99 protein-coding genes, 3 tRNA genes and 1 riboswitch (2 of these 103 cut by a window edge) are annotated in these 115343 nt (G+C 35.0%); of the genes, 34 read left to right on the forward strand and 68 right to left on the reverse strand.

Features of this window, described 5'->3' with window-relative positions:
• Positions 1-3090, reverse strand: partial view of a DUF8818 domain-containing protein gene (locus ABID46_RS00280; protein WP_354505471.1) — the 5' portion only. It extends 369 nt beyond the left edge of the window; only the first 3090 of its 3459 coding nucleotides appear in the window; it begins with the start codon at positions 3088-3090; its stop codon lies beyond the left edge, outside the window.
• Between the two features lie 98 nt (positions 3091-3188).
• Between ABID46_RS00280 and ABID46_RS00285 the strand changes: the two genes are divergently transcribed.
• Entirely contained in the window at positions 3189-3545 is a 357-nt protein-coding gene (locus ABID46_RS00285) for a DUF4260 domain-containing protein (protein ID WP_354505474.1), read from the forward strand.
• A gap of 118 nt (positions 3546-3663) precedes the next feature.
• The gene (locus ABID46_RS00290; protein WP_354505477.1) at positions 3664-4806 is read left to right on the forward strand and encodes an ATP-binding protein; all 1143 of its coding nucleotides are present in this window, start codon (positions 3664-3666) and stop codon (positions 4804-4806) included.
• Between the two features lies 1 nt (position 4807).
• On the opposite strand, the gene ABID46_RS00295 is transcribed toward ABID46_RS00290, so the two are convergent.
• Both ABID46_RS00295 and glyA read right to left on the reverse strand, forming a co-directional pair.
• Positions 4808-5173 (reverse strand): DUF4377 domain-containing protein, encoded by a 366-nt coding sequence (locus ABID46_RS00295; protein ID WP_354505479.1) that lies wholly within the window; start codon positions 5171-5173, stop codon positions 4808-4810.
• A 127-nt stretch (positions 5174-5300) separates the two neighbouring features.
• Positions 5301-6572 (reverse strand): serine hydroxymethyltransferase, encoded by a 1272-nt coding sequence (gene glyA, locus ABID46_RS00300; protein WP_354505482.1) that lies wholly within the window; start codon positions 6570-6572, stop codon positions 5301-5303.
• Between the two features lie 50 nt (positions 6573-6622).
• Here glyA and ABID46_RS00305 point away from each other — a divergent pair, with 50 nt between their 5' ends.
• Entirely contained in the window at positions 6623-7675 is a 1053-nt protein-coding gene (locus ABID46_RS00305; protein ID WP_354505485.1) for an anhydro-N-acetylmuramic acid kinase, read from the forward strand.
• 58 nt (positions 7676-7733) lie between these two features.
• Positions 7734-8948 carry a bifunctional folylpolyglutamate synthase/dihydrofolate synthase gene (locus ABID46_RS00310; RefSeq protein WP_354505488.1) on the forward strand — a complete coding sequence of 405 codons (1215 nt, stop codon included), beginning with the start codon at positions 7734-7736 and terminating at the stop codon, positions 8946-8948.
• Between the two features lie 94 nt (positions 8949-9042).
• On the opposite strand, the gene ABID46_RS00315 is transcribed toward ABID46_RS00310, so the two are convergent.
• The 27 genes from ABID46_RS00315 to ABID46_RS00445 all read right to left on the reverse strand — a co-directional run bounded on the left by ABID46_RS00315 (position 9043) and on the right by ABID46_RS00445 (position 40167).
• Positions 9043-11442 (reverse strand): GumC family protein, encoded by a 2400-nt coding sequence (locus ABID46_RS00315; protein ID WP_354505491.1) that lies wholly within the window; start codon positions 11440-11442, stop codon positions 9043-9045.
• Positions 11443-11451: 9 nt separating this feature from the next.
• Complete coding sequence (locus ABID46_RS00320; protein ID WP_354505493.1) at positions 11452-12207, reverse strand: polysaccharide biosynthesis/export family protein; 756 nt, start codon at positions 12205-12207, stop codon at positions 11452-11454.
• Positions 12208-12266: 59 nt separating this feature from the next.
• A complete protein-coding gene (locus tag ABID46_RS00325; RefSeq protein ID WP_354505496.1) occupies positions 12267-14189 on the reverse strand; it encodes a polysaccharide biosynthesis protein in 1923 nt (640 codons plus the stop codon).
• Positions 14176-15285 (reverse strand): DegT/DnrJ/EryC1/StrS family aminotransferase, encoded by a 1110-nt coding sequence (locus ABID46_RS00330; protein ID WP_354505499.1) that lies wholly within the window; start codon positions 15283-15285, stop codon positions 14176-14178. Before ABID46_RS00330 ends, ABID46_RS00325 begins: the two co-directional genes overlap by 14 nt.
• A gap of 22 nt (positions 15286-15307) precedes the next feature.
• The gene (locus ABID46_RS00335) at positions 15308-15949 is read right to left on the reverse strand and encodes an acetyltransferase (RefSeq protein WP_354505502.1); all 642 of its coding nucleotides are present in this window, start codon (positions 15947-15949) and stop codon (positions 15308-15310) included.
• Positions 15933-16541, reverse strand: coding sequence for a sugar transferase (locus ABID46_RS00340; protein ID WP_354505505.1), 609 nt, complete (start codon positions 16539-16541; stop codon positions 15933-15935). Before ABID46_RS00340 ends, ABID46_RS00335 begins: the two co-directional genes overlap by 17 nt.
• Before the next feature lie 901 nt (positions 16542-17442).
• Complete coding sequence (locus tag ABID46_RS00345; protein WP_354505508.1) at positions 17443-18606, reverse strand: glycosyltransferase family 4 protein; 1164 nt, start codon at positions 18604-18606, stop codon at positions 17443-17445.
• A 10-nt stretch (positions 18607-18616) separates the two neighbouring features.
• Positions 18617-19516, reverse strand: a complete 900-nt coding sequence (locus ABID46_RS00350; protein ID WP_354505511.1) for a nucleotidyl transferase AbiEii/AbiGii toxin family protein — start codon at positions 19514-19516, stop codon at positions 18617-18619.
• Entirely contained in the window at positions 19497-20279 is a 783-nt protein-coding gene (locus ABID46_RS00355) for a type IV toxin-antitoxin system AbiEi family antitoxin (RefSeq protein WP_354505514.1), read from the reverse strand. Before ABID46_RS00355 ends, ABID46_RS00350 begins: the two co-directional genes overlap by 20 nt.
• A 202-nt stretch (positions 20280-20481) precedes the next feature.
• On the reverse strand, positions 20482-21633 hold the full coding sequence (locus ABID46_RS00360) for an ATP-binding protein (protein WP_354505517.1): 1152 nt from the start codon (positions 21631-21633) through the stop codon (positions 20482-20484).
• Positions 21634-21819: 186 nt separating this feature from the next.
• Positions 21820-22905, reverse strand: coding sequence for a hypothetical protein (locus ABID46_RS00365; RefSeq protein WP_354505520.1), 1086 nt, complete (start codon positions 22903-22905; stop codon positions 21820-21822).
• A 78-nt stretch (positions 22906-22983) separates the two neighbouring features.
• Positions 22984-24024: a hypothetical protein gene (locus tag ABID46_RS00370; protein WP_354505522.1), complete on the reverse strand. Its 1041-nt coding sequence runs from the start codon at positions 24022-24024 to the stop codon at positions 22984-22986.
• A 284-nt stretch (positions 24025-24308) separates the two neighbouring features.
• On the reverse strand, positions 24309-24743 hold the full coding sequence (locus ABID46_RS00375; RefSeq protein ID WP_354505525.1) for an endonuclease domain-containing protein: 435 nt from the start codon (positions 24741-24743) through the stop codon (positions 24309-24311).
• A 537-nt stretch (positions 24744-25280) separates the two neighbouring features.
• Positions 25281-26354, reverse strand: a complete 1074-nt coding sequence (locus tag ABID46_RS00380; RefSeq protein WP_354505528.1) for a glycosyltransferase family 4 protein — start codon at positions 26352-26354, stop codon at positions 25281-25283.
• Positions 26355-27176: 822 nt separating this feature from the next.
• Entirely contained in the window at positions 27177-28358 is a 1182-nt protein-coding gene (locus ABID46_RS00385) for a glycosyltransferase family protein (RefSeq protein ID WP_354505531.1), read from the reverse strand.
• 10 nt (positions 28359-28368) lie between these two features.
• Entirely contained in the window at positions 28369-29580 is a 1212-nt protein-coding gene (locus ABID46_RS00390; protein ID WP_354505534.1) for an ATP-binding protein, read from the reverse strand.
• Positions 29581-29862: 282 nt separating this feature from the next.
• Complete coding sequence (locus tag ABID46_RS00395; protein ID WP_354505537.1) at positions 29863-31062, reverse strand: ATP-binding protein; 1200 nt, start codon at positions 31060-31062, stop codon at positions 29863-29865.
• A 296-nt stretch (positions 31063-31358) separates the two neighbouring features.
• A complete protein-coding gene (locus tag ABID46_RS00400) occupies positions 31359-32501 on the reverse strand; it encodes an acyltransferase family protein (RefSeq protein WP_354505540.1) in 1143 nt (380 codons plus the stop codon).
• Positions 32483-33559, reverse strand: coding sequence for a glycosyltransferase (locus tag ABID46_RS00405; RefSeq protein ID WP_354505542.1), 1077 nt, complete (start codon positions 33557-33559; stop codon positions 32483-32485). Before ABID46_RS00405 ends, ABID46_RS00400 begins: the two co-directional genes overlap by 19 nt.
• Positions 33531-34604 carry a glycosyltransferase family 4 protein gene (locus ABID46_RS00410; protein WP_354505545.1) on the reverse strand — a complete coding sequence of 358 codons (1074 nt, stop codon included), beginning with the start codon at positions 34602-34604 and terminating at the stop codon, positions 33531-33533. Before ABID46_RS00410 ends, ABID46_RS00405 begins: the two co-directional genes overlap by 29 nt.
• Positions 34601-35656: a glycosyltransferase family protein gene (locus ABID46_RS00415; protein WP_354505548.1), complete on the reverse strand. Its 1056-nt coding sequence runs from the start codon at positions 35654-35656 to the stop codon at positions 34601-34603. Before ABID46_RS00415 ends, ABID46_RS00410 begins: the two co-directional genes overlap by 4 nt.
• A gap of 68 nt (positions 35657-35724) precedes the next feature.
• On the reverse strand, positions 35725-37200 hold the full coding sequence (locus ABID46_RS00420) for an oligosaccharide flippase family protein (protein ID WP_354505551.1): 1476 nt from the start codon (positions 37198-37200) through the stop codon (positions 35725-35727).
• Positions 37197-37784, reverse strand: coding sequence for an acyltransferase (locus tag ABID46_RS00425; protein WP_354505554.1), 588 nt, complete (start codon positions 37782-37784; stop codon positions 37197-37199). The genes ABID46_RS00420 and ABID46_RS00425 overlap by 4 nt, the downstream gene beginning before the upstream one ends.
• Positions 37777-38880, reverse strand: a complete 1104-nt coding sequence (locus ABID46_RS00430) for a DegT/DnrJ/EryC1/StrS family aminotransferase (protein WP_354505557.1) — start codon at positions 38878-38880, stop codon at positions 37777-37779. Before ABID46_RS00430 ends, ABID46_RS00425 begins: the two co-directional genes overlap by 8 nt.
• The gene (locus ABID46_RS00435; protein WP_354505560.1) at positions 38873-39367 is read right to left on the reverse strand and encodes an acyltransferase; all 495 of its coding nucleotides are present in this window, start codon (positions 39365-39367) and stop codon (positions 38873-38875) included. The genes ABID46_RS00430 and ABID46_RS00435 overlap by 8 nt, the downstream gene beginning before the upstream one ends.
• Positions 39354-39776: a sugar 3,4-ketoisomerase gene (locus tag ABID46_RS00440; RefSeq protein ID WP_354505563.1), complete on the reverse strand. Its 423-nt coding sequence runs from the start codon at positions 39774-39776 to the stop codon at positions 39354-39356. Before ABID46_RS00440 ends, ABID46_RS00435 begins: the two co-directional genes overlap by 14 nt.
• Positions 39766-40167, reverse strand: a complete 402-nt coding sequence (locus ABID46_RS00445) for a sugar 3,4-ketoisomerase (RefSeq protein WP_435529312.1) — start codon at positions 40165-40167, stop codon at positions 39766-39768. Before ABID46_RS00445 ends, ABID46_RS00440 begins: the two co-directional genes overlap by 11 nt.
• A gap of 285 nt (positions 40168-40452) precedes the next feature.
• Between ABID46_RS00445 and ABID46_RS00450 the strand changes: the two genes are divergently transcribed.
• Both ABID46_RS00450 and ABID46_RS00455 read left to right on the forward strand, forming a co-directional pair.
• Positions 40453-43848, forward strand: coding sequence for a DUF8693 domain-containing protein (locus tag ABID46_RS00450; RefSeq protein WP_354505569.1), 3396 nt, complete (start codon positions 40453-40455; stop codon positions 43846-43848).
• On the forward strand, positions 43848-44117 hold the full coding sequence (locus tag ABID46_RS00455) for a hypothetical protein (RefSeq protein WP_354505571.1): 270 nt from the start codon (positions 43848-43850) through the stop codon (positions 44115-44117). The genes ABID46_RS00450 and ABID46_RS00455 overlap by 1 nt, the downstream gene beginning before the upstream one ends.
• 142 nt (positions 44118-44259) lie before the next feature.
• Here the strand turns inward: ABID46_RS00455 and ABID46_RS00460 are convergent, their stop codons facing one another.
• From ABID46_RS00460 to ABID46_RS00475, 4 genes are all read right to left on the reverse strand, one after another.
• Positions 44260-44697: a hypothetical protein gene (locus tag ABID46_RS00460; RefSeq protein ID WP_354505574.1), complete on the reverse strand. Its 438-nt coding sequence runs from the start codon at positions 44695-44697 to the stop codon at positions 44260-44262.
• The gene (locus tag ABID46_RS00465) at positions 44697-45074 is read right to left on the reverse strand and encodes a helix-turn-helix domain-containing protein (protein WP_354505577.1); all 378 of its coding nucleotides are present in this window, start codon (positions 45072-45074) and stop codon (positions 44697-44699) included. The genes ABID46_RS00460 and ABID46_RS00465 overlap by 1 nt, the downstream gene beginning before the upstream one ends.
• Positions 45075-45596, reverse strand: a complete 522-nt coding sequence (locus tag ABID46_RS00470; RefSeq protein WP_354505580.1) for a hypothetical protein — start codon at positions 45594-45596, stop codon at positions 45075-45077.
• Between the two features lie 152 nt (positions 45597-45748).
• Positions 45749-46009 (reverse strand): helix-turn-helix domain-containing protein, encoded by a 261-nt coding sequence (locus tag ABID46_RS00475; RefSeq protein WP_354505583.1) that lies wholly within the window; start codon positions 46007-46009, stop codon positions 45749-45751.
• A 1416-nt stretch (positions 46010-47425) separates the two neighbouring features.
• Between ABID46_RS00475 and ABID46_RS00480 the strand changes: the two genes are divergently transcribed.
• From ABID46_RS00480 to ABID46_RS00490, 3 genes are read left to right on the forward strand one after another with little or no spacing between them, the layout of a single operon-like run.
• A complete protein-coding gene (locus tag ABID46_RS00480) occupies positions 47426-50686 on the forward strand; it encodes a SusC/RagA family TonB-linked outer membrane protein (protein WP_354505586.1) in 3261 nt (1086 codons plus the stop codon).
• A gap of 20 nt (positions 50687-50706) precedes the next feature.
• Positions 50707-52110, forward strand: a complete 1404-nt coding sequence (locus ABID46_RS00485; protein WP_354505589.1) for a RagB/SusD family nutrient uptake outer membrane protein — start codon at positions 50707-50709, stop codon at positions 52108-52110.
• A 12-nt stretch (positions 52111-52122) separates the two neighbouring features.
• The gene (locus ABID46_RS00490; protein WP_354505591.1) at positions 52123-54657 is read left to right on the forward strand and encodes an alpha/beta hydrolase family protein; all 2535 of its coding nucleotides are present in this window, start codon (positions 52123-52125) and stop codon (positions 54655-54657) included.
• 30 nt (positions 54658-54687) lie between these two features.
• On the opposite strand, the gene ABID46_RS00495 is transcribed toward ABID46_RS00490, so the two are convergent.
• The 3 genes from ABID46_RS00495 to ABID46_RS00505 form a co-directional block, all read right to left on the reverse strand.
• Entirely contained in the window at positions 54688-54951 is a 264-nt protein-coding gene (locus ABID46_RS00495) for a DUF6520 family protein (protein ID WP_354505594.1), read from the reverse strand.
• A 914-nt stretch (positions 54952-55865) separates the two neighbouring features.
• Positions 55866-57344 carry a DoxX family protein gene (locus ABID46_RS00500; RefSeq protein WP_354505596.1) on the reverse strand — a complete coding sequence of 493 codons (1479 nt, stop codon included), beginning with the start codon at positions 57342-57344 and terminating at the stop codon, positions 55866-55868.
• A gap of 83 nt (positions 57345-57427) precedes the next feature.
• Entirely contained in the window at positions 57428-58999 is a 1572-nt protein-coding gene (locus tag ABID46_RS00505; protein WP_354505599.1) for a hypothetical protein, read from the reverse strand.
• Between the two features lie 297 nt (positions 59000-59296).
• Between ABID46_RS00505 and ABID46_RS00510 the strand changes: the two genes are divergently transcribed.
• The 3 genes from ABID46_RS00510 to ABID46_RS00520 all read left to right on the forward strand — a co-directional run bounded on the left by ABID46_RS00510 (position 59297) and on the right by ABID46_RS00520 (position 61267).
• Positions 59297-60004: a hypothetical protein gene (locus tag ABID46_RS00510; RefSeq protein WP_354505602.1), complete on the forward strand. Its 708-nt coding sequence runs from the start codon at positions 59297-59299 to the stop codon at positions 60002-60004.
• A 105-nt stretch (positions 60005-60109) separates the two neighbouring features.
• Positions 60110-60928, forward strand: a complete 819-nt coding sequence (locus ABID46_RS00515) for a helix-turn-helix domain-containing protein (RefSeq protein ID WP_354505605.1) — start codon at positions 60110-60112, stop codon at positions 60926-60928.
• An 18-nt stretch (positions 60929-60946) separates the two neighbouring features.
• The gene (locus ABID46_RS00520; protein WP_354505608.1) at positions 60947-61267 is read left to right on the forward strand and encodes a hypothetical protein; all 321 of its coding nucleotides are present in this window, start codon (positions 60947-60949) and stop codon (positions 61265-61267) included.
• 235 nt (positions 61268-61502) lie between these two features.
• On the opposite strand, the gene ABID46_RS00525 is transcribed toward ABID46_RS00520, so the two are convergent.
• From ABID46_RS00525 to ABID46_RS00535, 3 genes are read right to left on the reverse strand one after another with little or no spacing between them, the layout of a single operon-like run.
• Positions 61503-61739 carry a hypothetical protein gene (locus ABID46_RS00525; RefSeq protein WP_354505611.1) on the reverse strand — a complete coding sequence of 79 codons (237 nt, stop codon included), beginning with the start codon at positions 61737-61739 and terminating at the stop codon, positions 61503-61505.
• A 12-nt stretch (positions 61740-61751) separates the two neighbouring features.
• Entirely contained in the window at positions 61752-62147 is a 396-nt protein-coding gene (locus ABID46_RS00530; RefSeq protein ID WP_354505613.1) for a DUF5675 family protein, read from the reverse strand.
• Between the two features lies 1 nt (position 62148).
• Positions 62149-62907, reverse strand: a complete 759-nt coding sequence (locus ABID46_RS00535; RefSeq protein ID WP_354505616.1) for a hypothetical protein — start codon at positions 62905-62907, stop codon at positions 62149-62151.
• Positions 62908-63347: 440 nt separating this feature from the next.
• On the opposite strand from ABID46_RS00535, the gene ABID46_RS00540 reads away from it, so the two are divergent.
• Positions 63348-63563 carry a hypothetical protein gene (locus ABID46_RS00540; protein WP_354505618.1) on the forward strand — a complete coding sequence of 72 codons (216 nt, stop codon included), beginning with the start codon at positions 63348-63350 and terminating at the stop codon, positions 63561-63563.
• Positions 63564-63682: 119 nt separating this feature from the next.
• Here the strand turns inward: ABID46_RS00540 and ABID46_RS00545 are convergent, their stop codons facing one another.
• From ABID46_RS00545 to ABID46_RS00585, 9 genes are all read right to left on the reverse strand, one after another.
• Positions 63683-64114 (reverse strand): hypothetical protein, encoded by a 432-nt coding sequence (locus tag ABID46_RS00545; RefSeq protein ID WP_354505621.1) that lies wholly within the window; start codon positions 64112-64114, stop codon positions 63683-63685.
• 3 nt (positions 64115-64117) lie between these two features.
• Positions 64118-64594, reverse strand: coding sequence for a hypothetical protein (locus ABID46_RS00550; RefSeq protein WP_354505624.1), 477 nt, complete (start codon positions 64592-64594; stop codon positions 64118-64120).
• 2 nt (positions 64595-64596) lie between these two features.
• Positions 64597-65925, reverse strand: coding sequence for an RHS repeat-associated core domain-containing protein (locus tag ABID46_RS00555; protein ID WP_354505627.1), 1329 nt, complete (start codon positions 65923-65925; stop codon positions 64597-64599).
• A gap of 279 nt (positions 65926-66204) precedes the next feature.
• Positions 66205-66606, reverse strand: a complete 402-nt coding sequence (locus ABID46_RS00560; RefSeq protein WP_354505630.1) for a hypothetical protein — start codon at positions 66604-66606, stop codon at positions 66205-66207.
• Positions 66606-67970 carry an RHS repeat domain-containing protein gene (locus ABID46_RS00565; RefSeq protein WP_354505633.1) on the reverse strand — a complete coding sequence of 455 codons (1365 nt, stop codon included), beginning with the start codon at positions 67968-67970 and terminating at the stop codon, positions 66606-66608. Before ABID46_RS00565 ends, ABID46_RS00560 begins: the two co-directional genes overlap by 1 nt.
• A 302-nt stretch (positions 67971-68272) precedes the next feature.
• Positions 68273-68920, reverse strand: coding sequence for a hypothetical protein (locus ABID46_RS00570; protein WP_354505636.1), 648 nt, complete (start codon positions 68918-68920; stop codon positions 68273-68275).
• An 11-nt stretch (positions 68921-68931) separates the two neighbouring features.
• Positions 68932-69747, reverse strand: coding sequence for a hypothetical protein (locus ABID46_RS00575; RefSeq protein ID WP_354505639.1), 816 nt, complete (start codon positions 69745-69747; stop codon positions 68932-68934).
• Between the two features lie 168 nt (positions 69748-69915).
• A complete protein-coding gene (locus tag ABID46_RS00580; RefSeq protein ID WP_354505642.1) occupies positions 69916-70371 on the reverse strand; it encodes a hypothetical protein in 456 nt (151 codons plus the stop codon).
• A complete protein-coding gene (locus ABID46_RS00585) occupies positions 70364-71635 on the reverse strand; it encodes an RHS repeat domain-containing protein (protein ID WP_354505645.1) in 1272 nt (423 codons plus the stop codon). Before ABID46_RS00585 ends, ABID46_RS00580 begins: the two co-directional genes overlap by 8 nt.
• Positions 71636-72521: 886 nt before the next feature.
• On the opposite strand from ABID46_RS00585, the gene ABID46_RS00590 reads away from it, so the two are divergent.
• The 3 genes from ABID46_RS00590 to ABID46_RS00600 all read left to right on the forward strand — a co-directional run bounded on the left by ABID46_RS00590 (position 72522) and on the right by ABID46_RS00600 (position 77666).
• Positions 72522-74117, forward strand: a complete 1596-nt coding sequence (locus tag ABID46_RS00590; RefSeq protein ID WP_354505647.1) for a tetratricopeptide repeat protein — start codon at positions 72522-72524, stop codon at positions 74115-74117.
• A 141-nt stretch (positions 74118-74258) separates the two neighbouring features.
• The gene (locus tag ABID46_RS00595) at positions 74259-77120 is read left to right on the forward strand and encodes a phage tail-like protein (protein WP_354505650.1); all 2862 of its coding nucleotides are present in this window, start codon (positions 74259-74261) and stop codon (positions 77118-77120) included.
• A gap of 9 nt (positions 77121-77129) precedes the next feature.
• A complete protein-coding gene (locus tag ABID46_RS00600) occupies positions 77130-77666 on the forward strand; it encodes a phage tail-like protein (RefSeq protein WP_354505652.1) in 537 nt (178 codons plus the stop codon).
• Between the two features lie 321 nt (positions 77667-77987).
• Here ABID46_RS00600 and ABID46_RS00605 read toward each other — a convergent pair whose 3' ends face one another.
• The 7 genes from ABID46_RS00605 to ABID46_RS00635 all read right to left on the reverse strand — a co-directional run bounded on the left by ABID46_RS00605 (position 77988) and on the right by ABID46_RS00635 (position 83418).
• Positions 77988-78410 carry a hypothetical protein gene (locus ABID46_RS00605; protein WP_354505655.1) on the reverse strand — a complete coding sequence of 141 codons (423 nt, stop codon included), beginning with the start codon at positions 78408-78410 and terminating at the stop codon, positions 77988-77990.
• Between the two features lie 174 nt (positions 78411-78584).
• Positions 78585-79337, reverse strand: a complete 753-nt coding sequence (locus ABID46_RS00610; RefSeq protein ID WP_354505658.1) for a hypothetical protein — start codon at positions 79335-79337, stop codon at positions 78585-78587.
• A gap of 467 nt (positions 79338-79804) precedes the next feature.
• Positions 79805-81463: an RNA-binding domain-containing protein gene (locus ABID46_RS00615; protein ID WP_435529310.1), complete on the reverse strand. Its 1659-nt coding sequence runs from the start codon at positions 81461-81463 to the stop codon at positions 79805-79807.
• 173 nt (positions 81464-81636) lie between these two features.
• Positions 81637-81707 (reverse strand) — tRNA-Cys (locus ABID46_RS00620).
• 42 nt (positions 81708-81749) lie between these two features.
• Positions 81750-82106 (reverse strand): dihydroneopterin aldolase, encoded by a 357-nt coding sequence (gene folB, locus ABID46_RS00625; RefSeq protein WP_354505664.1) that lies wholly within the window; start codon positions 82104-82106, stop codon positions 81750-81752.
• A 4-nt stretch (positions 82107-82110) separates the two neighbouring features.
• On the reverse strand, positions 82111-82740 hold the full coding sequence (locus tag ABID46_RS00630) for a M23 family metallopeptidase (protein ID WP_354505666.1): 630 nt from the start codon (positions 82738-82740) through the stop codon (positions 82111-82113).
• Between the two features lie 81 nt (positions 82741-82821).
• On the reverse strand, positions 82822-83418 hold the full coding sequence (locus tag ABID46_RS00635) for a superoxide dismutase (protein WP_354505669.1): 597 nt from the start codon (positions 83416-83418) through the stop codon (positions 82822-82824).
• 113 nt (positions 83419-83531) lie between these two features.
• On the opposite strand from ABID46_RS00635, the gene ABID46_RS00640 reads away from it, so the two are divergent.
• Together ABID46_RS00640 and ABID46_RS00645 are read left to right on the forward strand one after the other, a co-directional pair.
• Positions 83532-84797: a serine hydrolase domain-containing protein gene (locus ABID46_RS00640; protein WP_354505671.1), complete on the forward strand. Its 1266-nt coding sequence runs from the start codon at positions 83532-83534 to the stop codon at positions 84795-84797.
• A complete protein-coding gene (locus ABID46_RS00645) occupies positions 84757-85458 on the forward strand; it encodes a 3'-5' exonuclease (RefSeq protein WP_354505674.1) in 702 nt (233 codons plus the stop codon). Before ABID46_RS00640 ends, ABID46_RS00645 begins: the two co-directional genes overlap by 41 nt.
• Before the next feature lie 31 nt (positions 85459-85489).
• Here the strand turns inward: ABID46_RS00645 and ABID46_RS00650 are convergent, their stop codons facing one another.
• Entirely contained in the window at positions 85490-86899 is a 1410-nt protein-coding gene (locus tag ABID46_RS00650; RefSeq protein ID WP_354505677.1) for a hemolysin family protein, read from the reverse strand.
• 216 nt (positions 86900-87115) lie between these two features.
• Between ABID46_RS00650 and ABID46_RS00655 the strand changes: the two genes are divergently transcribed.
• From ABID46_RS00655 to ABID46_RS00670, 4 genes are all read left to right on the forward strand, one after another.
• A complete protein-coding gene (locus tag ABID46_RS00655; RefSeq protein ID WP_354505680.1) occupies positions 87116-88777 on the forward strand; it encodes an ABC transporter ATP-binding protein in 1662 nt (553 codons plus the stop codon).
• 69 nt (positions 88778-88846) lie between these two features.
• Complete coding sequence (nadD, locus tag ABID46_RS00660; RefSeq protein ID WP_354505683.1) at positions 88847-89419, forward strand: nicotinate (nicotinamide) nucleotide adenylyltransferase; 573 nt, start codon at positions 88847-88849, stop codon at positions 89417-89419.
• Between the two features lie 83 nt (positions 89420-89502).
• Positions 89503-91116, forward strand: a complete 1614-nt coding sequence (locus tag ABID46_RS00665; protein ID WP_354505686.1) for a T9SS type A sorting domain-containing protein — start codon at positions 89503-89505, stop codon at positions 91114-91116.
• Between the two features lie 450 nt (positions 91117-91566).
• Complete coding sequence (locus tag ABID46_RS00670) at positions 91567-92937, forward strand: BspA family leucine-rich repeat surface protein (protein WP_354505689.1); 1371 nt, start codon at positions 91567-91569, stop codon at positions 92935-92937.
• 59 nt (positions 92938-92996) lie between these two features.
• Here ABID46_RS00670 and ABID46_RS00675 read toward each other — a convergent pair whose 3' ends face one another.
• From ABID46_RS00675 to pth, 4 genes are read right to left on the reverse strand one after another with little or no spacing between them, the layout of a single operon-like run.
• On the reverse strand, positions 92997-93926 hold the full coding sequence (locus ABID46_RS00675; protein ID WP_354505691.1) for a TlpA family protein disulfide reductase: 930 nt from the start codon (positions 93924-93926) through the stop codon (positions 92997-92999).
• Positions 93927-93985: 59 nt separating this feature from the next.
• Positions 93986-94201 carry a DUF3820 family protein gene (locus ABID46_RS00680; RefSeq protein WP_354505694.1) on the reverse strand — a complete coding sequence of 72 codons (216 nt, stop codon included), beginning with the start codon at positions 94199-94201 and terminating at the stop codon, positions 93986-93988.
• Positions 94202-94204: 3 nt separating this feature from the next.
• Entirely contained in the window at positions 94205-94567 is a 363-nt protein-coding gene (locus tag ABID46_RS00685; RefSeq protein ID WP_354505697.1) for a rhodanese-like domain-containing protein, read from the reverse strand.
• A gap of 40 nt (positions 94568-94607) precedes the next feature.
• Positions 94608-95174 (reverse strand): aminoacyl-tRNA hydrolase, encoded by a 567-nt coding sequence (gene pth / locus ABID46_RS00690; protein ID WP_354505700.1) that lies wholly within the window; start codon positions 95172-95174, stop codon positions 94608-94610.
• A 287-nt stretch (positions 95175-95461) separates the two neighbouring features.
• Here pth and ABID46_RS00695 point away from each other — a divergent pair, with 287 nt between their 5' ends.
• The 5 genes from ABID46_RS00695 to ABID46_RS00715 all read left to right on the forward strand — a co-directional run bounded on the left by ABID46_RS00695 (position 95462) and on the right by ABID46_RS00715 (position 101167).
• Complete coding sequence (locus ABID46_RS00695) at positions 95462-95836, forward strand: co-chaperone GroES (protein WP_354505703.1); 375 nt, start codon at positions 95462-95464, stop codon at positions 95834-95836.
• Positions 95837-95855: 19 nt separating this feature from the next.
• Entirely contained in the window at positions 95856-96719 is an 864-nt protein-coding gene (locus ABID46_RS00700; RefSeq protein WP_354505706.1) for an MBL fold metallo-hydrolase, read from the forward strand.
• A 64-nt stretch (positions 96720-96783) separates the two neighbouring features.
• Entirely contained in the window at positions 96784-98364 is a 1581-nt protein-coding gene (gene ricT, locus ABID46_RS00705) for a regulatory iron-sulfur-containing complex subunit RicT (protein ID WP_354505709.1), read from the forward strand.
• The gene (locus ABID46_RS00710; RefSeq protein ID WP_354505711.1) at positions 98351-98809 is read left to right on the forward strand and encodes a gliding motility lipoprotein GldH; all 459 of its coding nucleotides are present in this window, start codon (positions 98351-98353) and stop codon (positions 98807-98809) included. The genes ricT and ABID46_RS00710 overlap by 14 nt, the downstream gene beginning before the upstream one ends.
• A gap of 6 nt (positions 98810-98815) precedes the next feature.
• A complete protein-coding gene (locus ABID46_RS00715; RefSeq protein WP_354505714.1) occupies positions 98816-101167 on the forward strand; it encodes a penicillin-binding protein 1A in 2352 nt (783 codons plus the stop codon).
• 51 nt (positions 101168-101218) lie between these two features.
• On the opposite strand, the gene ABID46_RS00720 is transcribed toward ABID46_RS00715, so the two are convergent.
• Complete coding sequence (locus ABID46_RS00720; RefSeq protein WP_354505717.1) at positions 101219-101653, reverse strand: hypothetical protein; 435 nt, start codon at positions 101651-101653, stop codon at positions 101219-101221.
• A gap of 97 nt (positions 101654-101750) precedes the next feature.
• Positions 101751-103856, reverse strand: a complete 2106-nt coding sequence (locus ABID46_RS00725) for a prolyl oligopeptidase family serine peptidase (RefSeq protein ID WP_435529311.1) — start codon at positions 103854-103856, stop codon at positions 101751-101753.
• Between the two features lie 96 nt (positions 103857-103952).
• Between ABID46_RS00725 and ABID46_RS00730 the strand changes: the two genes are divergently transcribed.
• A complete protein-coding gene (locus ABID46_RS00730; RefSeq protein WP_354505720.1) occupies positions 103953-105077 on the forward strand; it encodes a DNA polymerase III subunit in 1125 nt (374 codons plus the stop codon).
• A 44-nt stretch (positions 105078-105121) separates the two neighbouring features.
• On the opposite strand, the gene ABID46_RS00735 is transcribed toward ABID46_RS00730, so the two are convergent.
• From ABID46_RS00735 to ABID46_RS00745, 3 genes are all read right to left on the reverse strand, one after another.
• Positions 105122-105931, reverse strand: coding sequence for a DUF6263 family protein (locus tag ABID46_RS00735; protein WP_354505723.1), 810 nt, complete (start codon positions 105929-105931; stop codon positions 105122-105124).
• A gap of 88 nt (positions 105932-106019) precedes the next feature.
• On the reverse strand, positions 106020-107099 hold the full coding sequence (locus tag ABID46_RS00740; RefSeq protein ID WP_354505726.1) for a YncE family protein: 1080 nt from the start codon (positions 107097-107099) through the stop codon (positions 106020-106022).
• Positions 107100-107101: 2 nt separating this feature from the next.
• Positions 107102-108919 carry a TonB-dependent receptor plug domain-containing protein gene (locus ABID46_RS00745; protein ID WP_354505729.1) on the reverse strand — a complete coding sequence of 606 codons (1818 nt, stop codon included), beginning with the start codon at positions 108917-108919 and terminating at the stop codon, positions 107102-107104.
• Between the two features lie 34 nt (positions 108920-108953).
• Positions 108954-109129: riboswitch (cobalamin riboswitch) on the reverse strand.
• 96 nt (positions 109130-109225) lie between these two features.
• On the opposite strand from ABID46_RS00745, the gene ABID46_RS00750 reads away from it, so the two are divergent.
• Together ABID46_RS00750 and ABID46_RS00755 are read left to right on the forward strand one after the other, a co-directional pair.
• The gene (locus ABID46_RS00750) at positions 109226-109546 is read left to right on the forward strand and encodes a DUF4870 domain-containing protein (protein WP_354505732.1); all 321 of its coding nucleotides are present in this window, start codon (positions 109226-109228) and stop codon (positions 109544-109546) included.
• A 32-nt stretch (positions 109547-109578) separates the two neighbouring features.
• The gene (locus ABID46_RS00755) at positions 109579-109851 is read left to right on the forward strand and encodes a TM2 domain-containing protein (protein ID WP_354505734.1); all 273 of its coding nucleotides are present in this window, start codon (positions 109579-109581) and stop codon (positions 109849-109851) included.
• 61 nt (positions 109852-109912) lie between these two features.
• Here ABID46_RS00755 and ABID46_RS00760 read toward each other — a convergent pair whose 3' ends face one another.
• Positions 109913-111361: a M20/M25/M40 family metallo-hydrolase gene (locus ABID46_RS00760; protein WP_354505736.1), complete on the reverse strand. Its 1449-nt coding sequence runs from the start codon at positions 111359-111361 to the stop codon at positions 109913-109915.
• Positions 111362-111372: 11 nt separating this feature from the next.
• Complete coding sequence (trmB, locus tag ABID46_RS00765) at positions 111373-112050, reverse strand: tRNA (guanosine(46)-N7)-methyltransferase TrmB (RefSeq protein ID WP_354505739.1); 678 nt, start codon at positions 112048-112050, stop codon at positions 111373-111375.
• Positions 112051-112159: 109 nt separating this feature from the next.
• Between trmB and ABID46_RS00770 the strand changes: the two genes are divergently transcribed.
• From ABID46_RS00770 to ABID46_RS00785, 4 genes are all read left to right on the forward strand, one after another.
• Positions 112160-112234 (forward strand) — tRNA-Val (locus tag ABID46_RS00770).
• A 316-nt stretch (positions 112235-112550) separates the two neighbouring features.
• A tRNA-Val gene (locus ABID46_RS00775) sits at positions 112551-112625 on the forward strand.
• A gap of 490 nt (positions 112626-113115) precedes the next feature.
• Complete coding sequence (locus ABID46_RS00780; protein WP_354505742.1) at positions 113116-114096, forward strand: pyruvate dehydrogenase complex E1 component subunit beta; 981 nt, start codon at positions 113116-113118, stop codon at positions 114094-114096.
• A 119-nt stretch (positions 114097-114215) separates the two neighbouring features.
• A protein-coding gene (locus ABID46_RS00785) for a DUF5686 family protein (protein WP_354505745.1) crosses the window boundary here: on the forward strand, positions 114216-115343 show its 5' portion. The gene runs 1359 nt beyond the window's last position; only the first 1128 of its 2487 coding nucleotides appear in the window; the start codon lies at positions 114216-114218; its stop codon lies off the right edge, out of view.

Raw genomic sequence — 115343 nt, forward strand, 5'->3', positions numbered from 1 at the left:
AATTTGGGGTTTGATTCGCCAAGCATCCACCGTAAATCTTCGGCTTGCAAACATATCGGAATGGCTATTGGTCAACACATTTTCTCCTTCTGCAATGAAATAAAAATTCTCCCAAGGTTTGTATTTCGCATTCAACAAATGACTTTTCGAATCACGAGCTTCAGCACCCGTAAAAATATAAGATTGAGATTTTTGCTGCGTATAGGTATAGCTCGACGACCATTTGTATTGTCCTCCCTGATTGAAATTCAATCCGCCTCGTATACTCTCCGACTTGCTCAGCAATTGTTCATTGTCCACAAAAGGATTCCATTCCAAGGTTTTTCCTTCTTTCAACAAGGAATTATTGGTTTGCAAAGAGCCCTGAAGTGTCCATCTTCCTAGGAATTTATTTTCAGAATTCAACAATTCTTTTGGTTTCAATCGTACCGAAAAGTTAAATCCGTTTTTGTTGGTCTTCACATAATTCATGGTATTGGTGTAGACACGGATGTAATTGGCTTGATCCTGAAATTCAGCGATTTCAAATTCGTCCAATTGCTCCAAACCGTCACCGTTATAATCGGTCCATTTGTAAATTCCGGTTCCGTCTGTGACTTTCACATATTCAAATTCTCGCTGCGGTTCAACACCACTTCCCAATTCATAAAAAGCATTGATCACAGCACCTCCTCGCAAGAAACTCTTGTACCAACGGATGTTTCCCGTGATATAATCTTCGTTGGGCATGTTTTCAAATTCATAATTGACCGAACGATAATGCGTTGTCAATTCCAAACGATGATCGATTTTGTTGATCAATTTTGAGGAGAAAATAAATCCATTGGATTTAGAAATTCTTTGCATAGAACCCATTCTGATGGAATCATCTCTACGATTGTACAAGGTCAATTGCGCATGCAGTTTCGCCGTATCTCCTACGCCTATCATCGCTTGAATTTCGTCCCATCGAAACGATAATTCCGACAAATTATTTCCATCCTGAGCATTGAGATGATCTTCGATTTCATTATGCTCACCCGCATATTGCGCACCAACCCACCAAGATTTTCCTATTTTGCGTTTTCCTAATATCTGATAACGTAAAAATTCTGATTTGTCTGGATCTAATGATGGATTGAGGATATTTTCTTTTTCTGCATTCAACAAAGAAAAATTCGCTTCTGCATAATTTTTATCGGATGTATATTTCGCTTGAACATCGTTTTTAATCCCTCTGTATTGACCTTTATTTTGCAAATAATGCAATTGGTAATTCAATCGTAGAGAATCCTGATAAGCCGTTTCCAATCCAACTTTCAAATAAGTTTGATCGGCGTCAGATAATTCCTGATCCAAGTTGAAATCTCGAGTAAATTCAACCGTTCTCAATCGTTGAATCGAGTTGAAATTCTTTTGAATGTAGGTGAATTCAAAATTGGGATTCAAACGCCAATTGGTCCAATCAAATCTTCGATTTCCATACAATCGACCTGCAAATCCTAGATTTTTTTCGTCATCCAAATCCGAAAATAAATTCAAATCCTCATTGCTCATCCCTAAATCGATTCCAATCAATCCCTTTTGGTTTTTGAATTTATAATCTGAATTTAAGGTATACACTTGCAGTCGTTTCGGCGGAACCAATTGTCGAATCGGTTCATAATTCCCTTGTGGAATTCCATTGATAGGCGGAACATATTGAAAAATCTTGCCATTGATTTCGACATTTGATTGGATGTAATTTCCTTTGTTCGCTCCCATAAATGTAAAAGTAACCTGATACAACTCTTCTTCTGGATCGTCGGAAAATTCAAATACTTCCACACCATCTATTTCAATTTTTCGATACAAATTTTTGTCAGGATCATAAGCCGTCGGAACCGCTGTGGTATTGAACATTTGAGTTGCATCATTGCCCGCTTCTGACAAGATTTGTTTGTCGGCATCGCTCAAATTATCGTTCAACGGATTGTTTTTGGAATCCCCATTGGAATACACATGACCTGCAATTCGAAATCGTTCGGATTCGTGTTCAATTCCTCCATAAACCAAAAACTGCGAATAACTGCGGTTGGCGTACAAATATTCCACCGTAATCCGTGAATTATCGGTCATCAATCGATTGCTAGTAAAGGTCAATTCGCCCGTATTATAATTGATGACATAATCTTGGTCTTCGCCACGCGTCATCAGCAAACCGTCTACATAGACGCGTTCACTTCCCGAAACGATGATGATGTACAATTCGTTGTTATTTCCAGAAAGTCGGTAGGGACCTTGGTTTCCGTTTTGTCCATTGAATTTTTTTGTAGCAAATTCTCCACGCGTCGTACTTCCTGCCACTTGAATTCGGGTTTTGGAATCATTGCCATGCGCCAATTCCGTTCCTACTTGCAAACCCGTTACTTTCTGATTGAAATTCCCAAAGAAATCTCGCTCTTGAATCAAATCAATATGTCCCGCACGAACTCTGGAATTTTTATTGAACAATTCCACATACACCTTGTCAAATTCTTGCAATTGTTGGGTATAACCATCTGCCTGAATCGGAACATTGTTGTCCGAAATCACTGCATTGATCCCGATTTCTTCGGTTAATTGACCTGTTAACTGCAAATCCAAAGATGACTGAACAGAGGCGCTTTGATTGTTTCCAAAACGAATTCCTCGAACCAAAGAACCGCGACTATTGAGGCCGTCAAAAGGTTTCTTCGTTTCTCGACCTTCTCTTGCGTAGGAATAAAGAATGTTTTCTTCTGTCGGTGCACGAATAAGCGCGGTATCCTTGGAAAAGACGGACGCCATTTGCAAATCGGGGTGAACGAAATAAGAAACGATGACTTTTTTGCCCAAGTGTGATTCTTTGAAGACCAAAAGACCTGTTGAAAAATCAATATCATAGTCCAATTCAGAAAGAATCGATCCGTTTTCATCTTGAATTTGAAACTTTTCGGGCAATAAAACCCTTGCATTCAATTGGATGGAATCCGTTTCTACTACAATAGAATCTTGATGGAAATTTGTGTTTTGCCAATTCGGAACTTGCGCCCAAATCGACGAAACCATACAAATGAACAAAAAGAAAACTATGTATTGTTTGAATTGCAAGTCTTGAATTTATCTACAAATAACGGAATTTTAGCGCTTCTCGTACACGCAGGCTGTAACAATTCCTATCTTTTTCTACTCATTTCAAAAAGAATATCATGAAAAAAATCGTTTCCTTAGAAAGTTTGGGGTTGTTTCTCTTATCGATCTTCCTTTTTTCTCAACTTTCTTATGCTTGGTGGATATTTCCAGCATTGCTTTTACTTCCCGATTTAAGTATGATCGGATATGCATTTGGGCCCAAATTTGGAGCGATTTCGTATAATTTTTTCCATCACCAATTCCTAGGAATCGCTTTGTATTTAGTGGGAATATATGGTCAATTGGAAGTTCTTCAATTGATCGGAATTATTTTATTTGCGCATTCTGCTATGGACCGAATTTTCGGCTATGGATTGAAATATTATTCTGGATTTCAAGACACGCATTTGGGCAAAATTGGAAAACCCAACTGACGCAATTAACGTAAATTCAGTCAGTCAACTGACGCAATTTATATAAATTCAGTCAGTCAACTGACGCAATTTGCATTTTTTATTGTATATTTGATTGACCATTTAAGAACTTAAAACCATGGCAAATTACTATAAAAGAGCAATTTTAAAAGAATTCAAAGGGAAAGTTCGGCCAAATAAAGTCTTATTATTAATAGGAGCCAGAAGAGTCGGAAAAACAAAATTGATTGAATCTTATTTAGAAAACATTGAACCCGAAAAAGTTTTGTTATTAAATGGAGAAGATGTTTTGGACGCTAACTTACTAAAAGAACGTTCCGTATCCAATTACAAAAGATTATTGAGTGGAATTGAATATTTAATAATCGATGAAGCTCAACATATTCCTGAAATAGGACTTAACCTAAAACTTATGGTTGATTCAATTCAAGGAATTAAAATAATTGCAACGGGATCTTCAACATTTGATTTAACGCAAAATTTGGGAGAACCTTTGGTCGGCAGAAAGAACACGATAGAATTATTTCCACTTTCACAAATTGAATTCAAGGAATTTGAAAACCATAAACAAACTGTTGAGAATTTAGAACAAAGAATGTTGTTTGGTGGTTATCCCGAATTGGAACAATATCAGGATTGGAGCGAGAAGGAAGAATATTTATATGAAATTGTAAATTCTTATCTTTTGAAGGACATCTTAATCTATGATGGAATTAAGAATTCTGCAAAAATCTATGATTTGCTAAAACTAATTGCATTTCAAGTAGGCAAAGAAGTTTCCTTGCAGGAACTTGGAAATCAACTGCAAATTTCAAAAAATACTGTTGAGCGATATTTAGATTTATTAACGAAGGTATTTGTCTTGTTCAAATTAAATGGATTCAGTAGAAATCTTCGAAAAGAAATAACCAAATCTAGTCGTTGGTATTTCTATGATAATGGAATTAGAAATGCGCTTATTCAAAATTTCAATCGACTGGAACAACGAAACGATGTGGGAGAATTATGGGAAAATTATTTGGCCTCAGAAAGAATTAAAAAACAACAGTATCACAAAATAAAAAGCCAAAATTACTTTTGGAGAACTTACGATCAACAAGAATTGGATTGGCTAGAAGAAAAAACGGAGCATATTCATGGGTTTGAATTCAAATGGAATCCAAAAAAAAATCCTAAACCTCCAACCGCGTTTTCAAAAGCTTATCCTAAAGCAGATTTTGATGTCATAAATCCTTCCAATTATTTGGATTTCATCACCTAATCTACATCGCTCGTTTCTTTTTCAAAACCTTTACCAAACTGACTTTGAGATTGGATACATCGGCAGGTAAGTTCTCTGTTGGCAAGATTTCTTCTCGAACAATTAGTTTATAAATATAGCCTGGTTCATAGACAAATCCATCAATATCATTGTAAAACAAAGTCCAATTTCCTTTTTCAATTTTATCTCCAACTTGAATTTGGATGCAATTCATTTTTCCAACTCCAATGCAGTCCACCATGGTTCCGGCAACCCAATAGATTTTCTCGTTTTCTTTCAATTTATGGCTTGAAAAATTCGCTTTATCCGCACATCCAAACAAACTAAAAATCAGCAAAACTCCGAATAGCTGGATCAAATTCTTCATTTTCATCTCTTTCATTTTAGAAAAAAAATCCAAAAACCAATCCAAAGGACTATTACAGTATGTTAAAAAAAATCTCCCTTTCAAACGAAAAGGAGATTTTCTATTTTATTTCTATTGAGTATTTCAATTACATCTGAAACAAAGGACGATCTTCCATCATTTCGATTACTTTATCGCCAACACTTTCCAAAACAGCATCATTGTCTTTGTTCATCAAAGCTTCGTCAATCAAGTTTGCAATTGTTTCCATATCGTTTTCTTTCAATCCACGAGTGGTAATCGCTGCAGTTCCCAAACGAATTCCCGAAGTTGTAAACGGAGATTTATCGTCAAATGGAACCATGTTTTTGTTACAGGTAATATCGGCTTTTACCAATGCATTTTCGGCTTCTTTCCCGTTAATATTTTTGTTTCGAAGGTCAATCAACATCAAGTGATTGTCCGTTCCTCCCGAAACGATATCATATCCATTGGCAATCATTGCTTTGGCCAAAGCTTGTGCATTTTTGGTTACTTGAATCACATAATCCATATAACCGTCTGACAATGCCTCTTCAAAAGCAACCGCTTTCGCTGCAATTACATGTTCCAAAGGACCACCTTGCATTCCTGGGAAAACTGCCATATTTAACAATTGAGACATCATTTTGATTTCTCCTTTTGGCGTTTTTTCACCCCAAGGATTTTCAAAATCTTTCCCCATCATGATCACACCACCTCTCGGACCACGTAATGTTTTGTGTGTCGTAGAAGTCACAAAATGACAATGCGGCATTGGGTCGTTCAAAACTCCTCTTGCAATCAATCCAGCTGGATGCGCAATATCTGCTAACAACAATGCTCCTACTTCGTCTGCAACTTCACGGAATTTTGCAAAATCAATATCACGCGAATAAGCCGAAGCTCCACAAATAATCATTTTCGGTTTTTCTTTCAAAGCTGTTTGACGCATTGCTTCATAATCAATTCTTCCGGTTTCACGATCTACACCGTAAAAACAAGTCTGATACAACATTCCCGAAGAACTTACAGGAGAACCATGTGTCAAGTGTCCGCCATGAGACAAATCCAATCCCATGATTTTATCGCCTGGTTTCAAACAAGCTAAATATACAGAACCATTGGCTTGAGAACCACTATGCGGCTGCACATTTGCGTATTCTGCGTTAAACAAATGTTTCAATCTTTCTATGGCCAAAGTTTCGATTTGATCGACCACTTCACAACCACCATAATAACGCTTTCCTGGATAGCCTTCTGCGTATTTGTTCGTCAAAATAGACCCCATTGCTTTCATTACATTATCACTTACGTAATTTTCTGAAGCAATCAACTCCAAACCGATGGTTTGTCTTTCTCTTTCGTCTTCAATTAAATCGAAAATAATATCTTTTGCCATAATTCTAAATTTGCTTCCCAAAAGTAGGGAATATATCTTACTTTTAATCGATGAAAACGTTTTTTGCCATAGGACTTATGTCAGGAACTTCCTTGGATGGATTGGATCTTTGTTATGTCCAATTTTCTTATCCGACCATGGAATTTAAAATTCTAAAAGCCCAAACTTTGGAGTATTCAGACGAATGGAAAGATCGACTGAAAAATTCGATTCATCTTTCAGGTGAACAACTCACGAAACTCGATGTGGATTATGGATTTCATTTAGGCGAAATGGTGGCTAGCTTCATTCAAAATCATCAAATTTCAGATCTTGATTTCATTGCTTCGCACGGACATACCGTTTTTCATAAGCCGAAAGAATTCTATACGCTTCAAATTGGGAATGGAGCAGGAATTTATGCGAAAACGGGAATCAAAACAATTTATAATTTCCGAATTCAAGATGTGATACTAGGCGGACAAGGAGCACCTTTGGTTCCGATTGGAGACGAAATTTTATTTGGACAGTACGACGCTTGTTTAAATCTAGGCGGATTTTCCAATATTTCGTTTCGAAGAAATGAAAAGAGATTGGCGTTTGACATCTGTCCCGTGAACATCATTTTGAATCATTTGGCAGAAAAAATAGGTCAGAACTATGATCGAAATGGAGAAATTGCTCGAAATGGAAATATTTCAGACGAATTGGTTCTGCAACTAAATGAATTGGAATTTTATCATCAAGCACCACCCAAATCATTGGGAATTGAATGGTGTTTGGAAACAATTCATCCGATTTTGAACAATTCCCAACTTTCAACAGAAGATTTAATCGCAAGTTTTACGGAACATATTGCTGTTCAGATTGCAGCAATATTCAACCAAAATAAATTGGAAAACTGTTTGGTAACAGGTGGTGGAGCTTACAATCAATTTCTTATTTCATCTATTCAAAAAAAGACAACGACAGAAATCATTTTGCCCGAAAATCAACGGATCGAATACAAAGAAGCTTTGATTTTTGCTTTGATGGGATTGTTAAAATTGGAAAATCAAGTCAATGTTTTCCAATCCGTGACCGGTGCTTCAAAAGATCATTCGACTGGTTTAATTGTTGGATGAATTTTAGCAGAAATTTCAATTAAGAAATCCTACATTTGAAGCCTAATTTCACTATCTCATGAATTTTCCCGAAACGGTTGACTGGTTGTATGAAAAACTCCCGATGTTCCAGAGAACGGGTGTAAAAGCCTTCAAAAAAAACTTAGACAATATCCTTTTCCTGACAGAAAAATTGGATAATCCTCATCAAAAATTCCCAAGCATTCATGTGGCAGGAACCAATGGCAAAGGAAGCACTTCGCATATGTTGGCATCGATTTTACAGGAAGCGGGATTCAAAGTCGGCTTGACGACTTCTCCTCATTTAAAGGATTTCCGTGAACGAATTCGGGTCAATGGAGAAATTTGCACAGAGGAATTTGTCGTCCAATTTGTAGAAAAACATCATGAATTAATTGAATCTTCCAAAGCATCTTTTTTTGAAGTCGCCGTTGCAATGGCCTTTGACTATTTTGCACAAGATGAAGTGGATATTGCGGTCATTGAAACGGGCTTGGGTGGCAGATTGGATTCCACCAATATCATCACACCGAAATTGTCTGTGATTACCAATATTGGATTGGATCATACGGGAATTTTGGGTGAAACTTTAGCTGAAATTGCCTTTGAAAAAGCAGGAATTATCAAAGAAGGAATTCCTGTGATTTTGGGCGAAAAACATCCCCAAACTTTGCCTGTTTTTGAAACCAAAGCGAAGGAAATGAATGCGAATTTAATTTTCGCGGAAGATTCCGAGCATCCTGAATACAATTCGGATTTGAAAGGTATTTATCAGGTAAAAAACAGACGAACGGTCTTAACTGCGATAGAGGAATTACGCAAACAAGGAATGAACATTCCAGAGGAAGCAGTTCAAAGAGGATTGGCCAATGTGATCAAAAATACTGGTTTACGAGGCCGATGGGATATTTTGCAAACGAATCCATTGATTGTAGCCGACACAGCTCATAATCCGCATGGAATTCAAGAAGTAATGCGACAAATTCAAGAAACACCTCATCAGAAATTACACTTTGTCTTGGGATTTGTGAATGATAAAGATGTTGCATCTATTTTGGAGTATTTCCCCAAAAATGCGCTTTATTATTTTTCAGAACCCGATGTTCCACGAAAACTTCCCGTTGAGGAATTGAAAACTCAAATTCCATCCGATTTTCAGGCTAGTTATTATTCTACTATTCAAAATGCCTTAGAAGCGGCGAAAAAGGCCGCCAAACCAGAAGACTTCATCTATGTAGGCGGAAGTACGTTTGTAGTTGCAGAAGTGGTTTAGGGAGTTGGAAGCTAGAAGATGGGAGTTGGAGGCTTTAATTGATTAAAGTCAAAAATTCGTATTTCGTATATCGTAATTCGTATATCGTAAAATTTTATCTAAATCTAGCTGGTAAAAATCGTTTCCATTTTTTTGGTTTGGCATCGGCATAGCCACCATAACCGTATCCATATCCGTAACCATAGCCATATCCATAGCCTTTTCCAGCTCCGACATCATTTAAGATCAAAGCCATATTGGGCAATCGTTTGTCACGGTATAAATCACGAGGCATTTCCAATAATCGTTTGTCTAAATAATTCGCACGAATCACATACAAGAACAAGTCGGCATGGTTGGCAATGATTTGGGTATCGGTCACCAAACTTACTGGCGCAGTATCGACAATCACAAAATCATACAAGTTTTTGGCTTCATCAATCAATTCCTTGAAACGGCCATTCATCAACAATTCCGATGGATTGGGTGCAATAACACCTGAATGAATGATATCGAATTTCAAACTTGCATCATGCGTAATCACATCTTGAATTTGAAGACCTGTATCGGACAAGAAATGGGTAATTCCTTTGTTGGTTCCCAAGTATTCTTTGTCCAACATTTCCAATAAACGTGGACTACGAATATCGGCTCCTACCAACAAAACTTTGTATTTTTCAGAAGTGGCCAAGATGGTCGCCAAGTTGGAGGCCACAAAGGTCTTTCCTTCTCCACTCACCGTTGAAGTAATGAAAATCGATTTGCCGCCAATTTGAGATTCGGGAAGATAGAAATTGATATTGGTTCGTAAAATTCGGAAAGATTCTGCCAAAATACTTCGATCATTTTCTTGAATGATTTCATCTGCTTTGGTGTTGGGAATATCTCCAATAATGGAAATCCCTGTTTTTTCAATGTCCTTACGACTCTGCACTTTGTTGTTCAACAAGAACGTCAAATAAAGAATTGCCAAAGGAATCATCAAACCTGCTGCGGCCGCACCCAAATAGATCGTTTGACGGTTGGGAGCAATGGGAGAATAATTGCTATATGCATAATCCACTACTTTGATGGCTGATGGTGTTGCGGAATTGGTAATTTCGTTTTCTTCTCTTTTTTGCAACAAGAACAAATACAAGGCTTCTACAATTTGCTGTTGTCTTGCAATGTGTTTGAATTCTTTTTCTTGGGTTGGGAATGACTGTATTTTTGAAGAAATTCGTCCACTTTCACCTGTAGCCTTGTTTAAAGAAATCTGCGTAGTCTTTTTATAATTGTTCAAACTTGTGTTTAGGTTGGCGCCAATTTCGGCTATTTGTTGATTGAGATTTTGAACAATTTCACTCGATTCTGTAGAATGCTTCAACATATCTTTTTTGGCCAAAATCAATTCGTTGTATTTCGAAACATTGGCGTTGATGGCACCATCGGTCAAACCAACATTGACAGGCACTAAATCTTCACCATTGGTTTTCAAATAATCCTGCATATAATCCACCAAGCTCAATTGAGTCGATTCTGCTAAAACTTGAGAATGGTTGGCTGACTTTTCATTCAAACTTAAACCACCTTCGGCCTGCAAATCAATGACATGATTGGTCTTTTTGAACACTTCTACATCACGGTCTTTGGACTGTAAATCATCGGAAACTTTTGCCAAACGATCTTCAATAAATTTTGTTGTTTTCTCTCCAATCAATCGTTTGTCATTGATCGCGTCTTCATTGTATTGACTGATCAATTCGTCGATTACTTTTTTGGCACGATCGGGTAAATTATCGACCATTGAAACACTCAAAACGGAACCATCGTTTACAGGTGCAATCGTCAACTTTCCTTTGTACATGCTTGTCGCAGATTCAATCGGTAAAATTGCCACCATAATGGACCTCCCAGTAGTGACAGATTTCCCATCTTTGGGCAATACCATGAATTCGGTTTTCCCAATTTTGATAGGACTTCCTAGTGAAGAATTATAGGTTTGTTCATTATGAATGATGTCAAATTTGTTGGCCGATTTCATTTTCAATTCAAATCGTAGAGGTGCATAATCTTTGGATAAAACCTTTACAATGATGGGAGTAGTCTCCTGAAAAAATTCTCCTTTTTTGAATCGACCATCCGAAAAATAACGAACATTTAAATCCAAATTCTGAACTACTTTGCTCACCAATCTTCTGGAGCGCATGATTTCAATCTGATCCGAAATATCGGGTTTGGTATCCGCTCTTCCTAGCCCTCTTCCCGTCAATGCACTCAATTCAGAACTCCATTTGGTCGCATCTTCTTTCAACAATAATTTTGCTTCTGCTCGATAGTAATTTTCTGCGTACCGAAGATGAATATGTGCAGCAGCTAAAGCTATTATAAGACCCAAGGCTAACCAATACCAATTGCGAATCAATCTTTCCCATAATTCAATAAATGAAAAGGAGCTTTGTCCTTCCCCATCCAATAAATTTTGAGTGGAAGTTGAATTTAAGTTAGAATCGCCATTGAGCTCTTTATACTGCATGTGAAAAGTTTAACGGGTAATTAGTGTTACAAGCGTTATCAAGAAACTAGCAATGGATATCCCAAAGGATACATTTCGAATGGTATTGCTCGAGGTATTGATTTTGTTTTGATTGGGCTCAACATAGACCACATCATTTTGAGCCAAATAATAAACAGGCGAATTGAATACCTCACTTGAAGCCAAATTCACGCGGTAATAATTCCGCTCACCTCCTTCCTCACGAACGACCAAAACATTCTCCCGAACACCATTGATGGTCATATCTCCCGCCATTCCTAAGGCTTCCAAAATGGTTACTTTCTCATTTTCTAATGGATAGGTTCCTGGTTTTGTTACTTCTCCCAAAACGGTAATTCGATAATTTTTGATGGCAATTGAAACTCCAGGATCCACAATGTCTTTGGACAACAATCCTTTCATATATTGAATAGCTTCGTTTCGTGAAAGTCCTGCTAATTGCACTTTGCCCAAAACCGGAAATTCTATATTTCCTTCTTCATCGACCAAATAAGTTTGCCTAGTATTTTGATTTTGAATGTTTGCCTCTTGATTAAAAATACGAGTTGCTTCTACACTTCTTCCAAAAACGGTAATTTCCAATAAATCATCAGCTTGAATTTTTACTGCATGTCTGTCAACCTCACTCACAGCATCTAAATCCCCTTGAAAATACACAATGCGTTCTCTAGGAACACAAGAAGTAATAAGGATTGCTAGTATAAAAAGCAATGTAAGTTTAGACAAAACACCTTTGGGGCTCATTCTCATCTGTTCGAATTTGATCTTATGCAAATATAAAATAAATTGATTGCTGTTAACATTTATTCATTTGTGGAAAAAATCGAATTATTGGGCGAATATTCGGGTAGAATTTCCTTGATTTTATTGACCAAAAGAAAATTGGTCTCTCGTGGTTGTTCCGAAATTTCGATCGATAATAATTCTTGGAATTTAGTGGAAAATGAATCATTGGATTGATCCACTTTTGCAATCATGATTTTCGGATGGTGCGTCTTAATGGTCATTTCATTTTGCGCCAATAATTCTTCGTAAATCTTTTCACCCGGACGCAATCCAACGATTTGGATGTCGATATCATCTGGATATTTCAAACCACTTAATCGAATTATTTTTTTCGCTAAATCAAAAATCTTCACCGATTCGCCCATATCAAACACAAAAACCTCTCCGCCTTTTCCCATGGCACCTGCCTCCAAAACCAATTGACAAGCTTCTGGGATGGTCATAAAATAGCGCGTGATATCGGGATGCGTAACTGTGATCGGTCCACCTTCTTCAATTTGTCTTCTAAAAATCGGGATGACCGAACCATTGGAACCCAATACATTTCCAAATCTTGTTACGATGAAATTGGTGGAGGAAGTTTGGTTCAAATTCGTCACATACAATTCTGCCAATCGCTTGGTCGCTCCCATCACATTGGTAGGATTTACTGCTTTGTCTGTTGAAACCATGACAAATTTCCCCACCTGATATTGCACAGCCAAATCGGCCAAAATTTTGGTTCCTTTCACATTGGTGGTAATGGATTCATAGGGATTGTCTTCCATCAAGGGAACGTGTTTGTAGGCTGCAGCATGAAAAATGATATCGGGATGAAAATGACGTATCAACAATTCCATCCGTTTTTGGTTTCGGATGTCTCCCATCACAAATTCACAGCTGTCCTTGCAATACTTTTTGGTGGTTTGCTGCAAATCAAACAAGGCCGTTTCCGATTGATCCAACATGATCAATTGTTTGACCGGATAACGCATCAATTGACGTGCAATTTCACTTCCAATCGAACCCGCAGCCCCTGTTACCAAAATAACTTTGTCTTTGGTTTCTGCCAAAATTTCGGTATTGTTCAATTCAATGGGCTTTCTACCCAATAAGTCCTCGATGCGTATATTTTTGATTTGTTGAGCCGTCAGATCCCCTTTTAACCAACTGCTTACTGCAGGAACAATTTTCAGAGAAACTGGAATATCGGTAAACATGTCCACAATCTCTCTTAATCGTTCAGGTTTAATGTTTTGAATGGAAATGATAATCTCGGTAATATGATGTTTCTGAACAAATTCTGCTGTAATCGTTTTCGGATCGTAGACTTTAATCCCATCGATTTTCTTTCCAACCTTTTTCTTTTTATCGTCCAAAAATCCGAAAACTGCCACACGACTTTTTTCATCATTTTTCAAGGCTTTGTAGGTAATCACCCCAGAATCTCCGGCACCATAAATCATCACACGGCGGCTATATCGATTTCCCAACACATAAAAATTGTACAAACTTTTGTACAAGATTCGTAAGAAAATTAGGGCAATGGTATTGAATAAGAAGTGAACCAAAATGACCACTTTGCTGATTCGAAAAGCAGAATTTGGATCTACAGATATAATCAGCCAATTGAACAAACTCATCAAAACGACGAAAAGCATCATGGCCTTGAATACATTCATCACATCTTTGAATCCTGTATGACGCACAATTCCTTTGTAGGACGAAGTTGCCAAATAGGCCACCAAGCTGAAAAACAAAACCTGTGGCACATGATGGATAACGACATCATACAATCGTGTAGCTGGACCAATTCGAAGGATTTTCAACAATAAAAACGTAACCAAAAAAGTATTGAAAGTGATGTATAAGTCGATTGCTAAGACCAACCTTCTAGGGGTTTCTTTTTTGAGGTTTTTACGAAGTAAATAACTTCCATATGAAAAACTAAACGCCTTCAATTACTCTGTTTAAATCTTCGGTTGTTAAATCTGATCCACTTGGTAAACATAATCCAATTTCAAATAAGTTTTCACTCGTACCATTTGAATACTGCGGAAATTTCGCAAATACAGGTTGTAGATGCATCGGTTTCCACAAAGGTCTGGTTTCTATATTTTCTTTTTCCAAATTTAGTCTAATTCTCTCGCGTTGTTCAAACGATTCCGTCAACAAACAACTCAACCATCGATTGGAATAATGTCCTTCTGGTTCTTGTAAAAAACGGAATTCAACGTGCTGAGCAAGAGATTCTTGGTAAAATTCGAAATTTTTTCTTCTTGCTGCAACTCTTTCATTCAAAACTTCCATTTGTCCTCTCCCGATTCCTGCCACCACATTGGACATACGGTAGTTGTATCCGATTTCTGAATGTTGGTAATGAGGCGCTGCATCTCTCGCTTGGGTGGCCAAAAAAACCGCTTTGTCTCGAATTTCTTGTTGTGAACTAACGAGTGCTCCACCACCCGAAGTGGTGATAATTTTATTTCCATTAAATGAAAGGATGGATATATCGCCCAATGTTCCACAATTTTGTCCTTTGTATTGACTTCCCAAAGCTTCTGCTGCATCTTCAATGATGGGAATTTCATATCGGTCAGCGATAGCACGAATTTCGCTATGCTGATAAGGCATCCCATACAAATGAACCGCAATGATGGCTTTTGGTTTTTTACCATTTGCGATTCGATCTTGAATGGCGGTTTCCAATAATTCCGGACAAATGTTCCATGTCAATTCCTCACTATCGACAAAAATAGGGTTCGCCCCCAAATAGGTAATCGGATTGGCAGATGCCGAAAAAGTCATGGACTGACAAATCACCTCATCGCCTGCTTGAACTCCAACTAAAATCAATGCCAAATGCAAAGCAGCTGTTCCTGAACTCAAAGCCGCCACATGCGATTCTTGGCCCAAAAAGGTTTCCAAGTCTTTTTCAAATCCGTCTACATTGGGCCCCAAAGGTGCTACCCAATTGGACTCAAAAGCTTCATGAATGTAATTCAATTCGGTTCCGCCCATATGAGGCGATGAAAGCCATATTTTTTTATTGTTCATCTGTTTTATTCAGTCAAATTTATCAAGATTCTATCGTGGTTTCTGGATTCTTTTGGTATTTAATGATTTTACCAGGATTTCCTACCACAACCGCAAAATCGGGCACATCTGAAAGGATCACAGCTCCCGCGCCGATCATTGCCCATTTCCCGATGGTAACTCCTTGTATGATGCTTGCGCCAATACCGATATGAGCTCCTTCCCCCACAGAAACATTTCCAGCCAATGAAGCATTGGGTGAAACATGCACAAAATCTTCCAATTCGCAGTCATGATCCACCGAGGCATTGGTATTGAGGATACAATGTCTGCCAATTTGAACATCGGCATTGATGCTTACTCCAGACATTACTACAGTTCCAGCTCCTATTTTGATACGTTTCGAGATATTTGAAGATGGCGAAATCAAGGTTCCAAAAGTTTCATGGGAGAATTTTTGGGCTAATTTTTTTCGGGTGTAATTATTCCCCAAGGTTAAACACAAATGAGGTATTGATTTAGGAATTTCGTGTAAAACCGGATAATCCCAAATCTTGTCTAGACTTGCATCATCATCCAAAAAAATAATGGTTTCAAACCCTAAATTTTCGGCAATTTCAGCCACAACTTTCCCATGGCCACTTGCGCCATAAAGATAAATTACACGTTTAGTTATCGTTTCCATTGAAAGCTTCTATTGTTGCATGCCCTTGTTGGGAAATTCCTTCTTTTTTGATTACTTTTAAAATCGTGAGAACCAGTATTTTCACATCCAACCTCCATGAGATATGATCTACATACCAAACGTCAAAATCAAATTTTTGTTGCCAAGAAATTGCGTTTCGGCCATTGACCTGTGCCCAACCTGTGATTCCAGGCTTCACTTCATGACGACGTTTTTGATGTTCGTTATACAAAGGCAAATATTCTGGCAAAAGGGGTCTCGGGCCTATCAAACTCATATCTCCTATCAATACATTGAACAATTGTGGAATTTCATCCAAAGAAGTTTTTCGCACAAAAGACCCAATGGCTGTCAAACGTTCCGAATCGGGTAAAAGCTGACCATTGGCATTTCGCGCATCGTTCATGGTTTTGAATTTGATGATGCGAAATAATTTTTCCTTTTTGCCTGGACGAATTTGTGTGAAAAAAGGCGATCCCGAATTGGCGATGGACAATAAGATTAAAATAATTAAAAATATGGGTGACAATACTAGCAATGCAAGAGATGCTAGTAAAAAATCAAACCAAACTTTAAGATAATTCACGTACATAGTGTCGCACAAATGTACTAATAATTTTATCTGAAAATTAAGGGTTAAGCTCTAGTTTCATGATAATTTTACATCATAGAATAAACGAAAGAAAATTCCCTCCCCAGCCATTTAAAATACATAAAGAAAATTCTCTCCCCAGCCATTTAAAATACATAAAGAAAATTCCTTCCCCAACCCTAAAGGGTGGAATTTTCTCCAGTTAAGTAAACTTTAAAGCTCTTCCTTTAGGGGAACGGGAAAAAGCTTGAGAACTTAGTTGATAAAACATTCAATTAGCTTAAAGGGTGGAGTTTTAATTTAAAGAAATCTGCCAATCCTTCCCTTTAGGGACAAGGGATAAAGGATTGGTAAAGGAAAACTTAATTAGAAAATTCCCTCCCCAACCCTAAAGGGCGGAATTTTCTTTCATCACGAACAACTTTCAAGCTCACCCTTTAGGGGAACGGGAAAAAGCTTGAGAACTTAGTTGATAAAACATTCAATTAGCTTAAAGGGTGGAGTTTTAATTTAAAGAAATCTGCCAATCCTTCCCTTTAGGGACAAGGGATAAAGGATTGGTAAAGGAAAACTTAATTAGAAAATTCTCGCCCCAACCCTAAAGGGTGGAATTTTCTCCCAACACGAACAACTTTAAAGCTCTTCCTTTAAGGGAACGGGAAAAAGCTTGAGAACTTAGTTGATAAAACATTCAATTAGCTTAAAGGGTGGAGTTTTAATTTAAAGAAATCTGCCAATCCTTCCCTTTAGGGACAAGGGATAAAGGATTGGTATAGGAAAACTTATTTAGAAAATTCCTTCCCCAACCCTAAAGGGCGGAATTTTCATTTGCAACAAACCTCAGAAGGCGGGGAAAGTTTCTGAGGAGATTTTCAATGCCTAGAAAATTCCTTCCCCAACCCTAAAGGGTGGAATTTTCTCTCATCAACCTTTGATATTCTTTCAAAAGTTCCTGCCAAAACACTTCTTGTTCATATCCTTGGCAAATACGTTCACGAGCATTGAGCCTAAGACGATGATACAATTCAGAATTTTCGAGGATTTCCTTCATGGCAGAATAAACCGCATTTTCATCCTTTACGGGAACTATCCAACCATTTTCGCCGTTTTGGATAATTTCATTACAACCATTGATATCAGACACTATACTCGGCAAACCCATGGCTCCTGCTTGCATGACCACATTGGGAAATCCTTCTCGATAACTTGGGAAAACCAAAACATTGGAAATCGCAAAATACGGACGAACGTCTGATTGAAATCCCACAGAAAGAATGGAAGGATTGTTTTTTATTTCCTCCATAGTATCCAGACTTAAGGGATCCAATTCAGTTTCAAAAGGTCCAACCAACAAGAGTTTCGCATTCTCGATTTTTAGTTGAGAAAAAGCGGAGACCAATTCATGGATTCCCTTATCCGCTACCAATCGGCCGACAAAAACAAATACAAAATCGTCTTCCTTTAAATGGAGTTCTTTTCTGAGTTTCTGTTTCTCATCATCTGATACGGTTTCCGGATCAAAATGCTGGGTATCGATTCCATTGGATGATCCCTTTCCGATCAATTGAATTTTACGACTAGAAACCAAATTTTCCTGAAGGATAAACGCTTCTAAACCTTTGGAATTGGGAATGACTTGCGTAGCAGACCAATAGGTCAATTTTTCTACCAATAAGAGAATTTTTCGTTTCATTCCAGAAGCTTCCATCAAAGGCAATCCTGCAACTGTATGGATACGAATGGGAACTCCCGCAATTTTAGCCGCCAACATTCCAATGATTCCTGCTTTGGGCGTATGCGAATGAACAATTTGAGGTTTTTCTTTTTGCAGAAATCGAATCATTTTCACTAAGGAAATCAAATCTTGAATAGGCGTAATCTGACGGCTCATTTGAATTTCCTCTACTCGAATTCCTTCTTGGTCTCTTACTTCTTGTACTTCTTCCCCCGAAGAACTAACGCCCACCACCTCAAAATAGGAAGACATCCATTTCAATTGACCTTTCAATAATATTTTCAAGGAAATTGGAACAGTTGTAATGCGAATGAGTTTGGGTTTGTTCATTTTCCTTTTTTTACAAAAGTTTTTCTCTAAGCAAACGTATACCGTTTGCGTGTTTTTCAGGATTATTCTTTTTCAGTTTTTCAAGATTCTGTAATTTCCATTGAACAGCCGGATATTTTTCAAAATCATATAGTGTCCAATCGGGATTTAATTCTTCAATACTGATTAAAAAAAGTTTATCATCAACTGTTAAAGATTGGTGAATATCCTCCACCAAAGCGTATCGATTTGCTTCATAATCTTCATACGTAAAACTTTGTTCTGTCATTCCTTTAAACTGCTTTTCAAAAACAGAATATTGGTCTTGATATTGAGGAAATAACATCTCAACAAATGGTCTGTTAGAGCTGATTAAGTAAAAAATAAATCCTTTTTTGATGGGTTCGGATAGCTTTTCTGTTTTCAATATATTGTGAACATCAAACAAATCTCTGGGATGTTGTCGGTCAAGTGCTGCACATATTTTTCCTCCAAACAAATGCCCCATTTCGACAACCTGAATTTCAGAAAACGAGTTAAATTCTTCTTGAGCCTTCTCACACAAACCTACAAGCTCTGGACTTGCGAAACATCCTCTTTTAATTTGATTCACTTCTACTTTTACCAAAGCATTTTTGGTTGTAATCATGAGTTTGGATTCTCGTTTTTTGTGCTCAACAACCATTTCTGGATATTTCTTTTCAATCCTATTCTTTATCCTTTCTAATGATTGTCTGATGTTTTCAAGAGAAGTTTCTCTATCTTCCACCCCCAAATACGTCAAATCTATATCTACTGACAGGCGAGGCATATCATAATGAAACAAATTAATAGCTGTTCCTCCGTGTAAGGCAAAGACCTTTTCATCACTTACCACTGGAAGCACTTGTAGCAACAACCGTACTTGCGCTTTATATTTCTGGTAATCCATCTTCTTCCAATTCTTTGGGTACAGTTATTTTGTATTTTGATATATAGACACCATTCTTTACTAAACTTCGATTTCCTGCTCCTAAATCTATTTTTTCTTTGTTGACATACTTCAACCAACTGTGATTTGATTTTTCTGCCAAATACAAAAATAATCTTTTCACTTTTACCGAAGTACATTGTTCTAACAACTGCTGTACTTGTGTAGGAACTAAATCATTTAAGCCTTCCATCAATTCATAGCATTCTACCAAATTCATTTCCTTTGGTGCTAAATACAGACACTCCATCAAAGCTCTTGCGGGTGTAGAAACTGAAACTTCAAAATTTTTATGTACTATCTGAGTCATTGCTAAACTTTCGGGTAAAAAAGAAGAGGTATAAAATTGTATTTTTGGTTTCCAATTTTGATTTTTGAACCACGTAGGCAATGTTTCTTTTTCGCTTCCAAACAAATAGACCTGCTGTTCGTCCATCTCTAAATAATGACTTCGCCCTTGTAAAATTAAAGCTGTTTTTGCAGCAGGATAGACAGACTGCTCAAGTTGTTTTTGCAGGCAATAAACCGCTCCCAGATAATCAACCTCATCACTAATTCTTTTTACAGCACCATTGCCCAAAGACTCCAACCACTGACTTTTCCGATAACTTCTAATAAGATCCGGACTATATCCCTGTTTGCTGAGCCAACTACTTGCCATTGCAACACCAACAGGAACTTGCTGTAATAAATAGTTTATTTTAGTTGGATTTAACGAACTCATACTACGTTTTTATCGACTATTTTAAACAAAGGTAGTGTTTTTTCGTTAATAAAAACTTTCATTTATAAACTAATAGTTTAGATTGTGATTAAAAAATAAACTTATTTTGCGACATAAATCGATGTTGCCCTTTTAAAAGAGTTTTTAAAGAAATAGGCACGGTGGTCATACGAATGAGTTTGGGTTTGTTCATCATTATTTATCAAAAAAGAGTTTTTGCAATCTGTCGAAAAGGAATTACCTGAATACCATTGCTCCGATTTTCTGCGGTATCTCCGCCATAAACTACATAACCGCCTTTCGAATTTGTTATTTTATTCCAAAAAAGCAAACCCTTAAAGTAATCAGAAGTAACTGTTTGTCCTGATTTTATTTCTATCGGTATTAATTCGTTGTTTTTTTCTACCAATAAATCTACTTCATTACCTACATTATCTCTCCAAAAATAGATGTTAGGATTTTTACCATTATTCAGTCGTTGTTTTAAAAACTCCAATACGATTAGGTTTTCAAAATAAGCTCCTCGAAACGGATGTAACTGAACTTGTAAAGGTTCTTCTACTCCCATTAACGCTAAGGCCAATCCCACATCATAGAAATATAATTTAGGCATTTTGACGATTCGCTTATTGTAATTTTGATGATAGGGTTGCAATCTGAAAATCACAAAGCTCATTTCCAAAACACTTAACCAAGACCCAATAGTTTTCACATCTACGCCTGTTTCTACAGCCAGACTACTCATATTGAGCAATTGTCCGACACGTCCTGCACATAGACGCAAGAATTTCTCAAAAACCTGTAAATTTCCAATGTTTTTAATCAGGCGGACATCTCTTTCCACATACGTACGTATGTAATTGGCATACCATTTATCAGCCGGAATGTTTTGCTGATAGATAGCAGGATAACCACCTCGAAGTATCAGTTCATTAGTATCTGTTAGCAAGTTACCTATTTCTGAAATAGATAAAGGCAATAACTGTAAATATCCAATCCTTCCTGCCAAACTTTGCGAAATGTTTTCCTGCAACAAAAAGTTGTTGGAACCAGTAAGTACAAACAAACCCATTTCGTTACTATTATCTAAAATTTCTTGTAAGTACGAGAATAATTGTGGAACACGTTGTATCTCATCCAAAATTGCTCCTTGTGGATAACCACTTAAAAAACCTCTCGGATCTTCAGATGCAAAAAGCCTAGTATCAGGATTTTCTAAATTGACATAGGGTTTTGACGGAAAAGCATGACGAACCAAAGTAGTTTTGCCAGACTGTCGTGGACCCACTACAGCTATGGCTTTAAAAACTAAAGCTAACTCGTCTAATTCTTGCTTTGCTTGTCTTGCAATCATAATGCAAACTTACAATTTTGGAATTGAACTCCAAAATTGTAAACATTTATTTAAAGATATATTTCAAAACCATTCGCAGACATAAACCGAAGCTGGCAACGCAATAAAGTACGAAGGGATATCTGTACCATGGTGATGCGGATGAGTTTGGGTTTCATAGGTTTCAAAGATACTATTAGAAATGAATCAGCTAGCTAGCTTGGATTCGTTTTTCGACAAATTATAGTTCAAGAGAAGAAAAATTGCAAGAAAAACAAATGGAAAAACAAGGGATTTCGTTCGAACAATTAAACCATAATTGGCGTATCCCAATCCAAAAACGGTTCCATAAACCAAAAGAAATACTAGTATACCCACAAAAACTTGATGCTGAATCATAGCTTTATAATTTCGCGAAGCTAAATAGATGCAAAATCCGAAAAGAAGTAAGGAAATGAAATTCTCAATCGATAGAACTGTATAGAGAAAACCCGATTTTTCAAATGGAAGAGGTCGAAAGTAAAAGCTAAACAATTTGATCGGATAGGGATATTCCTCTAATGGCACATAAGCAGAAGTAGATTTTAGTTTTTCGTTGTGAGCAGCATAAAGATTGAGCACTTTTTGAAACAAACCTTCTTTCGCTTGGGTTATTTTACCCAATAAATAATAAGAAACACCAGCCAAACCTATTAAGATCGTTGCTAGTTTCGCTTTCCATTGCCAAGTATTCTTCGACAAGAAAAGATAAACAATCCCAAAGGATCCTATCAACAATAAGCCCAAATGAGGTCTCACCCAAATGATGGCAAATAAACTCAAAAACAAGACCCAAGAAGTATACTGCTTTTGGTACATCTTCTCCAGAAAAAACACAAAGAATGGAAATAAAAAGGCCTCCTTCCCAATCAAAGAAGTCCAAAAATGAACATTGGGCAATAAGGATATTAGGATGAGCGGAAAGAATGTCAACCAACGATTTGGCAAAGCATTCATCGCCAATTTCCATAATCGCCAAAACCCGATACTACTCCAAGCGCTAAACAGAAAGCAGCCTACCAAAGGTGATAGTTTCAAAAATTTCACCAACGGATAGCTAATCATGTAAATGGCAGAAGTTCCGGGTTGAAGAAATTCTCCCCAACTCAAATTCTCCATTTTAACTCCCGTAAACCAATACTTCACCGCATCTCCATTGTTTTGATTCACATACTCATAGGCAAACCATGCAAATACCAAATGGTAGAGAATAAGGAAATAGGGGAAAGATTTTAAAAACCTAGAGAGATTCATGAATAGCAATTGTTTTCTTTTGATTGTCAATTTACATAAGTATAGATTTGTTCACTCCCATTCTCATCCTGAACATTTCTAAGGGTTGATTTTCTTTTGTATTCGCGATTGATATTCATACGAAAACACCCAAAGAATAAAGATTAACATTCCTGGCAAAAACATATTGCGCATACGGATCATGATCCCTACATTTCCCAAAGATTGAGAAAAAGCAAGAGTACCCACGATTAAAAAAATGACCAAACCTTTGATCACAAAGGGTGCTGCTTTAAAAGCTTTTAACGGCTTTCTTGCCATGGCCATAATGAACAAGCTTACCAAAGCTAAATTTTCAATAGAGGCAACCAAACCATTCAAATTTCTCACATCAAAAAACAAAGGTCGAAACCAAAAGGTTAACACTTTCAGAGGAAAGGGATAAGAAGAAATATCAATGGCCGAGCCAGTATGTGACCTACTCAAAACATCTGCTTTCTTAGTAGCAAACTCTTCAAAACCTGCAGCAGATGCCTCTTCAATTTTTGCAAATTCCATCACAGAAGGTAAAATGGCAATGCCTCCACCAATCAATACTATGGAAAATAAGATTCTCTGAAAACCTGAAACTTTCCCTCCAAATACGTAAGCAATCCCAAATCCCACAAATAAAAACAAAACTATATGGGGTCGAATGGCCATCGCAATCGCCAAACCAATCAGAATCAATGGAATTCGCTTCAAAGGTTTCATCACACCATAAGCAAATAGGGCAATACACAAAAACAAGGTAGTGTCTTTCCCAACTCCAGCGCTCCAAAAATGCAAATTCGGCAAGAAAAAAATTAATGGGAATAATGCATACCCATTGATGAGTTTCGTATAAGGAATGGTTTTAACCGCAATCATATAAAACAAAGTCATGCCCATAAACCCAAACAAAGAATACAAAAGTGTATTGGATAGATAGGACATATTCAATAGATTGGAAAATACATAGTTGAATGCGTACATAAACATCGTTCCTTCTCCATTGAACAAACCTTCTTGAAAAGTTTTAAATGTATATTCTTTTGGAATTCTCCAATACCCAATGGCATCTCCTTGGATGAAAAAACAATAGTAGACGCCTAAAAGCATATGAAAAATGAATAAATACCGTAGTGCCTGAAAGTTTTTGGATGTTAAATCCCTTTTAAAAAGATTAACAAATCCAAGTCCCAAAAGGATAATGATGGGTATATACACTAAGTCCAAAACCATGAAAGCAAATGTAGAGATTTGAAACGATATAAACCCAAAACCTTATCTCACTTAAAAATTTCCCTCTTTTTAAGAGGGGTGCCCAAAGGGCGGGGTGTTAGTTCCCCTCTTTCTAAGAGGGGTGCCCAAAGGGCGGGGTGTTAGCTAAATCCTGACATCAATTAGTCAGAACACGAATCTCCAAATTCATTTTTTATAAAGTCTTTCAACTCATTTAAAACATTTCCCAAATCATGCCGTACCCTTAAATCCGATATTCTGTAAATGATTAATCCCAAATTTTTCATGAATTCATCCCTTTTCAGGTCATATTCCAATTTCGAATTATGGCTCGTGCCGTCAATTTCAACTACCAGACCCAGAGATTTCACATAAAAATCCACAATATAGTTTCCAATTATCCTTTGGCGGTCAAAATCTATCTTGTAAAAAAGACCATTCTTCACATGCAACCAAAAAATGACTTCCGACAAAACACCTGCTTTTCGCAAAGATTTGGCACGATTTCGCAAATTTATATTTGCTGGTAAGGGATTGATCTCTCTTCGATAAACAAAAACACCGTCTATTACTGTTAAAATAGCTGGATGAGGCATGGTATTATGTTTTTGAATAGTATCAAATATACAAAACTAACTCCCCTATTTTACTGAGTGAGATCTAATAATTTCTCTTCCCATTCCCCTCTTTCTAAGAGGGGTGCCCGAAGGGAGGGGTGTTAATTCCCCTCTTTTTAAGAGGGGTGCCCGAAGGGCGGGGTGTTAATTCCCCTCTTTTTAAGAGGGGTGCCCAAAGGGCGGGGTGTTAAAAACACTTTTATACTACGCCATTTTAATTAAACACTACTCCGAAGGGCGGGGTGTTAATTCCCCTCTTTTTAAGAGGGGTGCCCGAAGGGCGGGGTGTTAAAAACACTTTTATACTACGCCATTTTAATTAAGCACTACTCCAAAAGGCGGGGTGTTCATTTCACTTTTTTAGAAGGGAATGTTTTTCTCTATTACCACGCCCGAGGAGGGGTACTACCACCCCGGCCTACGGCCATGGGGTAATCCCACCCCGGCCTACGGCCACCCCTCCGGAGGAGGGGTAAACCCACCCCGGCCTGCGGCCACCCCTCCGGAGGAGGGGAATTACAGGGTGCGTTTCATGCCCAACAGATTGCACCATCGCTCAGCCGTCACCTGAATACAATATTTTTCTTCTACCAATTTTCTTGCATTCATCCCCAGAAGTTTTCTTTCTTCCCTATTGTTTTTCAATTCAAAAATCCGGTTGATCCATTCCTCATCTGAACTGACCAAAAATCCCGTTTCATTTTGGATCGTAACTTCTCGATTCATTCCCACATCCGAAGCGATACCCGGAATGCCACAGGCAGCATACTGAATGAGTTTATAGGCACATTTTCCTCTTTCCCAGAGCGAATCTTCTAAAGGCATAATCCCGATGTCCATTTTCAGAATTCCTTCCACTTCGGTTTTTTCAGTCCAAGGAATATAGCGTATATGGTTGCCCAAATCCATATCTTCCGTGATGCCGATGATATGAAACTCAATATCCGGATCTTTTTCCTGAATTTCTTTTATCCACTTTTTACAGGGAAGCAGATGTTTCTCAAAAGTCGTTTTTGTTCCAATCCAACCAACCACAAAATTTTCATTTTCGGAAATTGAATCCCTTTTTACGGTATAACGGTCTAAATCAATTACTGTCGGGATGATTTCTACTTTTCCGGCTCCTGATTTTACTGCATAATCCGCAAGATATTGATTCCCGGCAACTGTAACCCTGCTGTATTTCATTACTTTGCCGATTTTATTTCCTAAAAACTTCCGAATAAGCGGATTTCTACTTTGATCATAATTATGAAAAATAGCATCATCATAATCCGCAATATATTTTACACACAAAATCTGTAGAATCTTTTCTGCAAAAGCAGGCAGATAAGGAAAAATCTCTTTTTCGATCACTACTATATCATAACGGAAAACTGTAAACAAAACAAAAAATCTCCTGATATAGGATTTGAGAACAGAAAAAATATTTTTCTTTCCAGCATACAAATCCCTCAAATAAGCATCATCAAAAAACGGCTTGGCAACCGGCTGAATCCCCGCCTTTTCCAAATACGGAAAATACTGAAAGCTGCGCATTCTGCTGCTTCCTGCCATCCGGGTGTATTTGGTGAGATAGAGGACTTTCATTGACTTCAAAAACGTTTTTCTTTGTGCAAAAATGCAAAAACAAATTGGATTGAATTTAAAAAGGGAATTGAATTTCCTCCCCCGCCCCTAAGCGAATTTCCTCCCCCAGCCCTAAAGGGTGGGAAATTCTAATACGTAGAAAAGTTTTTTGGCTCCCTTTAGGGTTGGGGAAAAACAAAAACATTTTTTGGCTCCCTTTAGGGATGGGGAAAACAAAAAACTTTTGGCTCCCTTTAGGGCTGGGGGAAAAACAAAAAACATATTACTGCATTTGGGAATGGGAAAACAAATTTCCACCCCCGGCCTTAAGCGAATTTCCTTCCCCGGCCCTAAAGGGTGGGAAATTCTAAAACGTAGAAAAACTTTTTGGCTCCCTTTACGGATGGGGAAAAACAAAAAACATATTACTGCATTTGGGAATGGGAAAACAAATTTCCGTACCACGCCCCCAAACGAATTTACTTCCCCGACCCTAAAGGGTGGGAAATTCTAATACATAGAAAAGTTTTTTGGCTCCCTTTAGGGCTGGGGAAAAACAAAAAACTTTTGGCTCCCTTTAGGGATGGGGAAACAAAATGTAATTCAATGTAATGTGTGCAAATAACAGTAAATACTAAAGGCAGAATTTCCGTACCACGCCCCCAAACGAATTTCCTCCCCCGACCCTAAAGGGTGGGAAATTCTAATACATAGAAAAGTTTTTTGGCTCCCTTTAGGGCTGGGGGAAAAACAAAAAACTTTTGGCTCCCTTTATGGCTGGGGAAAAACAAAAAACTTTTGGCTCCCTTTAGGGCGGGGGAAACAAAATGTTTATCGAAAAACCTAAATATTTCTCCAAACCTTTATATACGACTGTGCGGCTGCTTCTAACGAAAAATAGTCCAATGCTTTTTGGCGAATGATTTTTCGGTCTGCATAGGTCGCATTTTGTATGAACTCCTTTATTTCCGGTAATTTATCCTTTAGACTTTCAGCATGATCCCACACAAAACATTCTTCGAAATACTGAAGAATCTCTTCCGAATCCCCAATGCCCTTACTCGCAATAACAGGAATTCCGCACAATAAATATTCTCCCAACTTAATCGGAGCCACTCCCTGCATACTATAAGTCGGTTGGCGCAATCCAAAGGCTATATCACCGGCATTTAGCCAATAAGGAACCTCATCGGAAGGGACTTTCTTTACCTCGATACGCTCCCTCAAATCTTCCGGGATATGTTTTACGGCAAATTCAGGATTTCCGGTCAATATCAGAAACTTTGCCCTCTCAGAAATCCTGAAAATTTCCAGCATTTCATCCATGCAATATTGAGGACCCAGTGATCCGGCATAAACAAACAACAACTCATCATCCACACCCAATTCTTTTCTCGCTGCCCTACGCCATTCTTCATTGAACTTGAACTTTTCCGCATCCCGGCCATTGAAAACCACTGAAAATTTCGGACGATGCTGTTCACCGATGGTTTGAACATGGATATCCAACGCTTTCCCGGAACGGGTGATGACCGCATCGGCCTTTTTCAGCATTCGGGTTTCTGCAGATTTCAGGAATTTGTACAAAAATGAGTTTCTTTTCAGACCGGCGAAATCCACTCGTTCTTCGATGGGTAAGCCATCGGCATCGAAAATAATTTTTCCCTCAAATGATTTTTTGATTTTATTGACCATAAAAGCAGGAAACGTGCTTCGTGGCATGATGATGTCAATCTTATTTTCCCTGATGTATTTTTCAATTTTTTGGGAAGATGTAAAAAGGGTCAAAAAACTCCCGATGCTCGCCACAGGTTTTTTATAAACAGGAAAAGCCGTATAGCGTATGTCTAATTTTTCAGCAGCTTTCTTTACTTCTTCTATTTTTTTCTGATCTGCCCAGGTAAACTGTAGGACATGAAAGTTGACCTCTCCTGATTTTGCTATTTCATGAAAGATAGGCATAAACAATCCTTCCATATAGGAAGTCTGCGGACCGTCCCAGGTGATGAAGAGGAGGTTTTTCATGTATTCATTTTTACAGATTCAGCAACCAATCGATCGCGTTTATTTGTTTCACACCGTTATGTGTTCCGGTTTCATAATCCATTGTGATCAGTATTTTTTCATTGTGGTTATGTATTTTATCAAAGGGTGCTAATTCCCGGGCCAAGGTTGATGGATTTTGCACGGTTTGCGAAACCTGGATGTACTGTGTATATCCCTCCTGGTTTCGTGCTACAAAATCAACTTCCAATCTGTCTGTTTTTCCTATCCAAACTTGATGGTTTCTGCGTTTCAGTTCAAGAAAAATTACATTTTCGAGCAGATGTCCCGTATCGGAAATTTGTTCTTTTCCGAGCAAAGCATTGCGAAAACCCAAATCAACCATATAGTATTTTTCTTGTGTAGCCAAATGCTGCTTTCCTTTGATATCGTACCGATTTACTTTGTAAAACAAATAGGCTTCTACAAGTGTATTGATATATTTTGATGTTGTTTTATGGTCGATTTTTTTCTTGTTTGCAGTTAGTATTTTTGAGATGTTTCTCGCAGAAATAGCCGAACCTACAGAGTCAATCAGAAAATGAACTACTTCCTGATAAGATTCTTCTGCATAAATCCTATATCGTTTGGAGATATCGTTTTCATAAATATTTTTGAAAACAGTTTGCAAATATTCATTGGCAAAATTATTTCCCTTGGCGGAAAGTAATACCGCCTCCGGAAAACCTCCTGTTTGCACATATTCTGCAAAAGCTCTGTCAGGATTTGTCTTTTTTTCTGTAAATTCTAAATAATCGGCAAAAGAAAAAGGCAATACATTGATTTCAAAAGCTCTTCCTGTGAGCAAAGTAGCCAATTCACTTGACAATAAAAATGCATTGGAACCTGTCACATACAAATCAATCTTTGGATGAACGTACAAACCTTCCAAAAGTTTTTCAAATTCAGGTAGGTTTTGCACTTCATCTATAAAAACATAGTTGGTTTGATTTTTTTTGATGTTTTCTAGGATATAATCGTAAATTTTCTTCCAGTTTTGTTCGCCAAGAAATCTAAATTCCGGCATATCCAAATTGATTGCCAATACAGAAACATCAGGGTTTTCGTTTCGTAATACATCCTGAAACTGCTTCATCAATGTGGATTTCCCACAACGACGAACGCCCGTAGCGACTTTGATTAGATTTTGATCTTTCAAAACCGAAAGAGTGTTTAGATAATTATGGCGAACAATTTCTTTCATTACACAAAATTACGCAAAATTCCCCAAACTTGTAAATTTTGAGGTGTTTGGGGAATTTTTGGATGCGTTTACTTCTCTGGCGAAAGGGTGTTTTTTTGGCATTCTACCCATTGTAAATATCAATGAGTTCTTCTAATATGTTTTTCGAGAGTGAAATTCTCCACTATCGTTTTATGTCCTTTTTCGCCAATTTCTTTTAACCTTGTCAAAGTTCTAAACCTTGACAAGGTTGAGCTCCGTCCCAGGTGATGAAGAGGAGGTTTTTCATTGTTTTATTTGTTTTTAATTTCCCATTAAAAAAGTTCTTAAATCGGTTAGTTTTACGCCTTCAAAAGTGTTTCCTGAAAACTTGTCCATCGTAATGAGTAGTTTCGGATAATTGTCTTTTATTTTCAATAAATTTCCGAATTCTCTTTCGATGTTTTTTTCTTCGTTGAGTGTCAAAGCGACCTGAATGTATGTTTTTTCACCGTTTTTTTCGGCGATAAAATCAATTTCGCTGTCGGCAATAATCCCCACTTGTACTTTATAATTTTCCGTAAGCAAATGGTTGTAAACTACATTTTCGAGAATTTTCCCTCGATCTTCCGGACGGAATCCCCACAATGCATTCCGAATGCCGAGGTTTTCAAAATAATATTTTTCGCCTATTTCAAACAACCGTTTCCCTACAATATCATAACGGTTTACCCGATGAATCAAAAAGGCATTGGTAAGATGCTGAATGTAGGTTTGAACTTGGTTTGGAGCCATATTTATTTTTTGGGATTTCAAGAAATCGCTGATTTTTTTTGCAGAAAAAAGACTTCCGGTATTGGATGCAAGAAATAGAACAAGTTGTTCCAAAAATGCTGTATTCCTTACCGAAAATCGGTTGATGACATCTCTGAACAAAATCGTAGAATACACATTTTCAAGGTATTCAAACACAATCGCTTCTTTCAAAGGAAGATGGATGAGGTAGGGCAATCCACCGAATTTCAGATATTTTTCCAGCACATCATCGGAATCCTCCAACTGATGAAAATCCAGAAATTCGGTATAAGACAAACTATAAACAGGAATTTCAATGTATCTGCCGCTCAAATGTCCGGCAATATCCGAGGAAAGAAGATTCGCATTGCTTCCGGTGCAATACAAATCTAAATTTTTGTCGAGCAAAAGGGAGCGAAGTGCTACTTCAAAATTTTCTATATCTTGAATTTCGTCAATGAAAACATAGGTTTTTTGTTCTGCGGATTTATTCTGTAAAACATACCCGTTCAAATCATCGGCATTGCGAATATGTGCAAAAGCCAAATCTTCTTTGTTGATATAAATGATTTTAGCTTCGGAATCCTTTTTTTTAATTTCTTCTATAATCTGGAAAAGCAAATAACTTTTCCCGACACGTCGCTGTCCTGTAAAAACCTTGATGAGGTTTTTCCCGATAAACGGCTCAATGCGTTTCAGATACTTAGGACGAGGAATTGCGGAATGCATTTTTGGTGACTTAAAAATTATAATTGTATTTTAATTATTCAGTAAATATATAAATATTATAGTTACAATTAAAACTTTTACAATTATTCTTAAAGTTATCGTTTTGATTTTAATTTTAAAAATAATGCCTGAAGTAAAATGGGAAGCTTAGAAAGATAATTGGATTTTTTTCGATTATACATCTTAAACTTTACATATATCCGGGTTTTGCGAACGGATTGTAAATCTGCTCAATCGGAGTCTGCGAACGGATTGCAAATCCGCTCGATCGGGCGTCCCAAGTGATGAAGAGGAGGTTATGCTTTTTCATTATATTCTTCTTTACTGGCGGAACTTCTTACTGTAGAATATTTATGCTTGATTTTCAAAAAATACTTTTCTAAAGTATGATAAGAAATATGCGCTATTAGAATATTCAACAATATTACTATAAAAAAAATCCCAAAATATGAAACAAAATTATTGGGTAATCTTGTGATATAGTGAGCAACTGAATACAATAGAAAAATCACCAATGGATTATATACATAGATTCCAAAAGATATTTTCCCCAAATAATCAAAAATTTTATTTTCTAAACTAAAAATGGGTTTAGGACTTGAAATTTGATTAATAATTAAAAAAACAATGAAAATTGCTATAATTTCATGGTCTATAATTGAAAAGATATGAAATTTATTAAATGCCACCATTAACAAAAAAGCCCAAATGAGGGTTTGAAAAATCGGATGATTAATATAATCTACAATCTTATACTTTTTCCAGAAAACATAGGCACCCAAAGCACCTATCGCTAAACAACCAAATCTTGAGTAATGCAAAATAAATTGAATAGGTTCAGGAAACTCTAAATATTTGGCAATTATTTTAATCCCTAAAAACAAAACAGGAAAAATTAATAAGAACTCAAATAACCATTTTAGTTTTTTAATAATCCATGGCCAAAAGGAGTAAAATTGTTCTTCAACGCCTAACGACCAATAATGTCCAATTAATGACATCGCAGTTGCGGTTGGAAGGCCCCATGGCAGAGCATTATAATTTGCAAAACCGTTTGCAATATTAGGTAAAATCAAAAGATACATAAAAAAGGTTTTACCTAATGCGGAATAGCCTACTATAGCCAGAATTACCAAAAGATAAAAATAATACAAGGGCCAAATCCTAAAAATTCTTCGTAAGTAAAATTTCTTAATTTGGATAGTCCCAAAAGTTTCAAATTCTTTTAATAATAAATAGGTAATTAGAAATCCGCTTAGTGCAAAAAACATCGTCACTCCATACCCTGCCAAGTCCCAATTTGGAAGTGATGATAAGCCGAAATGAGGCAAACGATTGTTGGTGTGTGAGACAACTACCGCCATTGCAGCAATTGCACGAATCCCATTTAAACCCGGCAAATAAATTTTATTTCCGGTCATTACAGAAGTTCTTCCCATTTCTTAATTATTTCTATATCAGAAAATCGAAATCTATTGTTCCACGACCTCTTTGAAAGTTCTTTTCTTTTTTCTTCATCCTTCATTAATGCAGCCAATTCTTCTGCAAACTTTTCAATATCATTATGCTCTACCAAAATACCATCATCCGAAATAATATGTCGCGGACCATTTGGAGAATCATATGATATCGCCGGTAAAGCTGCTGATTTACACTCAATTAAAACCATAGGAAAGCATTCAGTATCTGAACACAATATAAATATAGAGGATTCGCGTAAAAGATTTTGCAATTCATTAGTCGCGGGAAAAAAATTAATTCTTTTTAATTTAAGGTTTGAAATCTCATCGTTGTACATTTGAAGCAATCTTTTGTCTCCATTTCCATACACTTCTAAATTCCATTCCGGAAATTCTTTATAGAGTTGCTCCCAAATTTTGAGAAGATGTCCATATTGCTTATCAGGATGAACTCTACCAGCAGCTATGATTCTTTTTTTTCGATCCGAAAAATACGGAAAATCAGAATCTGTAATTTCTATAAAATTCGGAATTACTGTAGTATTATCTAATTCATAATAATGTTTTTCATCCTCATTTAATAACACTACTTTATAATACCGTCTCAGGAAAAACCATTTATATCTCCAAGATTTAGAAACAGACAAGGCTCCCGAACTATGAATTTCCAAGACTTTTTTAGTTTTTGGGCTAATCAAAGGTAAAATAAGAGAAGGAATTCCGGTTAAAGTGGTTATCACTATGTCCGGTTTCTCGGTTTTAAAAATTCTTTTTAATTCTTTTCTGAACTTCAATATTTCTTTCCATTTATGTTTATTTATTCCGGGAAGATTTAAATCAATAAATTTAAAGGAATGTTTTGGAGGATAAACAATGGGAGCATCACCTTGAGAAATGGTTACTACCACTACTTCAGCATCATAATAATTTTGCCAAGCATCTATCTTAAGGCTTAACATTTTTTGAATACCTCCATGCATACTGAATTGGTTGACGAGATACAGGATTTTATTTTTTGGCTTCATACCTTGTTTCATAAAGTTTTTCGAGGTTTTCAACATATTTTTTCTTTGTGAATACCTCCTTTACTGATTTATAACCATTAATTCCAATTTCTTCTAATGAAGTAGGATCCATCTCCATCACTTCTTTCAATTTGGCAGAAAGCTCTTCAAGGTTGTTGGGGTTAAATAACCAACCTGTTTTTTCATGTTCTACAAATTCGGGAATGCCTCCTACATTTGAACACAATACGGGAACCCTCATTAACATCGCTTCAACAGCAGCAATTCCAAAACCCTCTGAGAAAGAAGGCAGTACAAATAAATCTGCAGATTGGAGATATTCATGAGGATCAGTTGCAAATCCCACAAACTGCACATTCTTTTCTATTTTCAACTCACGTGCTAAATTTTCTAGATTTTTCCTTTCTCTCCCATCCCCCACCAAAGTAAGAATAGCATTCGTCTGAAATATCCGGGAAAAAGCCTTTATCAATGCTTCGACATTTTTTACCTTCTCTAGTCGTCCGACATATACAATGTTAAATTGGTCTGTTATTCTGTGTTTTATAAAGTCTGGACTTTCAGCAGGATTATAAATCACAACCCCCTTTTCTTCAGGGATTTCCTTTATTTTTACCAAATGATTTTTGACAGCCGCGGAAACACAAATCACTTGCTGGGCTGCTTTATAGATTTGCCTGAAAATAAATTGGGCGTTTTTGGAATGGTTGGGAATCCCGATTTCTTCACCGATTATATATTTCACACCTGCTAATTTTGCAGCTAGAATCCCGTGAAAATTAGCTTCTGCTGCTGCTGTATGCACCACATCGGGTTTTACTTTTTTAATCAATTGATAAACCGCCCAAATATTAGAAAGATTACGTATAGAAAAATTGCGGTTTAAAATATGAACTTCAAATCCTCTTTCTCTTAAAATTTTCTCCGCATTACCACCATAACCAATTGCACCGAAAACATATTGATGATTCAGTAAATTTTTACTTTCAGTAAAACTAATGTATTTTCTCTCCTGTCCTCCAAAATCAAGCAGGGTAGTTAAACGAAGTATTTTCATAAAGTTTTATAAATTTGCTCATACTTCATAGCAACAATATTTTTATCATGATATTTTTCTGCAAAACTTCTAGACCTTATTGAAATATCATTTAAATAATTTTCATCCTCTAAAAATCTCTCAATTTTATCAACTATAATTTCTTCTGAAGGAGTGATGTTTATTATAGGACATTCCTGATAATGTATATTATCATTTTTCACAATATCTTCCAAACCTGACAACACCACTTTACCTTTAGACAATCCATACGCTGCACTCATTCCGTAAGAATAGGAATAGCATTGATCAACAATTATATCAACATCATTCGTAAAATGATCATATTCTTTGTGATTCATATTTCCTTTGACAATGAATTCTACGTTTGGAAATTTTTTTTCTAAAATTGAAAATGCTTTTTGGATTATTAACGTTCCTTTAAAATCATATTTTAAATTATTTCTATTTAAGGGATGAAATACTCTTAATTTTCGATTATTCCTTTTTGTTGGAACATACTTATCTGTATTTATAGGAAATGGAATAATATCTTCAGTCTTCAATCCTGCCATATTCATTGCATATTTATATTCCCAACATACTGGTATAATTCGATTATAAGAATTATTTAATTTTTGTTTAAACTGTTCAAATTGTTTAAATCTTTCATGGTCATTCCATCTATCAAAATGAACATGAGGGGGAAAATAATCTAAATTTCTAACGTAATTTAAATATACAGGATCACTACCAGCTGCTATATAAATTTTTTTCTTATTCTTAGTAAGAATATCATCAATTAAATTATCCAAATAGGATACATATGGTGATGGAGAAATTGACTGAATAATATCGAAATCTAAAATTTTCTTAATGGTTTTGAATTGATGATACACTCTATTAAATGCACCAATAATATTGGGATTTGAATTTCCTAGAAAAATATCTGTATCATAATTTTTAAACCCATCACCTAAAGTTGCTATATCAGCATCAATGCCTATTTCTCTTAATCCATTGCGAAGTTCAGTATGTACGCCACTCATTTCTTGTAATAATAAAACTTTCATTTAATTTCAATTATTGTCAATAAAATAATAATGCTTTATCAATTAAACAACCATTTAGTCCTTTTTGGTTATTTAAATTTTTTATTAAATAAATCCCTTAACCCTAACTTTTTATTAAGATTATACAATGAATATGAGGCCGTTAAAATGAACATTATAATACCAAAAGTATAGAGAAAAACATCATGGAGAGAAATTGATATTAAAAATGCTGTAAAACAAAGTATTAGATACAATATAAAAGTTTTATAAAATTTAGGTTGAAATTTAAAGCCATATTTATAGCTACAAAACATGGAAATATGGATTAAATGAATTGCGTATCCAATTAAGAAACTCACACCAACTCCTTCTAATCCATTGAAATAATATCCTAAGCAATTTAAACCAAATAAATAAATTGACGCTATCAATTCGTTCCAGAAAAAAGATCTTGAATCACCTTGTGATAAGATTTGGTATCCAATGGCCCAACTAACTGACTTAAATAAAATACCTAACATTGCATATTTAACCATTGTCCCAATAGATAAAAATTGGCTTGTGTACAATAACGTTATAATTAAGGAGCTGAAAATTAAAAAAGCTATCACCAGTGGGGCTAGTAAGTAAATTGCAATATCGGCTTGTTGATTTATCAAGTTTGATTGCTCTGATTTATTTAATTTCATAGAAGATAGTCTTGGGAAATAATCTGTTGCCATAGCGGCAAAGACCAACCCTACATAGGTATTAACGATAGTAAATCCAGCATTAAATAAGCCTACTTCAGAAATGTCACCAAAATGACTAATAAAAATTCTAAATAAATAGGAAAATGCAATTGTGAAAAAACTACTTAAACTTAACATCAAACCAAGAAACAACATAGGTCGACCTTTTTTTAAAGCTATATTCCAACCAATTTTCAACCTTGAAATTTTTATTTTTTTTGAAAAATACCTTTGGATAGCCCAACTAGAAATTGAAGTAATTATTATTGAAGGTACAATACCTTTAACACCCAAATTGTAAAACAAAAAAATTGAAGCAATTAAACCAATTGTGGATGCTACCACACTTGCCTTTGCTAACAAAGAAAGTTTACGCAACCCCTGCATAATCACCATATAACCAGAAGCTAACTGAGATATCAACAACGTAATTGATAGTGCACAAAAAGCCCATGTATAGGAATAATCACCAAATGCTACTTTACTTAATATTGGAGAGAATATTAATGTAACAATAACACCTAAAAACCCAGTTAGCCAAACTAATTTACGAAACACTCCAAGAGTTTCAGAAATTTTATCTCTATCGTCTTTAGAATTTGCTTCTGCAATATCTCGAACTGCACTAGTTCCTAAGCCAAAATTTGTTGCTGATGTCACTAAAGAAATTGAGGATAGAAACAAACTCATAATACCCATACCAGCAGGGCCTAAAAGTACAGCGACAACCTTAGATCTAATTAACTGAATTACAATATTAAAAACCTGAACTCCTCCAAAAATAGAGGTAGCCTTTAATATCTGTCTATATGAAGACTGAGAATTATTCACAACGATTTAATAATTTTAGAAGGAACACCGCCAATAATTACATTATCAGGAAATATTCCACTAACTACTGCACCTGCGGCCACAATTGTATTTTTACCAATTTTGGTGTTTTTTAATATGGTAACATTGTTTCCAATCCACACATTTTCTTCAATAATTATAGTTCCGATTTCACCTAATTTATTTCTTTCATCAGGGTGAACCCCATGAGCCTCAAAATCCATAATACATACTCCTTGGCCAATTAAAGTTCTATTTCCAATTTTTATATTCCCCGCGGAGCAAATAAATATATTATTGTTCGTCTTAACATCATTCCCAATTTCGATTAATGATTGAGGCGTTCTTGCTTGTAATTCTATGCTACCACCATAATGAAAACCTCCTGGTTTAAACCCGAAACAACACCCCTCTCCTATTTTAATAGTACCATTTCCTGTAAAAAAGGTCTTTTGTTGAAAAGAAGCAGATGAAGTAAATTGAACATTTGCTTTTGAAATCAAATTAGTTACTTTATAATATTTCAAATAATAAATAAAATGAACAAGGGGCACATATAAAGGTCTTAGCAATTTCTTAATCATAGGAATTTACTATTTCAACAACTTCATTTACCTCCTTATCCTCTAAAACAGGACTAATTGGTAAACTCAAAACTTCTTCATGGATTCTTTCAGTGATAGGATAAGATAATTGATTCCATTCCTTGTAAGCCTCCTGTTTATGTGGCGGAATTGGATAATGGATCAAAGTTTGCACACCCTTATCGGTTAAATAAGCTTGTAACTTTTCTCTTTCTTGGGTTCGAATGACAAATAAATGCCAAACATGTTCATGAGGATCATTGGGTAATTCTGGTAAAATGATTTTATCATTTTTAATTTTCGAAATATACATTTCTGCAATTTCTCTTCTTCTTTGATTTTCTTGGTCAATGTATTTTAATTTAACATTCAAAACTGCAGCTTGAATTTCGTCTAATCTTGAATTCAAACCTTGGTAAATATTGACATATTTCTGGTTGGATCCATAATTAGCCAAAGCACGAATAGTTTTTGCTAAATTCTCGTCATTTGTCGTAATGGCTCCTGCATCACCCAAAGCACCCAAATTTTTACCCGGATAAAAACTGAATCCAGCAGCATCACCCAAATTTCCTGTTTTAATCCCTTTCCAATTAGCACCTATAGATTGCGCGTTATCTTCGATTAGTTTTAATTGATAATTATTGGCTAATGTTTTTAGTACTTCTGAAAAAACAACTTGACCATACAAATGAACAATTAAAATTCCTTTTGTTTTGGAGGTGATTTTTTCTTCAATTTTTGAAATGTCTATGTTGTAATTTCCCAAAGAAGGTTCCACCAAAACAGGAACCAATCCATTGTCAGATATTGCTAAAATAGAGGCTATATAGGTATTAGCTGGAACAATGATTTCATCTCCTCTTTGCATGACACCCATTTCTATATAGGCTCTTAAAATCAATCGAAGAGCATCCAAACCATTGGCAACCCCAACTGCATGATTAGATCCAATATACTTGGCTAAATTGCTTTCAAATTCTTTTAAATTTTCACCTAACAAATACCAGCCAGAACGAAAAACCTCTAATAATTTTGCCTCTATTTCCTTTTGGTGCTTTAAATTGATTTTTTGTAAATCAAGAAATTTAATCATTGTATGTAATATTACCTTTTATATCAATTGTTCCTTTTTGTTTTGCTGGATTACCAAACCAAACCGTATTGGCGGGAACATTTTTTGTTATGACACTTCCTGCCCCAATGAGGGCATTTTCGCCAATGGTATTACCAGCGATAATCGTTGAATTTGCACCTATTGATGCTCCCTTTTTTACAATCGTTTTTTCAAATTTTTCAGGATACTGTTTAGACCTAGGAACTAAATCATTGGTGAAAGTAACATTAGGACCAATAAATACATTATCTTCCAAGGTCACACCATCCCAAATTTGAACTCCAGGTTTTATCGTAACATTATCACCAATAGTAACATCATTTTCAATGAATACTTGGCAATTGATATTACAGTTTTCACCAATTGATGCCCCTTTTAAAACTATTGAATATTGCCAGATGGTAGTGCCTTTGCCAATTTTTTCTGATTGCACATCAGCATTTGGATGTATATTAATTTGACTCATTATAATTCAAAAACGTTTCATAATTTCTTATATAATCAGCTTCTGAATAAGGATGAGAAGCCAAAACTAGACAAATCGCGCCCGAAGAAAAATTAACTTCTGATGCCCAAATACCTGGAGGAATGTGCAATCCAATATTTGGTCTATTTAAAAAAATTTGTCTTTTAAATTTCCCATCATCTAATTCCACCTCGAAACTACCGCTTGCAGCCACCAAAAATTGGTGACATTCTTTATGCGCATGCGCTCCCCTGCTCTCTCCGCCTGCAATATCATATAAATAAAAAATACGTTTGACTTCAAAAGGAAAGTTTGAATTATTTTCTAGTACAGTTAAGTTTCCTTCATCAAAACTGATTTTCCCCAAATCAATAACTGCACAATCAAAAACAGATGGTTTAATTCGCATTCTTCATTCTTTTAAATTCCTCAAAATTCCTAATATAATCATTGACGTCATATAACGTGCTGGAAACCACCAAAGCTAAAGAGTTGGTAGAAAAATTCTCCACCCTTCTCCAAAACATTTTAGGTATATATAATCCATAATAAGAACGATTAAGTGAATATTTTATTTCATTTTCACCATCATGTAATACCACATCGAAACTACCCGATAATGCAACAATAAACTCGTCTTGATTTTTGAAAGCATGACTACCCCTTACTTCACCACCCGGAACATCATAAATCCAATAGGTTCTAGCTATTTGAAAAGGCAATTGCTGAGGATATTCAAAAAAGGATAAATTTCCTCTTTTATCTAATATTTTGGGAAGTTCAATTATTTTGGGATTCATATTTTTCATTATAATTCAAATCGAAGAATATATAAATTAAGTTTTCAAAAATACATTATTAATTTAAGTAGTTTTTATAGTTTTAGTTTAAATAAAAGAATCTTCTAATTTTAGACTAAATAACTTCTATTTAAAATATTACAATTTTTTTTTATATATTTGTACACTCTTTACTAAAATTTATAGACTATGTTACAAATTTCACTTCATTAGAATTCATCTATTCGAATTCCATCTCTCATATCCCTCTTTTTTATTATTTATTGTAATTTTTCAATCTCTGCTATGAAAACTTTTTATCTTTTATGTGCATTTTTTATACTGCTTGGCGAGTCATATTCTCAAACTGTATTCCATCAAGACAATTTTGAGCAATTTACCTCTGACGGAAGTTTAGGCACCACTATGATTGGGGGATGGACCGCTGACACTAATGCATACTGTAATAATAATAATTATTGGTATATATATAATAACGCATCAAATGGTATTGAAGGAAGATCATTGATGATTAGTGCAATATATAATACTTGTAGCGTATTATCAGCAAACTATTTTGGTAATGTAGCATCGGATCGTTATGCTTTCACCAATATTGATGCAACAAATTACACTAATTTAAGTTTAGAATTCGATTGGAGATGTAATGGAGAAGTAAATGGTGTGAATAGGAGAGATTATGGTCAGGTTGCATATAGAATAGGAAATTCAGGGCCTTGGACCGCGCTAACTACAGGAGGAACAAACAATGATGGATATTACCATAGTCGATCATCTATTCAAAATACTACAATAAATTTACCAGCAATTTTAAATGGACAAAATTTCCAGTTAGGATTCCGATGGGTCAATAATAATTCAGGTGGTAATATTCCTCCTTTCGTAATTGACAATATTAAAATTTCTGGAAATTCAACGTTACCTTGTGAGGAAATCACTGCTTCTGCTTCTAGAAATGTAGTCTGTGCTGGGGAAAATGTCACATTAAATGCTAATAGCTCAGGAACTGGATTTACCTATAATTGGTATTCAGATTGGGATAATGATTCGGAAACTGGCACATTAATAGGGACAGGTTCAACCTTAACTTTAACAGTAACAGAATCACAAGCGATTAGACTTGTAGGAACAAAATCAGGGTGTTCAAAACATGATTATGTTGTAGTACATGTTAGTGCAACTCCTACAGAAATTAATGTTTCTCCTACATCCATAATAGGCTGTTCTGATGACATAATAGAACTTTCCGTTACTGATGGTGGTATAATACCTGAAATAGCTTTTTACGAAAGTTTTAATATTGGAGAAAGTTCAATTCCTTGGCTGACTTCAGCTCAAGTTAGTGGTGGTAATGCTCAATTTATATTATGGGGTTTATATGCTTCTGGAAATCCTTCAACATGGAGAAGTAATGATAATACTGATTATGTCAAAGTTGACAGCGATCGCTTTACTTTATTATTTGGAGCTCATAACACAGAAAGTAATTTAATCTCTCCACCATTTAGTCTTCAAGATTACTCTGCACCTATAGAATTAAGTTTTTATCATCACTATAGGTATTATAATGGAGATTCTGGTCGTGTCCAAATATCAACAGATTTAGGCGAAACCTGGACTAATTTACAAACATTCAACTCTACAGTTGGTGCTTCCAATAATTTTAGTTTAAATACTATAAATCTTAATGCCTATGCTGGACAACCTAGTGTAATGCTAAGATTTAATTATACTGCAAATAACGACTGGTATTGGGCATTAGATAACATTAAAGTAACAGGCATCCCTGCTGCTACAACTATTACGTGGTCACCAACAACTGACTTATACACAGACAGCTCTGGCACTACCCCTTATTCTGGTGGGCACGCAACAACTGTTTACGCTTCTCCCGATGAAACAACTACTTATACTGTTTCAGCTTCCACAAGCGTGGGATGTCCTTCGACAAATACAATTGTTATTTCAAAAGGCGATAAGACTTGGAGCGGCAATAATACTAACTGGGCGAATGCTGCTAACTGGACTCCTAATGGAGTTCCGACTATCAACCATTGTGTGAAAATACCATCAACTAGTACTCCACCAGTTGTTTTGAATAATAACTCTGCAGAAGCTAAAAAAATTGAAATTGCTAATGGTGGTGGTTTAACAATAAAATCAAATGGGATTTTAACAGTTCGAAATAATATAATTAATAATGGTAATGGAGATAATTTCATCCTAGAATCAGACGCTAATTTATTACAAGAAAACCCATTGGCTGTAAACATTGGAAATATGAGAGCAGAAAGATTTGTTCAAGACATGAACAACATCCTACCTGCCCATATGGACTATGTATATTGGAGTTCTCCTGTTACTGGTCAAGCGATTCACGATGGAACCAATTCCATTTTTTCACCAGGAACTCCAAGAAATCGCAATTATGAGTACCGTGAGTCCAATGATTATTTTTATCCAACGGCTGATCAAACCTTTAAAAAAGGAAAAGGCTATGCCATACGTGCTGAAACCGGAATCAACCCAGAGACAGGACAAAATTTCGTAAACGGATACGATAAAACCTATAAGTTTACAGGAATTCCAAACAATGGAACTATTGTATCAGAAGAAGTTATCAAATTTACTGACGACATCCACGGTCATAATATGATAGGTAACCCATATCCTTCAAATTTAAATTTGGTTGACTTTTTAACAGCAAATAGTTCCAAAATTGAATATGTAGCGCATTTTTGGACCAATAATACAACAACACCTTATCAATCTGGAACAGGTTACACAGGTAATAGCTATGCTACATTTAATGGTTCAGGAGGAGTTGCAGCGAGCGCTGGTCCTTCAGGATACGATATGACAGACATTCCAAATGGCATTGTCAAAGTTGGACAAGGATTCTTGATAAAAGCAAAACCAGCTGGTCACAATCAAAATTTGGTATTTGAAAATAACTCACGCTCTGCAGGTGATGGATTTTTCTTCCAAAAAAATACAGAAGATCGTTTTTGGCTAACTCTGACATCTCCAGATCAAATGAACAATATGATGTTGATTGGATACAATGAAGACGCTACAGATGGCTTTGAAATGATGTTTGACGCACCTTTGGTGACAGAAAGTTCAGATGCAATTTATTCCTTGTTGAATGATCAAAAATTAGCCATCAATGGTTTAGCAGCACCATTTAGTAGAAATGATATTATTCCTATTGGATTTAAAAGTTTCAAAAATGGTGTACATACAATTCAATTATTCAATGCAGAAGGAGTCTTTATAGATCATGATATTTTTATCAAAGATAAATACAGAAAAACCATCCATAATTTAAAACATTCACCATTTGAATTTAAATCAGGTGCAGGAGAGTTTAATGATCGATTTGAGATTGTGTTCAAACGAACGAACATTTCGGCATCATCTTCAACAAAATCAAGCTTGGCTGATAAACCTGGTTCTATAATCATTTCATCGAAAAATAATTCTATATTTGCTTCTGTTGAAAAAGAAAATATTATCCAAATCGATGTTTACGATTTGTTTGGTAAACTACTTTTTCAAAGTAAGAACATAAATTCCAACACCTACTTAACACCTAAACAATTTAAAAATCAAATTGTTTTTGTTAACGTCATAACAGAAACTGGTTTGAGAGAATCTAAAAAAATTATTTTTGATTAATGAGATATTTAGGTATTATTTTGATTGTGTTTAATCTTCAATTTGGCTTTGGGCAATTCTTTGAATCCTCAGAAGAATCTGAAGACGTAGAATATACATTCAACCAAAGTAACGAAGAGGTAATATCTGACCCAGATCAAGGAGTAGATGCAGGTACTGCTGGAGAGCCTATTCCCATCAACCAACATCTTCTCCTTTTACCGCTATTTGCGTTAGGAATCGGAATTTATTATTTCCATAGACGAAATCAAATCAACTATAAAGTGTAAATAAAAATCCCCAGCATTCTGGGGATTTTTTTGCTATTATGAATACTGGGAAATTCTAGACCTGATTTTTATATGAATTCTAGAAAAAATTGTATCACATAAAAATATAAGTGTCTAAAAATGTTGTAATGAAAGAATTTTGTTAATCATTAAGAAGTAAAATTTTTTTAGGATCAACAACTGGTAAAATTATTCCTTGAAGATTTGTATTCAATAACCTTTCAAATATTATTCCTCGAGCAGTTGAGAAACTTAAACCTATTAATGTAGATATAAAAATTCCCGAAAATAATGGTTCTCCATTTTCTTTAAATTGATAAAAGTTGCTTAAATTCTGTATCTGATAATGAAAATCAAATACAAAGTGAGCTTTACCATCAACTAAATTACTGTCCGAATCAAGATCTATAACTAAACCTATTTTAACTCTTTGCTCATCAAGATTATGCATCGTCGAATGTCCAACGTTAAGATTAAATCCTAAGGCTTCTTTTTTTGGTAAATCTTTTATAGAACTTTCTAAAATATCAATTTGGATTAAATTGATTTCTTCAGGTATTATATTTACGTTTTTAGCCATTATGCAGTTGCATTATCGTAAGAAGTTTGTTCATAATTATTAATAGCATCATACATTCCACCACCTTGAATTTTACCAAGATAAACATAATGAATTTCTTTAATAGGCTCAATATTTATTAAATCAACACCTAAAGCAATCTCCATTTTCGTAATACTTTTTAAAGTAAGATTATGAGAACCAGTGAGCCATTTTGAAACTTCAGAAGGAGTTTTCCCCAGCATTTTCGCGAACTCACCTTTTTTAATTCCTTTTTCTTTAAGAATAGCACTTACCTTTTCTGTAATAACAAGATTTCTTGAAACAAAGCGTTCTATTTCAGGATCTCCGTTTTTTTCTAACCAGTTGTTTAATATATTTTCCTTTGGGAATTTCATTTAATAAAAAATTTTCAGATTTTCTTCACAATCTATTTCTGTATAATCATTTATCCACCTAATCTCTTTGTCTTTAAAACTTTCATTTATTGCTTTAGTCAAAAGATTTGCCAATTTGAAATGATCTCTTACATTCGGACAATCTTGAGCCCTCTTTTTTGTTTTAATACCACCATTGAATAAAAATACAACGCTTTCATTTGCTCTTAAACAATAAAGCCTTAAAGTATTTGATTTTTTCTTGCCATTTTCGGTGTAATGAGGATGGCTACTTCCCGGAGGGGGCAATGCAGAAGCATCTGCTGTTTCTGCTTCAGGTCTAAAATGACGTTCTTGTGCACCATAATTTTCTCCTATTTGAGTTAACCAAGCCACAATATGATTAAGCTTATTCTTATTTGTATGTTCATGTTTTGCGATGAATTCTTCAAATATTGAATTATCTTTTCCATTAATACAAATAGAATAATACGCTACTTTTTTGTATTTGGCTATTGGTTTTATTTGTGCAAAGTTATTCACTTATAAGTTAATTTCCAATTTTATTTCACTTTTAAGTTAATTACATCCTCTATAAATGATAAAATTTCATTAAAAGTAAATTTATTAATTACTATAGGCTTTAATAAGGTTGTATTAAAAAGTTATAATTCAATTTTTAACATTTTCAATACTCAATCTTTAATTTTATATTTCTTTATATCGAAATCAAAATCAAACAATTCTTTAGGTTCTATTTCAAAAGCAGACGCCATTTTTAGGATAGTTTCAATAGTTGGATTGCCGTGTGCCTTTTCATATTTACTATAGTTACTAGAATCAAATGACGTATTTTTTGAAAGTTCATCTGCTGAATTAAATTTTTCTTTTCTTACCTTTCTAAGATTTTCAGAAAACTTCTCCATATAAATTCTTAACACATCTTTACTATCCATATTCTCCCTTTAAGAGACAATTTGAAACTTTACAATTAAAATTTCATGGTGATATATTACCATTTATAATTTATTTTATTATATTTGTCTCAATAACATATATTTGCAATTCTTCCAATAGGATTAAAATATTAGAAGCTATTGCTTGGAATCTCGAATCGAAAATCGCCAATTTTCAATTTTGCAACGAGAAGACAAGTAAAGAAGCTCACGACCTAGGCGTGGGCTCACTTTAACAGTCTGTTGCACGGTGTTTGGCGATACCTCTGATTCAGATGATGACGAAAGTGAGTTTCACGCCTTTTCTATGCGTACTTCTCAGCTATCGTTTTAAGCAATCTTCCATTTCCTAGTAGTCTTGCACTTCTATTTCTCATTTGGTTAGGGAAACTAGAATAATTTGTGAAACCATCTCTCTTCCCGGAAGATGATTTATAAGGATTGATAAACTTTAATTGAACGAAAATGTTTAAAAAGAAAGATTTGATTGTTTTTTCATACCTCATGTGTTAATTATTGATTGCCTCTGCCTTGTATGCAAGGAGCCATAAAATCCGGGAAGGGATTTCCAAAGACCTGGCAGAGGCTTTTTAAAAAACTCTAAATAAAATATGATAAAATAAAAAGTAAAAACTAACAAGCCCTCCCAGTCATCCTGAACATGGCCTGTCCGCCGTGGCGTATCGAAGATTTGAGATTAAGGGGAGAACCATAGGTTCGGAATAAAGTCCTTATAGCAACACCGCCCTCCTGAACATTTGGTCACCCTTTAGGGGGAAGGGGCCAAACCAAATGTTGGGTCACCCCGCCATCCTAATCATTTGGTCACCCCCGTCATCCTGACCATTTGGTCACCCTGTCATCCTGAGCTGCAGTGTGCGCCGTGGCGTATCGAAGCAAGGGACCACGATAAGGCTTGTAATTTTTAACAACAAAAAAACTCCCTGCAATACTATTTGACCAGTTGCAGAGAGTCTCGTAATAAATAATATGTATCATTTAAATAGGAATATTCTTATGAAAAATTCAGAATTAAATCTAAAAATTGGCATTTCACATGTTTAATGAAGTTCAACGAAAGCGATTTTAAGCCGTTGAAAGAAATGATGCGAAGTCAAATCCGAAGGATTCATGAATTCCTTTGAAAAACAAATAAAAACATCATTCATAAAACATTTTGAAATGCCTTGATCTTTTGGTTCGTTTTGCATCAAGGTAAAATGAACATACTTTCAAGAGAAATCCGAAGGATTAATGAATTCCTTTGGAAAACACTTAAAATCCCACCCTTTAGGGTTGGGGAAAGGATTTTAAAAATCGGGATCAAAAACAAAAAAACTCCCTGCAATACTATTCGACCAGTTGCAGAGAGTCTAGAAATAAATAATATGTATCATTTAAAACTTCCACAAAATTATGAAAACAATTTTATCCTCGGATTATTTCCTGTCTAGGATAGTAAAAATCTTAGGGGAAATAGGTTTTGTGCCGGGCTGCCTCATTTTGCTTGTCCTCATGACAATGTCCTCTTTCGCTTCGGCACATCACCTTCCCAATTCAATAAAAGACCATAAGTCTTTTGACCTAACAACATCCTTTGAGCTTACAATACGAGCGTATGATAGCAGGATAAGTGAGCTCACGCCCGGGTTAGATGAAGAGCATCCTCATGGAGGAAGTATCTCTTTCCCCACTTTCCATTCCAATCACCATTGTCATCCTGACGAAGGAAGCATCTCTTTCCTCACTTCTCTTTCTATCCCAAAATGTCATCCTGACGAAGGAAGGATCTCTTTCTACCCTATAACTGGTACCATCTACGATGCAGGCGGTGGAATCCCAGGCGTAGTTATCAAAATCAAAGGCACCAACATCTTTACCATTACCGACGAATTTGGCCAATTTCAAATAGACGCCCAAAAAGGTGACATCCTCATCATCTCCTATCCCGACTACGAAACCATCGAAGTCCCTATCACCGAGCAAACCGAAATCAACCTCGAACTTTTCCCTGCTGTCACTCAATTAGAAGAAGCCGTCATCAATGCCGGATATTATACAGTGAAGGATAAGGAACGCACAGGGAGCATCTACAAAGTAACCGCCAAGGAAATAGAAAACCAACCGGTAAACAATGTATTAGACGCACTCCAAGGAAGAGTTCCAGGATTGGATATTACACCCACAACAGGACTAGCGGGTGGAGGCTATACAGTCAGAATCCGCGGTCAGAATAGTATATCAGCCGGGAATGATCCTTTGTATATAATTGATGGGGTGCCGTATGATATGGGAAGTTTGAGTAATAGAGGGATTTCAGGAGGGATTATGCCTGGCGGCATAGTAAATCCGCTTAATTTTTTAGCTCCCGAATCTATTGCATCCGTAGAGGTACTAAAAGATGGAGATGCGACCGCAATTTACGGATCTAGAGGTGCAAACGGTGTTATATTAATAACTACCAAGAAAGGAAAAGTTGGAAAAACTTCTGTTTCTATCGCAACATCTATGTCTATAGCTGAAGTTACAGAAATGACAAAGCTACTAAATACAGAACAATATTTAAAAATGAGAGAAGAAGCATTTTCACACGACGGGATTTCAGCATATCCTGTAACTGCATATGACGTTAACGGCACTTGGAATAAGTATAGGTTTACGGACTGGCAAAAAGAATTTATAGGGGGAACGGCAATTAACAATAGTGTAAAGCTAAGTGCAAGTGGTGGTGGCGAGCAAACAAGTTTTACATTGGGAGGGAATTTTATGAAAGAATCTACCGTATTCCCTCAAGACTTTTACTACAAAAGGACAACTTTCTATTCTACCATCAATCACCGTTCTGAAAATCAAAAATTCGGAATCAGTTTTTCAGCAAATTATGGGCAAGACAATAACTATTTACCGCTAAATGATCTAGTAAACAAAGCACTAACTCTCCCACCCAATGCTCCAGCTATATTGGACGCAAATGGGAATTTAAACTGGGAAAATTCCACGTGGAATAACCCATATGCAGATTTCGAAGTTACTTATAGAAATAATACGAAAAATTTAATAACAAATGCTGTACTAAATTACCAAGTTGCAAAAGGTTTAGAACTGAAAACAAATTTGGGGTATACACAATCCGAATTATCTGAAATTAATTTAAGTCCTCATACAAGATTAGATCCGGCACTTGGCGCGACAAGTGCATCTTCTAGTGCATATAAAAACAATACCAACAGGTATTCCTGGGTTATAGAACCTCAATTGGACTATAGGCACACAATAAAAAAACATGATATAAACATAACTATAGGAGGGACTTTACAAAACCAACATACAAATGAATTAGCAGTTTATGCTTCAGGTTTCCCAACTAATCTGTTAATGGATAATTTAAGTGCTGCCAATAATTTGAGGATAATGAATGAATCCAGTGGTCATTATAAATACTTAGCAACATATGGGAGAATAAATTATAATTATAATCACAAATATTTATTAAATCTCACGGGTAGAAGAGACGGATCCAGCAGATTTGGCACGGGAAAAAGATTTGCAAATTTTGGTGCTTTTGGAGCGGCTTGGATATTCTCAAGAGAAAAAATAGTAGGAAATCTTAATTGGTTAAGTTTTGGAAAGCTTCGTGCAAGTTATGGCATTACAGGCAATGATCAAATTGGAGATTATAAATTTCTTAATAATTATGAAATCAATGATGATTATTATTACAATGGGGACTTAGGCATCTCTCCTATTCGGTTATTTAATGCAAATTACGGATGGGAGAAAAACCGAAAAAGGGAAATCGCATTGGAGATCGGCTTATTTAGAAATCGTATAAATTTTGAAATGGCTTATTATAATAACCGTTCTGACAATCAAATAATGAATATTCCTCTTCCAGGAACAACTGGTTTTGCATACATAAATGCAAATTTAAACGCAACAGTTGAAAATGCAGGTTTGGAAGCGAATTTAAATACTCTTAATCTAAAAACAGGTAATTTCAGTTGGGCATCGAATTTACAATTTTCAATTCCACAAAATAAACTAATAGCGTTTGAAAATTTAGAAAACTCTACTTATGTAAATAGATTGTCGATTGGAAAGTCAATCAATATTTTAATGCTTTATAATTACATCGGGGTCAATCCTGAATCAGGACTTTTCGAATTTAAGGATTATAATGGAGATGGCTTAATAAGCTCACCTGACGATAGGAAATATATTGTAGATTTCCTTCCGAAGTATTTTGGAAGTTTTTCAAATACTTTAAAATATAGGAACCTAGCGTTTGAATTTAATTTCCAATTTGTAAGAAAAAACGGAATGAACCATTATCAGGCAATTCAGCCAGCTGGGTTTATGAATAATCAACCTATCGGAGTATTAAATAATTGGCAAACATTTACTACGGGCAACAATTTTGATGCTTATTTGGCACATAATCGATTTGCTACAACGAGCAGTGGAATGATATCTGATACTTCCTTTATTAGATTAAAGTCTTTCTCTTTGTCCTACTCCTTACCATTTAAAGAAAATAGTTTAACACATTGTACGCTCTATTTACAAGGACAAAATATTTTCACCTTAGCCAAATACAAAGGTGGTGATCCTGAACAAAATAGAGGATTTTTACCTCCATTGAGAAAATTGTCATTCGGTATGATGCTAAATTTTTAAAACCTATTAATCAAATCATTATGAAAAACCAAATTATACATATAGAAAAAAAACACATACACTTTGTATTTTTCTTAATATTCTCGACATTTTCATTTGTTTCTTGTGACGAATTTCTAGAAGTTGATCCTCCAATAGGTCAAGTTGAATCTAAAACAGTTTTTGCGAACGAAAATACAGCTATCGCTGCCGTAACTAGCTTATACTCTAATCTCAGAGAAGAAACTTTTCTTACCGGAAGTTTTGGACTTAGTATGATGTTGGGTTATTATACCGATGAGTTTGATTATTATTACTTTTCGGGAGAGCCTATGGAAGCATTTTATCGACATCAAATTATCGCTTCCAATAAATTGCTAAGCCAGATATGGAATTCACCCTATCATTTAATCTTTATGTGTAATTCTGTTATTGAGGGCTTAGAAAATTCCACTCATATTTCCGAAGAAATAAAAAATCAGTTAAAAGGTGAAGCTTTGTTTATAAGAGCACTGACGCATTTTTACCTTGTTAATCTCTTTGGAGATATCCCTTATATAACTTCTACTGATTATAGTGAAAACCAAAATGCTTTTCGATCCAATCAAGATGAAGTATATGGCCAAATAATTGAAGATTTAATAGCCTCAAAAACTATCCTTTCTGAAGAATATGCTTCACATGATAGAACTAGGGCTAACCGAGCAGTAGCTTCTGCTTTACTTGCCAGAGTTTATTTATATACTGGTCAGTGGATAGAAGCGGAAGCAGAATCATCCTCCATTATTAATAACTTATTCCATTATGTTTTAGAACCAGAAATTCAAAATGAATTTTTAAAGAATAGTTCTTCTACAATCCTTCAATTAGCGCCTTCAAAAGAAGGAGAAAACACCAAAGAAGGAAATATTTTCCTATTTGAATTTGGTCCACCGTTTTATTTATCATTAAATGAAGAATATGTACAATCATTTGATATTCTAGATTTAAGAAAGCATTTTTGGATAAAAGAGATTATTGAGGGAGAGCAAATATGGTATACTCCATATAAATATAAACAATCAGAAAACACCGGAACTTCTATGGAGTATTCTATTGCATTCCGACTTTCTGAACAAATACTTATAAGAGCAGAAGCAAGGGTACATTTAGGAGATCTTTCTGGCTGCAAAAACGATATTAATTTAATCAGAGAAAGGGCTGGCCTCCCTCATACAACTGCAACTTCTCCCAATGAACTTATTGATGCAATTTTAAATGAAAGAAAATTTGAATTTTTCGCCGAACACGGTCATAGATGGTTTGATTTAAAAAGACTAAACCAAGCAGAGAATATTTTGTCACCTATAAAATCTAATTGGCGTTCAACAGATATTCTTTTTCCCATTCCTGAATCAGAACTATTACTCAACCCTAATTTAACCCCCCAAAATCCAGGATACTAAAAAATCTTTATTATGAGAAAATTGATTTTACTACTAATAATTGGTGGAATACTCGCTGAAATCCTATCTGCTCAAGATAAAATTTACACCTCGAATTTAGACTCCCTTTGGAGTAAAGATGTCTATATCTCTTATACTAGCCCTAAGGGTGATTGGGTAGTGTTGAAAGAAGTTTTTGATACAAAAGAAGATTCTTATTTTTTAAAAGATATTAAAAATTCAAAAGAAATTTTACTTGGAAATAGTTCATTCATTTCATTCTCGAATAACAATAACTGGTTCAGTTATATTACATCTGAAAATAAATTGGTTTTAAAAAATTTAATAAATAATGATGATTTAATTATAGACAATATTTCATCTTATGAATTCAGTTCAAGCGGAGAATATTTAACAGCCATTCAAAAAGAGAAAAACCAATTAATTGTATTTGAATTAAAAAGCGGAAATCAATATAAATTCAAAAATATTGTAGAATATAAATGGTGTCCAAACCGAGAAGTAATTTTAATTTCAAATAATAATGATATCATTTTATTTAATGCAGATACAACAGAAAGAATTAGGATAAATAAAGACGATAAAAGCGTTTACACAAATCTACAATGGAGTATTTCAGGAAATTCTATTGCATTTTTTGAAAAGAAAAATGACAATTACACTATGCATTTTTATAAACATATTACTTTAGATAAATTTGAAAAACAGGTATTACATCGAAAATTATCGGGCTATAATTTTTCTCAGAAGCAAATCTCTATTTCCAATGATGATAAAAGAGTTTTCTTTTTTGTACAAAATAATTCTCAAATTACAAATAATGATAAGGAAATAGAGATTTGGGATACTAAATCACCTTGGATTTATCCCAAAATGCAAGATTATTTAAGAGAGACTTCGGAATTCTTAAATGTATGGAATATTGAAACAAATAAAATTGTAAATATCACTAATACTAAACTCCCTTCATATAAGTTAAGTCCTGACAATAACAATGTTTACCTTTTTAATAAACTAACATACGAACCGCAATATAAACAGTCTCAAGTCATAGACTTATATTCTATAAATGTCCATTCCGGCAATATTGAAAAAGTTGTTCAAGAACTATATAATTTTTTCGGATTTTATGAAATCTCTCCTTCTGGTAGGTTTGTTGTTTATTTTAAGAATAACGATTGGTGGATATATGATTGTTTAGAACAATCAACTATAAATCTTACTAATGATTTACACATCAATTTTTTCAATCCGCAAGACATTGCTCTTATTGATAAACAACCATATGGTCATCCAGGCTGGCTAAAAGATGAAAGTTATATAATTCTTTATGATAAATATGATATTTGGTTTATGAGTCCAGATGGTAAAATAAAAAAGAAAATCACAGATGGCAGAAGGGATGGTACAACTTATAGAATTGATTTAAATATCAATCGAAATGAAGTAAATTTTATCAATACAATGAAAAATAATACTTCTTTTGAATTTGACATAAAGAGTCCTGTAGTTTTAAAATATAGTAATGACAAAGTAAAAGGATTTGCACTACTAAAGGAAGATTCTATTGAAGTACTCGTCAATTCTCATCTAAACATTGGAGATGGATTATTGTCAACTGAAAAAAACATTTTTTTCTACAAGACATTTAATCTTTATTCTTCTCCAAAAATTTATAGTTATAATTTTTTAAATAAAAAGGAAAACATAATTTATGAGAGCAATCCTAATTTCAAAAATTATGATTTTGGAAAGTATAAACCCATTAATTTTAAAAATAAAACATCTAATGAATTAAAATGCACCTTATTATACCCTGCACAATTTAATCCTCAAAAAAAATACCCAATGATTACTTGGATCTATGAAAAGAGTTCTTCTAGCATTAATTACTTTTCACCACCTTCAAAATATTCCGAGTTAGGGTTTAATTTTTTGAGTTATGTTACTAATGGGTATTTTATACTTCTACCAGATATTGAATATAAACAAGGTGATCCAGGAATTTCAGCATTAGAGTCCGTAACAAATATTGTAGATAATATTTTGGAATTTGAGCCTGCAATAGATAATAAAAACATAGGGATTATTGGACATTCGTTTGGTGGTTATGAGGCTGCATTTATTGCAACTCAAACTAATCTTTTTAAAACAGCGGTTGCAGGTGCAGCTGTTACAGATTTAATCAGTTGGTCACACAATGTTTCGTGGATCTGGAAAATGAATCAATTTTGGCGGCCTGAAAGTCATCAGTTTAGGATAGGGGAATCGTATTATGAATTAAAGGAAAATTATTATAAAAATTCACCTTTTCATCAAGTTGAAAATTTAAACGTTCCCCTATTATTGTGGGCTGGGAAAAATGACTTTAATATTAATTGGGAACAATCCTTATATATGTTCATGGCAATGAAACGATTAAATAAAGAAGGGGTTTTTGTGTCTTTCAATAATGAAAGCCATACGATTCTTAATAATAAAAATAAAAGAAAATTATCCGAAATAATTTTTCGTTGGTTTGATAGATATTTAAAAGAAAAGGAGTGATAACTCGCTCCTTTTCTCCGATTTTTTGAATTAATCTTCCACCCAATGTGTCAGTGGATTTAAACAGGAGGTTACTCCCATATCCCTATACACATCAAATCCTCCAATTTTACAAGCCACAGATCCTAATTGATTACAATCTGTAGTAACTTCCCTACATTGGTTATTTTGATAAATGTATAAAGTAGCAAGTTCTTTATTGGTGCCATCTTTATATTCAGTCGCAAACGCTAAACCAATAGCCATCAAAAATGCCATCAAAGGCATAACGGATTTGAAAATTTTTGTTTTCATAATGTTAATTTTAAATATTATGGCCTACTATTTCACAGGTATTCGGCCTTACTCCTGAACTGCAGTATATCGTGAAGAAAAAATTTCCAAATTCTGAAATAAGAAATCTTTTCTTTTTATTAGTTTCATATCATAAAATCAACTCCCCTATAAGTCAAGATTCGAAATTAATCATTTGGACTCCCTTTAGGGGTGGGGTCTAATCCAAATGATTGCCTCCCCGTCATCCTAATCATTTGGTCACCCTTTAGGGGTGCGGAGAAACCAAATGATTGCCACCCCGTCATCCTAATCATTTGGTCACCCTTTAGGGGTGCGGTCTCCAAATGATTGCCACCCCGTCATCCTAATCATTTGGACTCCCTTTAGGGTTGGGGCTAATCCAAATGATTGCCACACCGTCATCCTAATCATTTGGACTCCCAGTCATCCTGAGCTTGTCGAAGGAAGGGCTGGGGCTAATCCAAATGAACTCCCCGTCATCCTAATCATTTGGTCACCCTTTAGGGGTGCGGAGAAACCAAATGATTGCCACACCGTCATCCTGACCATTTGATCACCCTGTCATCCTGAGCTGCCGTGTACGAAAAGGTGTAACAAAGGAAGGGTCGGAATTCCAAATTAATCATTTGGACTCCCTTTAGGGGTGGGGTCTAATCCAAATGATTGCCTCCCCGTCATCCTAATCATTTGGACTCCCTTTAGGGGTGGATTTGAGATTAAGAGGAGAACCATAGGTTCGGAATAAAGTCCTTATAGCCACACCGTCATCCTGACCATTTGATCACCCTGTCATCCTGAGCTGCCGTGTACGCCGTGGCGTAAAGTATATTAAGAACACACCTTAATACTTAATACTTAATACTTAATACTTAATACTTAATACTTAATACTTAATACTTAATACTTAATACTTAATACTTAAAAAATTCCGGCTTTATCCGCTGGATCCATAATTTGTTATCTACCATACCAATAATTGTATCCTTTACCACTTTAAATTCTCTTAATTTTTGTTCAGGCTGATGATAGAAATAAAAACTATGGATATATTCATTTCTCTCGACATCATATTGATCAATAATGGAAGCTGATCTCAAAACCTCCTCACTTTCAAATTTCCCTAAGCGATCTGAATTTACGTACAATTGATTTCCATATACCGCTCCTGTCTTATGGACAAGCGTAGATTTCCCTTTCTTATAAGAATCCTCTCCTTTATAATAAGCAACATCAATCTGTGCATGAGATATCGTATCAATGGTTTTTCCCGTTTTTTGATAGACTAAATTTCTATCTGCTACTTCATACTGATTCCGATAATAATAGACGTACGCTGTTTTTTGCCTTTCTACATCCCATAACAAAACTCCATCCGTATCAAAAACACCATCCAATTGAACTTTTAGAAGATCACGATTCAACACAACATCTATCGAATCATCTGATTGTTGAAGATGTCCCAACACCGTATTTCCTGTACTAGAACTAGTGGTAGTAAATATCAAAGAGGCAGAATCTTGTACCTTAAAATCATAAAAAAAAGCGTCTTCGTAGGAAAAGGTATAGGCCTTCCAGTCCGATATATTTCCACGAAACAATACCGGTACTGTTCCATCTCCCACGAAAAAATAAGGTGATTGAACCTCTATTCGTACTCTTTTATAGGGAAGATCATAATTCTCCAATTCAATTTTTATCTCATTCCAACAACTCAAATCTTTGCTGACCGCCTTCAAATAAAGTGGAGCATTATAGTTGCCCAAATAAATCAAGGAATCATCTATTCCCGCTATATAAAAGGCGTTAGATTCCAACTGCAAACTCCCCAACTCCTCCAACCCATGCGGCATATATTTTCGCTGGAAAGCATTATTGCGTTTGATCTCTTTTTCAGAACTCAAAAAAATCAAGAGAACTAGCAAAGATCCCAAAAACTTTAATCCGATTAACCGATAAACCAAAGGACGAGAAAACTTCCTTTCCTGCAAATAAATTCCTATCCCAGCCAACACGATAAAAGCTACATTGAAAATCAAATGTTCCGTCCAGCCCAAGGATTCCAAAACGCCTCCACAAGAACAAGGCGTAAAAGAGGTAAAATTCAATATGATGATAATATAAGCAGTGAACATCACCATCAACACAAAGGATCCATACAAACCGATTCTTCTGTATTTCTCAAGACAAAGCAAAACGGCCAATCCCAATTCCACAAGGATTACCCCATAAGAAATAGGAATGGCAAATGCGCCCAATAAAGGCGATTGACCCAACTGCGTTTGAAAATCTTGAAATTCTAGCAACTTGCTGACACTTGCATAGACAAACAATAGCACAAACAGATAGCATATAAGATCGAGAAAACCAGCTTTAGAGATTTTGAGTTTCATGCGGATAATTTTCAAACAAATTTACCGTTCAATTACCTCAAATTCTGATATTTAAGTATTTTTAATTATAAAAAAGGTAGGATTTAGGTTTGATCCAATTCATTAATATAATCCAAAATCGATTTTCCCATTTTCGATTTAAAGGCCTTTACCATTTTTTCTGTACTGCTAAATCCTAGCTCTTTAGCCAATGCCTTATTAGTATAATGCCGAAACTTTGGTTCAGTTTTCATCATTTCAACCAAATAATCAATTTTCAAATCATGTATATATTGGGAATAATTTTTCGTGCGATATTCTTTGATCATCATTTTCACATATAGCACATTGGATTTTAAATACACAGCCAATTCAGCCTGTTTCCAATCTCGCTCCAAGTATTTTTTCTCTCTTTCAAATTTTTGCAATTTTGGCAATAACAAACGTAAAGAATCCATTGGTACAGCAGAATCATTCTTTAGTTTCGGAGGTTCAGATTCAGGAAGAGAATTCTTTTCAATTAATTCTGGAGTCAGCAATAGAGCTTTGAGATTTCCCCAAATAAGTGAATGATATTTCACAACCAATAGAACAATTCCAATACCCAAAACAATACGAAAGCCTATAAAAGTTATGTTATTAGTAGTATTGGATTCCTTAAAACCTAATTCAGAGTGTACAGGATCTTGAAACAATTTGGGGAAAATTTGGACATACATCCCTTCAAACATCTTATCTGCCTTCATCCGTTGGTTCATATAATACAATCGATCCTCAAGCTTCTGCTCAAACAAGCTATGATCAATCAAAAAATCATAAACTTCACGCAAGTCGGGACGTATAAAACCATATGTTACAAACAAAGAATCTACTTTCTTATAATAGTTTTTTGATTGGTGTCTGTCCTCTAAATTTTTATGAATTTTACCCAAATAAAAATACCCCAACTGAGCATTGGAAAAATCACCCTTGGCAGCTACTTCATCAACAGTTTTGGACAATAATCCTAAAGAAGCATCCAGCCTATTTTCATGAAAATAATTTATTCCTTGTAACAAATTAAAGTAAACATCCATCCTGGGCTCCGAATTCAGAATTCCAACTTTTAATCCTTGGTGAATCAATTCTGAACTCTTGGAATATTTTCCCAATCTTGTGTAACTGGAAGCCAAGCCATGAACGGAGTTCAAATATCCATCTAAATTCTCACCTTTGAAATAGAGCCTACATTGCTCAAATAAAGCAATGGCATCATCTAGGAAACCCAAAACATAATAAACCTGTGCGAGGGAATAGAGCAACTTATGATGCATATAAGAATCATTTGTTGAATCGATGTAGGGCTTCGCCATTCCATAATAAGTCAATGCTTCAGAATAATTCTTTTTCTTGTAATATTGAATGCCAGTTCTTAAATAAGATTCTCCAATTATTCTTGGATCCCTAGTTTGATAGGCTGCCCAATTCATGCTATCTAAATAGGGATTCAATTGTTCATGATCGAGAAAATATATAAAATTGGAATAACCTTGATAAATTTCAAATGCATTTTTTTCTTCTTTCGCCAAATGCAAATAAGAATTCAAATAACTATTTCGTAAAATTTCATCATCCGTTGTTTCTATCTGTTCATATAATGCATCGTAAGCATTCATTTCTTGGGAGGCTAGCTCCATTGGAAAACCAACCAACAGCCATAACCAAAAAATGAGTTGTAAGATTTTATATGATGCAAAGAAACCATTCATTGTATTTACCCTCAACAAATTAACCGTTTTTAAATATAATAAAAATACGCGTAGAATGATTCTGTATTTTCGAAAAATTCAAAGCGAATTTTCTAAAAACTCCAAACACTTACTTTGCAACATCTCTGCACCAGTCCTAGTTTTGTATAGAATTCAAAGCGAATTCACAGTTTCTCTTTCCCGGGACATTAGGAACTGATTTTTCAGAATCCTAAATGAACAATCATGAAAAATTTACATGTCAAAAATCTAATTTTGATCCTTAACAGCTGCTTAATACTTTTAGCTTGTCAAGAAGATGATCTTAACTTCTTTAGTTCTCAAAATTCACTACATTACTATCCATCAGAAACTGAAAATCGTACGAATTTTGTCACTGCCAACAATCCCTTAAATCCTTATGATTCCATCGGAATTAAACACAATCTCATTCTCGAAGAATTTCTCAATCTTCCAACAAGCGCAATAAGCTTAGAAGATCGTTTGACAAGCCTACGAAGTTTACTCAATATTTTTTCAAATGCTACAATTGATAGCGCGGACCTACATAACATAGAATCCATTTTATCAAACTCCCAACTAGCCTATGATTCAATTCTCAATACTTCAACTCTCTCCTCAGGAGCCAAAATAAACCTTTCAAATTTTCTAGAATGGATAGAAGAATACAAGGATGATGTAGACTTCAATCACCAGGCCTACATCCTCGCTAAAGAAGATACCATTTTATTCGAATCCTTTAGCTCTACCGATAAGGAAACTTTGCTATCCATTACTTCTTTGGCAAGACATTCCTTTGATCGAAAAAAAAGAAGAAAAGACAAAGATTGGGGAATCAATGTCACCAATTTCATTGGGGGATTTCAAGGAACCTTGCATTCTTCCGACAAAGCAATTCTTTACGCTATTTGCCTTGGCCTGACTCCTCCTTAGGTAGGATTTTGTTCTGAATGCTTGAAAACGCATTCAGAACATTTTCTTAGAATTTTTTCAATCAATTGGATACAAATATTTTTTTGATCACAATATTCCTCAATCATGAAATCATTTTTATGCAAAGGAAATAAGACCTTACAATTGGCCATTCAGCAATTAAAAGAAGATGAGACCAAACTTATCATCATTTGCAATGCTGGCGTAAATCTTAATTTGAAAACCCAGGAAATTTCATTGGCCGAAAGAAATATTCTTATACTATCTCCATGGACGAAATTTTCACTTCAAAGTTCTACAGATAAACAACCAAAAATTCAACTCATTTCTTTTCTGCTATATGAGGTGATGCAGCTAGACCAGTCTTTGTTTTTTCATACAACCTCAAATTCCTATCTGAAAATTGCTCTTAGTCAAAAACAATTTATCTACGTTTCACATTTGATGCGAGTATTGCATTATAATCTCAACTACATTCATTCTGCTCATGATTCCGTGTACATCAATCGTTATTTGTTAAATTCAATCCTATTGGCCATAGACAATGCTTATTATTTCAATCAGATAGGTAAGATTGATGTTCATTTACCCAATTTCCCAATCCTACATAAATTCATTTTTCTAGCAAACAAGCATTTTAAAACTCATCATAATGTTCATTTTTATGCGGCAAATTTGGGAATCACTACAAGATACCTGGCCAATATTGTTAAAGAAGCAACCCATAAAACCCCAAAATCCATTCTTAACAACCTCATCAACCAAGAAGCCATAGTTCTAATTTTAGAAGACAACTACAACCTAAATGAAATAAGCGATCAACTGGGATTCAATTCCTATCCTAGCTTTTTAATTTTCTTTAAAAAGATAAATGGGTTAAGTCCATCCCAATACCGTACAAAATTTCTAAACAAAAAAATATAAACTTCAAAAACTTCCCCCATGAAAACATTCCACTACATCCATCACATTTTGAAATTTTCAAACCAAGAAAATTCCTTAAAACCCTCAGATTTATCCATATACATGGCTATTTTTCATTGTTGGGGCTTAAACAATTTCAAAAACCCAATTTCCATTTCCAAAAGAGAAATCATGAAAACTAGTAAAATTAGTTCAACGGCCACCTACCACAAAGCCATTAAAAAATTAAACTTCTTTGGATTCATAACCTATCAACCCACCTTCCATCCCTATAAGTTTAGTCAAATATTCATCAATAACCCCGAAACGAAACGTCCAGAAAAAAATGAAATCCTTTAAATCTTATTTCAAATAAATTAGGCACAAAAAAACTACCTTCTTTTGGAAGGTAGCTTTTGGTTAAAATGATTAATTCTCGTGAAAACGATCAATCAGATAATTTAGAATAAAGGAAACGCAAAAACTTGCGATAGCACCCACAGCTGCCAGAAGAACTGTTTGAACTAAGTCTTTCGTACTGATTTGTAAAATCACACTAAAGAGAGTGCCCCCTAGGGTTCCGCATCGTATATAATCAATCATCTTTTAGAGAATGGATCTTTAGTTCACGATCATCTACTGTTACCTGGCTTACAGCAGACAATATCCCTCCTCCTAACGTTAAATATCCGCCAATCAAATTTAGAATCTCTGGGATGGGAATGGGTGCAGTCAACAAAACGCCACCAATCCCAGCCAAACTCAAACCAACTGCTCGTAAAATTTTAAAAAATTTCGGCGTTGGTGCTTGCGCTCTTTCAAGTATATTCATCGGTATTTCAATTTAGGATTTAATCAACAATCTAACATCACCGGATTTTTTCAATCCTTCATACACATAACGTTTCAAACGTTGAAAGGCAATTTTTGATGAACCACCTACACCTTCCCCTAATAGCGTCAAAACAGGAGCAATACAGCCCCTTAATTCGCTTAGGGCATAATTTGCAGGATGAAACAAAATCAAAGATCTCCCAGGTACATCTTTTAGTTCAATATGCCATCCGTATTTCTTACTATATCGCTTTTCCAAACGATACTCACCTTCAGGAATACAAGACTTTTCTTTGAGATTATCTTGCCAAGGCAATTCAATGGTGGAGCAAATTTCCATGCCATCTAAGGTCAACCGACCATTGGTACCATTGGGTAAATAGTCTCGTTTCAATCGAAACTTCATCTTAAACAGCATTTTCAACTTCTACGATACCCATGGGATTGAAGGCTCCATTTCGCAACGGATACATCGTTCCATTAACTTCTTGGAAAAACTCAATTCCCATTACCAAATACATGGGTAATGTAGAATTGGGCGTCAAAGAATGCGTTTGGTTGACAGCTGTTGTCAATGTTCCATCAATGGGCAAAATTGCCGTTTCTGCAGTGGAAACGACATAGGTTTCATTAGGAAAATCAACTTCGGTACCCCCCGAAAGAATTCTGTAATGCGTAGCCCCTTCCGGACTCATAATCATATCGGTTGGAACGAAAGGATCGATATCTACTTTCAATTCACCCACAACACGATCAATAGCTGTTACATAGGGTGCAAAAAATGTAGTACTCAATTTCCCTTGAATGTTAAACTCGAAACCTTTTAAAATAGATGAATCGCCCAAATGCACTGCCCGTTCACCACGAACACTTGTCGGATCGGTTTGAAGTACTTTGATCAATTGTTGGGTTAATCTCCCAACCATTCTTCCATCAGAAGCTCTCAATAAAATAGGTCGTAAGGCAGTTCGAATGGTTTTACCCGCTTTTCCTGCTCGTCCAAATTCAGCTCCATTTTCTCTGGTTCTTTGAAAAGCGGGATCGGTAGCAATTCGATTTGCTTCAACACCTCCCTTTTCACGAACCATATATCCGTCTTTCGATTTATAAAAGGTTATATCTCCGATAGTACCTTTTATTTTAATAATTCCTCTTTGTCTTGCCATGATAATGGATTTAAAAGTTAATAAATGTTTGAACCCAATTTTCCAGACGTTGCAACGATTTGAAATTGAAGTTTAAAACAAATTTTAACCTTTTATTCCACCCTCAAAAATCACTAGGGTAGTAATGACTTATTTCGACAATTATGGCATCAAATGACGTAGATTTTATAATGAATATGTAGGTTTAGACTTAAATAGCATAATTAGATGTAAATTATTGAAAAAATTTGCACCAAACATTTTCACCTTTGAAAAATGATTTTATAAATAGTAGCAATATAATATTGATAGCTATTGGCCTATGCCTTGTCAAGGATCAAATCCTTGACAAGGCATATAAAAAAATTTTCATTTAAATGGGCTAAACAATACTTTGAAGTTCCGTCTTGATAAAGGGTTTCTTTTTCTTTTTAATCAAAAATAACCACCCCATAAACAGAGTGGCTTTTGTATACTTTTTTCACGGATTGAAAATCCGCGATATCGGGAAAATACCCGATGAAGTAACCATTATTGACAAGTCCGTAAATGAACGTTTAAAACTTATTGAACAGCTTGAAGAGGAAGATAAAAATACGGTTTACCGTATCATTGATACAATGCTCACAAAGTCTAAGTTTAAAGACTTCTTTCAGAAAAATGTCGCTTCCCTGTAAATAACAAAAACCACTCTTTTTGAGAGTGGCTTTCTATTTTCTTCTTCAAATATCTAAACCCTTTTGGTGGGGATTTGATTGGAGCGGTAGGCGGAAGAACACAAATCAACATATTTTCATTATTCTTCACCTTCTAAATTATACGATAAAATTTTAATTGAATCGTTCTCTTTTATTAAATGAATTAACTCTATAGATTCGCCTTTATCATATTTTACTTTATATTGAAGTAGGCATTTCCAAAATTCATTATTCCCTTTTTGTCGTTTTGTGCTCCATTCTATCAGCTCCCTCTCTCTATAATTTCCTAATTTCTCATTTAAAATAAATAGAGTGCTATCAAAACGATTAATTGGTACGTTTAACAATAATTCCTTACTTAAAAGTGACTTTATGCTATTATCATACTTTTTATCAATAATGTAGGAGTATAACTGTTCAGTTATCTCTTCACCTTTCTCTTTTTCGCTTTCTTCATTAGTTATTGAAGCGTTAAAATAACAACCTATGGTTATTATCAAAAAAAATCCAATAATTGGAATATGTTTCATAATTTATCCTTGTATTTCTATTGCTGTCAAATCTATCAATAACATTATGATACAATACATCTCATATTGTGTAAATGATTCGAGCTTTAGCTCAAATTCATTATGTAACGATAGAACCTTTCTACTTATTGATGCTACTTCGTTTTTATTAAGATAGGTTTTCCCAAACTTTTTGGAAAAAAAGTTATTACTAAATCTATTGAATATTTCTACGTCATCGACTCGAAGGGAATATGAAAATAGATTTTTCCTTTTTACTGTTATTTGGACTGGTAAATCTTGAAAAACAATTTTAACTTTTACAACAAGAAACTCAAAATAGTCATACTCTAAAATCAACTTTTCGTCATCAATAGTAAAAATCTTAACATTAGTATTAAAAAACCAGCCCTTTTTTCTTTTGGCTTTTAATACCGGAAGCTTCTCTTTATATATTATAAAATCATCATTATATCTAGAGTAAAAACGATATACTTCCATTGCTACTTTTCATCCTTTTTTAGACCAATATTTATATTTAGCTCAAATCCTCCAATAGCTTTTAAACCACCTCCAATGTTTATACAGTTACAGTTTGTATCTCCTTTTATTGTAGCCTCTCCTGTAGATAAAAAGTCATAATCTCCTTTTACTCCAGGACCTAAAGCTCCCGCTGGACCAAGATTGACTCCCCATTGAGTCTCTCCATTCTCTCCGGAAGAATAGTATTTAATTGGATCACTATGTTCTGGAGGCATAGCCTCATTAGTAACATAATCAGCCTTTGCTCCAACAGCTAATTTATTATTAAGAACCTTCCCATTAACCCCTATAAAGTTATGTCCTTTACCATCTCCTTTTTCCGCATAAAATCCACCATTATTTTTTTCTTGACTACTCCATCCTGCTTTACCTACTTCTGTAGTAATAATCCCTGCTTCAGCTTCTACAACACCTGCTTTTGCACCTAACTGAACCCCTATAGTTCCCTTGACTTCCACTTCGACAACTACATTCTCCTTTACCCATTCTTTAGCTTCGGTTGTTTTAGTGGAAACATAATTAGCCGCCTGACTTGCTTTATCTTTCAAGTAGTCAAACATTTCAAGTTCCAACCCCTCCAACTCTCTACCCATTCCCATTTTATTTTCCTGGAATGCATAGGTTGAGTTGTAAGCATATTGTTCCGCCAGCGGATCAATTGACATAAATCTCCCTATTGCATAATCATAATTCCGCCACTTAAAGCTGTCCCAGTTTAATCCGAGTTCATCCTGGCGTTCTTGTCCTTGGTACTTATATTGGTAATCTGTCTGAGTTACACCAATAAGCTTTGGATCATTAGTATCAGGGATTCTTCGGTAATCATGTTTCCCTCCAGATACATAAAATTCATGTTTCAGTCCAAAGGGATAATAGTGATTCTCTTCTAATATATGCAATAAACTGGTAGCAGGGTCTTTGGCGTAACTCAATCTTACAGAGCTTCGCTCGCAAACTTCAACCAAAGCAATGCTTTGGTTTCGTTCGTCTAAATGATCTGTATAATTATACACATAATTATACGAATAAGAAGTAGGTGGTGAGTTCAACGATTTGTTAGCGGGTGTAGCCTTCACATAGCCTTCTGGATGAGGAAAAAACTGCAATACTTCTCCTGCATATTGCTCATTATTCATTTTATGTGGCTTCGCCATTTTTTCTGGTATTCGCGAACCTCGTGCCTCGGTTTGAAAGCCATCTAAATAGTCTACGATTTTTGTTGTTGTACCATCCACTACTGTCTTCTTTAGTTTTTGACCCGCTGTCCCGATAGTTATCGGGATAAACATATCTTATCTTATTTGTACTTCCGGTCCAACTAATCTCTATAGGTAAATTTAGGTAATTGTATTTAATTTCGGAAATTCCTTTGTTCAAATCGGAGATCATGGAGCATCGCTCGATTTCTTCGAAAAAACATTCTCAATGTCTTTTCTCGAAAATCATTAGCATCATAGGTGTAACCATTTGATGTACTGGAACCTCCATTGTCAAATCCTTTACTATTTGCAGTTGTAGCATTGCTTCTTTTGTTAAATGCCACACGATGCAAGCGTACGGCAGAGGGGTTACTCAATTTTATGGATTGATTTGTGTTTGTCGCAAAAAAATAATTTATGCTTATTTTCCTCGAACCAAGCAATCCATTTATTTATTATAGTTTCATCCACAACTCTTATCATACTTATTCCTATATGTTTTTTCGAAGTGAATATACTTGTTATATTCTCAAAAAAATCAATTGCTTCACCTTGAAATTTATTTATATAAACACTATCATTCAAAGCATCAACATATTCCACTTCATACAATTCTGGGTATTCTCTTACGTCTATTTTATGAGCAGCAATTTTTACAATAGTTAGATAATGGTCATAAATTGAGTCGACCTTAATATTTTGTAATTCTTGCGCAAATACAACTCGAGATATGAGTAGAAATATAAAAAATAATTTAGATTTATTTAACATTAATATTGTTTTGGATTATCAACTACATCTCCATTATAAATATAAATATCCACTGTTTTAGAAACAGTTCCTATAGTAGTAGTACTTCTTAAAATAGTACCAATTTCACCTTTTGTTGACATAAATTCCATTGCTTCATTCTCTACTCGATTAGATCCATTGACTTTATTTTCGACTTCTATTCCTCTCTTATGTGATTCCATTTGTTCTGTTTGTTTTAAAACTTGTTTATCAAACTGTTCATATAGCTCATGAGCAATTGCACCTTGTGCAGATACATATTCCGAGCTAGATAAATCACTATCCCCTAATCTAAAAACATCAGCTACATCAATTTCTCCTGTTGAATAAGAACCTATTTCAACTGATGAGTCATTGCCAACCAAAGAAATATTTGTAAACTCATTATTAGATATTATTTCCTGAAAAGTATCAAAAAACGCTTTTTGTTGTTTTGACATATCTCCAGTTTTACCAGTGCTTGAAAGGGTTGTTTTTCCTTCAGAATTTATATTTACGGTATAAAAACCTCCCAGCCCATTATTTACCATTCTTTCAAATGATTTTTGCACTTTTGAGCTCGCTGAATTTATTATGAGAGAATCTCCTTTAAAATCTACAAAATAAATTGGATTATTCTTTGTATAATGATATGGTGTATTTGAGTTATATTTTTCAGCAAATCTATCAATATTAAAAAATCGACCTATTGCAGGCTCATAGTTGCGATTCCCATAGTCATACAACCCAAGCCCCAACTCGTCTTGGAACTCTTTGCCGTTGTACTTATATTGGTAATCTGTTTTGGTAACACCTATCAGTTTGGGTTCATTGTCATCTGGAATAGCTCGATAATCTCTTTTACCTCCACTGATGTAAACCTCATGTTTTAGTCCAAATGGATAATAATGGTTTTCTTCCAATATATTTAACTGATTGGTTGCAGGATTTTTTGAATAGGATAGTCTCACATTTCCTAAATGATCGGTGTAATTATAAACATAATTATAAATATAACCTGTAGGTGGTGAATTTAAAGACAAATTTGTAGGTGAGGCTTTTACATAACCTTCTGGATGCGGAAAGAATTGCAACACTTCTCCTGCATACTGAAAGCCATCCAAATAATCTACTATTTTAGTCGTAGTTCCGTCCATCACTGTCTTTTTTACTTTTTGGCCTGCCGCATTATATACATACCTTATCTTGTTTGAACTTCCCGTCCAACTAATCTCTATAGGTAAATTTAGGTGATTATATTTAATTTCGGAAATTCCTTTGTTCAAATCAGATATCATGGAGCCTAGCTCGCTTTCTTCGAAAAAACATTCTAAATGTCCTTTCTCGAACATCATTTTCATCATAGTTATATTCATTAGATGTTACCGATGTTCCATTATTGAAACCTTCACCTACAACAGTTGTAGCATTGTCAACAACTTCTTTAATGCATTCAAAATTAATTGATCCAGAATCATTTGTATTCAATCATTCTTTTCTATTCTATTTACGCCAAGGCGAACAGGTCGTGTCAATGGGTTAATTCTTTTTATCTTCTTAACCATTTGTTTTTGTGTTAATAGAGGGATCCTTTGTCACTATTTTATTTTTTAATTTTAAAACCTTAAGATTTTTATTTTGAATCATCTTTTAAACTTCCTATATGTTATTGTTCGGGATGTTCTTTCAACGCAGTATTAATAAACTCCCAACGAACAATCTTATCTCCTTTTAAAACATCAAAAGCATTATTATTATCACACATATCAAAAGGATTCAAATAAAACAATCCTATTTTATTTTTTTCAATTTTTAAAACATTAAGACTTGAGCTCGAATTAAAATCACAAAAATTAATATCTATTTTTTTTTTCAAGTAATCTGAAGAATTAAAATAATTAAAAACATCGACTATAAAACCTTCTTTTGAAATATCTATAAATTCTTTATTAATTATTAATTCGGTTGGCTGAAATAAGAAATTATGAAAATAGTAATATTCCTTTCTCCCATTAACAAAAAAATAATAATATTCAACATCGTTACCTGAATGGTAATTGATTATTATTAATCCTTCTAAGGATATATTCAAATATTCTAAGGTTTTGGTTAATAAATCTTTTATTTTTTCTCTTTCTGCTATTTCAATATCCTCTTCTAAACTTACAAAAGGAATATTGTTTTCATCTTTTTCATATTTTTTAACCAAAGCCTCATTCCCTCTTTTATAAGTTTTATGAATGGTCTGTACACTTAAACATCCACTAAAAATTATGAGAATAAGCAATGTATAAATATATTTAATATAATACATAAGTTATGATTTTAATTGCCACAATAACATCCTCCTGAATGTTTTTGATAATAATTGTATCTGTTTTGTAATATAACACCTCCGAAAGCACTCTTGCTTATATCGTAAGCTTTTTGTAAATCAGTTTTATTTTGAAATACATTTCTAACGCCATTATTATTAAAAAACACACTATTACCATCGTTATCTATAATTGTTGAACTTTTAACACCATTGACATATTGAGTTCTTAAAGGATGTCCCGATTCCGCTCTGATCATATTTTCTATATGAGTAGCATAAATTTCATTTTCATGTACACTTTTATTTTTAGATTTAAAATACATCCAACTGATACCCATATATTTATATGGATCTTTCACGTGTCCCATTTCATGTCCTAATTCAATAAAGTTTTTGCTCATTTGAATCCCTTCAGTTGTCATTGTTGGTATATTATCAGCATATCCCCAATCTAATAAAAGCTTATTTCCGGTTCTATCAAATTTATTACTTAAAAATTCTATACTTATATCATTACCTTCTTTATCAAAATGGTCAATTAATCCTTTTCCTGTATCCCCACTTTCTTTTAAACTTTCTAAATTCACAATGGTTTCAAAAACAAAGTCTGATAAATAAGTATTTCCATCAATATCCTCATACTTACCCGTCTCTTCATTCTTTTTTTGTGTTTTCCCATCTGTATAACGATAGCTTCCATTTGATCCATCATTTATATAAATCCACTCACCATTCACATCAACAAAATAAACTGGATTATCCCCCGCTCTCGCACGATTAACGAAGTGTATCGTGTGGTTTACAATACATTTACAACTCATCATTTTAGCATATTGGTTATAAGTTTAATAAAGTTGAATTTAAGAATTAATCAGAAACTATAAAATGTAATTCAATTATTCCAGGAAGGTTTTTTGGTTTTGTTTTAAAACCTCACAATTATCCCGATGCTTCGGGAGTGCGGTAGCGGGGGGGGCTTTCTCTGTTTTTTTTTAGTTATCTATAGGAATATTTGAGCTGGAGAGTTTAGTGGCTGATGACAAATTTTTATTATATCCAATAGATTCCAATATCCAATCAATTAATTCTTTATTATAACAATTATTCTCATCAGACATTATTGTTATTAATGTATTGAAAATCTCATAATTGATTTTGTCAAAAAGTAATATTTTATCTTTTTTAGTTATTAAGATATAAAGTAAGTTATGAGATTTTAACGTGGAAATTTCATATATAGCCAAATCTTTCTCTTCAAATATCAATCTAGAATATACCATGTTGTATTTTACCGAATCATCATCAACACTAAGAAACTCTTGATTATAATTTAATTTACTCACAATTAATTCCTTAAATGGAATTAATTTTTTATCGAAGTATTCCTGTGATTTCAAAACTATAGGTTGTATGAAAAAAAATATTAAAATAAATTTATAATTAATCATCTTTTTTTGATTTTAATTCATCTAAATGTTGTTGCTCTATTTGATTTGGTTTTTTTTCTCTATCAGATTTTATTCCTTCAAAAACATTTGCTCCTTTTTGATTTAAATTTTCTTCATCTGTTGCATGAACAGATTCATGAGTACCTAACGATCCCATAAAAACATCTATTCCATCCTCCTTACTTAAATCATATGCATCTTGTAATGTCTGATCAGGTATTTTGCCTTCAGCATTATCGGCTATCTTTATTAAATTTTCTACATTTTTTTCAAAGATGACAATCTTTACTTCATCAACAATAGTTTTTTTTGTGGTTTTGTTCCATTTTAATCCTTTAGGAAACTGTGTTTCAGCTAAGTTAGTTGGATTTATATCTGTTTTATTAATTTCTAGAATAACAGAATGTTTGGAATCTCTCATTTTATTCAATTGAGTTAATCCAGTCTTTGTATTAGCCATTGCGTTTCCAATTCTTTTGGTGTCGCTTGAAGCATTATTACTCCACTTTAATGAGCCATCACTATTTACTGTATATGTCACTTTTTTCCCATCGGTTCCAACAATCCAACTAGGAGCCATACCATCAGGATCAATAAAGAATACAGGATTATTAAAAGCATAATTATAAGGAGAATGTTTCCTCATTTTCTCCGCAAGTGGGTCCACATTCATCCAACGTCCCAAAGCAGGGTCATAGTTTCTTGCTTGGTAGTCGTACCACCCAAGCCCCAACTCATCTTGAAGTTCTTTTCCGTTGTACTTATACTGGTAATCCGTTTGGGTAACTCCAATAAGCCTAGGTTCATTATCATCTGGTATGGCTCTATAATCTCTTTTACCCCCGCTGATATAGACTTCATATTTTAATCCAAAGGGATAATAATGGTTTTCTTCCAATATATTTAACTGATTGGTTGCAGGATTTTTTGAGTAGGATAACCTTACATTTCCTAAATGATCGGTGTAATTGTATACGTAATTATAAGAATAGAAAGTAGGTGGGGATGTTGGAGTTGCTGCACCGGGTGTTACTTTCACATAACCTTCTGGATGCGGAAAGAATTGCAACACTTCTCCTGCATATTGCTCACTGTTACTTATTTTGTGGCTTCGCCTTTGTTTTGGCGTTCGCGAACCTCGTGCCTCGGTTTGGAAGCCGTCTAAGTAATCCACCATTTTTACCGTACCGTTTACCACGTCTGTTACTTTTTTGCGCAGTTTTTCCCCTGCTGTCCCGATTGCTATCGGGATAAAGATATTCAATTTTGTTGTTTTTATTGACAGGCACGGATTACAAATCCGCGACATCGGGGATTTAAATAAGTTTGTAGTATAAAAATTTATAAAAAGCTTGTTTTTATCCATAGAATGCGGCAGCGGGGGATTTTTGTCACATTAAATAATATAAGGTCAAAAATGGCACAAATGACCTCATCTTTCCCTTGAAAATACTTAAAAATTAGGTAAATTGCTACTAGAACCTTTACCTTATCTCATTGATAGATACTGTATAGATAAAGCATAGATAATGCATGAAGTATGTATAATATTCTATTTAAATTCTATGAAAACAACGATGAAACGTATTTGCATCTACCCAAAGGACATCCAATTAATTACAGGGAAGAGTTACCGACAAAGTGCTCGCTTGATGCAAAAAATTAAATCAGAACTTAGAAAGAAAAGCAATGAGTTCCTAACATTTGATGATTTTTGTTGCTACACCGGAATTAAATATGAACAAATATCTCATTTAATTAAAGGTTGAGAAATTTAAGAAATTCATCAATAATTCCATTTTCCTTGATTGATCTGAACAACTTCATTATTTTTTAAACACCCCTTCTCAATGAACCATCATTCTTCCATAACTTTAATCAACTAGTTCTACCTTTCCTAAATCAACGAAATGTTCACCCTCTCAAAACATAAGATTAAAATTTGATCTGTTTTCCAATAAATATCCTATAATGAAAGAATTTTGACAATCAAAGAATAATTCATTTATTTACAGCAATTTGAAAAACAAAAACTTATCCGTTTTCATTAAAACGGCTTATTGTTTAATTAAAATTTTCCTTGTTTTGTATAATAACCCCTACTCATTTAATACTTTTAGAATGAAATTCTCTAAACCAAATACCCTACAATGATACGTTTATTCAGTATATACATTCTTTTACATTGCAGTTTTTTAAAAGCTCAAGACCCAAAAGAATATGATTCAATTTACAGAAAAATTTACCTAGATATTTCTCAAAAAGATTTTGAAAAATCATTGCACTTAGCAGATTCTTTGTTTCATATATCCAAAACTCCCTTATTCAAAACCAAAAGTTTAATGTTAACCGCCACTTTGCATCAACAAGCAGGTGAAGTTAAAAAGGCATTAAAATATGCTTTAGATGCTGAGAAACAGATCCAAACCACCGATTATTTAGATTGGAAAGCTCGTGTTTATGGATTTCTCGCAACAGAATATAGGTTTATTGGACTGTTTAGTGAATCAAAAAAATACTTGGATAAGACAGAAGATGTAACATCCAAGGTCAAAAATGAAAGTCAAAAGAAAAATTTAATGAGTTTCATCTATCAAGAAAAAGCCTATCATGAATTAGAGAAGAAAAATTATCATGAATCATTGCGTTTTTGTCAATTATCTTCGCAATTTTTCGATAAAATAAATTCAGCAAACAACATTTCTTATGCAAATAACCTACACTTAATAGGGCTCAATTATTATTATTTAAACCAAGATTCACTTTCTTTAAAATATTATCAGGAAGCTTTAGAGATTGTGAAAAATCATACCACTAGTTATCATTATAGCATAGTAAATAATGCGATCGCAAACGTATATTTAGATGCAAACAACCTCGAAAAGGCGAAATATTATCTAGATGAAGCAAAAACTGTTTCTCAAAGTTCCAATTATTTGCATTTAAAAGTTGAAGTATTAAAATCATTCGAGAAATATTATTTAAAAGCAAAAGATTTAAAAAAACTTAAGGAAACACAGGAAAGCAGAGATTCACTTACACAACTTGCAAAAACTGGATACACAATTTATTTAGATGAAACATTTAAAGGACTAAATGAAAATACTCATTTAATTAAAAAGAAAAATCAAAACAAAAATGTTTTAATCGCATTAACCTTATTTCTACTCCTTGGATCTCTTATCTGTTTTCTAATTTACAGAATTCAGAAAAAAAAGGAACACAAAAAAATTCAACAATCCATCAAAGAATTGGAATTAAAATTAGAAATGCAGAGCAAAAAGCAGGGATCTAATCCAATGACTGTAACTCGCTCTAGTAAAACAGACAGCCAGATAGAAAATGAGAACAAAAATAAATTAATGACTGAGGAGACTGAAATATATCTAATCAATAAATTAAGCGAATTTGAATCTTCAACCCTCTTTTTAAAGAAAAACATTTCACTCACCTTTCTAGCTTCAGAATTTGGTACAAACACCAAATACCTATCTTATATCATTAACATACATAAAGGGAAGGATTTTAATAATTACATCAATGAATTGAAAATTATGTACATCATTAAAAAATTAAATGAAGATCCGCAATATCTATTATACAAAATCTCAGCCCTTTCAGAAGAAACCGGATTTTCATCTCAAAGCAAATTTGCCGCTGCTTTTAAAAAGTTAGCCAATGTCTCACCATCTGATTATATCAAAGAACTTCGTAAAAAATATACAGTGATTGATTCAAATGTGTGAAAATGGCTAAAGAAAGGCTTCTAAGATTGCCAAATTACTGAATTCGGCTTTATAAAAGCTTGATTTCAAACATTCCAGAGTTCTAATATTGCATCCTCAAAAACAATTAAGGATAGCAACTATCTTGAAATTTTAGGACGCATGGAAATACACAAAACTTTTTTAGTTCAATTAAAACAAATCTCTTTTTCATTTTTTCTCATCATGTTTTTTGCTGGTGGAAACTTTCTATGGGCTGAAGGGTCCAGAGATTTATATCCGTCTGGTAAGGAAGGAAGACGAGCCTATTTAAGATCTCATACCTCAACCAATGCCAATTGGCCTTTCGCAAACCATGGCGTTCATTTTGTCTATGCAAAACCTGGTGAAATACTAAGTTTGGCCACTAGTGCACAAAATACAGGAGGAAATTCTCGAATTCGTTTATATGACCCAGAGGGAAATCTCGTTGTCAACAACAATACCTTGGGTAGAATACCAAACAGAACTGCTGAGTTAGCAGGGCCATTGTTATATGGAGAAGCTGCAAATGGAAATAAATACCAAGGGATCTACTATTCAGTAGTTTTAGAAGGAATTTACCGCGTAGAAATGGTAGCCAGAGGAACTAGTGATCCCTCTGCATCTTACAATGCAGATGCAAATTGGACAGAAGCAAATGATGCAGGAATTAGGGCTTGGGATATCTCTGTTATCAATACTGCCAATACAGGATTTGAGACTGGAAGAGTTTATACCAATGTTTTGAACTTAACTACTGGTACAAATTCACCCAATTCAACAGGATTTTATGGTATTTTCTATGTTCTTACAAAAGATGGTTATACCTATCGTGTCAACAATAATGGTAACAATGGTATGTATTTTACCTTTATGGTAAATAATAATGGCTTTTTAGATACTAGCACAGGAAATCCTATTTACAAAAGTTTAAATACCACAACATTACCAAATGGCTCGGTTCATAATCCAAATTATGCAGATACCTCCAAACAAATAACCCATAAAATATTTTATACTTTACCCAATCCTAACCTTCCTTCTGCGTCCATCGGTGCTGTACCCGAGGGTAGTACATGGCTAAAAAATACTGTAACGGAAGCTTCCGTTATGAATTTGAGCATCAAAGGTGTCGATGGAACAGAAGGTCAAATGGGAACAAAAGGAGGCTATATTCGATTTTCAACGAACACACAAGGAAACTACAAAATAACAATTGCTAGTTCAAACTCTCCAAGTTTGTTTGAACCTAGAATTTTAAGCGGTGTGGTAACTTTGGGAGAAAATGAAATTTTTTGGGATGGATTTGATGGAAATGGTCAACAAATACCCGAAGGAAACTTCCCCATTTTAGTCTCAGTTCAATTATCAGGTGCAGAAGTACACTTTCCGTTTTTTGATATGGAATACAATCGATTTGGGACGATTGTAGAATTACTAAATCATCAGAATTTAACAGAAGTAATTTCTGACATCATTTATTGGGACGATCGTAATATATCTAGCACTTCGAATGGATCTTCTCCAAGCCCAATCAATAATTCTCACTTACCTCCTGCCAATAGTGTAGGGATAAGTAGCAATTTAAATGGACATATTTGGGGTGTAAATGGTTCAGGAACTTCTGGTCTTTTTGGTGACAATAGAAGCATTGATACTTGGACATTTATTATGGGCGAAAATACAGAAGTTCAATCTACTTTAGAAGTAAAAATAGCCGATTTAATGATTTCAAGTCTTACGGCAAATACCTCCGAAATTGGCCTAGGCGAACCATTTACGGTGGAAGTAAAAGTCATGAACCAAGGTCCAAGTGATGCAGATGGATCACTCTTTCAATTGTTTTTACCAATTGGGATTGAAGGAATAGGCTTTCAATTTGATGGAAATTCCTGCGGAATGGAATCCAGTGGTCTTGTGTACAATCCGATGACCAATGCCTATGAAGCCTACTTGAACTTGCCGAGTGGATGTGAAATTATTTATACAATTCACCTAATTGTTTATCAACCATTAGAAATTAACAGTTTAGAAATCACCTCAACTATTTTAAGACCAAAAGATTTTACAGATCCAGACGCTACAAATCCAGATATCCACATTCCACCTACCAATCCATTTTTTGAATGTGAAAACAATGGATTAGGAGGAATCTGTAACAACATAAGAGAACTTAATCTGCTTTATAATCAGCAAACTTATTGTGTAGAAAATACAAAAGTTGGGGATTTTAAGTGGGAATTAGACAGCAATCCAGAGGATATGCCGATGAAAGAAGAATTCTTGATCGAACGAAACATCCTAGGATATAAACTTGACATTTATAAATTAAATCATTCACTTCAGGTTTTAATAAATGATCTAGCCATTTTCTCTACAGACATTCAATTTGATGTCCAAAACCAAAATATTCAATTTCAAGATGGCGATCGATATGGTTTTGAAGTTCCAGCAATTGGAGAACTTATTGGTTCAGAAAATAAGCCTATTCTTCAAATTATTATTTCAAACAATGGAATGCTGACCTTGAATGGTGCAAAAATATCTGAGGGTGAATTATATCCATTAGTTTTCACAAATCAAATAAACGTTCCTAATTGGGTTGATGGACTAAATTCTCTCGTAATTCAACAAAATCAAATGTCCAATTTATTAATTGACGGAACTATAAATAAACTATCGACCATCATCTGTCCATGTGTAAAACCTGGAAAACAAGGTACACCAACCCATTTTACAGATATTGGTATTCTTACCAAAAGACAATCAGACACATTATGGCCCAAAAATGTGCCCAATGGATATTTGGTAATGGATAGTTCTCACAAAGGATTTGTTCTAAATCATCTGACTACAGAACAACGTGATTTGCTAAACCCAATTGAAGGAATGTTGATTTACAATACAGATCTAGGCTGTGTCCAATTGTATAGAGGAAATACACCAACTGTAAACACGACGAGAATTGGCTGGAATTGTATTGAAAGAAGTTGTAACGAATAATAATTATTTATGAGAAATTTAATTAGAAGTATTATAGTTGTTCTATTGTTTTTAGGAACCAATTTATGTTTAGGTCAACTAGTGATTGGTAAAGAAATGGCCACAAATGAAAGCGTCTTATTGGAATTCGGACAAGATAACAAAGGACTTATTTTGCCATCGGTTATTGACGCTCCAAATTCCGTGGGAGGAACCATGATTTTTAGTATAGAGCAAAAATCTGTACTCGTTAAAGAGGAAAAAAATAATGGTGTCGCTACCAATTGGACCAATTTAAGCATCAATGAGCAAGAAGGAAAAGTTCATGATTTCTCAAATCTAGGTGAAGATATTATAGTTGATAGTACTGGGGTTATTTTAGGCTCTGACACATCATCCAAACCAGGAATTTTAGTTTTAGAATCCACTGAAAAAGTACTTGTTTTACCCAAAGTAAATCAAGCACACAACGATATTGTTTCACCGATTGCAGGTACCATTTTATACGATACCTCATCTGCAATGCTTGCTGTATTTGATGGAAACAATTGGAGTTATTGGAATTAACTTAATCAACATATTTTTTAGTAGAGTTAGGGAGAAGCCCAATGAGAGGTTAAGGTTAGAGCCTTGAGAGGGGTTAATTAGGTTTAGGTAGTAGGGAGAGAAATTCTCCCTACTTTTTTATCAATTAATTTTTCAAAAAGCAATAGGTTTTTTATATGAATTCTAGAAAAAATTGTATCATATAAAAATATAAGTGTCTAAAAATATTGTAATGAAAGAATTTTGTTAATCATTCATGTAGGCTCCCCATATTCAGTACAGTTCAAAATTTCTAGATTTCCACAAGATACACTTTATTAATTATGAGGCAGCGGGTGGATTTTATTCATTTTTCATATTTGTAGTTGGTGGATTATTTGTTGGATTTATGAAATGATTCTGTTTATTACAATCCCCAAAATATACAGTTAAGATTGTATCCTTTTTATGAATTTTGAAAAAATCTTGTCCTTTAATTTTTATAAAAGTGTCTCCTTTTTCCATATAACCACTATACAAAGTCCAACTTTTTACATTGTCTTTACATTTGCATCTTTCCCCTGTTTCTGGGTTTACACCTTTCAAAACCATAAATTCAGGATGAGAGTTCTTTGAATAATCTGTAGATAATATTAATTTACATTCATTTTCTAAAAACAAATTTTTGTATTTATCACAATGTCCATCACATCCAAAAAGAATTGACACTATAAATAAACCAATTATGTATTTATAACTTTTTTCCATCGAATTCAAATATGCCATGTAGTAAATATTATACTATCCTAAATCTCTCTCCAACCACAAGATTGCATCGAGAGTTCAATTATTAAAACCTTCCATAATTATCTATTATTCCACAAGATACACTTCGTTAATCGTTCGGCAGCGGGGGTTGGATGAATAATGATTCAGAATCCCTTCATAAATATGAAGGGATTATTTTATGTATTGTAAAACTTGATAACCAAGAAACGATATTGTATAATGTGGTGAATTGTTAAAATTTTCATGTGGGTTATAAGCTAACTCATCATTTTTTTTATAAATTTCTGATGATTGTAGAAACTTCGAAATGTGATGATTAATATTGAAAGGACCTATCGTTTCAGAAGAATCCATAATTAAATTCATTGACTTAAGAAAGTTCAAAGTTGAAATTACATCTGTTTGATTAATATTTGTAAAGCTACCAATCAAAATTTCTTCACTGAAATATGCCTTTCCTACTTTATTATTATATTCAGCTATACCTTTAAAAAAAGGCGTTCTACCATCTTTTTCATTAAGATCAAATTTGTTTAATATAATTACATCAATTTCAGATAATCTTATTAATGATTCAAGAATTGCAGATTTATTTTCAAATCTAGAATTAATATTTAATGTTGAATTTGCGAGGAAATTTGATAAATAATCTCTTTTCTTTTCCGAAAATTCTTCCTTTCCATAAAAACACGTTTTAATTAATAAAGATTTAAATTCATTACTTGAAATATAAATTTTATCTACCTGATCCTCTAACAACCTGATTCTACTTGAATATTTTTCTAAAATGTTCTGAATATGTTTCTTGTGAACATAATCCTTATATTCACTCCAACCGGTTGCTACTGATGAAAGAATTGGAACCGATGATGCAATAGTTACCAAACTAGACTCAATAAATTTTAAAGTATCATCATTCTCCATATTTATTAAAATTTAAATTCAATTATATTTAAAAAATTAAATTTATGAGTTTAATTATTTCATTCACACATTTTATCAAATAATAGATCGTTTTTATATTATACTTATTATTAAAATTTTTCATATTTATTGTTTTAAGCAAATATGATTAGGGATTGAAAATAAAGTGTGGACAGGTTTTTTAGGTAAATGTTCGAAAATCTAAACTGAAGAAAAACAAAAAACCCTTCACAAGTATCTGTAAAGGGTTTTTCTATTTTGGTATTTTAAGTTGTGTGGACAACTGTGGATAAATATAAAACTTTATTTATATATAATTAAAAGAAGTCCAATTAACTCTCTAACTAATTCTCTAACAAACTCTCTAACTAATTCTCTAATTAATTCTCTAATTAACTCTCTAATTAACTCTCTAATTAACTCTCTAATTAACTCTCTAATTAATTAGAGCTTTACAAGCTTATAAACTATTTAAAGACCCATTTAGAATTAGTATCTGATCCAATATTTTTAATGATTTCTTTTCTTCTCATTTCAGAAAGTAAATTATTAACTTTAATTTTCTTTTGACGATCCTCCATCCATTCAGGTAATTTATTCCATAAAAGATCATCAACGTCTCTTCTGGTTAATTCTTTATGCTCTTGTATAGCTTTCGAAATAAGATCTACATAATACTTTTTATCAAAAGCTTTATTTTTTGAGTAAGCAGCTTTCTGACCAGTTTCTTGAGCAACCTTCAATCCAATAAAATAATTTGGTTTTCTTCCTTCTATTAATTTCTTTTTCTTCAATAATCTTTCTTCAGCAGTAGATAATTCTCTTTTCTTCTGAACCTTATCCAATAATATTATTTCCTCCAGAGAAAGTTCTTTATGATTTGCCAATAAGCGGGCATAATCCATATCAAGTATTTTTCCTGGTATAGTAACTTTTACTTTATTGTTGGAAAGATCATAATCTGGCATAGGAAAAAATCTAGCTCTTTGAAAGTTAAAAATCTTTTTTATTCCACCACCAGCTGTATCAACCATTTTTAAATTATACATAGCTGTAGCAAGAAACCGATTTCTATAGAATTCTTCTGGAGAATCATCTATAATTACTTTTTCAACACTACCTGGTATAAAAGATCCTTGATTCGTAAAAATCAATTGATCTTCCATTTCGATTACATTAATTCTAGAGTTTAAGGTATAATCTTGATGTGCAATACAATTATTAATTGCTTCTCTTATGGAATATGGTTCATATTTAGTTACCTCATCAGGAAATATGGTTCCATCTTTCATATATCTATATTTAATGTTTCTGATTTTAGCAAAAACTTTTTCAACAGATAAAATAAAAGGAATTCCGAAAATCTCATAATCTAAATCTTCATTATTAGAATTTAGTAATTTCCACCTTATTTTAACTTCTGAAGGATTTAAAAAATGTTCAGATTCATCTTTTCCTAATAAAATTAATGCAGTTCTAGTAATTTTACCTTTAATTGTAACTTTAGCTTTATTTAAAAAAATTTTATCATCCCAACTATCAACTTCATCTGCTTTATCTGGAAATTTGCTTTTAAAATTTTTTCTGGCCAATAAAATAGCTTCTTCATCCAAGTCATCAATATCTGCCTCAGGAATTATAACTGCACTCCAATCTTCAAGTATAACTTGTGATCTAATTCGTTCTATTTTTTCTATGTTAAGCGGAGCTAGTTCTTCACCGTCTCTAGAATAATAATGCCCTTCAAAAGCAATAGGTATACCTTTAGGCGCAGCAGGGATTTGAAATAAAATGACTCGACCATCTTTATGTTGAACTTCATAAATTTGAATAAATGTTATTCTATTTGTAGTTTTTTTTGCAACTTCACCTTTAAGACTATCTAAGTTTTTCCTAATTGGCCTAAATGAAGTTCCAACAATTTTATGATTTTTATCTTCTACACCAAACACAAGCCATCCAAAAGGTCTGCCACATAAATTAGCTTCATTACTCAAAGCTGAAAAGTACCTGCCCAGTTTAGTAAAATCATAATTGTTTTTTGCCTCTTTAAACTCTACAACCTCATTCTCAGCTTTTAAATTAAGCAATTCTTTTAGTGTATATTCTATATTATTCAAAGGCATGTTTTTTTATATTTTCACCAATTTAGTAATTAAAAATAATCAACATTTACTATTCTACAAATTCATTGTAGTACAATTCATGAAGTTTAGCCAATTATTTACAAACAAAAAAGGCTCGTTCGCAAATAGTTCGCAAACAAGCCTTTTAATGTGTTGATTTCCAACGAAATCAGAGGTTCCGAGCGGATTCGAACCGCTGTAGACGGTTTTGCAGACCGGTGCCTAGCCTCTCGGCCACGGAACCTTTTACCGTTTAGGATTGCAAATATATAAATTTACTTGGAACTTAATATTCCTTTTCTAAAATGATGCTCACTTTTTCTACATTTCCACCAATTGGCGGGTTGATTTTGGACAATTTTACCTTGGCATAGGTCACCATTGGGATTTCTTGTCCAATTCGAACCAAAATTCGTTCAGCTACTGTTTCCAATAATTTTGCACGCACCAATACTTCTTCTGTTACAATTTTATTCAAATGAACATAATCCACCGTATCGGCCAAATCATCGGTTTGCGCTGATTTTGACAAATCTGCATCGATTTCCAAATCCACCAAATAGTCTGAACCAATCAATGCTTCTTCTCCCAAACAACCATGGTTGGAATATATTTTTATGTTTTCGACAATAATTTTCCCCATCTTTCTATTCTGTTTCTTCTAAATTTTCCAAAGGTCGATTTTGTTTGATAAATTCTGTCGGATTTAAATATCCGTCTTTGATTGGCGAATAACCAGGTCCAATCGGCATTCCGACTTGATTTCGAATTTCAAAATGCAAATGCGCAACATATTGTCCGTTTGCGGTTCCAATTGTACCAATAGGCTGCCCTCTTTTCACATAATCTCCCTCATCAACCAAGATCTGTTCGCAATGCGCATACAAAGATTCTACTTCTCTACCCGCTGGGAATTGATGAATCACACGGATGACATTTCCCCAGCCGCCTTCTAAATCCTCTGCCAAACTCACATACCCATGCGCAATCGCAAAAATAGTATCACCCAAATCGGTATTGCTTCCTTTGTTTCCATTCCAATCTTCGCCCAAATGGTTGTTGACACCAAATGATTGAGCATCGTAATAGCCTTTCGCATTGGGTTTTCCAACCGGAAAGTCAAATCCGTCCACCAAAAAATCTTCCTCAGATTCCTCTTCCAATTTTGGCGATTCCACAATTTCTTTGGATTTTTCTTCTTTTACGCCAACGCTTATTTCCTGTTTACAACTTAGGAAAGCGCATGAGCAAAGGATGAGAACATAAAGTTTTTTCATCGGATAAAAATAAAAAAAAGTAGGAAGATAATTCTCCCTACTTGCTTGTGATTGTTATTTTGCCCCTAAAAAATGACTTTTTTATTTTTTGAATAATTCAGCCACTTTGTCCCAGTTCACTACATTGAAAAATGCAGAAATATAATCAGGACGACGGTTTTGATAATTCAAATAATATGCATGTTCCCATACATCTAAACCTAAGATTGGTTGACCTTCACAACCTACTCCAGGCATCAAAGGATTGTCTTGGTTGGGAGTTGAACAAACTTCCAATTTTCCATCCTTTACACACAACCAAGCCCATCCAGACCCGAAACGTGTTGCTGCAGCTTGAGAGAATTTTTCTTTGAAAGCGTCAAATGAACCAAATGCTTCATTGATTGCTTCTGCTAATTCTCCTGTTGGTTCTCCACCTCCATTTGGACTCATGGTTTCCCAGAAAAGGTTGTGGTTGTAATATCCTCCACCGTTATTTCTAACAGCTGGTTTATCCATTCCTTTTACTAATATTTCTTCAATCGAAAGACCTTCTAAATCGGTTCCTTCAATAGCTGCGTTCAAATTATTGGTGTAAGCTGCATGGTGTTTATCGTGATGGATTTCCATCGTTTTCGCATCGATATGCGGTTCCAAAGCATCAAATGCATACGGTAATTTTGGTAATTCAAATGCCATGATTTATGGTTTTTTAAAATTAATACTGTTTCTATGTCAAATATAAGGCTGATTTCGTCAAATTATGTGAAGATTAAATTAAAATTCCCCTTGCAGCCTTAAAAATTTTTAAATTGCAAGAGAAATCAAAACCCATGTTGAAATTTAGAAAAATCTTGCTTCGAACCGTTCAGGTTATACTTGCCATTATCCTTTTCGCAATTGGTTTGTTGTATGTGACGGGAAATAGCTACATCATCAGAGGAGTGAAATTGACCTATTTAAAAGGGCATAATACAGCCAACATTGATGACTACAAAGATTTTGATAACAATGTGATTCTGTCTTATAAACCTCAACCTTGGATCGAACATGATTTGTACAATAAAATCGAATTAACCGATACACTTAAAGCAGAATTGGAACGATTTCAGTCCATCGGATTTTTTGTAGCCAAAGACGGAAAAGCTTTATTGGAGCGTTATTGGGACGATTATTCAGCAGATTCTCATACCAATTCATTTTCCATGTCGAAATCGGTTATTACGATGTTACTTGGAAAAGCAATCGAACAAGGATATATCAAATCTTTGGATCAACCAATCACCGACTTCCTTCCTGAATTCAAAGACGATGAATTCGGGAAAAAATGTACCATCGGTGATTTGTCTGCCATGACTTCTGGATATGATTGGAGAGAAGATTATTATTTACCGCTCAATCCGACTGCTAAAGCCTATTACGGTAGCAACATTGAAAAACAAATGTTGAGTAGATCCTTCATTCAAGAACCTGGAGGAAATTTCAATTATTTGTCAGGAGACACCCAATTATTGGCTATCGTTTTGCAAAGAGCCATTGGCATTTCGGTTTCTCAGTATTTGCAAGAGGAATTTTGGCAACCCATGGGAATGGAAAAAGATGCCTATTGGTCCAAAGACCGAAAAGATGGAATGGAGAAAGCCTATTGTTGTTTGAATAGCAATGTACGAGATTTTGCCAAACTAGGCCAATTGTTGTTGCAAAAGGGAAACTGGAATGGAAAACAAATTCTAGATTCGGCTTTTGTCCAAAAAATGGTCACGCCCAATTATAAAGCTTTTGAAAAAGGGCAACCTGCTCGATATGGATATTCCATTTGGACTGATTATGAACACCAACCCAATTTCTATGGTTTGATGGGACATTTGGGACAACGTGTGATTGTGATTCCTTCTGAAAACCTTGTCATCGTACGATTGGGGCATCAAAAAGACAATCGTCAAATGGGCAAAGGATTTTTGGATAACGACACCTACTATTTTGTAGATGAAGTCATGAAAATGCTCAAAACCAACCAACTTCTAAACCAACAACAACATGCTCAAGAAATTACCCGCACAGAAAATTCTATTCCTTGATATAGAAACGGTTCCTATGGTTCAAAATTGGACAGATTTGCCTCAAGATTGGCAAGAATTATGGGCCAAAAAAATTGAACGACAATTGGGTGAAAATGAAACGCCTGCAGATTTCTATGAAAAACGTGCTGGAATTTTGGCCGAATTTGGGAAAATCATCTGTATTTCTTGCGGAATCATCCATCAAGAAGACAAAATCAAAATCAAAAGTTTTTATGGCGATGATGAAAAGTCTCTATTGCAGGATTTCATCGATTTGATTCAAAGCAATTATTTTGATGCGCAGATTTTACTTTGCGCCCACAATGGAAAAGAATTTGACTTTCCTTATTTGGCAAGACGAATGGTCATCCATCAATTGGAAATCCCAAATGTGTTGAATTTCCAAGGCAAAAAACCATGGGAAATCCCCCATTTGGATACGATGGAATTATGGAAATTTGGCGATTACAAACACTATACATCTTTGAATCTTTTGGCAAAAGTTTTAGGAATTCCAACGCCTAAAGATGACATTGATGGTTCACAAGTGGCGCATGTATATTATGTGGAAAAGGATTTGGAACGCATCAAAAATTACTGCGAGAAAGATGTCCTAACCGTCGCGCAAATATTCCGAAAATTTCGAAATGAAAATCTTTTGGAACGAATTGAGGCATAAAAAAACCCTCGCTAAACAAGGGTTTCATATCTTAAGATTCTGTTTCTTCGTTTTCGTCTTCTACTAAATGAGTCAATTTCAACTCGGCTCTTTCAACAGAATTTCGGTACATCTTGATAATTCGAACTTGATAATCAGGCAAGTCCAAAATGTCTCCTGCTTTCAATTCTCGTTCAGGGAAAGTCTCCGCCAATAAACCAGAAAGGGTATCATAGTGTTCGCTTTCTTCAAATCGATACGGCAAATAACGATTCAAATCAGACAAATTATGATGCGCATTAACCGAATACATACCATCACCCAAATTGATCACAATCGGATCTTCATTGTCGTATTCGTCTTGGATTTCACCTACCAATTCCTCCAAAATATCTTCCATACTCACAATCCCTGTCAATTCCCCAATTTCATTGGTTACAACAGCCATTTGAATGTGTTTTTTCTGGAATTGTTTCAATAAGTTCTTGATTTTTGAACTTTCTGCAATGAACAAAGGTTTGCGTAAAATCTTCTCGAAATTTGTTTCGTCTGGCTGATCAATCATCAATTTCATCAAATCTTTGGTATACAAAATACCTTTGATGTTATCCAAGGATTCTTCAAAAACCGGATATCTTGAATAGCCTTCATTAACTGCGTATTCAATTGCTTCGCGCACGGATGTTGTGATGTCAATAGCCGAAACATTTTTACGTAAAGTTTGAATATTGCTGACACGACGATCATCAAATTCAAATACATTTTGAATCAAATCGCGTTCTGTTTCTTCAATTGCTCCACCCTCTTGGCTTTCCATGATGATCATTTTCAATTCCTCTTCCGAGTGAATTTCCGATCCATGAATTGGTCGAATTCCTAACATTCTCAAAATGAAGTTAGCCAAACCATTCATCATCCAAATAATCGGTCTAAAAACGATATAAAAAACTCTCAAAGGCCAAGCGACAGAGAAAGTAGTTTTCGCTGGAAACTGAATCGCCAAGGATTTAGGCGCCAATTCACCAAAAACGATGTGCAAAACTGTAATAACGGCAAATGCACCCCAAATAGCGGTATTGGAAGCAATTGTTTCCCATTGCGGGCCAACCAATCCGAAATTGTCAAAAATGTTGATAATCACAGGTGAAATTGCACTTTCTCCCACGAAACCAAGTCCTAAGGAAGCTAAGGTAATACCCAACTGAGTAGCTGCTAAATAAGCGTCCAAGTTATTGACAATCGTCTTGGACATTTTCGCAATAGCTGGACTTAAGTCTGTACGAACATCAATTTGTGAACCACGAACTTTGACAATAGCAAATTCTGCGGCTACAAAGAAACCGTTCAAAAAGACTAAGAAAATGGTGAGAATTAATTTCCAAATGGAAATGTCATGAGAAACTTCGCCGCTACCTGGAACTCCGGCGGCAATAATAATCGAAAGAAAGGGGTCTCCGTCCATATTAAAAATTTTTAAGGTAGATTTCGTTTCTGTTTTTTTGAAACCTGTAAAATGATTTTACTAATAATCAATACGTTGAAATTATTGACTAAAAACCTTTCACGCAAAAATAGAATAATTTCCAATAAATACAAATAAGGATTTTTTCGTTTAATTTGTGTTTTATTAATACATAGCGTTTTTGAGTTGAGTTTAGATGTAGTCGATATACAAAATTTGTCCTTAGGTTTTGGTGAAAATACCATTCTTACCAATGTTTCATTTTCCATTCCGAAAGGAAAAATCATAGGGGTTGTAGGCGAATCGGGTTCTGGAAAATCCATTACTTCTCTCGCCATCATGGGACTTTTGCCCAAAACCGCAAAAATTTCGTCTGAAAGCAAAATTTTATTTGAATCTTCAAAAGGCAATTTTGACCTTTTGAAGTTAACCGATGAAGGAAAAAGAAGCTTTAGAGGAAAGGAAATCGGGATGATTTTTCAAGAACCGATGACTTCCCTAAATCCCAGTTTACGATGTGGTGAACAAGTAGAAGAATCCATACGACTTCATTTAAAATTATCGAAAGAAAACGCGAAGAAAAGAGTCATCGAACTCTTTGAAAAAGTGTTGCTTCCCAATCCAGAAAGAATATACAAAGCTTATCCGCATGAACTTTCTGGTGGACAACGCCAAAGAGTCATGATTGCCATGGCGATTTGTTGCGAACCCAAATTACTCATTGCCGACGAACCCACAACGGCGCTTGATGTAACCGTACAGAGAACAATTTTGGAATTGATCAAAAAGCTGCAAAAAGAAAGTGATTTATCCTGCTTATTTATTTCCCATGATTTGGGCGTGATTGCGGAATTATGCGACGAAGTTGTGGTGATGTACAAAGGAAAGGTGGTGGAAAAAGGAAGTGTTGAGGAAATTTTCCAAAATCCGAAAGAAAATTATACCAAAGGATTGATTGCGTGTCGACCGAGATTGGATGTTCGATACAAAGAATTGCCAACCATTTCCGATTATTTGAAAGACGAAAATTACCAATCAGAAGTTTATACAACGGAAGAAAGAAATTCATTTCATCAAAACTTATATGCCCAAACGCCTATTTTGGAAGTGAAAAACCTTTCGAAATATTTTTACGCGAAACCAAGTGTTTTCAAAAAGTCAGAAATTTCTGTCAAAGCGGTTGATGACATAAGTTTTAAAGTATATCCAGGTGAAACCTTAGGTTTGGTGGGTGAATCTGGAAGTGGAAAAACAACTTTAAGTAGAAGTGTTTTGTTGCTAGAACGACCATCTGCAGGCGAAATTTTCTATCAAGGAAAAGACATTGTACAACTATCCAAAGAGGAAGTTCGAAAACTTAGAAAAGACATTCAAATTATTTTTCAAGATCCGTATTCGTCCTTGAGTCCCAAAATGAACATCGGAGAAATTCTAAGTTCACCCATGAAAGTTCATCAAATTGGACGAAATCAGAATGAACGATTGGCAATCGCAGGAAATCTATTGGAGAAAGTAGGATTGAGCGCAAATGATCTGAAGAAATATCCGCACGAATTCTCGGGAGGACAACGTCAACGAATTGGGATTGCAAGAGCATTGGGTCTACAGCCTAAATTCATCATTTGTGACGAAAGCGTTTCCGCTTTGGACGTTTCGGTTCAAGCGCAAGTATTGAATTTGTTGAATGATTTGAAAGAGGAATTTGGATTGACTTATATTTTCATTTCGCATGATTTGGCGGTTGTAAAATACATGAGCGACCAATTGTTGGTGATGCAACATGGCGAACAGAAAGAATTGGGCGATGCAGACGAAATCTATGCCAACCCAACAACTCAATACACCAAAGATTTGATTGAAGCGATTCCGAAATTGTGATTTTGATTTCTGATTGTAGATTTTAAGAGCAATCTATTTTCTATTTTCCAAAAATTCTACCTTTGTCTTATGAAAGTCGGATTATATTTTGGATCGTTCAACCCCATTCACATTGGGCATTTGATTATTGCCAATCATTTGCAACAATTTTCTGATTTGGATCAGGTTTGGTTTGTAGTTTCACCTCAAAATCCTTTCAAAGAAAAATCGAGTTTGGCCAATGATTACGATCGTTTGCATCTGGTGAATTTAGCAATTGAGGATTATCCGCATCTCAAAGCATCCAATGTAGAATTCAATTTACCCAAACCTTCTTATACCATTGACACTTTGGTCGTTTTGGAGGAGAAATATCCGGAACATGAATTTTCTTTAATTATGGGAATGGATAATTTGACCAATTTTCATAAATGGAAAAACCATGAACAAATCTTAAAAAACTATTCCATTTATGTGTATCCGCGAATTGGATCGGAACCAGGAAATTGGGCCGACCATCCGAAGTTTCATTTTGTGGATGCTCCCATTATGGAAATTTCCTCCACATTCATTCGCCAATCCATCAAGGAAAATAAAGTCATCAAACCTTTGTTAGAAGAAAAAGTTTGGAATTACCTAGACGGAAGTTCTTTGTACAGATAGATAACCAAATGAATTTCAACTCAATTGAATTTTGAGTAAATTTTTTATTGTAAATTAGTTGTCAACTACAACATCAACACTTTATGAAAAAAAATCTACTCCTAGGAATTCTTTTAATTTCTACTTTGGGACTTGCACAATGGACAACGGATTATGATGTCAATACTTTGGTTGCAGACGCAACGACTGGAGATATACAATCCATCGGAACCCACGACGGTAAAACCTATGTTGTATTTTGGGATGAATCTGCCGGATACAAATTAAGAGCTCAATTATTGGATGCAGATGGTGTTCAACAATGGGGATCAAATGGAATCTTGGTCAATGCGATTGCTGACAATAGCACTTGGACTGCAACACGATCTTTAACAGTTGATGAGGAAGGAAATCTGATTGTTGGCTTTACTGCAACGGGTGATGGTAATGGATATGTCAACAAAATTTCTCCAACAGGTGAACAATTATTTGGAGAAAATGGAATCGCCTTACCCGATGCTTGGGATTTAAAAGTTTCTGCCAATTTCATTGGGGGAGCAACAGTAGGATGGACAGAAAATGGAGTTGGTAAATTAACTGTTTTTGACTCAGATGGAAGTTCAGCTTTTCCTGAACCCATTACGTTGAATTCCCCAAACTCAAGCAGACCCTTTACCGGAATAGGTGAAATTGCCAATTTAAGCGATGGAAATTTTGTCGTAGTGTTTCACACCAAACCAACAGGTTGGAGCATCGAATCAATCCCTTATGCACAAAAATATTCCATGGATGGCGTTGCTATGTGGGAGGAACCCATTCAAGTTTCTACCCAAACTTTAGCGAGCAATAGAAAATATCCGATTCACGCCGAAAATGATATTACCTACTTTGGATATTATGGATCTACCGGTTGGAGATTTGACTCCTTCATCCAACGAATCAATGCTGGCGGAACCTTACCTTGGGGAGCCGATGGAGCAGATTTCAGCACCAACGAAGCTTACTTGGAAATGGAAACTAGTTTCGTGATGAATGAAAACACTGATGAAATTTGGGTTGCTTCTAATTTGTGCAATTCCAATCAATCTCAATATGGAATCTATGTTCAAAAATTCAACAAAGAAACAGGCGAAAGAATACTAGGTGACGATGCTTTGGAGATATTTCCAGTAGATACTGAAAATAGCGTTCATGTTGGGAGTATCCAATTGGCAGAAGACAAACCCATTTTCTTGTTTTCAAATGACATCAGCAATGGGGTTAATCCAATTCAATTAGGCGTTGTGACCTTAAATACTGATGGCACTCCGGCCAATGATGATTTGTTTCAAATGATTGCAACTTCAGAAGGCAACAAAGGACGGTTTGATTTTACGACCAATGCGGATGGACAAAGTGTAGCAATTTGGACCGAAATCAGAAATGGAACATCCAAAGCCTATGCACAGAACATTGAAATAGAAATTGATATCGTGGGCACAGAAGATCTTCAAACGACCAAAATGCGCATTTATCCGAATCCAGTTCAAGATGTTTTGACAATCGATTCGAAAGCGACTATTCAAAAAATTGAAGTGTATGATGTAAGTGGAAGATTGGTTTCGACTAAAACAAATTCCAAATTCATTCAACTAAATCATTTGCCAAAAGGAAATTACATTGTCAAAACAACCACAAACAAAGGTGAGGTTCAAGCACGAAAATTCATAAAGAACTGATTATATATAGTTTAGTGAGGAAAAAGCCGGAAATTATGGGGAATTCCGGCTTTTTTTATTTAAATCCAATATACATTTTCGAATATAATTTACTCTTGGTTATATTCAATTATTAAATTTTGTAGGAAACTTTCTATTCAAATGATTCTCAATACAAAACCATAGACTTTAAACTACCAATTTTCAAATGGGATGCACCAAATCAATCCTATCTGTTGATATTGCTCTGAATTCTTAAAATAGATTAATTGGCTTCATATCGTTAGTCTTTTTGAATGATTGTTCTATCTATTGATTCTCCATTTATAAAGGTTTGAATGCACATAGTTCCATTTCTATTACTTCTGTTTACTCAAACTTTTAAGGTGTTCACTCAATTTGTAGTGAATTAAAAAATGCACATAAGTTATCCAAGTACTTTTATCCCAGAATTTAAAAAAAATTAAACTTATGAAAAAGCATTTACTATTTTTAATAGTTGTCTTTTTAAAGACTGTATGTCTCTCGGCACAATCAGCTTTTATTACAGAATGGGATTTGTCTATCCCTTCTTCAACAACCAATAGCATTAATTTCTATATAGATGCAGTTGGAGATGTGGGATACGGTTGGATATCTGAGGATAATCAAAATTCTGGAGGTGGTACAATTAGCGCTGGCACAGCAGTACAAGTTATTATAGATAATCTACCAGAAGGTAAGAAAATTAGATTAGGATTAACAGCAGAAAATTTAAGACGTTTTAGATTTGGAAATGGTTGGGGAGCTGCAAACCCTGATTCAGAAAGATTAGTTGACATTAGACTATGGGGTGATGTTAAATGGTCAAGTATGTCACATGCCTTCAAAGGTTGCAAGAATCTTACGATTTCAGCATTAGATAAACCAGATTTATCAAATGTTACGGATATGAGTTATATGTTTCTTTTTGCTGATAATTTTAACGCTGATATCAGTGATTGGGATGTATCCAATGTCACCGATATGAAGTTTATGTTTTATTATAACAAAATTTTCAATCAAGATATTAGCGGTTGGGATGTATCCAATGTCACCGATATGAGTGAGATGTTTCATACCGCGTTATTATTTAACCAAGACTTAAGCGGTTGGGATGTGTCCAAGGTCACCAATATGTATAATATGTTTAAGAATGCTGAATCTTTCAACCAAGATCTTGGAAATTGGGATGTGTCCAACGTCACCAATATGAGTGGTATGTTTTGGAGTGCCAAAAGTTTTGAAGCTGACATCAGTGATTGGGATGTGTCAAATGTTACCGACATGAGAGATATTTTAACTTCAGCCTATTCATTTAATCATGCTTTAGGTAGTTGGAATCTTAATGCAGAAGTACAATTAATGCATATGTTGAGTTACAGTGGCATGGATTGTATAAATTATTCTCAAACATTGATAGATTGGTCCAATAAATCAACTATTCCATCAGGAAGAAGTCTTGGTTCAACAAATTTAACCTATGGGCCAGATGCTGTAAATCCTAGAAATAAATTAATCTCACAAAAAGGATGGACAATAACTGGAGATGTATTTAGCACTACAGAATGCAATCAAATGTCGGTATCAGATGTAGAAAAAGAAAAGACTCGTATTTATCCAAATCCAGTTCAAGATGTTTTGTTCATCGATTCGAAATCGACTATTCAAAAAATTGAAGTGTATGATGTAAGTGGAAGATTGGTTTCGACTAAAACAAATTCCAAATCTATCCAAGTGAACCAGTTACCAAAAGGAAATTATATTGTCAAAACAACCACAGACAAAGGGGAAGTTTACACACAAAAAATAATAAAAAACTGATTATATATAGTTTAGTGAGAGTAAAAGTCGGGGCTTTAAAAAGATTCCGGCTTTTTTTATTACTTAGTTTCTATCTCAATCAATTTTTCTTCAAATAAACTTTTTTTAGAAGGAGAATAACCAACTGTCATAAATTCAATTGTTGATGTTGATTGATTGACCAATAGAAAAGTCGGATAGGCTTGCATTTTCGTTGCGCTAAATAGTGACAATTCATGATCTGCCAAAACCTTTTTGTTGTGAAATTGCTCAATTTCCTTCATCGAAGATTGAAATGTTGAAAAATCATAATTTTTTGGACTTACATACACAAAATAAGTCTCCAGGTTTTGCAAAGTATCCAACATAGGTGATAATTCTTTGATCGCTCGTTTGCATGGACGGCAGTCTTCGTTCCAGGTTGCGATAAAAACATAGGGTTTATCTGTTTCAATTTTCTCTTTCTGCTTTTGGCTGTTTTCAAAGGTAAATTGAGACAAATCCAGATGAGAATCTGGCACTTCATATTTCTTCTCAGTCGACTTATCTTCATTTAATTCACCCCCAATGAGAATACTGCGTTCATCGATCCAACCCGTAGATTCCTTGAACCAGCCGTCAAAATAACCGTAGGCTGAATAGGTTAAAATCAACACAAAAACCAAGATTAGATTGCGAAATTTGCTTAAATCTTTGAACAAAAAAAGATTGAATCCTACAAAAACAAAACTTAGAAAATAAGGACCAAATAAAAACAAATGCCAATCTCCTTGAATGCGAGAAGTACAATACAAACCTAACAAGCCAAGAAAAAATAGTTTTTGCCAAAGCTTGAGTTGAAATTTAAAATCACGCTGAATCCAATACGTACCAACGAAACTAAACAACATACCAAAAGCGCAAGTATAATCATTGGAAAAATAAGGTGCTAAATAGCAAACACCCCAAATTTGCGCAAAACAAAGTGCATAGAAGAATAGTAATAGATAGGTTTTTAGATTTTGTGACATGTATTTTAGGAGTAAGTTTCCACCAAAATACAAAATCTTCAGTTAAATACCCGAAATTCCTATCTCATCCTTTTCAATTGTACCAAAATTTCATCTAGACCATTGGTTTTGATTTCAAACAAGGTTGACAATTGCATCCCCAACTTTCCAGGAGGAAATCCTTTGCTCGCAAACCATTCGAGATAAGAAACAGGAAGATCACTCAAAATCCTCCCTTGGTATTTCCCAAAGGGCATTTTAACCCTGACCAAATCCTTCAAGATTTCAGGATTCATACCTTATTTTTTGTAGTCTTTGTAGCCATCTTTTAGATTCACTACATTTTTCAAACCTATTTCATCCAATTTTGTACAAGCTTTTGTACTTCTTACGCCACCTTGACAATACACATAATAGGTTTTATTGGGATCTAAATCTTTGATCAAAGAATCAAATTCTGGCGAATTATAATCAATATTAACGGCATTTGGAATACTTCCCGCTTGAAACTCCTCCGGAGTTCGTACATCTAGCAATACATTGTTTTCATCGTTAAAATCGATACGTTCCACATCATTCACCGAATCAATACTAGTCGTTTCCGTTTTGGATTGACAAGCGACCATCAAAAAAATTCCGATTAGTAAAAAAATTGTTTTCATCTTCCTGCTACATTTTAGATTTATACTCAATACCAGAAATTTATTTCCCATTGAAATTATTCATGGTATTGTTCAATCCACTAAAGATAAAACTTAAAACGGCATCGGCCACAAAATTTAACCTTTCGGGAAGCTTTTCTACCTCATCTTCGCTCCAAACTCCCAACACATAGTCCACTTGTCGACCTTGTTCAAACTCATTGCCAACACCAAATCTCAATCTCGGATAATTCTGATTTTGCAACTTATTCTGAATGTCTTTCAAACCATTATGTCCGCCATCGCTTCCTTTTCCACGAATTCGAATCGTTCCAAACGGCAAATTCAAATCATCGGTAATTACAAAAACATTTTCAATCGAAATTCCTTCCTTTTGCATCCAAAAACGAACGGCATCTCCACTCAAATTCATATAAGTATTGGGCTTCAAAACCGTAACCGGACGAGCTTTGTATTTAAATTGAGCAATTTCGCCAAAATTAGAAGAACCAAATTTCGCATCCATTTTTCGCACCAATTCATCTACCGCCAAAAACCCAATGTTATGACGTGTATATCGATATTTTTCGCCAATGTTCCCTAGACCGACAATCAAATATTTCTGCATGTCGCAAATTTACATTTAATTCTCCATTCCTCTTTCAGTATTTGGGCGTGACCCCATTGCAAAAAATATGATTCCCTCAAAAGATAAATGGACGCAATGGGGTCGGGCTTTCCGTTGCAATCTTTTCATTTTCTTTCCCTTTGGTCAAGATAATAAAAAGGATTTCCACTATAATCCCTCACGCAATTATTGCATTGTTTCATCAAATCATTGCGCCCAAAACTTAAATCTACCAAATTCTATTTGCTAATTTCTCGTATCTAAAGTCTATTCTCTAATTTTGCGACATGGAAACGACTGAAAATTTAATCATTATCGGTGATCGAGTTTTGATCAAACCAAAAACAGAATCCAACCAAACTAAATCGGGTTTATACCTGCCTCCAGGCGTCAAAGAAAAAGAAGAAATTCAATCGGGATATGTGGTAAAAACTGGCCCAGGATATGCCGTATCCTATGACGAGATGGACGAACCTTGGAAAATGAAAGAAGAAAAAGCCAAATACATTCCACTACAAGTAAGAGAAGGAGACTTGGCTATCTTTCTGTTAAAAATGGCCTATGAAATAGTTTATCAAGAGGAAAAATACTACATTGTTCCACAATCGGGCATCTTGATGTTGGAGCGAGATGAAAACATTTTAGACGAATTTTTATCCTAAATAAAATCAATCAAGTATTATGAAACTTTACCCAATCGAAACTGGCAATTTTAAATTAGACGGAGGTGCAATGTTCGGCACAATCCCAAAAAGTATTTGGCAAAAAACCAATCCAGCAGATGGTCAAAATAAGATTGAATTGGCCATGCGTGCTTTGCTGATTGAAGACGGAGATCGCTTGATTCTCATCGATTGCGGAATCGGTAAAAAACAATCCGAAAAGTTTTTTAGTTATTATGATTTGTGGAGCGATTATGACATCGAAACTTCTTTGGCTTTGCATGGATTTACCAAAGACGATATCACCGATGTTTTTTTAACACATTTACACTTCGACCATTGTGGTGGAGCGGTTCAACAAGATACGATTCACGGCGGATATGAACTAAGTTTCAAAAATGCTAAATATTGGAGCAATGCTTCGCATTGGGACTGGGCAACCAATCCAAATCCGAGAGAAAAAGCGTCCTTTCTTCCAGAAAACTTCGTCCCAATCAAAGAATCTGGAAATTTAAATTTGATAGACCTTCCTACTTCAGGAAATTATTTGAACAATTCCCCTTTAGGTTTTGACATCATTTTCGTCGACGGTCATACCGACAAACAAATGCTTCCTGTTATACGCTACAAGGGCAAAACCATTGTCTTTACAGCAGATTTAATCGCTACAGCAGGACATGTTCCGTTGGTGTATGTGATGGGGTATGATACACGTCCGCTTCTTACCATGCAAGAAAAAAGCGATTTCCTAGAAAAAGCCGTTCAAGAGGAATATTTGTTTTTCTTTGAACACGATCCATACCGCGAATTGGCAACTGTAGTACGCACAGAAAAAGGCATTTTGCTCGATTCTACCTATTCTTTCACAGAAGTATTCGGATAAGAATATTTTCAAAACAGAAGCGCTATTTTTTTCTATCTTTGTAGATTAGAAATAATGTATAGATATGGGTTGTGGAAGTTGTGGACCAACTAGCAACGGATTGCCAAAAGGCTGTAATAATAACGGAGCATGTGGAGTAGATTCAGGATGCGGGAAATTACCCGTATTTGACTGGCTTTCCAACATGCGTTTACCCAATGGTCAATTGACATTTAATTGTGTTGAAGTTCGGTTCAAAAACGATAGAAAATTATATTATCAAAATACTAATCACCTAGCGTTGAGTATTGGCGATGTTGTCGCCGTAGAAGCTCAAGCGGGTCACGATATTGGAGTTGTGACCCTTACAGGGGAATTGGTTCGAGTTCAAATGAAAAAACGAAACCTTACAGAAAATTCTGAAGAGGTTCGTAAAGTCTATCGAATCGCCAACGAGAAAGACATTGAAACATGGAAATCTTTTCGAGAAAAAGAACAAGAAACCATGATGAAAGCTCGTCGTATTGCTGTGAATTTAGGATTGGAAATGAAAATTTCCGATGTTGAATATCAGGGAGATGGGATGAAGTGTATCTTTTACTACACGGCAGAAGGCAGAGTCGATTTCCGTGAATTGATCAAACAATATGCGTCCAATTTTGGAGTTCGTATTGAAATGAAACAAATCGGATACCGTCAAGAAGCTGCCAAAGTAGGTGGAATTGGTTCTTGTGGCCGTGAATTATGCTGTTCTACTTGGTTAACGGACTTTCGTTCGGTCAATACAGCTGCTGCTCGTTACCAGCAATTGTCCATCAATCCGCAAAAATTGGCGGGTCAATGTGGAAAATTGAAATGTTGTTTGAACTACGAATTGGATTCTTATTTGGATGCTTTGGACGAATTTCCTTCTATGGAAAGTACGTTCGAGACCGAAAAAGGAACCGCTTATTGCGTCAAAATCGATGTGTTCAAAAAAGAAATGTGGTTTACCAGTTCAAGTGGTGGCGTTAGTTGGTACAAATTCAGTTTGGATCAAGCGAAATCATTTATCGATTTGAGTAAAAACGGAGGTAAAACTGCTTCATTGGAAGATTTAGCCAAAGAAAGCATTGAAACCGAAAAGAAAAGCTTTACCGATGTAATTGAGGAAAATTCTTTGGAACGATTTGAGCGTAAAAACAAAAACCGCAACAAGAATCGCAAGAATAAACCCAAAGATTCCACTCAAAAAACTCAACCTCAAGGCAACAAACCCAACAGAGATAACAAAAAACCTCAAGGGAATAAGCCTAACCCTAACAAAAAGCAATCGACGCAAGGGAATAAAGAAGGTCAGCCTCAAATGAAAAAGGAAGGAGACATTCAGCCTAAAAAAGAAGGACAAGGACAACCGAAACAAGGAAATCCGAATCAGAAACCAAAGGCAAAAAAAGGTCCTAACCCCAATCAAAATCCGAATAAACAAAACAACAAACCTAATTCGGAAGGGAACCAAAATCCTAAACCTACTCCCAAGCCAAAACAACAAAACAAACCGGCTGGAGACGCAAACAATAATCCGAATTCGGAACAAAATCCGAATCCAAATAAACAGAACAAACCAAAGAAATTTAAAAACCGAAACAAACGTGGACCACAAAATAGCAAAGATGAGAATCAGTAAGCTGCTATTTATAGTCGCTTCGGTTGCATTGTTTGTACAATGTGATTCTCCGCATTTTTATCAAAATCAAGTCGCAACAGGAAACAATTGGAGCAAAAATGCTCCAGCCAAATTTGAATTTGAAGTAAAAGATACCGTGGGGAAATACGATTTCTATTTGTTGACGAGAAATTCAAACGAATATCCGTACAGCAATTTGTATTTGTTTACAGAATTCACCAACCCCAAAGGAGAAGTATTTACCGATACCTTGCAATATTATTTAGCTTTTCAAGATGGTGAATGGGTTGGAAAAGGAAATAGTTTAAAAGAATTGTACTTGATGTACAGAGAAAATCTGTCCATCAAGGATACGGGAACCTATAAATTATCAGTTTGGCACGGTATGCGTGATGAAAATTTACAAGGAATTGAAGACATCAGTTTAATTGTGGACAAAAAATAAAACCAAATGAGTACACAAACTAAATCGACTCAAACGAAAAAAAAGGTTAGCAAACCTTTCTCAGTCAAAAAAATGCTGATCCTCTTATGGGGACTTTTTCTAGCAGGAATCATTGGAATTTTCATCCTGTTTTGGGCTACATCCAAAGGATGGATTTGGGAAATGCCAGACGTTCAAGCATTAGAAAATCCAGACATTTATGTTTCTTCCGAAATTTATTCCTCAGATGGAGTTCTTTTGGACCGATTTGAAACAGAAAAACGTATTCCAATCACCTATGCCGATTTGCCCGAACATTTCGTCAATGCATTATTGGCTAGAGAGGATATTCGTTTCAAAAGTCACTCTGGAATTGATGCAAGAAGTACCATGAGAGCCATCACATCGGGTGGAGAATCTGGAGGTGCGAGTACCATTACCCAGCAGTTGGCAAAACAATTGTTTACCGTCAATCGTTCCCAAAATAAAATTCAAAGAGGTTTGCAAAAACTGAAAGAATGGGTTGTAGCAGTTGAATTGGAAAAACGTTATACCAAAGAGGAAATTCTTACGATGTACTTAAACAAATTCGATTTTGTGTACAATGCAAATGGAGTGGAATTGGCTTCCAAAGTTTATTTCAACACAACAACAAAAGATTTGACTTTAGAAGAATCTGCGATGTTGGTTGCGATGTTGAAAAATCCAGTTTTGTATAATCCAATTCGTTTTCCAGATAAAGCGAAAAAGGAACGAAATGTTGTCATTAACCAAATGGTGAAATACAATTTCTTGACCAAAGAAGAAGCCGAAGCCGCTAAAGCGAAACCAATTAAAATTGACAAACAAGAGATCAATACCATCAGTGAATCCTATTCTGCTTATTACAAACATGAGTTGAGAAGAGAAATTCAGTCCTATTTGAAAGAATTGGAAAAAGAAACGGGTAAGAAATACAATTTGTACAAAGATGGATTGAAAATTTATGTGACGCTTGACTCCAGAATGCAAAAAATTGCAGAAGAAGCCGTAGCCAAACATTTAAGTTCGATTCAAAAAACCTTTTTCGCCGAACATAAAAACAATTCAAAAGCGCCTTTCTATGGTTTGTCTGAAGACAAAAGACAAAGAATTTTTGAGCGTTCCATGCGAAATACTGACACATACCGTCACTTGAAAAACATCGGAAAATCAGATGAAGAAATTCTAGCTGAATTCAATCGCAAACGTGATTCTGTGAAAATATTTACGTGGGACGGTGTGAAATATCAAAAGAATATGTCCTTGATGGATTCCATCAAATACCACAAACACATTTTACAGGCAGGTATGATGTCCATGGACCCAAGAGATGGAACGATTAAAGCTTGGGTTGGAGGAATTAACTGGGATTATTTCAAATACGATCACGTAAAACAAGCAAGACGTCAAGTTGGTTCAACCTTCAAACCATTTGTCTATGTGACGGCTTTGAATCAATTGAATTATACACCATGTAATACGATTTCCAATGATGTATTCCAAATTGGAAACTGGAAACCTAGAAATGCCAATCGTAAATATGGAGGAAGTCAAGATTTGCGTACGGCGATGGCCTTTTCAACCAACGTTGTTACTGCTCGTTTGATTGCCCAAACGGGCGTAGAACCTGTGATTCAAATTGCCAAAGAATTGGGTGTAGAAAGTAATATTCCGAAAGATTATACAATCGCTTTAGGATCGGCTGATTTAACCGTTTACGAAATGGTGGGCGCCATGTCTACATTTGCAAACGGTGGAATTTACATCAAACCAGAATTGGTGGTGAAAATTGAGGACAAAACGGGTCGTGTGATCAAAGATTACAAACCAGTTACACGTGAAGTTGTCAACGAATATGTTGCTTACTCAATGATCGATTTGATGAAAGGTGTAACCGATCGTGGAACAGGTAAATGGGTAAGAACCAAATATGGAATCAATAGTGAAGTGGCTTCCAAAACAGGAACAACCAATGACAACTCAGATGGTTGGTTCATTGGAATTACCCCTAATTTAATTACCGGAGTTTGGGTAGGAAACGAAGACCGTTTTGCGCATTTTGCAAGTACTGCTCGCGGACAAGGTGCTGCAACAGCTTTGCCTATTTGGGCGTATTATATGCAAGGTGTTTACAAAAATGGAAAAGCATTTGGTGTAACGACCGAAGACAAATTCATCAAACCCGACGATATCGATGAAAAATGGGATTGCTCTTCGTTAACCGGATTCCATACCTATGGAAGTATGGGCGGAACCTTTGATTATGATTATACCAATGCGGTAGAATACCAAGATCCTATTCAAAGTGCCAATAGCAATGCATCTTCTGAAACGGAAGACATTGATTTCAATCAATAAGAAATAGTTTAGAAATATAAAACAAAATGCCTCGAGAAATCGGGGCATTTTTTATTGGGGTAAAAAGCTTAATTCAAGTGGATAATAAAGAGAATTAGATTTCAAAAAAGAGGGATTCGTTTCAGGCAAATTTGTAAGACGAATTCTAATGGTATCTGAAATCATAACCCAATTAGCTTTCCATTGAAATTGATTCAAATCTCTAAAACTACCTAGCTTTTCATATTGAAAATAGTTTTCAAATTTGAATTCTTTATCTTCTAAATCATAAATTCTGAATGCATAAAGTTGTTGCAAATCTTGTTCAACGTAAAAATTTGGAATTGGTTTAACGTTAGAATAAGAAAAATGAAAAGCATTCCATGGGATTTCATCTTCATTGAAATTATAGAAAAGCTTTTGAACATCACGCTCATCTCCCACCACTTTTACCAATTTATAGGATTTACCTATTTCAAAAAAGGATTGACTTAGGAAACCAACCACAAACAATAAACTACCTAATACAAAGAATTTCTTCTTAGCTAAATATAAAAAAATCGCCCCAAAATGGAGCGATTCTTATCCTATATTCTCAATCGAATTATTTGGTTACACCCATATTGAAAAGGGTAAACGCAAATTTATCAGATGTTTCATTGATAATGGCTTCGGTAGATTTCCCTGCGCCATGACCCGCTTTGGTATCAATTCTGATCATTACCGGATTTTTACAGCCTTGTTTGTCTTGCAATTCCGCAGCAAACTTATAGCTATGCGCTGGAACCACACGATCATCATGATCTCCTGTCGTTACCAACGTTGCTGGATAACATTGACCTGGTTTCACATTGTGAACAGGCGAATACCCTTTGATGTACTCAAACATTTCTTTGCTATCATTGGCTGTTCCATAATCATACGCCCAACCTGCTCCTGCTGTAAAGGTATGGTAACGCAACATATCCAAAACTCCTACTGCGGGCAAAGCAACTTTGGCCAATTTTGGTTCCATCGTCATCACAGCTCCTACCAATAATCCACCATTGGAACCACCTGAAAGTGCTAAATGATTAGAGGAAGTATAGTTTTCTTTTTTCAAATATTCGGCTGCCGCAATGAAATCATGGAACACATTCAATTTGTTCATTTGGCGACCTCCATCGTGCCATTTTTTACCGTATTCACCTCCACCACGAAGATTGGCAACGGCATAAATTCCTCCGTTTTCCATCCAAACAGCATTGGTTACGCTAAAACTTGGTGTTAAACTGATGTTGAATCCACCGTATCCGTATAAAATAGTTGGATTGGTTCCATCTAATTTGATTCCTTTCTTATAGGAAATCATCATCGGAACTTTGGTTCCATCTTTGGACGTATAGAAAACTTGTTTGGATTCGTAATCATCTGGATTGAATTTAATCGCAGGTTTCTTATACACAGAAGATTTTCCAGTTTCGACATCAAAATCATATATGGTTGATGGCGTAACATAATTAGAGAAAGAATAATAAATTTTCTTTTCTTCTTTCTTTCCAGAGAATCCGCCTGCAGAACCTTGTCCTGGTAATTGAATATCACGAACTTTCTTTCCATCATGCGTATATTGCTGTACCAAATCCAAGGCATCTTTCATATAATGCGTAAATAAATATCCGCCAGCAGTAGAAACGGTCAAAACATTTTCCGTTTCTGGAATCACATTAACCCAATTTGTTGAAGCTGGATTTTTCACATTGACTTTAACCAAACGATTGTTCGGAGCATTCAAATTCGTTAACAAATACAATTCATCTCCAACATTGTCCACAACATTGGTTGTAGTTTCAAAATGATCCAAAATTGGAACAATAGGAGAATTTGGCTTGCTTAAATCTTGAATGTACAATTCATTTCCTGTCGTAGAAACAGCCGTTGAAATAATTAAAAAACGTTCATCTTCTGTTACACCCGCGCCAATGTATCTTCTTGGTGTTTTTTCACCTCCAAATACCAATACATCATTCTTTTGTGGGGTATTTAATTTGTGGAAAAACAATTTGTGCTTGTCTGTCATTTGAGACAATTCGCTACCTTCTGGTTTATCATAACTTGAATAGTAGAATCCTTCATTTCCTTTCCAAGCAATTCCACTAAACTTCACATCGCGCAAAGTATCTCCTACTTGTTGTTTGTCGCTTGTACGAATCACAATTACTTTTCGCCAGTCAGAACCTCCTTCCGAAATTTGGTAGGCACATAAACTTCCATCTTTGCTAAAGTTGATACCAGCCAAAGAAGTTGTTCCGTCTTTTGAGAATTTATTGGGATCGATGAAAATTTCTTCTTTTCCTCCCTCCAATTGACGATACAAAACAGATTGTTGTTGCAATCCATCATTTTTAAAGAAATAAGTATACTTTCCTTCTTTGAATGGAGCCGAAATCTTTTCATAATTCCACAAATCTGTTAACTGATCTTTGATTTTGTTTCGGAAAGGAATCTTGTCCAAATAGTCAAAGGTTACCTTGTTTTGGTCCACCACCCATTTTTTGGTGTTTTCAGCCAAATCATCTTCCAACCAACGATATGGGTTGGCTACTTTGGTTCCAAAATATTCATCAACCTGATTTCCTTTATCGGTCTTTGGATATTTCCCATTAAAATCTTGCGCATTCACACTCATACAAAATGCAAGGTTTGCTAAAATTAGGATTCTTTTTTTCATCTTTTTGTTACAAATTTTAAGAATTCAGAGGTGGAATTTTCCTTTTCAAAATTCAAATAAAGTCAAATTTATAAATTAAAAACTTACTTTTGACCTATGATTTGGGAGAAAATAACCGGACACGAGAAAATAAAAGAGAAACTCAAAGAATCTATTGCAAATGAACGCGTTAGTCATGCGCAGTTATTTTCTGGTAATAATGGATGGGGAGCACTAAGTTTAGCGATTGCGTACGCGGGTGAAATTTTAGCATCTGAAAAAGGTGAATCCATCAAACAAAAGGTTTCCACTTTGCAGCATCCCGACATTCATTTTACGTTTCCGGTGACTTCAACCGAAAAAATCAAAACTCCTACCAGCAATCAATTTTTCAAAGAATGGAGAGAATTTATTCTCGAAAACCCATACGGAAGTTTGTACGATTGGCTGGAATTCAATGAGGTGGAGAAAAAGCAAGGCGCCATCAATGTGCACGAAGCCCAAGAAATTGTGAAGTTTCTTTCCTTGAATAGTTACGAAGGAAGTTACAAATTCAACATCATTTGGTTGCCCGAAATGATGAACGATGCGACCGCCAACAAATTATTGAAAGTGTTGGAGGAACCGCCTAAAAAAACGATTTTTTTATTGGTGACGGAACGTGAAGATCTTTTGTTGCCAACGATTATTTCACGATGTCAATTGGTGAAATTGAATCGTTTAAGCGATGAAGAAATTGCCCAATTTTTAATAGAATCCAAAGGATTACCTGAATTGGATGCGAAACGAATTGCCTTGGCTTCCAATGGAAATTTAGACATTGCCTTGAAAAACATCGATTCGGCCAATGAAGAATTTGAATCTTATTTTGTTCAATGGGTACGAAATGCTTTCATGGCAGCAAAAAATCCGTCTGTATTGAAAAATTTGGTGAGTTGGTCCAATGAATTGAGCGGATGGCCAAGAGAAAAACAGAAACAATTTTTGAATTATTGTTCTGAAATATTTCGTCAAGCTTTATTGAGAACCTATCAAGCCGAAAATTTAGTTTTCATGAAATTAGGCGCTGAAGGATTTAATTGGGAAAAATTCACACCCTTTATTCATGGAGCAAACATTGAAGATCTTTTACAGGAAATCAATGAAAGTTCGTATCATATTGAACGAAATGCCAATGCGAAAATCGTTTTGCTCGATCTATCGATCAAATTAACCCGACATATTCATAAAAAATCGGCATAAAAAAAGACCCAACTTATGGGCCTTTTTTCTATTTCCAGATTGAATTATTGTGGTTTGAAATTCAATTTCATTTTCAACTTTTGACCTTCTGCTATGATGTCCATGTTCATGGTTCCATCTTTGGTCAAACCGCTGTTTCGATCAAGTGTATAAGATCCCGTAAATTTTCCAAGATTAGCACCAGAAGAGTCCGTTAAGTCTCCATCTGTATCAATGACCACATCATTGGCTGTAATTTTATTGACCGTCATTTTCATGTTCATGTTTCCAGTTCCTTGCATAGGACGAGTGGCCTCCCAAGAATCACCTTCTCCAACAGGACCTTCTGGTAATGGAATTGAGAATGAACCAAAGTCACCGGCTTGTCTTACATCGATATTTCCAGGCATCACAAAATCTGAAATCATCCCACGATCATTCATTTTCATCGACATTGGCTTGTCCAAAAATGTCTTGAATTGTTCATGCATCATAGAACCCATTGGATCACTTCCTGGGTTTTCTGAATCGTATTTCATTTCCATACCACCAGCACTCATGTCCATTTTGATGGATTTATAGTTCATGTTGTAGGTATAGACATCTTCTACTTTCTCTGAAATGTTCACATCAACCTTAGCCACCATATCCATGGACATTTTTTGATCACCTTCCGATGAAACATTCATGGTCATAAGCGTATTTTGGCTATCGCCCACTTTGGGTTTCAAGCGAATGAGCACTTTATCCCCAATGCCATCTGAGCTTACTGTTTCAATGGATTGTTCATCACTTGGAGAGCCTTCGGGAGCGTTTTTACAGCTTTGTGTGCTAAGTAAACTTACTCCGAGTAAGACAAAAAATAGTTTTTTCATTGTTGTTTAGTTTAAGTGTACAATATACAACGAAACAAAAAACCTCGAACAAAAATTCGAGGTTTCTTATAATTTCTTTTGAATTTAATTAGTCGTTGAACGCAAATCCGTTGGGTAATTTCCCTACTTCATAACTGTTCAATAAGGCTCCAGAAGTTGAAAATACATGAACTTTTCCGTTGGACGAATAATCCATTGCATCTCCAACATAAATTTTTCCATCATTTACATCAAACCCATAAGCACCATAAATTCCATTTGTTCCCATAGTAATAATCGGTGAACTTGGTAAAGTCGTCGATGTAAGATTTGTTCTAAAAATTTTATCATCAATGGTGTAAAACAATTGGTCGTTTTCTTCTACCAAATTTGCAGGATGCTCTGCTGGTGCAAAGTTCAATACAGTTTCTACTTGATGATTGGTTGAATTAATCACATACAATCCTCCCAAAGTTTCATCTTGCGTCCACGCAGGTTTTCCGCCACACAACACATAGATTTTTCCATTTTCTTCTTCGATGGAATTTGGAATATCTCCAACTGGAATCGTCGTTTGAACCGAATTCGTAGCCGAATTGATTACCGTAATGGTATTTCCAGTTCCCCAGCCGCCAGCATGAGCCACATAAATTTTCCCATTGGTTTCTTCCAATTTTTCGGGTCCTTCTGCCACTGGAATTGTGGATTCAACCGAATAATTAGACAAATTGATCACAGCAATAAAATCATCATTGGCATCGGCTGGATTTCCCCAATTGGACACAAATCCTTTTCCGTTTTCAATCACCATATATCGAGGACTTGCCAAACCTGTTGAAACCGTACCCAACTTTTGAAACGTATCGGCATCTACCACCTCAATCGTCCCAGAACCACTCAAAATGATATAGGCTTTGTCATCATCCAAGTAAATGCTTTGCGCTGTATCGCCCAAAAGCCCACCATTTACTGCCTCAAAAATATCGTTTTGCAATTGACCATTTTCATGCAAAAAGCTCACACTCGCATTGGAGCTTCCCATGTTTCCTTCATTCAAAATAAAAACCCCGTTTTCAAAATCGCCTAAAATTGGGTTATTTGAAGAAGAATCATCGTCGCTACTACATGAAGTAAAAAAAACAGATGAAACTGTGATTCCTGCTAGTAAAATTTGATTAAGTCTATTCATTTTTAAAAATTTATATCGATTGTTATGTTATAATTTCTTCCTGGCATTGTTCTGTTTTCTACATTTTGATACACCTCATCCAAAAGGTTTAAGATTTGAAAACCAATTCGATATTGTTTAGTTTTTCCAATACCATAGTTTATTCCCATATTCGACAAAGAATATCCGTCCAACTCATCTCTATTTCCTGAATCTGTATACACAGAACCATTGTACATAAATTGATAAAAAGCCGAAATTCCCTTCCAAGAATACCCAACTGAACTTGTGAATTTGTGATAAGGCACATAGATCAATTGTTTGTCGGTAGCTTTGTTTTTGGATTCTGTATAGGCGTAAGATGCGTTAAACTCTAGACGATGATGATGAAATTTTTGATCGTACTTAAGGTTTGATTCCAATCCCCAAATACTTACTTCTCCTAAATTTTCTGGAACTGACAAAGAGCCACTTGGAACCCATTGAATGTAATTTTCGATCGAATTTTGATACGCAATCAATCCAAAGCTTAAGTTTTTCAATCGAAATTGATTGGCTAATTCATATTGAACCGAAGTTTCAGGATTCAAATTTTCATTTCCTGAACCTGGCCAAAACAGATCATTGAACGTAGGCATTCGGAAATTTTTGGAGGTATTCAATCGCAATTCGTACCATTGAGTCGGATTGTATTTCAATCCCAAAGCATACAAAAATGGCGAAGTATACACATCTGATAATTCTTGTCTGAGACTTGCTTCGTACAGAATTTTGGATGAAATGCGATGTTTCATTTGAAAAGATGCTGAACCAATTTGACGTTTCGCAAAGTCAATTTTAGAAGTTTGAACTTCTGTATGTTGTGCCTCCAAATTCAAATTGAACCAGAGATTTTTCCAATGATAGCCCAAATCGTATTTCAGCATATAGGTTTTTCCATCACCTTTTTCTGAATAGCTGGATAGCGAATGAGGAAAATATTCAAATTTTTCTCCGAGATAAATTCCTTTCAAATTCGACTGAAATTTTCCCAATTTCGAATCCCATTCTAGCATAGATTTGGTCGAATAATCTTCGTATTTAGAAGGTTGTGCATTGGCCGAAATAAGAGAAAAATTCCGATCTGAATCCGAAATATTTCCATACCATTTTAATATGTTTTTGGAATTTAACTTGTAGGCTGTCGCGACGCTTAAATACTGATGGTAAAATTGTCCATTTCGGTTGTTTCGGTTTTGCTCTGCAATTTTAAAATCGTTGTCCGAACCATTTCGTCCAAATTGAAAATTCAAACTAATCTTTTCATCGGAATATTTCGACTGAAAATTCAATCCATATCGATTAAAACTTCCATAATTGGCCAAAATTTGATTCTCAAAACCTTTTCGAAAGTTTAATTCGTTGTTGAGATGAATGCTTCCACCGATTGCGCTACTTCCATAAGCTACCGAACCACCTCCAGATTTAATAACAAGTTGATCTGCCGAATGTATATTCAAAACATTGAAATCTGCTTGTCCCAAAAAGGAAGAATTCACATTGACTCCATTCCAAATAACTGCTGTATGCGATGCCGACGTTCCACGAAAAGAAGGAGAAGAAACCATTCCTGCACCATTTTCTTTGAAGTAAATGGACGAATTGAACTGCAACAAATCTGTCATGCTGGACGTATGTTGATTCAAAATCGAATCTGACAAAATCGTTTTGGTTTGGGTTTCCACAAATTGCACCAAATTTCGATCTGAAATTACGGCTTCGTCTAACTGAACTGTTTCCTCTTGTGCCTGCAGAAAATGACATCCTACCAAAAAACACATCACTAAAATTTTCTTTTTCATGGTGTTTGTTGCTTTTCCGCCGAAAGCAATAAATTTTATGTTTGTCCATTTGGCAGGTCTCCTGGCTCGTTCTTTCCCTTCCCATACGCCGCGGCGCACAGTGGTTTGTAGTAATTTTTGAACTTACAGTTGCGGGGACAGCTCCGGATTTTAACCGGATTCCCTTTTCATCCCGACTGAATCGGAACACCAAAATGGACGACAAAGTTAAGGATTTATTCCAATCAATTGTAGAAACTTCGGTTTTCCACCTTGCGAAAATGATGTTTTTCGCTACATTTGTTTCACGTATAAATTTTCGAAATTATGGACGAAAGAACAATAGGATTAATGAGTTATATTGGCCCAATAGGCTTAGTTGTGGCAATTTTGATGGACAAAATCAAATCTGATTTCACCAGATTTCACATTCGCCAAAATATTGGTATAAGTTTAACAGCTATTGTGATTTATACGCTAAGTATGTTCATTGGAAACATTAGCGGACTTTTAGGATTTATGATTTTATTAACGGGAATTCTGCCTTTGTTAATGTGGATCATCGGAATTATGGGAGCCGTAAACGGTGAGAAAAAATTGTCTCCTATTTTGGGAGAAAAGTTTCAAGAGTGGTTCAAAACAGTTTAATTATATTTCAATACCAACAAAAATTCAACAATATGGAAGTACATTCAGAAATCCCTCAACAACCCAATACAAATCAAAAATCAGACAAAAAATTGGTGGCTGGAATCCTTGCTATATTATTAGGTGGCTTTGGCGTTCACAAGTTCTTTTTGGGTTATACCAAAACAGGAATTATTCAATTGATTTTAGGTCTGATGTGCGGAATTGGCGCCATAATTGGCATCATTGAAGGAGTTTTATATTTGACTAAATCTGATGAAGAATTTGAGGAAACTTACGTTCGAAATCAAAAAGAATGGTTTTAATAATCACATAAAAAAACACCTTAATTGAGGTGTTTTTTATTTCTATAAAGTTTGATTTTCTTTATTTCAATAAGAACTTCTTGGAATGCGATTTCCCTTGATTGTCCTTGAAAACAGCAATGTAATAGCCAGAAGGAATTCCTTGTAAAGAAATTCTTCCCGAAGCGTTTAGTTGATTTTTACTCAATACATTTCGAGCAGAACTATCGTAAATTGCCATTGAATTCAACGATTTATTAGATGAATTGAATTGGTAAATCAAATCCCTGTTTTGAACAACGATTTGAATATCTGTTTTGTTCAATTCTTGCGTTGACATGGTTGAAACTTTGGCAATTTCGATGACAAATTCCAATGCCAATTTTACAAATTTCACCGAGTGTGAAGCATCATTGTTCATGGCTGCAAACGTATCTTCTTCGGAATGCACAAACGGATTATGTTCACCAAAAGAAGATTCAAATGGAAAAGAAGCCAAATAGCCATTTTCGGTCCAGCTCACATGGTCGGAACAGCCGTATCCACAAGCTGTGGTTCCATAGGTAATTCTATGCTCGCCTGTACTATTGTAATGTTCCATCAATTCCACCCAAAATAAATTCAATTCAGAAGAAGTAAACTGTGCATCATTAATCAATCCTACATCTACAGACGATCCATTGTAATTCGTCATATCGAATTGAGCCATCGCCACAACATTTTTGTTTTGATTGTTATATTGCGTCGCAATTTCATTGGATCCTACCAAGCCAATTTCTTCTGCTGCATAAGCCATAATTTGAACCGTACGTTTCGGATGAAAATTTTTGGCAAGTAAAATGCGCAAAGTTTCTGTCATCGTTGCAATCCCAGACGCATTGTCATCGGCTCCAGGAGCATTGGTTTGAAGCGACCAATCCCCACTATCCAAATGGCCTCCAATCACCACAATTTCATTGGGCACTTCCGTTCCTGGAATGGTTAAAATTACAGAACGTTGTTGGGTTAATTGATGTTGAAACAATTCTACGGTTATATCTTCCCGATTGGCAGCTTGGGCCATTTCTTGCCATTTTTCTTTTAAATCCAATGCTGCTTGCCTACCAGAAGATGTTGTATGAAAACGAGAGCCATAATTTTCTAGCTCCAAAATGGTATTGCCTAAATTTTCTTGACTTACCATGCCCAAAACTTCATTGACAAACATATCTTCGGTAATGGTGAAATCCAAAATATTGAATTTCTTGGGCGCATTTTTCGTTAACGCCTGAACTGCATCCTGCGCATCAGTCCTATAAATATAACCTGGTCCGTGTAAATTGCCTGATTTTAAAGAAGGAGCCAATTGGTGTTGAATTTGAACGGCAGAAACATTCCCTTCGGTTGCTAAAATTACAATTCCAGACGGATGACTAGATTGAAGGGACAAAGCACTTTCGTGGGTCATTGTGGCATACACCCAATCGCTCGATTGAGCGAATAGTTGAGCCGATAATGCCAATAGCATTATCGATTGGATAAATTTTCTCATTTTGCTGTGTGTTAATAATTTAATGAGAAACGAATGTACGTAATATTTTTATTGATTTCTAGAAATTTCTGCTCGTAAAAGGTTTGGATTGAGGTGATTTCCTCTGGTAATTCTTTGTTGTCCGGATGGTACACATTGTGACTTGAAATCAAAACATCATGCCCTTCCATTTGGATAATTCCATGTGTATAACCATGCAAGAATTCACTGTCTGTTTTCAAGTGAACAATTCCATCCTTATTTAATACATGATGGTATTTACGCAACAAATCTGGATGTGTCAAACGATGTTTGGTTCTTCTGAATTTGATTTGAGGATCTGGAAAAGTAATCCAGATTTCGCTCACTTCGTTTTCAGCAAAAGCATAATCTATCAATTCAATTTGAGTTCGAACAAACGCAACATTGTTCATCCCGCTTTCAATCGCTGTTTTTGCTCCTCTCCAGAAACGTGCTCCCTTGATATCAATTCCAATAAAATTTTTGTCCGGATATTTTTCGGCTAATGAAACACTGTATTCACCTTTCCCACATCCCAACTCCAAAACAATCGGATTGTTATTTTTAAAAAACTCTTGATGCCATTTCCCTTTCATTTCAAACCCCTCAATCATTTCAGCTCGAGTGGGTTGAAAAACGTTTCCAAATGTTTTGTTTTCTGAAAAACGTTTCAATTTATTCTTCCCCATAATTCTTTGTAAATCAAGTGGCGAAAGTAAGGTAGAATTTTTTTTTATGCAATTTTGAAAATTTTATTTGTAGAAATAAAAAACAACCCTATATTTGCAGTCCAATTCAGGGAGCATAGCTCAGTTGGTTCAGAGCATCTGCCTTACAAGCAGAGGGTCGGGGGTTCGAATCCCTCTGCTCCCACAAACAAAAAACGCCTCGCATTTTATGCGGGGCATTTTTATTTTATAAAAACGGAAAACTTGTTTTTAAGTTTGAAAGAAAATAAAAAGGACAGAGTACGAAGTACTAGGGCGTTTTGGTTTGAATACCTAAAACCATTAGGGCTCAATACAGTTAATCCCTCTGCTCCCACAAACAAAAAAGCCTTACACAATGTGTGAGGCTTTTTTTATTTTATTAATTTTTCGCATTCAATCCATTTGAATAATAAGTTTTAGAATTATTAAAGATTTTTTTCTGTTTTTCAAAAACTCTAGTATATTTGCAGCCCAATTCAGGGAGCATAGCTCAGTTGGTTCAGAGCATCTGCCTTACAAGCAGAGGGTCGGGGGTTCGAATCCCTCTGCTCCCACAAACAAAAACGCCTCGCATTTTATGCGGGGCATTTTTATTTTATAATAACTAAAAACTTGTTTTTGAGTTTGAAAGAAAATAAAAAGGACAGAGTACGAAGTACTAGGGCGTTTTGGTTTGGATTCATAAAAACTCTAGGGCTCAATACAATTAATCCCTCTGCTCCCACAAAACGCAAAAAACCTTACAGGAATCTGTGAGGTTTTTTTGTTTTCCGAAGAACCAAAACTTGTTTTGGGCAAAGGAAAATAAAAGAAAACATCATAAGACGAAGTCTTGAGGGTTTTGGGGTTTTGAATACCTCCAAAAAGGGCTCAATACAGTTAATCCCTCTGCTCCCACAAACAAAAACGCCTCGCATTGTATGCGGGGCATTTTTATTTTGACCAATTGAATTCTGAATTTCGTATCCGAATTGGAAAAACGAAGAGTTCTGAAATTTATAAATCAAAAAAACTTCTTACTTTTGTTCACCTTAGATTTTCATCATGGCAGTTAAAACGTTTAGAGAAGTCATTGCTGAGGCAATGAGCGAAGAAATGAGAAAAGATCCTTCTATTTATTTAATGGGAGAAGAAGTAGCCGAATACAACGGAGCTTACAAAGCTTCTAAAGGTATGTTGGACGAATTTGGACCAGAGCGTGTCATTGACACACCAATTGCAGAAGGTGGTTTCACCGGTATCGCAATCGGATCTGCCATGAATGGTTGTCGACCTATTGTCGAATACATGACCTTCAACTTCTCATTGGTAGCGATAGATCAAATCATCAACAACGCTGCAAAAATGTACCAAATGTCAGGAGGACAATGGAACATCCCAATCGTTTTCCGTGGACCAACAGGTTCTGCTGGACAATTAGGAGCAACGCACTCTCAATCTTTTGACAATTGGTATGCCAATACGCCAGGTTTGAAAGTAATCGTTCCGTCTAATCCATATGACGCAAAAGGTTTATTGAAATCAGCAATTCGTGACAATGACCCTGTAATTTTCATGGAATCTGAACAGATGTATGGAGACAAAATGGAAATTCCAGATGATGAATATTTAATTTCGATTGGAGTAGCGGACATCAAAAAAGATGGTTCAGATTTAACCATTGTTTCCTATGGGAAATTGATGAAAAATGCATTGGCAGCAGCTGAACAATTAGAAAAAGAAGGAATTAGCGCTGAAGTGATTGACTTACGAACAATCCGTCCGTTGGATTATGATACAATTATTAATTCTGTAAAGAAAACCAATCGTTTGGTGATTTTGGAAGAATCTTGGCCATTTGGTTCAATTTCAACCGAAATTTCTTATATGGTTCAGCAAAAAGCATTTGATTATTTAGATGCACCTATCAAACGAATCACAGCTCCAGATATTTCTGCACCTTATTCACCAGATTTATTCAAAGAATGGTTCCCAAGTGTGGAAGATGTTTTAGAAGCAGCAAAATCAGTTACCTACAAAAACTAAACTGTTAAAATAAATGAAACCTTCCAAATCGGAAGGTTTTTTTTATGGATATTTGCCAATTATATATGAGACACTTAAACCTTTTTTTCGTATTCTTTCTTCTTGCCTTTCAGACTACTATGATGGCGCAGGTAAAGGTATCTGGAAAAGTAACCGATGCAAAAACCAAAAAGCCTGTTGCTTTTGCCGATGTAAGTTTCCCTATTTCGGGAAATTACACCTCTACCAATAGCGACGGAAGTTTTTATTTGGAATCCGCCGAAAACGATACGATCCTAGAAATCAATGCCAATAATTTTGAATTCCAAGAAATTCAATTGAAAGATAAAGTCAATTTCAATCTTTCTATTTCCTTGGTTCAATTGGTGACCGAAGACAAAACTGTCGAACTGGATGGTGCAACCATCACTTCTAGAACGACTAAATTTCGCAATAAAAAAGAAAATCCGGCTTATCCCATCATGCGGGAAATTTGGGCACGTAAAAAATTCAACGGACTAAAAAGTGTTCCTCAATACGAATATGAGGAATATGAAAAGCTTCAATTTGACTTGAACAACATCGATAGTGCAATGACCCAAAATAGACTTTTCAAGGATATGGAGTTTATTTTTGAAAGTATCGATACATCTGAAATCACAGGAAAAGCCTTTTTACCTGCCTTTCTAAACGAATCTGTTTACAAAGTCTATGGAAAAAATAATCCAAGTCGAAGAGAACGAAAAGATCTCATTGCCAATAAAAGTTCAGGATTTGATGACAACGAAATTGTGGGTCAAACCTTGAAAAACTTGTACAAAGAATTCAATATTTATGAAAACAGATTGAATTTCTTCAACAAAAATTTCGTGAGTCCAATAGCAAGAGATGGATTTTCGGTTTATGAATACGAACTTACCGATACTTTATCCATCGAAGGAAAAGATTATTATCGCATTAAATACTATCCGAAACGCGACGGCGAATACACTTTCAAAGGAGATTTTTATGTTTCGATGAAAGAATATGCGATCAAAGAAATCGCCATGCAAAGCACGAAAAATATCGATGTCAATTTCGTTCGTGATATTTTCGTAGCGCAAAATTTTGAAATTGTCAATGATTCGGTTTTTTATCCGATACGCGAATATATTTTATTGGACATGGCATTGTTGACCAAAAAAGACAAAGCAAAAGGAATGTTTGCTCATCGAACCGTTTCGTTTAAAAATTTCATTTTTGACAATCCTCATCCAGATGCATTTTAC

This window comes from Moheibacter stercoris, assembly GCF_040545805.1.
In the GTDB taxonomy this organism is placed as follows: domain Bacteria; phylum Bacteroidota; class Bacteroidia; order Flavobacteriales; family Weeksellaceae; genus Moheibacter; species Moheibacter stercoris.

Coding starts and splice junctions, on each gene's coding strand:
- ABID46_RS00650 (WP_354505677.1), bottom strand. CDS start 86,899: ATGGACGGAGACCCCTTTCTTTCGATTATTATTGCCGCCGGAGTTCCA.
- ABID46_RS00360 (WP_354505517.1), bottom strand. CDS start 21,633: ATGATTGCAAGACAAGCAAAGCAAGAATTAGACGAGTTAGCTTTAGTT.
- ABID46_RS00695 (WP_354505703.1), top strand. CDS start 95,462: ATGGAAACGACTGAAAATTTAATCATTATCGGTGATCGAGTTTTGATC.
- ricT (WP_354505709.1), top strand. CDS start 96,784: ATGGGTTGTGGAAGTTGTGGACCAACTAGCAACGGATTGCCAAAAGGC.
- ABID46_RS00400 (WP_354505540.1), bottom strand. CDS start 32,501: ATGGGAAGAACTTCTGTAATGACCGGAAATAAAATTTATTTGCCGGGT.
- ABID46_RS00635 (WP_354505669.1), bottom strand. CDS start 83,418: ATGGCATTTGAATTACCAAAATTACCGTATGCATTTGATGCTTTGGAA.
- ABID46_RS00590 (WP_354505647.1), top strand. CDS start 72,522: ATGATACGTTTATTCAGTATATACATTCTTTTACATTGCAGTTTTTTA.
- ABID46_RS00610 (WP_354505658.1), bottom strand. CDS start 79,337: ATGGAGAATGATGATACTTTAAAATTTATTGAGTCTAGTTTGGTAACT.
- ABID46_RS00630 (WP_354505666.1), bottom strand. CDS start 82,740: ATGAAAAAACTTTATGTTCTCATCCTTTGCTCATGCGCTTTCCTAAGT.
- ABID46_RS00480 (WP_354505586.1), top strand. CDS start 47,426: ATGAAAACAATTTTATCCTCGGATTATTTCCTGTCTAGGATAGTAAAA.
- ABID46_RS00670 (WP_354505689.1), top strand. CDS start 91,567: ATGAAAAAGCATTTACTATTTTTAATAGTTGTCTTTTTAAAGACTGTA.
- ABID46_RS00535 (WP_354505616.1), bottom strand. CDS start 62,907: ATGGCAAGACAAAGAGGAATTATTAAAATAAAAGGTACTATCGGAGAT.
- ABID46_RS00330 (WP_354505499.1), bottom strand. CDS start 15,285: ATGAACAATAAAAAAATATGGCTTTCATCGCCTCATATGGGCGGAACC.
- ABID46_RS00335 (WP_354505502.1), bottom strand. CDS start 15,949: ATGGAAACGATAACTAAACGTGTAATTTATCTTTATGGCGCAAGTGGC.
- ABID46_RS00560 (WP_354505630.1), bottom strand. CDS start 66,606: ATGTTAAATAAATCTAAATTATTTTTTATATTTCTACTCATATCTCGA.
- ABID46_RS00295 (WP_354505479.1), bottom strand. CDS start 5,173: ATGAAGAATTTGATCCAGCTATTCGGAGTTTTGCTGATTTTTAGTTTG.
- nadD (WP_354505683.1), top strand. CDS start 88,847: ATGAAAGTCGGATTATATTTTGGATCGTTCAACCCCATTCACATTGGG.
- ABID46_RS00680 (WP_354505694.1), bottom strand. CDS start 94,201: ATGAATCCTGAAATCTTGAAGGATTTGGTCAGGGTTAAAATGCCCTTT.
- ABID46_RS00675 (WP_354505691.1), bottom strand. CDS start 93,926: ATGTCACAAAATCTAAAAACCTATCTATTACTATTCTTCTATGCACTT.
- ABID46_RS00320 (WP_354505493.1), bottom strand. CDS start 12,207: ATGAGCCCCAAAGGTGTTTTGTCTAAACTTACATTGCTTTTTATACTA.
- ABID46_RS00355 (WP_354505514.1), bottom strand. CDS start 20,279: ATGAGTTCGTTAAATCCAACTAAAATAAACTATTTATTACAGCAAGTT.
- ABID46_RS00390 (WP_354505534.1), bottom strand. CDS start 29,580: ATGAAAGAAATTGTTCGCCATAATTATCTAAACACTCTTTCGGTTTTG.
- pth (WP_354505700.1), bottom strand. CDS start 95,174: ATGCAGAAATATTTGATTGTCGGTCTAGGGAACATTGGCGAAAAATAT.
- ABID46_RS00425 (WP_354505554.1), bottom strand. CDS start 37,784: ATGATTAAGAAATTGCTAAGACCTTTATATGTGCCCCTTGTTCATTTT.
- ABID46_RS00315 (WP_354505491.1), bottom strand. CDS start 11,442: ATGCAGTATAAAGAGCTCAATGGCGATTCTAACTTAAATTCAACTTCC.
- ABID46_RS00525 (WP_354505611.1), bottom strand. CDS start 61,739: ATGAATATACTTGAAAGAGCGCAAGCACCAACGCCGAAATTTTTTAAA.
- ABID46_RS00550 (WP_354505624.1), bottom strand. CDS start 64,594: ATGGAAGTATATCGTTTTTACTCTAGATATAATGATGATTTTATAATA.
- ABID46_RS00755 (WP_354505734.1), top strand. CDS start 109,579: ATGGAAGTACATTCAGAAATCCCTCAACAACCCAATACAAATCAAAAA.
- ABID46_RS00510 (WP_354505602.1), top strand. CDS start 59,297: ATGAAAAATTTACATGTCAAAAATCTAATTTTGATCCTTAACAGCTGC.
- ABID46_RS00435 (WP_354505560.1), bottom strand. CDS start 39,367: ATGAGTCAAATTAATATACATCCAAATGCTGATGTGCAATCAGAAAAA.
- ABID46_RS00555 (WP_354505627.1), bottom strand. CDS start 65,925: ATGTTTATCCCGATAACTATCGGGACAGCGGGTCAAAAACTAAAGAAG.
- ABID46_RS00735 (WP_354505723.1), bottom strand. CDS start 105,931: ATGAAAAAACTATTTTTTGTCTTACTCGGAGTAAGTTTACTTAGCACA.
- ABID46_RS00715 (WP_354505714.1), top strand. CDS start 98,816: ATGAGTACACAAACTAAATCGACTCAAACGAAAAAAAAGGTTAGCAAA.
- ABID46_RS00365 (WP_354505520.1), bottom strand. CDS start 22,905: ATGAATCTCTCTAGGTTTTTAAAATCTTTCCCCTATTTCCTTATTCTC.
- ABID46_RS00385 (WP_354505531.1), bottom strand. CDS start 28,358: ATGAAAAACCTCCTCTTCATCACCTGGGACGGTCCGCAGACTTCCTAT.
- ABID46_RS00370 (WP_354505522.1), bottom strand. CDS start 24,024: ATGCTTTTAGGCGTCTACTATTGTTTTTTCATCCAAGGAGATGCCATT.
- ABID46_RS00745 (WP_354505729.1), bottom strand. CDS start 108,919: ATGAAAAAGAAAATTTTAGTGATGTGTTTTTTGGTAGGATGTCATTTT.
- ABID46_RS00305 (WP_354505485.1), top strand. CDS start 6,623: ATGAAAACGTTTTTTGCCATAGGACTTATGTCAGGAACTTCCTTGGAT.
- ABID46_RS00750 (WP_354505732.1), top strand. CDS start 109,226: ATGGACGAAAGAACAATAGGATTAATGAGTTATATTGGCCCAATAGGC.
- ABID46_RS00665 (WP_354505686.1), top strand. CDS start 89,503: ATGAAAAAAAATCTACTCCTAGGAATTCTTTTAATTTCTACTTTGGGA.
- ABID46_RS00405 (WP_354505542.1), bottom strand. CDS start 33,559: ATGAAACAAGGTATGAAGCCAAAAAATAAAATCCTGTATCTCGTCAAC.
- ABID46_RS00740 (WP_354505726.1), bottom strand. CDS start 107,099: ATGAATAGACTTAATCAAATTTTACTAGCAGGAATCACAGTTTCATCT.
- ABID46_RS00415 (WP_354505548.1), bottom strand. CDS start 35,656: ATGAAAGTTTTATTATTACAAGAAATGAGTGGCGTACATACTGAACTT.
- ABID46_RS00410 (WP_354505545.1), bottom strand. CDS start 34,604: ATGAAAATACTTCGTTTAACTACCCTGCTTGATTTTGGAGGACAGGAG.
- ABID46_RS00285 (WP_354505474.1), top strand. CDS start 3,189: ATGAAAAAAATCGTTTCCTTAGAAAGTTTGGGGTTGTTTCTCTTATCG.
- ABID46_RS00450 (WP_354505569.1), top strand. CDS start 40,453: ATGAAAACTTTTTATCTTTTATGTGCATTTTTTATACTGCTTGGCGAG.
- ABID46_RS00350 (WP_354505511.1), bottom strand. CDS start 19,516: ATGGATTACCAGAAATATAAAGCGCAAGTACGGTTGTTGCTACAAGTG.
- ABID46_RS00530 (WP_354505613.1), bottom strand. CDS start 62,147: ATGAAGTTTCGATTGAAACGAGACTATTTACCCAATGGTACCAATGGT.
- ABID46_RS00645 (WP_354505674.1), top strand. CDS start 84,757: ATGCTCAAGAAATTACCCGCACAGAAAATTCTATTCCTTGATATAGAA.
- ABID46_RS00595 (WP_354505650.1), top strand. CDS start 74,259: ATGGAAATACACAAAACTTTTTTAGTTCAATTAAAACAAATCTCTTTT.
- trmB (WP_354505739.1), bottom strand. CDS start 112,050: ATGGGGAAGAATAAATTGAAACGTTTTTCAGAAAACAAAACATTTGGA.
- ABID46_RS00465 (WP_354505577.1), bottom strand. CDS start 45,074: ATGAAATTCCCAAAGGAAAATATATTAAACAACTGGTTAGAAAAAAAC.
- ABID46_RS00760 (WP_354505736.1), bottom strand. CDS start 111,361: ATGAGAAAATTTATCCAATCGATAATGCTATTGGCATTATCGGCTCAA.
- ABID46_RS00685 (WP_354505697.1), bottom strand. CDS start 94,567: ATGAAAACAATTTTTTTACTAATCGGAATTTTTTTGATGGTCGCTTGT.
- ABID46_RS00310 (WP_354505488.1), top strand. CDS start 7,734: ATGAATTTTCCCGAAACGGTTGACTGGTTGTATGAAAAACTCCCGATG.
- ABID46_RS00780 (WP_354505742.1), top strand. CDS start 113,116: ATGGCAGTTAAAACGTTTAGAGAAGTCATTGCTGAGGCAATGAGCGAA.
- ABID46_RS00395 (WP_354505537.1), bottom strand. CDS start 31,062: ATGCATTCCGCAATTCCTCGTCCTAAGTATCTGAAACGCATTGAGCCG.
- ABID46_RS00455 (WP_354505571.1), top strand. CDS start 43,848: ATGAGATATTTAGGTATTATTTTGATTGTGTTTAATCTTCAATTTGGC.
- ABID46_RS00340 (WP_354505505.1), bottom strand. CDS start 16,541: ATGTACGTGAATTATCTTAAAGTTTGGTTTGATTTTTTACTAGCATCT.
- ABID46_RS00725 (WP_435529311.1), bottom strand. CDS start 103,856: ATGAAAAAAAGAATCCTAATTTTAGCAAACCTTGCATTTTGTATGAGT.
- ABID46_RS00615 (WP_435529310.1), bottom strand. CDS start 81,463: ATGCCTTTGAATAATATAGAATATACACTAAAAGAATTGCTTAATTTA.
- ABID46_RS00565 (WP_354505633.1), bottom strand. CDS start 67,970: ATGATGAAAATGATGTTCGAGAAAGGACATTTAGAATGTTTTTTCGAA.
- ABID46_RS00290 (WP_354505477.1), top strand. CDS start 3,664: ATGGCAAATTACTATAAAAGAGCAATTTTAAAAGAATTCAAAGGGAAA.
- glyA (WP_354505482.1), bottom strand. CDS start 6,572: ATGGCAAAAGATATTATTTTCGATTTAATTGAAGACGAAAGAGAAAGA.
- ABID46_RS00580 (WP_354505642.1), bottom strand. CDS start 70,371: ATGATTAATTATAAATTTATTTTAATATTTTTTTTCATACAACCTATA.
- ABID46_RS00710 (WP_354505711.1), top strand. CDS start 98,351: ATGAGAATCAGTAAGCTGCTATTTATAGTCGCTTCGGTTGCATTGTTT.
- ABID46_RS00485 (WP_354505589.1), top strand. CDS start 50,707: ATGAAAAACCAAATTATACATATAGAAAAAAAACACATACACTTTGTA.
- ABID46_RS00460 (WP_354505574.1), bottom strand. CDS start 44,697: ATGGCTAAAAACGTAAATATAATACCTGAAGAAATCAATTTAATCCAA.
- ABID46_RS00380 (WP_354505528.1), bottom strand. CDS start 26,354: ATGAAAGTCCTCTATCTCACCAAATACACCCGGATGGCAGGAAGCAGC.
- ABID46_RS00375 (WP_354505525.1), bottom strand. CDS start 24,743: ATGCCTCATCCAGCTATTTTAACAGTAATAGACGGTGTTTTTGTTTAT.
- ABID46_RS00575 (WP_354505639.1), bottom strand. CDS start 69,747: ATGATGAGTTGTAAATGTATTGTAAACCACACGATACACTTCGTTAAT.
- folB (WP_354505664.1), bottom strand. CDS start 82,106: ATGGGGAAAATTATTGTCGAAAACATAAAAATATATTCCAACCATGGT.
- ABID46_RS00490 (WP_354505591.1), top strand. CDS start 52,123: ATGAGAAAATTGATTTTACTACTAATAATTGGTGGAATACTCGCTGAA.
- ABID46_RS00545 (WP_354505621.1), bottom strand. CDS start 64,114: ATGAAACATATTCCAATTATTGGATTTTTTTTGATAATAACCATAGGT.
- ABID46_RS00600 (WP_354505652.1), top strand. CDS start 77,130: ATGAGAAATTTAATTAGAAGTATTATAGTTGTTCTATTGTTTTTAGGA.
- ABID46_RS00570 (WP_354505636.1), bottom strand. CDS start 68,920: ATGTATTATATTAAATATATTTATACATTGCTTATTCTCATAATTTTT.
- ABID46_RS00505 (WP_354505599.1), bottom strand. CDS start 58,999: ATGGAGCTAGCCTCCCAAGAAATGAATGCTTACGATGCATTATATGAA.
- ABID46_RS00520 (WP_354505608.1), top strand. CDS start 60,947: ATGAAAACATTCCACTACATCCATCACATTTTGAAATTTTCAAACCAA.
- ABID46_RS00700 (WP_354505706.1), top strand. CDS start 95,856: ATGAAACTTTACCCAATCGAAACTGGCAATTTTAAATTAGACGGAGGT.
- ABID46_RS00730 (WP_354505720.1), top strand. CDS start 103,953: ATGATTTGGGAGAAAATAACCGGACACGAGAAAATAAAAGAGAAACTC.
- ABID46_RS00445 (WP_435529312.1), bottom strand. CDS start 40,167: ATGAATCCCAAAATAATTGAACTTCCCAAAATATTAGATAAAAGAGGA.
- ABID46_RS00440 (WP_354505563.1), bottom strand. CDS start 39,776: ATGCGAATTAAACCATCTGTTTTTGATTGTGCAGTTATTGATTTGGGG.
- ABID46_RS00500 (WP_354505596.1), bottom strand. CDS start 57,344: ATGAAACTCAAAATCTCTAAAGCTGGTTTTCTCGATCTTATATGCTAT.
- ABID46_RS00475 (WP_354505583.1), bottom strand. CDS start 46,009: ATGGATAGTAAAGATGTGTTAAGAATTTATATGGAGAAGTTTTCTGAA.
- ABID46_RS00430 (WP_354505557.1), bottom strand. CDS start 38,880: ATGATTAAATTTCTTGATTTACAAAAAATCAATTTAAAGCACCAAAAG.
- ABID46_RS00345 (WP_354505508.1), bottom strand. CDS start 18,606: ATGAACAAACCCAAACTCATTCGCATTACAACTGTTCCAATTTCCTTG.
- ABID46_RS00515 (WP_354505605.1), top strand. CDS start 60,110: ATGAAATCATTTTTATGCAAAGGAAATAAGACCTTACAATTGGCCATT.
- ABID46_RS00605 (WP_354505655.1), bottom strand. CDS start 78,410: ATGGCATATTTGAATTCGATGGAAAAAAGTTATAAATACATAATTGGT.
- ABID46_RS00495 (WP_354505594.1), bottom strand. CDS start 54,951: ATGAAAACAAAAATTTTCAAATCCGTTATGCCTTTGATGGCATTTTTG.